91 protein-coding genes, 3 tRNA genes and 1 pseudogene (1 of these 95 cut by a window edge) are annotated in these 91,755 nt (G+C 68.2%); 48 read left to right on the top strand and 47 right to left on the bottom strand.

What is annotated here, in order from left to right; genetic code table 11:
• Window positions 1–176: 176 nt before the first annotated feature.
• The 8 genes from GZ64_RS0114320 to GZ64_RS0114285 all read right to left on the bottom strand — a co-directional run bounded on the left by GZ64_RS0114320 (window position 177) and on the right by GZ64_RS0114285 (window position 9,356).
• The gene (locus tag GZ64_RS0114320) at window positions 177–1,025 is read right to left on the bottom strand and encodes a type IV toxin-antitoxin system AbiEi family antitoxin domain-containing protein (RefSeq protein WP_051668076.1); all 849 of its coding nucleotides are present in this window, start codon (window positions 1,023–1,025) and stop codon (window positions 177–179) included.
• 231 nt (window positions 1,026–1,256) lie between these two features.
• Window positions 1,257–2,036 (bottom strand): phosphate ABC transporter ATP-binding protein PstB, encoded by a 780-nt coding sequence (gene pstB / locus GZ64_RS0114315; protein WP_017828973.1) that lies wholly within the window; start codon window positions 2,034–2,036, stop codon window positions 1,257–1,259.
• Between the two features lie 28 nt (window positions 2,037–2,064).
• On the bottom strand, window positions 2,065–3,168 hold the full coding sequence (gene pstA, locus GZ64_RS0114310; protein WP_029267231.1) for a phosphate ABC transporter permease PstA: 1,104 nt from the start codon (window positions 3,166–3,168) through the stop codon (window positions 2,065–2,067).
• A 1-nt stretch (window position 3,169) separates the two neighbouring features.
• On the bottom strand, window positions 3,170–4,120 hold the full coding sequence (gene pstC, locus GZ64_RS0114305) for a phosphate ABC transporter permease subunit PstC (RefSeq protein WP_021199103.1): 951 nt from the start codon (window positions 4,118–4,120) through the stop codon (window positions 3,170–3,172).
• Window positions 4,121–4,212: 92 nt separating this feature from the next.
• A complete protein-coding gene (gene pstS / locus GZ64_RS0114300; RefSeq protein ID WP_021199102.1) occupies window positions 4,213–5,319 on the bottom strand; it encodes a phosphate ABC transporter substrate-binding protein PstS in 1,107 nt (368 codons plus the stop codon).
• Window positions 5,320–5,469: 150 nt separating this feature from the next.
• Window positions 5,470–6,459: an NUDIX hydrolase gene (locus GZ64_RS0114295; RefSeq protein WP_051668074.1), complete on the bottom strand. Its 990-nt coding sequence runs from the start codon at window positions 6,457–6,459 to the stop codon at window positions 5,470–5,472.
• Window positions 6,456–8,621 carry an RNA degradosome polyphosphate kinase gene (locus GZ64_RS0114290; RefSeq protein ID WP_029258690.1) on the bottom strand — a complete coding sequence of 722 codons (2,166 nt, stop codon included), beginning with the start codon at window positions 8,619–8,621 and terminating at the stop codon, window positions 6,456–6,458. Before GZ64_RS0114290 ends, GZ64_RS0114295 begins: the two co-directional genes overlap by 4 nt.
• A gap of 51 nt (window positions 8,622–8,672) precedes the next feature.
• Window positions 8,673–9,356 carry a winged helix-turn-helix transcriptional regulator gene (locus GZ64_RS0114285; RefSeq protein WP_021199099.1) on the bottom strand — a complete coding sequence of 228 codons (684 nt, stop codon included), beginning with the start codon at window positions 9,354–9,356 and terminating at the stop codon, window positions 8,673–8,675.
• 71 nt (window positions 9,357–9,427) lie between these two features.
• Here GZ64_RS0114285 and GZ64_RS0114280 point away from each other — a divergent pair, with 71 nt between their 5' ends.
• From GZ64_RS0114280 to ygfZ, 3 genes are all read left to right on the top strand, one after another.
• A complete protein-coding gene (locus GZ64_RS0114280) occupies window positions 9,428–9,718 on the top strand; it encodes a hypothetical protein (RefSeq protein WP_021199098.1) in 291 nt (96 codons plus the stop codon).
• Window positions 9,719–9,868: 150 nt separating this feature from the next.
• Window positions 9,869–10,471, top strand: a complete 603-nt coding sequence (locus GZ64_RS0114270) for an FABP family protein (RefSeq protein WP_029267230.1) — start codon at window positions 9,869–9,871, stop codon at window positions 10,469–10,471.
• Between the two features lies 1 nt (window position 10,472).
• Window positions 10,473–11,609 carry a CAF17-like 4Fe-4S cluster assembly/insertion protein YgfZ gene (gene ygfZ, locus GZ64_RS0114265; RefSeq protein WP_029267228.1) on the top strand — a complete coding sequence of 379 codons (1,137 nt, stop codon included), beginning with the start codon at window positions 10,473–10,475 and terminating at the stop codon, window positions 11,607–11,609.
• A gap of 2 nt (window positions 11,610–11,611) precedes the next feature.
• Here ygfZ and GZ64_RS0114260 read toward each other — a convergent pair whose 3' ends face one another.
• Window positions 11,612–12,439, bottom strand: coding sequence for a class I SAM-dependent methyltransferase (locus GZ64_RS0114260; RefSeq protein ID WP_029267226.1), 828 nt, complete (start codon window positions 12,437–12,439; stop codon window positions 11,612–11,614).
• A gap of 59 nt (window positions 12,440–12,498) precedes the next feature.
• On the opposite strand from GZ64_RS0114260, the gene GZ64_RS0114255 reads away from it, so the two are divergent.
• Window positions 12,499–13,248 (top strand): phosphoglyceromutase, encoded by a 750-nt coding sequence (locus GZ64_RS0114255; protein WP_021199094.1) that lies wholly within the window; start codon window positions 12,499–12,501, stop codon window positions 13,246–13,248.
• Window positions 13,249–13,320: 72 nt separating this feature from the next.
• Here GZ64_RS0114255 and phoU read toward each other — a convergent pair whose 3' ends face one another.
• Window positions 13,321–14,031, bottom strand: a complete 711-nt coding sequence (phoU, locus tag GZ64_RS0114250; protein ID WP_021199093.1) for a phosphate signaling complex protein PhoU — start codon at window positions 14,029–14,031, stop codon at window positions 13,321–13,323.
• A gap of 216 nt (window positions 14,032–14,247) precedes the next feature.
• Between phoU and GZ64_RS0114245 the strand changes: the two genes are divergently transcribed.
• Window positions 14,248–15,471 carry a sensor histidine kinase gene (locus GZ64_RS0114245; RefSeq protein ID WP_029267224.1) on the top strand — a complete coding sequence of 408 codons (1,224 nt, stop codon included), beginning with the start codon at window positions 14,248–14,250 and terminating at the stop codon, window positions 15,469–15,471.
• A complete protein-coding gene (locus GZ64_RS0114240; protein WP_021199091.1) occupies window positions 15,468–16,151 on the top strand; it encodes a response regulator transcription factor in 684 nt (227 codons plus the stop codon). Before GZ64_RS0114245 ends, GZ64_RS0114240 begins: the two co-directional genes overlap by 4 nt.
• A gap of 70 nt (window positions 16,152–16,221) precedes the next feature.
• Here GZ64_RS0114240 and GZ64_RS0114235 read toward each other — a convergent pair whose 3' ends face one another.
• Window positions 16,222–16,755, bottom strand: a complete 534-nt coding sequence (locus tag GZ64_RS0114235; RefSeq protein ID WP_029267222.1) for a restriction endonuclease subunit M — start codon at window positions 16,753–16,755, stop codon at window positions 16,222–16,224.
• Window positions 16,756–16,892: 137 nt separating this feature from the next.
• Here GZ64_RS0114235 and GZ64_RS0114230 point away from each other — a divergent pair, with 137 nt between their 5' ends.
• From GZ64_RS0114230 to GZ64_RS0114210, 5 genes are all read left to right on the top strand, one after another.
• Window positions 16,893–17,375, top strand: coding sequence for a CarD family transcriptional regulator (locus GZ64_RS0114230; RefSeq protein ID WP_017201416.1), 483 nt, complete (start codon window positions 16,893–16,895; stop codon window positions 17,373–17,375).
• A 69-nt stretch (window positions 17,376–17,444) separates the two neighbouring features.
• Entirely contained in the window at window positions 17,445–18,641 is a 1,197-nt protein-coding gene (gene ispD, locus GZ64_RS0114225; RefSeq protein ID WP_029267220.1) for a 2-C-methyl-D-erythritol 4-phosphate cytidylyltransferase, read from the top strand.
• 103 nt (window positions 18,642–18,744) lie between these two features.
• A complete protein-coding gene (gene cysS, locus GZ64_RS0114220) occupies window positions 18,745–20,145 on the top strand; it encodes a cysteine--tRNA ligase (RefSeq protein ID WP_029258685.1) in 1,401 nt (466 codons plus the stop codon).
• Window positions 20,138–21,151, top strand: coding sequence for a 23S rRNA (guanosine(2251)-2'-O)-methyltransferase RlmB (gene rlmB, locus GZ64_RS0114215; protein ID WP_029267218.1), 1,014 nt, complete (start codon window positions 20,138–20,140; stop codon window positions 21,149–21,151). Before cysS ends, rlmB begins: the two co-directional genes overlap by 8 nt.
• A gap of 21 nt (window positions 21,152–21,172) precedes the next feature.
• Entirely contained in the window at window positions 21,173–21,814 is a 642-nt protein-coding gene (locus GZ64_RS0114210; protein WP_021199086.1) for an NAD(P)-dependent oxidoreductase, read from the top strand.
• A 179-nt stretch (window positions 21,815–21,993) separates the two neighbouring features.
• Here GZ64_RS0114210 and GZ64_RS0114205 read toward each other — a convergent pair whose 3' ends face one another.
• Both GZ64_RS0114205 and GZ64_RS0114200 read right to left on the bottom strand, forming a co-directional pair.
• Window positions 21,994–23,298 carry a DUF4032 domain-containing protein gene (locus GZ64_RS0114205; protein ID WP_029258683.1) on the bottom strand — a complete coding sequence of 435 codons (1,305 nt, stop codon included), beginning with the start codon at window positions 23,296–23,298 and terminating at the stop codon, window positions 21,994–21,996.
• Between the two features lie 83 nt (window positions 23,299–23,381).
• Window positions 23,382–24,485: an ABC transporter ATP-binding protein gene (locus GZ64_RS0114200; RefSeq protein ID WP_021199080.1), complete on the bottom strand. Its 1,104-nt coding sequence runs from the start codon at window positions 24,483–24,485 to the stop codon at window positions 23,382–23,384.
• Between the two features lie 229 nt (window positions 24,486–24,714).
• Here GZ64_RS0114200 and GZ64_RS0114195 point away from each other — a divergent pair, with 229 nt between their 5' ends.
• Entirely contained in the window at window positions 24,715–25,659 is a 945-nt protein-coding gene (locus GZ64_RS0114195; RefSeq protein ID WP_029267216.1) for a DsbA family protein, read from the top strand.
• Window positions 25,660–25,704: 45 nt separating this feature from the next.
• Window positions 25,705–25,777: transfer RNA gene (locus tag GZ64_RS0114190), tRNA-Thr, on the top strand.
• Window positions 25,778–25,969: 192 nt separating this feature from the next.
• On the opposite strand, the gene GZ64_RS19505 is transcribed toward GZ64_RS0114190, so the two are convergent.
• Window positions 25,970–26,830 carry a M15 family metallopeptidase gene (locus GZ64_RS19505; RefSeq protein ID WP_081859764.1) on the bottom strand — a complete coding sequence of 287 codons (861 nt, stop codon included), beginning with the start codon at window positions 26,828–26,830 and terminating at the stop codon, window positions 25,970–25,972.
• Window positions 26,831–27,283: 453 nt separating this feature from the next.
• Between GZ64_RS19505 and GZ64_RS0114175 the strand changes: the two genes are divergently transcribed.
• A complete protein-coding gene (locus GZ64_RS0114175) occupies window positions 27,284–27,562 on the top strand; it encodes a hypothetical protein (protein WP_021199068.1) in 279 nt (92 codons plus the stop codon).
• Between the two features lie 31 nt (window positions 27,563–27,593).
• On the opposite strand, the gene GZ64_RS0114170 is transcribed toward GZ64_RS0114175, so the two are convergent.
• Complete coding sequence (locus GZ64_RS0114170; RefSeq protein WP_029267214.1) at window positions 27,594–27,932, bottom strand: DUF7882 family protein; 339 nt, start codon at window positions 27,930–27,932, stop codon at window positions 27,594–27,596.
• Between the two features lie 238 nt (window positions 27,933–28,170).
• Between GZ64_RS0114170 and ppk2 the strand changes: the two genes are divergently transcribed.
• Both ppk2 and GZ64_RS0114160 read left to right on the top strand, forming a co-directional pair.
• Window positions 28,171–28,959, top strand: coding sequence for a polyphosphate kinase 2 (ppk2, locus tag GZ64_RS0114165; protein WP_036331583.1), 789 nt, complete (start codon window positions 28,171–28,173; stop codon window positions 28,957–28,959).
• Window positions 28,960–29,025: 66 nt separating this feature from the next.
• Window positions 29,026–29,979: an aldo/keto reductase gene (locus GZ64_RS0114160; protein ID WP_029267210.1), complete on the top strand. Its 954-nt coding sequence runs from the start codon at window positions 29,026–29,028 to the stop codon at window positions 29,977–29,979.
• 10 nt (window positions 29,980–29,989) lie between these two features.
• On the opposite strand, the gene GZ64_RS0114155 is transcribed toward GZ64_RS0114160, so the two are convergent.
• From GZ64_RS0114155 to GZ64_RS0114135, 5 genes are all read right to left on the bottom strand, one after another.
• A complete protein-coding gene (locus GZ64_RS0114155) occupies window positions 29,990–30,664 on the bottom strand; it encodes a response regulator transcription factor (protein WP_021199064.1) in 675 nt (224 codons plus the stop codon).
• The gene (locus GZ64_RS0114150) at window positions 30,661–31,935 is read right to left on the bottom strand and encodes a sensor histidine kinase (protein ID WP_021199063.1); all 1,275 of its coding nucleotides are present in this window, start codon (window positions 31,933–31,935) and stop codon (window positions 30,661–30,663) included. The genes GZ64_RS0114155 and GZ64_RS0114150 overlap by 4 nt, the downstream gene beginning before the upstream one ends.
• A gap of 9 nt (window positions 31,936–31,944) precedes the next feature.
• Window positions 31,945–32,760, bottom strand: a complete 816-nt coding sequence (locus GZ64_RS0114145; protein WP_029267208.1) for a transporter — start codon at window positions 32,758–32,760, stop codon at window positions 31,945–31,947.
• A complete protein-coding gene (locus GZ64_RS0114140) occupies window positions 32,757–33,668 on the bottom strand; it encodes an ABC transporter ATP-binding protein (protein ID WP_021199061.1) in 912 nt (303 codons plus the stop codon). Before GZ64_RS0114140 ends, GZ64_RS0114145 begins: the two co-directional genes overlap by 4 nt.
• A 94-nt stretch (window positions 33,669–33,762) precedes the next feature.
• Entirely contained in the window at window positions 33,763–34,389 is a 627-nt protein-coding gene (locus GZ64_RS0114135) for an SOS response-associated peptidase family protein (RefSeq protein ID WP_029267207.1), read from the bottom strand.
• Between the two features lie 101 nt (window positions 34,390–34,490).
• On the opposite strand from GZ64_RS0114135, the gene GZ64_RS0114130 reads away from it, so the two are divergent.
• Window positions 34,491–35,402, top strand: coding sequence for a DMT family transporter (locus GZ64_RS0114130; RefSeq protein WP_029258672.1), 912 nt, complete (start codon window positions 34,491–34,493; stop codon window positions 35,400–35,402).
• A 4-nt stretch (window positions 35,403–35,406) separates the two neighbouring features.
• Here the strand turns inward: GZ64_RS0114130 and GZ64_RS0114125 are convergent, their stop codons facing one another.
• Window positions 35,407–36,063, bottom strand: a complete 657-nt coding sequence (locus tag GZ64_RS0114125; RefSeq protein WP_051668071.1) for a nitroreductase family protein — start codon at window positions 36,061–36,063, stop codon at window positions 35,407–35,409.
• Complete coding sequence (gene msrB / locus GZ64_RS0114120) at window positions 36,060–36,464, bottom strand: peptide-methionine (R)-S-oxide reductase MsrB (RefSeq protein WP_021199057.1); 405 nt, start codon at window positions 36,462–36,464, stop codon at window positions 36,060–36,062. The genes GZ64_RS0114125 and msrB overlap by 4 nt, the downstream gene beginning before the upstream one ends.
• Before the next feature lie 71 nt (window positions 36,465–36,535).
• Between msrB and GZ64_RS0114115 the strand changes: the two genes are divergently transcribed.
• The 4 genes from GZ64_RS0114115 to groL all read left to right on the top strand — a co-directional run bounded on the left by GZ64_RS0114115 (window position 36,536) and on the right by groL (window position 40,199).
• On the top strand, window positions 36,536–37,528 hold the full coding sequence (locus GZ64_RS0114115) for a DUF2332 domain-containing protein (protein WP_029267206.1): 993 nt from the start codon (window positions 36,536–36,538) through the stop codon (window positions 37,526–37,528).
• Between the two features lie 9 nt (window positions 37,529–37,537).
• Window positions 37,538–37,795 (top strand): DUF3263 domain-containing protein, encoded by a 258-nt coding sequence (locus tag GZ64_RS0114110; protein WP_021199055.1) that lies wholly within the window; start codon window positions 37,538–37,540, stop codon window positions 37,793–37,795.
• Window positions 37,796–37,876: 81 nt separating this feature from the next.
• The gene (locus GZ64_RS0114105) at window positions 37,877–38,455 is read left to right on the top strand and encodes a LytR C-terminal domain-containing protein (protein WP_021199054.1); all 579 of its coding nucleotides are present in this window, start codon (window positions 37,877–37,879) and stop codon (window positions 38,453–38,455) included.
• Between the two features lie 124 nt (window positions 38,456–38,579).
• On the top strand, window positions 38,580–40,199 hold the full coding sequence (gene groL, locus GZ64_RS0114100; RefSeq protein ID WP_021199053.1) for a chaperonin GroEL: 1,620 nt from the start codon (window positions 38,580–38,582) through the stop codon (window positions 40,197–40,199).
• A 66-nt stretch (window positions 40,200–40,265) separates the two neighbouring features.
• Here the strand turns inward: groL and GZ64_RS0114095 are convergent, their stop codons facing one another.
• From GZ64_RS0114095 to GZ64_RS0114085, 3 genes are all read right to left on the bottom strand, one after another.
• A complete protein-coding gene (locus tag GZ64_RS0114095) occupies window positions 40,266–40,553 on the bottom strand; it encodes a WXG100 family type VII secretion target (protein ID WP_021199052.1) in 288 nt (95 codons plus the stop codon).
• 141 nt (window positions 40,554–40,694) lie between these two features.
• Window positions 40,695–42,389 (bottom strand): sensor histidine kinase, encoded by a 1,695-nt coding sequence (locus tag GZ64_RS0114090; protein ID WP_029258667.1) that lies wholly within the window; start codon window positions 42,387–42,389, stop codon window positions 40,695–40,697.
• A gap of 61 nt (window positions 42,390–42,450) precedes the next feature.
• Window positions 42,451–43,143 carry a response regulator transcription factor gene (locus GZ64_RS0114085; protein WP_021199050.1) on the bottom strand — a complete coding sequence of 231 codons (693 nt, stop codon included), beginning with the start codon at window positions 43,141–43,143 and terminating at the stop codon, window positions 42,451–42,453.
• A 175-nt stretch (window positions 43,144–43,318) separates the two neighbouring features.
• On the opposite strand from GZ64_RS0114085, the gene GZ64_RS0114080 reads away from it, so the two are divergent.
• Complete coding sequence (locus tag GZ64_RS0114080) at window positions 43,319–44,368, top strand: CPBP family intramembrane glutamic endopeptidase (protein WP_051668070.1); 1,050 nt, start codon at window positions 43,319–43,321, stop codon at window positions 44,366–44,368.
• 10 nt (window positions 44,369–44,378) lie between these two features.
• Here GZ64_RS0114080 and GZ64_RS0114075 read toward each other — a convergent pair whose 3' ends face one another.
• Genes GZ64_RS0114075 through GZ64_RS0114065 form a run of 3 tightly spaced genes read right to left on the bottom strand, consistent with a single transcriptional unit; the run spans window position 44,379 to window position 48,051 of the window.
• On the bottom strand, window positions 44,379–46,019 hold the full coding sequence (locus tag GZ64_RS0114075) for a DNA repair helicase XPB (RefSeq protein WP_029267204.1): 1,641 nt from the start codon (window positions 46,017–46,019) through the stop codon (window positions 44,379–44,381).
• A 36-nt stretch (window positions 46,020–46,055) separates the two neighbouring features.
• Window positions 46,056–47,765, bottom strand: a complete 1,710-nt coding sequence (locus tag GZ64_RS0114070) for a helicase-associated domain-containing protein (RefSeq protein WP_029267203.1) — start codon at window positions 47,763–47,765, stop codon at window positions 46,056–46,058.
• 10 nt (window positions 47,766–47,775) lie between these two features.
• Window positions 47,776–48,051, bottom strand: coding sequence for a hypothetical protein (locus GZ64_RS0114065; RefSeq protein ID WP_021200011.1), 276 nt, complete (start codon window positions 48,049–48,051; stop codon window positions 47,776–47,778).
• 117 nt (window positions 48,052–48,168) lie between these two features.
• Here GZ64_RS0114065 and GZ64_RS0114060 point away from each other — a divergent pair, with 117 nt between their 5' ends.
• Both GZ64_RS0114060 and GZ64_RS0114055 read left to right on the top strand, forming a co-directional pair.
• Window positions 48,169–48,549, top strand: coding sequence for a cold-shock protein (locus GZ64_RS0114060; protein WP_021200010.1), 381 nt, complete (start codon window positions 48,169–48,171; stop codon window positions 48,547–48,549).
• Window positions 48,533–49,147, top strand: coding sequence for a DUF3027 domain-containing protein (locus GZ64_RS0114055; protein WP_029267201.1), 615 nt, complete (start codon window positions 48,533–48,535; stop codon window positions 49,145–49,147). Before GZ64_RS0114060 ends, GZ64_RS0114055 begins: the two co-directional genes overlap by 17 nt.
• A gap of 10 nt (window positions 49,148–49,157) precedes the next feature.
• Here GZ64_RS0114055 and serC read toward each other — a convergent pair whose 3' ends face one another.
• Window positions 49,158–50,270: a phosphoserine transaminase gene (gene serC, locus GZ64_RS0114050; RefSeq protein WP_029258663.1), complete on the bottom strand. Its 1,113-nt coding sequence runs from the start codon at window positions 50,268–50,270 to the stop codon at window positions 49,158–49,160.
• A 100-nt stretch (window positions 50,271–50,370) separates the two neighbouring features.
• Between serC and GZ64_RS0114045 the strand changes: the two genes are divergently transcribed.
• The 3 genes from GZ64_RS0114045 (at window position 50,371) to GZ64_RS0114035 (ending at window position 52,987) form a co-directional block, all read left to right on the top strand.
• On the top strand, window positions 50,371–51,072 hold the full coding sequence (locus GZ64_RS0114045; protein ID WP_021200007.1) for a metal-dependent transcriptional regulator: 702 nt from the start codon (window positions 50,371–50,373) through the stop codon (window positions 51,070–51,072).
• Between the two features lie 286 nt (window positions 51,073–51,358).
• The gene (locus GZ64_RS0114040; RefSeq protein ID WP_021200006.1) at window positions 51,359–52,180 is read left to right on the top strand and encodes a M23 family metallopeptidase; all 822 of its coding nucleotides are present in this window, start codon (window positions 51,359–51,361) and stop codon (window positions 52,178–52,180) included.
• Between the two features lie 309 nt (window positions 52,181–52,489).
• Complete coding sequence (locus GZ64_RS0114035) at window positions 52,490–52,987, top strand: HNH endonuclease (protein ID WP_029258662.1); 498 nt, start codon at window positions 52,490–52,492, stop codon at window positions 52,985–52,987.
• A gap of 46 nt (window positions 52,988–53,033) precedes the next feature.
• Here GZ64_RS0114035 and GZ64_RS0114030 read toward each other — a convergent pair.
• The 9 genes and pseudogenes from GZ64_RS0114030 to idi form a co-directional block, all read right to left on the bottom strand.
• Window positions 53,034–53,106 (bottom strand) — tRNA-Arg (locus GZ64_RS0114030).
• 40 nt (window positions 53,107–53,146) lie between these two features.
• On the bottom strand, window positions 53,147–55,333 hold the full coding sequence (locus GZ64_RS0114025) for an MMPL family transporter (protein ID WP_029267199.1): 2,187 nt from the start codon (window positions 55,331–55,333) through the stop codon (window positions 53,147–53,149).
• Window positions 55,334–55,360: 27 nt separating this feature from the next.
• Window positions 55,361–56,254: a prenyltransferase gene (locus GZ64_RS0114020; RefSeq protein WP_021200003.1), complete on the bottom strand. Its 894-nt coding sequence runs from the start codon at window positions 56,252–56,254 to the stop codon at window positions 55,361–55,363.
• The gene (locus GZ64_RS0114015; protein WP_021200002.1) at window positions 56,251–56,595 is read right to left on the bottom strand and encodes a lycopene cyclase domain-containing protein; all 345 of its coding nucleotides are present in this window, start codon (window positions 56,593–56,595) and stop codon (window positions 56,251–56,253) included. Before GZ64_RS0114015 ends, GZ64_RS0114020 begins: the two co-directional genes overlap by 4 nt.
• On the bottom strand, window positions 56,592–56,939 hold the full coding sequence (locus GZ64_RS0114010; protein ID WP_021200001.1) for a lycopene cyclase domain-containing protein: 348 nt from the start codon (window positions 56,937–56,939) through the stop codon (window positions 56,592–56,594). Before GZ64_RS0114010 ends, GZ64_RS0114015 begins: the two co-directional genes overlap by 4 nt.
• Window positions 56,939–58,615: pseudogene (crtI, locus tag GZ64_RS0114005) on the bottom strand (phytoene desaturase family protein); the annotation flags it as partial. The pseudogene crtI and the gene GZ64_RS0114010, both read right to left, overlap by 1 nt.
• On the bottom strand, window positions 58,537–59,445 hold the full coding sequence (locus tag GZ64_RS0114000; RefSeq protein WP_029267195.1) for a phytoene/squalene synthase family protein: 909 nt from the start codon (window positions 59,443–59,445) through the stop codon (window positions 58,537–58,539). The pseudogene crtI and the gene GZ64_RS0114000, both read right to left, overlap by 79 nt.
• On the bottom strand, window positions 59,442–60,521 hold the full coding sequence (locus GZ64_RS0113995) for a polyprenyl synthetase family protein (RefSeq protein WP_029267193.1): 1,080 nt from the start codon (window positions 60,519–60,521) through the stop codon (window positions 59,442–59,444). Before GZ64_RS0113995 ends, GZ64_RS0114000 begins: the two co-directional genes overlap by 4 nt.
• 3 nt (window positions 60,522–60,524) lie before the next feature.
• Window positions 60,525–61,046 carry an isopentenyl-diphosphate Delta-isomerase gene (idi, locus tag GZ64_RS0113990; protein WP_029258655.1) on the bottom strand — a complete coding sequence of 174 codons (522 nt, stop codon included), beginning with the start codon at window positions 61,044–61,046 and terminating at the stop codon, window positions 60,525–60,527.
• Window positions 61,047–61,134: 88 nt separating this feature from the next.
• On the opposite strand from idi, the gene GZ64_RS0113985 reads away from it, so the two are divergent.
• The gene (locus GZ64_RS0113985; RefSeq protein ID WP_081859763.1) at window positions 61,135–61,782 is read left to right on the top strand and encodes a MarR family winged helix-turn-helix transcriptional regulator; all 648 of its coding nucleotides are present in this window, start codon (window positions 61,135–61,137) and stop codon (window positions 61,780–61,782) included.
• 45 nt (window positions 61,783–61,827) lie between these two features.
• Here the strand turns inward: GZ64_RS0113985 and GZ64_RS0113980 are convergent, their stop codons facing one another.
• From GZ64_RS0113980 to GZ64_RS0113970, 3 genes are all read right to left on the bottom strand, one after another.
• Entirely contained in the window at window positions 61,828–62,172 is a 345-nt protein-coding gene (locus GZ64_RS0113980; protein ID WP_029267189.1) for a histone-like nucleoid-structuring protein Lsr2, read from the bottom strand.
• A gap of 97 nt (window positions 62,173–62,269) precedes the next feature.
• Complete coding sequence (locus GZ64_RS0113975; protein WP_029267187.1) at window positions 62,270–63,127, bottom strand: LuxR C-terminal-related transcriptional regulator; 858 nt, start codon at window positions 63,125–63,127, stop codon at window positions 62,270–62,272.
• A gap of 168 nt (window positions 63,128–63,295) precedes the next feature.
• Window positions 63,296–63,808 carry a methylated-DNA--[protein]-cysteine S-methyltransferase gene (locus tag GZ64_RS0113970; RefSeq protein WP_021199993.1) on the bottom strand — a complete coding sequence of 171 codons (513 nt, stop codon included), beginning with the start codon at window positions 63,806–63,808 and terminating at the stop codon, window positions 63,296–63,298.
• 239 nt (window positions 63,809–64,047) lie between these two features.
• On the opposite strand from GZ64_RS0113970, the gene GZ64_RS0113965 reads away from it, so the two are divergent.
• Both GZ64_RS0113965 and GZ64_RS0113960 read left to right on the top strand, forming a co-directional pair.
• Window positions 64,048–67,716 carry an ATP-binding protein gene (locus tag GZ64_RS0113965; RefSeq protein ID WP_029267183.1) on the top strand — a complete coding sequence of 1,223 codons (3,669 nt, stop codon included), beginning with the start codon at window positions 64,048–64,050 and terminating at the stop codon, window positions 67,714–67,716.
• A complete protein-coding gene (locus tag GZ64_RS0113960) occupies window positions 67,709–67,912 on the top strand; it encodes a hypothetical protein (RefSeq protein WP_029267182.1) in 204 nt (67 codons plus the stop codon). The genes GZ64_RS0113965 and GZ64_RS0113960 overlap by 8 nt, the downstream gene beginning before the upstream one ends.
• 135 nt (window positions 67,913–68,047) lie before the next feature.
• On the opposite strand, the gene mscL is transcribed toward GZ64_RS0113960, so the two are convergent.
• Genes mscL through GZ64_RS0113945 form a run of 3 tightly spaced genes read right to left on the bottom strand, consistent with a single transcriptional unit; the run spans window position 68,048 to window position 69,378 of the window.
• Complete coding sequence (gene mscL, locus GZ64_RS0113955; RefSeq protein ID WP_021199990.1) at window positions 68,048–68,470, bottom strand: large conductance mechanosensitive channel protein MscL; 423 nt, start codon at window positions 68,468–68,470, stop codon at window positions 68,048–68,050.
• Between the two features lie 24 nt (window positions 68,471–68,494).
• Window positions 68,495–68,767 (bottom strand): FmdB family zinc ribbon protein, encoded by a 273-nt coding sequence (locus tag GZ64_RS0113950; protein WP_029267181.1) that lies wholly within the window; start codon window positions 68,765–68,767, stop codon window positions 68,495–68,497.
• A gap of 14 nt (window positions 68,768–68,781) precedes the next feature.
• Window positions 68,782–69,378 carry a 5-formyltetrahydrofolate cyclo-ligase gene (locus tag GZ64_RS0113945; protein ID WP_021199988.1) on the bottom strand — a complete coding sequence of 199 codons (597 nt, stop codon included), beginning with the start codon at window positions 69,376–69,378 and terminating at the stop codon, window positions 68,782–68,784.
• A gap of 41 nt (window positions 69,379–69,419) precedes the next feature.
• On the opposite strand from GZ64_RS0113945, the gene galU reads away from it, so the two are divergent.
• From galU to GZ64_RS0113895, 9 genes are all read left to right on the top strand, one after another.
• Window positions 69,420–70,307, top strand: coding sequence for a UTP--glucose-1-phosphate uridylyltransferase GalU (gene galU, locus GZ64_RS0113940; protein WP_029267178.1), 888 nt, complete (start codon window positions 69,420–69,422; stop codon window positions 70,305–70,307).
• Between the two features lie 43 nt (window positions 70,308–70,350).
• Window positions 70,351–70,962, top strand: a complete 612-nt coding sequence (locus GZ64_RS0113935) for a GNAT family N-acetyltransferase (RefSeq protein WP_021199986.1) — start codon at window positions 70,351–70,353, stop codon at window positions 70,960–70,962.
• 92 nt (window positions 70,963–71,054) lie between these two features.
• Window positions 71,055–71,900: a hypothetical protein gene (locus GZ64_RS0113930; protein WP_029267172.1), complete on the top strand. Its 846-nt coding sequence runs from the start codon at window positions 71,055–71,057 to the stop codon at window positions 71,898–71,900.
• 52 nt (window positions 71,901–71,952) lie between these two features.
• Window positions 71,953–72,025 (top strand) — tRNA-Ala (locus GZ64_RS0113925).
• An 862-nt stretch (window positions 72,026–72,887) separates the two neighbouring features.
• The gene (locus tag GZ64_RS0113915; protein ID WP_136024169.1) at window positions 72,888–73,433 is read left to right on the top strand and encodes a hypothetical protein; all 546 of its coding nucleotides are present in this window, start codon (window positions 72,888–72,890) and stop codon (window positions 73,431–73,433) included.
• 64 nt (window positions 73,434–73,497) lie between these two features.
• Complete coding sequence (locus GZ64_RS0113910; RefSeq protein WP_029267162.1) at window positions 73,498–73,788, top strand: hypothetical protein; 291 nt, start codon at window positions 73,498–73,500, stop codon at window positions 73,786–73,788.
• Between the two features lie 543 nt (window positions 73,789–74,331).
• Window positions 74,332–75,045 (top strand): GntR family transcriptional regulator, encoded by a 714-nt coding sequence (locus GZ64_RS0113905; protein ID WP_168441082.1) that lies wholly within the window; start codon window positions 74,332–74,334, stop codon window positions 75,043–75,045.
• Between the two features lie 291 nt (window positions 75,046–75,336).
• On the top strand, window positions 75,337–78,324 hold the full coding sequence (locus GZ64_RS19740; RefSeq protein WP_168441081.1) for a LamG-like jellyroll fold domain-containing protein: 2,988 nt from the start codon (window positions 75,337–75,339) through the stop codon (window positions 78,322–78,324).
• On the top strand, window positions 78,321–79,703 hold the full coding sequence (locus GZ64_RS0113895; RefSeq protein WP_051668067.1) for a HupE/UreJ family protein: 1,383 nt from the start codon (window positions 78,321–78,323) through the stop codon (window positions 79,701–79,703). Before GZ64_RS19740 ends, GZ64_RS0113895 begins: the two co-directional genes overlap by 4 nt.
• Window positions 79,704–79,748: 45 nt before the next feature.
• Here the strand turns inward: GZ64_RS0113895 and GZ64_RS0113890 are convergent, their stop codons facing one another.
• Window positions 79,749–80,681 (bottom strand): arginase family protein, encoded by a 933-nt coding sequence (locus GZ64_RS0113890; RefSeq protein ID WP_029267155.1) that lies wholly within the window; start codon window positions 80,679–80,681, stop codon window positions 79,749–79,751.
• Between the two features lie 2 nt (window positions 80,682–80,683).
• A complete protein-coding gene (locus tag GZ64_RS0113885; RefSeq protein WP_029267154.1) occupies window positions 80,684–81,961 on the bottom strand; it encodes a DUF445 domain-containing protein in 1,278 nt (425 codons plus the stop codon).
• A 105-nt stretch (window positions 81,962–82,066) separates the two neighbouring features.
• Here GZ64_RS0113885 and GZ64_RS0113880 point away from each other — a divergent pair, with 105 nt between their 5' ends.
• Window positions 82,067–82,339 (top strand): metal-sensitive transcriptional regulator, encoded by a 273-nt coding sequence (locus GZ64_RS0113880; protein ID WP_021199979.1) that lies wholly within the window; start codon window positions 82,067–82,069, stop codon window positions 82,337–82,339.
• A 63-nt stretch (window positions 82,340–82,402) separates the two neighbouring features.
• Here GZ64_RS0113880 and GZ64_RS0113875 read toward each other — a convergent pair whose 3' ends face one another.
• Window positions 82,403–83,953, bottom strand: coding sequence for an amino acid permease (locus GZ64_RS0113875; protein WP_029267153.1), 1,551 nt, complete (start codon window positions 83,951–83,953; stop codon window positions 82,403–82,405).
• Window positions 83,954–84,109: 156 nt separating this feature from the next.
• On the opposite strand from GZ64_RS0113875, the gene GZ64_RS0113870 reads away from it, so the two are divergent.
• The 8 genes from GZ64_RS0113870 to GZ64_RS0113835 form a co-directional block, all read left to right on the top strand.
• Window positions 84,110–85,465: a glutamine synthetase family protein gene (locus tag GZ64_RS0113870; protein ID WP_029267151.1), complete on the top strand. Its 1,356-nt coding sequence runs from the start codon at window positions 84,110–84,112 to the stop codon at window positions 85,463–85,465.
• Window positions 85,446–86,198, top strand: coding sequence for a gamma-glutamyl-gamma-aminobutyrate hydrolase family protein (locus GZ64_RS0113865; protein WP_036331577.1), 753 nt, complete (start codon window positions 85,446–85,448; stop codon window positions 86,196–86,198). The genes GZ64_RS0113870 and GZ64_RS0113865 overlap by 20 nt, the downstream gene beginning before the upstream one ends.
• Window positions 86,195–87,556: an aldehyde dehydrogenase family protein gene (locus tag GZ64_RS0113860; RefSeq protein WP_029267147.1), complete on the top strand. Its 1,362-nt coding sequence runs from the start codon at window positions 86,195–86,197 to the stop codon at window positions 87,554–87,556. Before GZ64_RS0113865 ends, GZ64_RS0113860 begins: the two co-directional genes overlap by 4 nt.
• Before the next feature lie 39 nt (window positions 87,557–87,595).
• Window positions 87,596–88,375, top strand: a complete 780-nt coding sequence (locus GZ64_RS0113855) for a 3-oxoacyl-ACP reductase (RefSeq protein ID WP_021199974.1) — start codon at window positions 87,596–87,598, stop codon at window positions 88,373–88,375.
• A gap of 33 nt (window positions 88,376–88,408) precedes the next feature.
• Window positions 88,409–89,137, top strand: coding sequence for a FadR/GntR family transcriptional regulator (locus GZ64_RS0113850; protein WP_021199973.1), 729 nt, complete (start codon window positions 88,409–88,411; stop codon window positions 89,135–89,137).
• Between the two features lie 137 nt (window positions 89,138–89,274).
• On the top strand, window positions 89,275–90,435 hold the full coding sequence (locus tag GZ64_RS0113845) for an ABC transporter ATP-binding protein (RefSeq protein WP_021199972.1): 1,161 nt from the start codon (window positions 89,275–89,277) through the stop codon (window positions 90,433–90,435).
• Window positions 90,432–91,610 (top strand): polyamine ABC transporter substrate-binding protein, encoded by a 1,179-nt coding sequence (locus GZ64_RS0113840; protein WP_021199971.1) that lies wholly within the window; start codon window positions 90,432–90,434, stop codon window positions 91,608–91,610. The genes GZ64_RS0113845 and GZ64_RS0113840 overlap by 4 nt, the downstream gene beginning before the upstream one ends.
• Window positions 91,603–91,755 carry the start of an ABC transporter permease gene (locus tag GZ64_RS0113835; protein ID WP_029259561.1) on the top strand. The gene runs 732 nt beyond the window's last position, so only the first 153 of its 885 coding nucleotides appear in the window; its start codon is at window positions 91,603–91,605; its stop codon lies beyond the right edge, outside the window. Before GZ64_RS0113840 ends, GZ64_RS0113835 begins: the two co-directional genes overlap by 8 nt.

Genomic DNA, 91,755 nt, shown 5'->3' with positions numbered 1-91,755 from the left:
CCGCCCGCCAACCTGCCAACCTGCCCGCCCGCCTGCCAAAACGGAGGGCACCCGTCGGCGGCACGGCGCGTCTGGCCGCGACACGCCCCGGCTCTCGCTCCTGATCTCCGTTTTGGCGAGTGCCGACCAGGGCTGAGGCTGGCGAGTGCAGACGAGGGCGAGGGTTCGCGGAGTCATCACACCGGCGCGAGGTGAGCCCCGCGTGCGACAGCGCCGCGGATCGCGGCCTCGACGAGAGGCCAGTCGTCGACGATCAGCTCATACGTGAATCGCAGAGTCGTGTATCCGGCGGCCGCAGCAGCTGCGTCACGCCGCAGATCTTTGCTCCGCTCCTTCTCCCTGGCATGGTTCTCACGGCCATCGGCCTCGACGATCAGGAAGTCGCCGATGACGATGTCGACCTCCCCGACACCGGAGACGGGCACCTGGGTCCTGACCGCGATCCCGATCCGGTGCAGCCGAAGCCGGATGAGTGACTCGAGTCCGCTGTCGGCATCTGCACGAGCGAACGCGACGAGCCACCGCATCGACGTCGGAAGATGGCGGCGAAGCCAGTTCAGCCCCGCGGGGGAGAGCAGTGATCGACGCAAGGCCGATTCGAGCGCGGCGAAGAACGTGTCCTCGCCACAGCACCCCGCGATCTGAAGGAGCGCATTCGGGACAGGGGCAGCCTCGCCGACGCGCGCACGACCCTCATCCCAGTGCAGCACGCAGGCGTCGCATGTCGATCGTGGAGTTCCCGCGGCTCCCATCCAGATGTGATTCGACGAAGGAAGACGGAGCACCCAGAGACCCTGCTCCGCTGCAGCTTGCGCACAGCCGATCGTGCCGCCGTGAGACGCCGCATGCACCCAGGCCTCCGTGGCGTCGGGGAGCGCATAGACGCCCTGGCGTGGTCGCAGCACTTCGCCGGAACGCACCGCACGCGAGAGCTCGTCGCGGCTCACTCCCCGTCGTCGAAGCTCCGACGTCCGTGCCATCCGCCCGAGCGCACTCAGCACAGGAGCGGCGCGCACGAAGGACATCGCCTGATACTGCCCTGAGCGCGCCGTCGGTCGAGGCCGAAACCGTACGAGCTATGGACAACACGCGGCGCCCCGCGACCGTGCAGGAGAAGTGCGCCTCGTTCGGGGAGGCCAAGACCCAGACCACCGAACGACCCGACGGCGTGTCAACGGGTGACACGCCGTCGGCGACTCAAGTGATCTGGGTTTTGGCGATGAAGCAGCAGGGGTGCAGCAGCAGGGACCCAGCGCTCAACCGAAGCGGCCGGAGACGTAGTCCTCGGTGGCCTGCACCGACGGTGTGGTGAAGATCGAGGTCGTGTCGTCGTATTCGATCAGCTTTCCGGGCTTGCCGGTGCCCGCGATGTTGAAGAACGCGGTCTTGTCCGACACGCGGCTCGCCTGCTGCATGTTGTGCGTCACGATCACGATCGTGAACTCGTTCTTCAGCTCGCCGATCAGTTCCTCGATCGCGTATGTCGAGATGGGGTCGAGAGCCGAGCAGGGCTCGTCCATCAGCAGCACCTGCGGCGAGACGGCGATCGCACGGGCGATGCACAGGCGCTGCTGCTGACCGCCGGAGAGGCCGGAACCGGGCTTGTCGAGGCGGTCCTTGACCTCGTTCCACAAATTCGCACCGGTGAGCGACTTCTCGACCAGGGCATCCTGATCGCTCTTCGACATGCGGCTGTTGTTGAGCTTCACGCCGGCGAGGACGTTCTCCTTGATCGACATCGTGGGGAACGGATTCGGACGCTGGAAGACCATGCCCACCTGGCGCCGGACGAGCACCGGGTCGATGCCGGGGCCGTAGAGGTCCTTGCCGTCGAGCAGCACCTCGCCCTCGACGCGGGCACCGGGGATGACCTCGTGCATGCGGTTGAGGGTGCGCAGGAAGGTGGACTTGCCGCAGCCGGAGGGGCCGATGAACGCGGTGACGCTGCGCGGCTGGATGTCGAGGGAGACGCCCTCCACGGCGAGGAAGTCGCCGTAGTAGACGTTCAGGTCGTTGACTTCAATGCTCTTGGACACTGCAGTTCCTTGCTTGTCGGGTCGAGGCTCAGCGGCCGGTCTTGGGTGCGAAGATCTTCGCGACGAGGCGCGCGATCAGGTTGAGCAGCATGACGATGATGATGAGCGTCAGAGCTGCGGCCCAGGCCCGCTCCACGTATGCCTCAGCGGGGATGCCCTGGTACGCGTACTGCGAGTATGTGAACACCGGGAGCGTCTGCATGCGTCCGCTGAACAGGTTGTAGTTCATCGCGTCGGTGAAGCCGGCCGTCAGCAGCAGGGGCGCGGTCTCTCCGATCACGCGCGAGATGGCGAGCATGACACCCGTGGTGATGCCGGCGATCGAGGTCGGGAGGACCACCTTGACGATCGTGAGCCACTTCGGCACCCCGAGCGCGTACGACGCTTCGCGCAGCTCGTTCGGCACCAGTCGCAGCATCTCCTCGGTGGAGCGCACGACGACGGGGATCATCAGCACGGCCAACGCGACCGAGCCCGCGATGCCCATGCGCACGCCGGGTCCGAAGATCAGCGCGAAGACGGCGTAGGCGAACAGACCGGCGACGATCGAGGGGATTCCCGTCATGACATCGACGAGGAAGGTGATGGTGCGGGCCATCCGGCCGCCCTTGCCGTATTCGACGAGGTAGACGGCCGTCATCAGACCGATCGGGATCGAGATGATCGCGGCGGCGAGGGTGACCAGGAGCGTGCCGATGATGGCGTGCAGGGCGCCGCCGCCTTCACCGAGCACTCCACGCATCGATGACGAGAAGAACAGTCCGTCGAAACGGGCGACGCCGTTGGCGACCACGGTGATCGCGACGGACACCAGCGGCACCATCGCGATGGCGAACGCCGAGGTCACGATTCCGGTGATCAGGCGGTCCAGCGCCTTCCTGGAGCCTTCGATGATGCGCGACATCACGTAGATGAGCACCAGGTAGATGACCGCGCCGAGAACGACGGAGCCGGCGATGTTGAGGTCGGATCCGCTGGCGAGGGCCTCGAGAGCGAAGGGCGTGAAGCCGATGAGGAGGGAGAGGGCGAGGAGCGCCCACGGCGACCAGCGGGGGAGGTGTCCCGAGCTGAGCGACAGCTGGGTGGGGGCCGCGCTCGCCGTGCGAGACGATTCAGGGGCGGTAACGGTCATGTCAGTTCGCTCCCGAGAATTCCTTGCGGCGGTTCACGAACCAGCGTGCGAGAGCGTTCACCGCGAACGTCACGACGAACAGGATCAGACCGGTCGCGATGAGGATGTTGATGTTGACCTGGTACGCCTCGGGGAACGTCAGCGCGATGTTCGCTGCGATCGTGGAGGGGTTCGTGGAGGTGAGCAGTTCGAAGGTGACGGCCTTGCTCACCGAGAGCACCATCGCGACGGCCATGGTCTCGCCGAGCGCACGGCCGAGGCCGAGCATGGAGGCGGAGACGATGCCGGAACGGCCGAAGGGAAGAACGGCCATCCGCACCATCTCCCAGCGGGTGGCGCCGAGGGCGAGGGCGGCCTCCTCGTGAAGGCGAGGGGTCTGCAGGAAGATCTCGCGGCAGATGGCCGTGATGATCGGGACGACCATGACGGCGAGCACCATCGCGGCGGTCAGGATCGTCCGTCCGGTAGGGGAGACGACGCCGTCGAAGAACGGGATCCAGGAGGCGTTCGTGTTCAGCCAGACGTAGATGGGCTGCACAGCGGGAGCCAGGACGAGGATTCCCCAGAGGCCGAACACGACCGAGGGGACGGCGGCCAGCAGGTCGACCACGTAGCCCAGGCCCTGAGCGAGCCGCCGCGGTGCGTAGTGCGTGATGAACAGGGCGACGCCGAGCGAGAGCGGCACGGCGAGCAGGAGGGCCAGGAAGGCGGCCCAGACCGTGCCGAACAGGAGTGGGCCGACGTAGTCCCAGAAGTTCGTCTTGAGGAGCGAGGCATCCTCGGCTGTCGCGGTGAAGGCCGGAATGGACTGCACGATGAGGAAGATCGCGACCGCGGCCAGCGTGATCATGATCATGGATCCGGCGGCGACCGCCGTTCCGGAGAACCAGAGGTCACCGGCGCGCTTCTTCGCGACGATGCGCGTCGACGCCGGCGAGGTCGTGGCTGTCATGGGAGCTGCTTCCTGCTCAGTGGAGATCGGGTGTCTGACGCGAGCAGACGGTCTCCGGGATGCCGCGCGGCATCCCGGAGACCGTCACTGGCTCACTTGATGAGGTCGATCGCAGCCTGAGCCTGCGTGCGCAGGTCGTCCGAGATCGGGGCGCTGCCGGCGTTGGTCGCGGCGGCGTCCTGGCCCTCGGCGCTGATCGCGGTGGTGAAGAACGCCTTGGTCAGCGCGGCGACGTTCTCGTCCTCGTACTCGGCGCAGCCGATGAGGTAGCTGACGAGGAGCACGGGGTACGCGCCGTCGGCGGTGGTGGTGCGGTCGATCGCGAAGGCGAGGTCGCCGTCGGTGCGGCCTTCCTCGATCTTCGAGGCGTCGAGCGTGGCGGCGGCGCCTTCGGCCGAGTGCGGCACGAACTTGTCGCCGACCTTGACGTTGACCGACGCGAAATCGGCGGCCTGCGAGGAGTCGATGTAGCCGATGAGGCCCTGTCCACCCTTGACGGCGTTGGCGACGCCCGAGGTCTTCTCTGCGGACTCTCCGGCGAGGTCGGCCGGCCACTCCTCGACGCTGCCCGCGGTCCACACGTCACCGGCGGTCTGCGCCAGGTAGTCGGTGAAGTTGCCCGTGGTGCCCGACTTGTCGGAGCGGTGGACGGGCGTGATGGCGAGATCGGGGAGCTTGGCGTCGGGGTTGTCCTTGGCGATCGCCGGGTCGTTCCAGTTGGTGATCTTGCCGGCGAAGATCGACGCGATGGTCTCGGGGTCGAGGTTCAGCTCGTCCACGCCGTCGAGCGAGAAGACGATGGCGATCGGCGAGATGTATGCGGGGATCTCGATGAGGTCGGAGCCGTCGACGCACGCGCCGAAGCCGCCGGCCGAGATCTCGTCGGTCTTGAACGCGCGGTCCGAGCCGGCGAAGTTGACCGCGCCCTGCTGGAAGGACTCGCGGCCACCGCCCGAGCCCTGCGGGTCGTACTCGACCTGGGCGTCGGGGTTGGTCTTCTGGAACTCGGCGGTCCATGCCTGGATGGCGACCTGCTGCGAGGAGGCGCCCGCGCCGACCAGGGAACCGCTGACGGCGGCGGTGCTGGAGGTGGGCTCGTCGGTGGAACCGGTGCCTGCTTCGTTCGCGGCACAGCCGGCGAGTGCGAGGGCGGCGACGGCGCCGATGGCGCCGATTCGTGCGATTCGGGAGATCTTCACTGTGGATCCTTCGATCTGGAATGGGTGGGGCCCGGTGCAGGGCACACAGTGACGCTATGGGCGACGGTTAACGAGACTCTCCCGAGCAGGTGAACGGCAGGTGAACGACGGGCGACTCTCTGGGGTGCTCCCGCGAGAAATCAGGGGACGTCAGACCTTGGGAATGTGCGTCTCGATCGCGATGATCCCGGATCCGGGGTTCGTGGCCGACAGGTGCACGACCGAGAACGCGGCCGGCTCGAGGTCTGCGGCACTGCTGAGATACGACCCCTGGATGGTGCCTGTGGCCAGGGCGATCTCGGAGAGCAGACCCGGAAGCACCGGCCCGTGGCTGCACAGCACCGCAGGCTTGCCGGCGCGGATGCGGCGACCGACGACCGCGCGCAGATCGGACTCGCCGTCCTCCCAAGCGTCCTGGCTGATCTTCTCCGTCTTCACGGGCTTGCGATCGAGTGCGCGAGCGAGAGGAGTGATCGTCTCCACGCACCGCACCGCGTCGCTCGTCACGATCCTGCGCACGCCGAAAGCGCGCAGCGGTCCGACGATCGACTTCGCCTGCTTCCGCCCGCGGTCGGTGAGTGGCCGTGAGGCATCCGACCCGTCCCACTCCGAGCGGGGCGTCGCCTTCGCGTGCCGCAGGGCGATCACCGGGAAGGTGCGCAGCACACCGTCGTCGACGAGGTTGGAGAAGAAGTCGAGGATCTCGAGGTCGACGGGGTAGCTCAGGCGCGCTCTCGCCTTCTTCACGCTCACCCACTCGAGCGCAGCGATCTCCCGGTTGGGAACGAACGTCGACTCCCGGATCGCGGCGTCGGTCGCCTCTGCGGCCCAGTAGTGCACGACCTTCTGCTTCTGCGACGCCAGGTGATATCGGCTCACACCGACCGAGACTCCGAGCGAGACCCGGATGCCGGTCTCCTCCTGCACCTCGCGCACGGCTGTCTCGGCGAGCATCTCCCCAGGATCGACCTTGCCCTTGGGAAGCGTGATGTCGCGGTACTTGGTGCGGTGGATCAGCAGGATGCGCAGCTTGCCCTCGACGAGGCGCCACACCACGGCTCCCGCCGCGTACACGGCCTTGTCCGTCCACTTCGAGTTCGTCGTGGTGCCGACCGGGAGCTGCAGCTGCCGCGTGTTCATCGGACCGCCCGCGCGCGACGACGCCGCTGGATCAACCCCATGGTCTTGTCCTGCAGGTCGATCAGGGGCTTGCCCTCCGCGTCGACGGCGTGGCGCTCCCAGACCCCTCCTGCACCGAGATGCCACGAGGTCGTGCCGGCATCCATCGCCAGGTCGAAGAACGTTCCGAGCTCTTTGAGGTGGGCGGGGTCGGTGACGCGCACCAGGGCCTCCACCCGGCGGTCGAGGTTGCGGTGCATCATGTCGGCACTGCCGATGTACACCTGAGGATCGCCGCCGTTCTCGAAGGCGAAGATGCGCGAGTGCTCCAGGTATCGACCGAGGATGCTGCGCACCGTGATGTTGTCGCTGATCCCGTCGAGGTCGGTGCGGAGACTGCAGATACCGCGCACCCAGACGTCGACCTTCACACCCGCCGCGCTCGCACGGTAGAGCGCGTCGATGATCTCCTCGTCCACCATCGAGTTCACCTTGATGCGGATGTGCGCGGGAATCCCCGCCTCGGCGTTCTTCCGCTCGGCATCGATCTGGCGGACCAGGCCCTTGCGCAGGTGCAGGGGGGCGACCAGGAGGCGCTTGAACTTCTTCTCGATCGCGTAGCCGCTGAGCTCGTTGAAGAGTCGTGTCAGGTCCTTGCCGACCTGCGCGTCGGCGGTGAACAACCCGAAGTCCTCGTAGATACGGCTGGTCTTCGGGTTGTAGTTTCCGGTGCCGACATGGGAGTAGTGCTGCAGCTTGCCGTCTTCCTCGCGGATGACGAGCGCGAGTTTGCAGTGGGTCTTGAGCCCGACGAGGCCGTAGACCACGTGCACGCCGGCCTTCTCGAGCTTGCGCGCCCAGACGATGTTGTTCGCCTCGTCGAAGCGGGCCTTCACCTCGACGAGGGCCAGCACCTGCTTGCCCGCCTCCGCCGCGTCGATGAGCGCCTGCACGATGGGGCTGTCGCCGGAGGTGCGGTAGAGGGTCTGCTTGATGGCGAGCACGTGCGGGTCACGGGCCGCCTGCTCGAGGAACGCCTGCACGCTCGTGGTGAACGACTCGTACGGGTGGTGCACCAGCACGTCCGACTTGCGGATCGCCTTGAAGATGTCCGCCCGGTTGCTCGATCCCGCGGGCTGGAAGGCCACGGCGGTGGTCGGCAGGTGCGGCGGATACCGCAGGTCGGGGCGATCGATGCGGGACAGGTCGAACAGACCGCGCAGGTCGAGCGGCCCGGGAAGCCGGTAGACCTCGAGGTCGGTGATGTCGAGTTCGCGGACCAGCAGGTCCATCGTGACATCATCCATGTCGTCGGTGATCTCGAGACGGATCGGCGGACCGAAACGTCGACGCAGCAGCTCGGCCTCGAGTGCCTGGATGAGGTTCTCGCTCTCGTCCTCCTCGATCTCCACGTCCTCGTTGCGCGTCAGACGGAACGCGTGGTGGTCGAGCACCTCCATGCCGGGGAACAGATCGCCCAGATGATTGGCGATGAGCTCCTCCAAGCGCAGGAAGCGCTTGATCTCGCCGCCTCCCGGAACCTCGACGAAGCGCGGGAGCATGGGGGGCACCTTGAGCCGAGCGAACTCCTGCCGTCCGGTGCGGGCGTTGCGGATGCGGATCGCGAGGTTCAGCGACAGCCCCGAGATGTAGGGGAACGGATGCGCCGGATCCACGGCGAGCGGCATCAGCACAGGGAAGACCTGGGCTCCGAAGTACTCCGACAGCGCGGAGCGCTCGCCGTCTGTGAGCTCGGACCACTCGGTGATCTCCACGCCGGATTCGGCCAGAGCCGGACGCACGAGCGAGGTCCAGGCATCCGCGTGCCGCAGCTGCAGGGCGTGCGCCTCGCGCGAGATGTCGGCGAGCGCGTCGACGGGGGAGCGGCCGATGTTCGTGGGCACCGCGAGACCGGTCATGATGCGGCGCTTGAGGCCCGCGACGCGCACCATGAAGAACTCGTCGAGGTTGCTCGCGAAGATCGCCAGGAAGTTGGCACGTTCGAGTTCGGGAAGCGAGGGATCCTCGGCGAGCTCGAGCACGCGCTGGTTGAAGGCGAGCCAGCTGAGCTCGCGATCCAGGTAGCGGTGGTCCGGGAGCTGGGAGTCGTAGGACTCGATGGCGTCGAAGTCGTCGTCTTCGGCGTCACCCAGCCCGGCGTCGGCGAGTGCGGGATCGATCATGGGGTACATCTAAGCACCGAGAGGTGACGCCCGTGTGAACGGAGTCGATCGTCAGCCCGCGCTGGCGAGGCCCTCATCCTCGTTGACGTTGAAGCGGTAGCCGACGTTGCGCACGGTGCCGATGATCTGCTCCTGGTCGCCGAGCTTCGCCCTGAGCCGTCGCACATGCACGTCGACCGTGCGGGTGCCCCCGAAATAGTCGTACCCCCAGACCTCGCTGAGCAACTGCTCGCGGGTGAACACGCGAGCGGGGTGCGTCGCCAGGAAGTGCAGAAGCTGGAACTCCTTGTAGGTGAGATCCAGAGGCCTGCCGCGCAGTTTGGCGGAGTAGGACTGCTCATCGATCGTGACGCCGGATGCCTGCACGCGCGCGGGCTCGGCGACCTCGTCGCGTCGGGCGAGGGCGAGACGGAGTCGGGCGTCGATCTCCGCGGGCCCCGCCGTGGAGAGCAGGACATCGTCGATGCCCCAGTCTCCCGACAGCGCGCTCATCCCGCCTTCCGTGACGACGAGGAGCAGCGGCGCATCCTGCCCGGCGGTTCGCAGCAGGCGGCACAGCGACTTCGCGGCGACCAGGTCGTGACGGCCATCGACGATCACGACGTCGTACTCGGGGGCGTTGACCAGCTGCGAGGGCTCTGCGGGTATCTGGCGCGCGCGGTGGCTCAGCAGCTCGAGCGCGGGGAGCACCTGCTCGGAGAGCGGAGCGTTGGTCAGAACCAGCACCTGGGCCACGCGCACTCCTCACAGACGCGGATCGACGTCGTGCCGCCATGATACCGGGAGCGATGCGCAACAATGGAGACATGACGGATCCCGCACTCGCACCGCGCAACGCATTCGTCGGTGTGCTCGTCGTCTGGGCCACCGCGTTCCTCGCCACCGTCGCCATCGGCATCTTCGTGCCGGAGGAATGGCGCGTGTCCTGGCTGCTGGTCGGGTTCGGCGGCGTCGTGCTCCTGTCCTTCGCCGTGCAGCTCTGGTACGGGCGCACGCAGGGTTTCATCTTCCGGGTGGCGGGGAGCGTGATCGGCGGTCTGCTGCTGATGGGCATCATCTCGGTCGGATTCGGTCTCGCGGCGCTGATCCCGTCCTGACACCGGCACGGCGCGGTAAGGTGGAGCACATGGACCTCATGGCGCTCGAAATCTTCTTCATCGGCCTGCTGGGCCTCGCGAGCCTCGCTATCGTCTTCGTCTCGGCAGTGGTGCTGCGCAACCTCTTCCGCGGCCAGCGCTGACGCGACGATGCTCGAACTGCCCGTCGACCTTCCGGCCGATCTCGTCCCGTTCGCGTGGCTGATCGGCGTCTGGGAGGGAACAGGTGTCATCGACTACCCGGTCGGTGACGAACGCCTGCAGGGCGAGTTCACGCACCGGATCAGCTTCAGCCATGACGGGGGTCCGTTCCTGAACTACTCCGGCACGGCCACGTTCCTCACGGAAGAGGGCGCCCCCGCCGCGGCGTTGCTGGCCGAGACAGGCTTCTGGCGTCTGGCGCGCACGGCCACGGCCGCGGATCCCGGTCCCGCACTGCTGCCTCCGACCGCGCCCGCCGTCGCACGCACGGTCGACGACGTGGAGGAGCTGCGCGCGCCGAGCGGCGGATTCCCCATCGAGGTCTCGCTCGCGCACGCCGACGGCGCCCTCGAGCTGTACATCGGCGAGATCAACGGTCCGCGCATCGACATCGGCTCGGACGCCGTCGTGCGCAGTGCCGGTGCGAAGGTGCACACGGCGTCTTCGCGCATGTACGGCCTCGTCGACGGTCACCTGCTGTGGGCCTGGGACATCGCCGCCCTCGGCACCCCGCTGCGCTCCCATGCCTCGGCTCGACTGGCCAAGGTCTGAGATGTCCGTCTTCGGCGGGATCGACGGTGCCGTCACCGACGGCGATCTGATCGCGCACTTCGGCGATGCGTTCCGTGAGCAGCGGCGTCTCGCCGACGGCGCTGCCCTCGCGCCCCTCGGCGACCGCACCGTGATCGAGGTCGCGGGTCCCGAACGGCTGAGCTGGCTCGATTCGATCACCTCGCAGGCCGTCGGACGGCTCGCCCCCGGAGAAAGCACCGAGCTTCTGGTTCTCGACCCGCAGGGCCGGGTGGAACACGCGGCCGGCGTCATCGACGACGGTGCATCCACATGGCTCATCGCGGATGCGGGAGACGCCGAGGCGCTCGCCGGCTGGCTGACGCGCATGAAGTTCCGCACCCAGGCCACCGTCGACATCCGCGCCGACCTCGTGCCGGTCGGGTTCATCGACGGCGGTGTCGTCGCTGCGGCGGCCACCGCCGCCGCAGCCTCGCCGCACGGCATCGCTCTCGTCTGGGCCGACCCGTGGCAGCGGATCAGCGTCGGCGGACACCAGTACTCCGAGGTCATCGAGCATCCGGCGGCCGACTATGCGTGGCGGGTGGCGATCCTGTCCGCGGACGGGGCTGAGGCCCTCGCCGCGTCCCTCGATCGGGAGGCGCTCGCCGGTCTCCTCGCTGCCGAGGCACTGCGCGTGGCTGCCTGGCGCCCGCGCTGGACGACAGAGGTCGACGAGCGTTCGCTGCCGCACGAGTCCGACTGGATCCGCAGCGCGGTGCACTTGAACAAGGGCTGCTACCGCGGACAGGAGACGGTCGCGAAGGTGCACAATCTCGGTCACCCGCCCCGCCGTCTGGCCGCCCTCCACCTCGATGGCAGCGATGCGGTGCTTCCCGAGCCGGGCGCGCCGGTGTACGCCGGCGACGACGAGGTCGGGCACCTGACCTCGGTCGCGCGTCACCACGAAGGCGGTCCCATCGCTCTCGCGATCCTGTCGCGGCGCGCGCCGGTCGGGGATCTGGTGGTGCGCGCGGACGGCATCGACATCGCCGCCTCGCAGCAGGTGATCGTGCCGGCTGACGCGGGGGCCACCGCAGATATCCCGCGCCTCACCCGTCTGTCTCGCCGACCCACGGCACCGGACCCGCGCGATTCCATCTCCGGCGCCGGAAGCTGAACTCAGGCGGGGAGCGGGGCGACCGCGGACCAGGGCAGCGTCAGCTCGCCCAGGCGCCACCGAGTGCGTCCGCCGAGCACAGGCCATCCCTGGTCCCGGAGTGCGCCCACGGCGGCGAGGAAGCGCTGCGTGGCGCCGAACGTCGAAAGCGGAGCCGCGCGGTCCCACTCCCGATCGAGATCGACGAGCAGGGAATGGATGCGCTCGCCCGGGACGTTGCGGTGGATCAGCGCCTTCGGCAGACGCTCGGCGACGATGCTCGGTCGCTCCAGATCGGCGAGACGCAGGGAGATCGTGAAGCGCAGCGGCGCAGCGTGCGCATCCACGTCGATCCAGCTCGACACCCGGCCGATCTCGTCACAGGTCCCCTCGAACAGCAGGCCGTCAGGGGCCAGGCGGGAAGCCATCAGGGACCAGGCATTCGCGACGTCCTGCTCGTCATACTGCCGCAGCACGTTCATGGCGCGGATCACCGCGGCCGTGCGTCCCTCGGGGAGCGGAACCTCGAAGCCGCCGCGCGCGAAGGAGACGGGCAGATCGGGAGCGAACGGCGTCCGCCCTGCACGCACCTCGGCGAGCTGCGCGTCGGCCGTCGCGACGCGGGCGGGGTCGATCTCCAGGCCGCGCACCTCGACGTCGTCGCGCACCCGGACCAGGCGGGTCGCGAGCTCGAAGGCGGTGACGCCGCTGGCGCCGTAGCCGAGGTCGACGACCAGCGGATCGGATGCCCGCCGCAACGCGGCGCTCGCCGCGATCCAGCGATCGTTGCGTCGCAGTCGGTTGGTCCCCGTGGTGCCGCGGGTCGGCCGACCGAGGGGAGATGACGCCATGTCTCCATCCTCCCAGCATCCGAATCGGGTGCCGTGCCCTGGGCGGATAAACTGACGGCATGACTGCGACGCGCACCCTCATCCTGCTCCGCCACGGCCGGAGCGAGTGGAACGAACTGAACCTGTTCACCGGTTGGGTGGACGTCCGCCTCAACGCGCAGGGCGAGAAGGAGGCCCGCCGCGGTGGTGAGCTGCTGGCCGAGTCCGGCATCCTCCCCGACGTGCTGCACACCTCGCTGCTGAGCCGCGCCATCCAGACCGCGAACATCGCGCTCGATGCCGCCGACCGGCTGTGGATCCCGGTGACCCGCTCCTGGCGCCTCAACGAGCGCCACTACGGCGCGCTCCAGGGCAAGGACAAGGCGCAGACGCTCGAGGAGTTCGGTCCCGAGCAGTTCCAGCTGTGGCGCCGCTCGTTCGACGTGCCGCCGCCCGTGCTCGACGACGAGAGCGAGTTCAGCCAGGTGAACGACGTCCGCTACGCGGGGATCGATGGCGAAGTGCCGCGCACCGAGTCGCTCAAGCTCGTCATCGACCGTCTGCTGCCGTACTGGGAGAGCGCGATCGTCCCCGACCTCGAAGCCGGCAAGACCGTGCTCGTCACAGCGCACGGCAACTCGCTGCGTGGTCTCGTGAAGCACCTCGAGGGCATCAGCGACGACGACATCGCCGAGCTGAACATCCCGACCGGCATCCCGCTGGTGTACGAGCTGGACGAGAACAACGTCCCCACCGGACCCGGCCGCTACCTCGATCCCGAGGCCGCCGCCGCCGGTGCCGCCGCCGTCGCGGCGCAGGGCAAGAAGTAAGAGCTTCCGCTCGAAACGCCGAAGCCCCCGATGCATATGCATCGGGGGCTTCGGCGTTTCTCGATGTGCGGGTCAGGCGTGGCCGAACTCCTGCTGGCCCAGCTCCTGCTGCTCGACGGCGAGGGGGATGTCCTCCTCCTCGACGGCCCAATCGCCCGTGGCGAGGTAGACGACCTTCTTCGCGACGGCCACCGCGTGGTCCGCGAAGCGCTCGTGGTAGCGGCTGGCGAGCGTGGCATCGACGGTCGCCGTGGCCTCGCCCTTCCAGTTGTCGCTGAGCACCTTCTCGAAGACGGTGGCGTGCAGCTCGTCGACGTCGTCGTCCGCGTTGCGGATGGCGTCGGCGAAGCGCAGGTCCTGGGTGCGCAGCAGCTCGGAGAGCGTGCGGGCGACCTCGACGTCGAGCTCGCCCATCTTCACGAAGGTGCCCTTGAGGCCCTTCGGGATGGCGCGCTCGGGGAAGCGGAGACGGGCGAGCTGGGCGATGTGCTCCGACATGTCGCCCATGCGCTCGAGCGAGGCGCTCACGCGCAGAGCCGTGACCACGATGCGCAGGTCGCGGGCGACCGGCTGCTGGCGGGCGAGGATCTCGATGGCCTGCTCGTCGAGGGCGACGGCCAGCTCGTCGATCTTCGCGTCGTCGGCGATGACCTCCTCGGCCAGGGCCACGTCGCTCGTCGCGAACGCCCTGGTGGCCTTGTCGATCGAGACCGTGACGAGGTCGGCGATCTCGACGAGACGATTCTGAAGGTCCTCGAGGGACTGGTGGAAGACTTCGCGCATGTTGGGGCGCAACCTTTCATTCGGATCTCGGCTGTGTCAGCGCGAGACGGCGGGTCGTCCGCACGAGAGCAGGTCTGTGCTCCCGCACAAGCCCGAAGCGATTGTCTGCTTCGAAGGTTAACGAACGGTGCCCAGCACGTGAATAGTACTTCTCCTGTTCCCGCCAGGGCGCGGAAACCCGCCGGACGGACGGTGAACGCACTCTACGCTTGTGTCATGACCTTGCCGCAGCTCGCGCTGTCTTCGCTCGCCATCGGGCTGGTGATCGGCGTCGGCCTCTCCCTCCTCGTGGTGTGGGCATACCGTGCACGGGCGCGGGTGCAGGAGGAGACGTCGCTGGCGATCCCGGCCGGCATCACCGACGTCCTGCACAGCATGGACGATGCCGCGGCGATCGTCGACACCTCCGGCCTCGTGCTGGCTTCCTCGCAGGCCGCGACGCGTTTCGGCATCGAGGTCGGCTCGACGCTCGACCACCAGGAGCTCCGCCAACTGGTGCGCGGCGTCCGGGAAGCGGGCGGCTCCGTCACCGAGTCGATGCGCATCACACGTGGGGGACTGAGTCTCGACCCCCGTCTGGTCTCGGCCCGTGCCAGCGTCATCGGCACACGTCTGGTGCTGCTGATCATCCGCGACGTCACCGAGCAGGAGCGACTCGACCAGATGCGTCGCGACTTCGTGGCGAACACCAGTCACGAGCTGAAGACCCCCGTGGGCGCCGTGAGCCTTCTCGCCGAGGCCATCGAGTCGGCGGCCGACGATCCCGCGCAGGTGCGCATCTTCGCCGCACGCATCTCCGCCGAGGCCGGAAGACTCGGGCAGCTCACCGGGCGCATCATGAGCCTGTCCCGGCTGCAGGCCGAGGACGGCCTGACGAAGGTCGGTCCCGTCGCGATCGACGAGGTGATCGCCTCCTCGATCGAGGCCCATGTCGTGCAGGCGGATTCCGCCGGCGTCGAGCTCGCCAGGGGAGGCGACCGCGGGGTGTTCGTGCGCGGCGACGCGCAGATCCTGATCGAGGCGGTCGGCAACCTGATCGCCAACGCGATCGTGTACTCGCCCCGCGGCTCCCGCGTCGGAGTCGGCGTGCGGGCGGAGGCGGGCGTGGTCGAGATCGCCGTGTCCGACCAGGGCATCGGTATCGCCGAAGCCGATCGCGAGCGCATCTTCGAACGGTTCTACCGTGCGGATGAAGCCCGCTCCCGGCGCACCGGGGGTACCGGTCTCGGGCTCTCCATCGTCAAGCACGCGACGCAGCGGCACGGCGGAGAGGTGCGGCTGTGGTCCCGTCCGGGCCGGGGCTCCACGTTCACGATCCGTCTTCCCCGGATCGACGCCCCCGACAACCTCGACGCGGGCAAGAAGAGCAAGAAGAAGCGTGCGCGCAAGGCGGCCAAGGCCGCGTCGTCCGCGCGCGTTCGAAACGGAGAGAGAGCATGACCCGAATCCTTCTCGTCGAAGACGAGCCCGACCTCGCCGACCCGCTCGCGTACCTGCTCCGGCGTGAGGGTTACGAGGTGGAGATCGCCGAGGACGGCCCCGGCGCTCTCGCGGCTTTCCGGGAGCGCGGTGCCGACATCGTGCTGCTCGACCTCATGCTTCCGGGGATGCCGGGCACCGAGGTGTGCCGACAGATCCGGTCCACCTCGGCCGTGCCCATCATCATGCTCACGGCGAAGGACTCCGAGGTGGACATCGTCGTGGGCCTCGAGCTCGGCGCCGACGACTACATCACGAAGCCCTACTCGTCCCGCGAGCTGCTCGCACGCATGCGTGCCGTGCTGCGTCGGGTCGTGCAGGCCGAGGGTGAGCTCGACGAGCGCGTGCTCGACGGCGGGCGGGTCTCGCTCGACATCGACCGGCACACCGTCTCCGTCGCCGGCGCGCAGATCAACATGCCGCTGAAGGAGTTCGAGCTGCTCGAGGTCCTGATGCGCAACTCCGGACGCGTCCTGACCCGCGGACAGCTCATCGACCGGGTCTGGGGGAGCGACTACTTCGGCGACACCAAGACCCTCGACGTGCACATCAAGCGCATCCGCTCGCGCATCGAGGAGAACCCGAGCGAGCCGGTCATGCTCGTCACCGTGCGAGGTCTGGGGTATCGCTTCGAAGGCTGATCCTCAGACGGAACGGAGAAGAGGCCGGCACCCTGCGGGGGTGCCGGCCTCTTCTCGATGCGGTGACGCGTCAGTTCGCGGGCGCCGGAGCTGCCGTGTCGGTCGGCAGGGGCGTCGGGCGAGGGGTCGACTCCTTCTCGGAGGGGACCAGGTCTGCGTAGTACGGGAGAGTGCCGTCGAGTACGGGCACCTCGGTCTTGACGCCGGTGGAGTCTCCGGACTGGAAGTGCATCTCCACCGTGGCGCCGGGCTTGGTGTCGAGGCCGACGATGCGCAGCGGCTCCTCATCCGCGCCCAGGCTCACCGTGCCCCCTGCGGGGACGGTGACGACGAGCGGATCCAGGCCCTCGACGGTGATCGTCAGGGTCGCCTTCTCCTCGGTGGGGTTCACGATGGCGGCGACGAAGTTTCCGGTCGACCCGTCTTCGGTGGCAACCACGAGGGCGTTGCGCACGTCGATCGGGCCGTCGGCGTCGGACACGTTCACTCCGTCGGACGCGGCGTACTCGGTCTTGGTGGACTGCGGGGTGATGAACGTGCACCCGGTCGCACCGAGCAGAACGAGGGCGCTGAGGGCTGCAGACGCAACAAGGCGCGATTTCACGGGTCCTCCTGAGGTCCGGCGGGGATATCCGCATCCATTCTATGCGTAAGTCGTGAGGGCTCCTGCGGCACCGGAGGCGCGAACCTTAGCGCATGACCCCTGTGGTATCCTTGAGGTTGCCGAAAGGACACGTTTTTATGCTTTTTGAGGTTGGCGAGACCGTCGTCTATCCCCACCATGGCGCTGCGACCATCATCGAGGTCAAAGAGCGCATCATCAAGGGTGAGGCGAAGAAATACCTGAAGCTCAACGTCACCCAGGGCGATCTCATCATTGAGGTCCCCGCGGAGAATGTCGACCTGGTCGGCGTTCGTGACGTCATCGGCAAGGAAGGCCTCGATCATGTTTTCGAGGTGCTGCGAGCACCCTTCACAGAAGAGCCCACGAACTGGTCGCGTCGGTACAAGGCGAACCTCGAGAAGCTCGCCTCCGGCGATGTGATCAAGGTGAGCGAAGTCGTTCGCGACCTGTGGCGTCGTGACCAGGACCGCGGACTCTCCGCGGGTGAGAAGCGGATGCTGGCGAAGGCTCGTCAGATCCTCATCTCCGAGCTGGCGCTCGCCGAGAAGACCGACGAGGACAAGGCGGGCGCACTGCTCGACGAGGTCCTCGCGTCCTGAGCTGTTCCACGACGAAAGGCGGGTGCTTCGGCATCCGCCTTTCGTCGTCTTCGCCGGTAACGTGATGCTGTGACCATCCTCCCCGTCCCGCGTACCGCGATCATCGTCGTCGCCGCCGGCTCAGGCACGCGTCTGGGCGCACGCGCCCCGAAGGCCTTCGTCGGTATCGATGCCCGTCCCATCCTTCGCCATGCGCTCGACGGCGTCTTCGCCGCGGCCCCGGCTCAGGTCATCGTGGTCGCCCCGGAAGGGTGGGAGGGCGACGCCGAGACAGAGCTTCGAGAGGCCGCCGGCGAACGGGCCGACCTCGGGCGTGTGGTCGTGGGCGGTGCGACCAGACAGCAGTCGGTCGCGGCGGGTCTCGCCGCGCTCTGGGGTGACGTCGAGACGGTGCTGGTGCACGATGCGGCGCGCGCGCTCACCCCTCCGATGCAGATCGATGCGGTCGCCGCGTCGGTGACGGCAGATGTCGGCGTGATCCCGGCGCTGCCCGTCGTCGACACCCTCAAGAAGGTCGTGGACGGTGTCGTCGTCGCCGCCGTCGACCGTTCCGAACTCGCCGCGGCGCAGACGCCGCAGGGGTTCCCGAGGACGCTGCTCGAGTCCGCGTACGCCGCGGCACGCGACGGTGGCACCGAGTACACCGACGATGCGGCGCTGTTCGCTGCGGCGGGTCATCCCGTGCGGTACATCGGAGGCTCCGAGCGGGCTTTCAAGATCACCACCCCGGCCGACCTGGAGCGCGCCCGGCATCTGCTCGGTACGAGAGCCGCAGCATCCGGCATCCCCCGCGTGGGCATCGGGACGGATGTCCACGCTTTCGGCGGCGAAGGGAACCTGTGGCTCGCCGGGCTCGAATGGGAGGGGGAGCAGCCGCTGTCCGGTCATTCGGACGGAGACGCCGTCGCCCACGCGATGGTCGACGCGCTCCTCGGGGCCGCGGGTCTCGGCGACATCGGGGAGCACTTCGGCACCTCGCACCCTGAGTACGCCGGTGCGCACGCCGACGTCTTCCTCGCCCGCACCCGCGAGCTCCTCGCTGGAGCCGGATTCGACATCGGCAACGTCTCGGTGCAGTTCCAGGGCAATCGGCCGCGTTTCAGCCCTCGACGGGCAGAGGCCGAGGGCGTTCTGTCCGCTGTCCTCGGCGCCCCGGTGACGGTGACCGCGACGACGACGGACGGGCTCGGATTCCCCGGGCGGGGCGAGGGTATCGCAGTGACGGCCATCGCGTCGGTGATCCCCACCGGTCCCAGAGAAGGCTGACGATCAGGGGAGGAGGCCTCCCGGTCGGTCGCCGAACGTCACATCGGACAGCGAATAACGCTGCAGGGGCTGGCGCTCAGCGGTCGCCGAGTAGGCTTGAGCGGTGACAGTCCGCCTCTACGACACCCGCGCGCAGCAGCTGCGCGACTTCGTGCCTCTCGATCCCGAGAACATCACGATGTACGTGTGTGGACCCACGGTGCAGTCGGGGCCCCACATCGGGCACGTCCGGGCCGCTCTGAGCTTCGATCTGCTGCGCCGCTGGCTGGAGTACCGCCACGGTCGGGTCACGTTCGTGCGCAACGTCACCGACATCGACGACAAGGTGCTCGCCAACGCGACGGACTCCGAGCCGTGGTGGGCATTGGCGTACCGGATGGAGCAGGAGTTCACCGCGGCGTATGCGGGTGTCGGTATCCTGCCGCCGACCTACGAGCCTCGGGCCACGGCGTCCGTGCCGCAGATGCAGGAACTCATCGCGGTGCTGATCGAACGCGGCCACGCCTACCCGGCGCCCGACAGCTCCGGCGACGTGTACTTCGACGTGCGCTCCTGGGCGGAGTACGGGTCGCTCACCCATCAGTCCCTCGACGCCATGGAGGCCGCAGAGGATGCGGACCCTCGGGGCAAGCGCAACCCCCAGGACTTCGCGCTCTGGAAGGGCAGCAAGCCCGAAGAGCCGGCCGATGCGACCTGGGCGTCGCCGTGGGGATCCGGGCGGCCCGGATGGCACATCGAATGCTCCGCGATGTCGAAGCGCTATCTCGGCGCCGAGTTCGACATCCATGGGGGAGGGCTCGACTTGCGCTTCCCGCACCACGAGAACGAGCTCGCGCAGTCGACGGCAGCAGGTGACGGCTTCGCGCGCTACTGGGTGCACAACGGGCTCGTGACCGTCGACGGCCAGAAGATGTCGAAGTCGTTGGGGAACTTCACGTTGGCGGCCGATGTGCTGGCCGCGCACGATCCACTGGTGGTGCGGTACGCGCTGGCCGCCGCCCACTACCGGTCGAGCCTCGACCTCGGCGACTCGTCGTGGGCCGAGGCCGAGGCGGCTCTCAACCGGATCGGCACGTTCCAGCAACGTGCCGCACGTGTTGCCGGAGGGGGCATCGGGTTCCTCCTGTCGCAGAGCCTCCCCGCCGCGTTCGCAGCGGCGATGGATGATGACCTCGGTGTGCCCCAGGCACTCGCGGTGCTGCACGAGACGGTGCGAGCGGGAAACGCGGCGCTGGACGCGGGGGAGGACGCCGCCGCGCTCGATGCGCTGCGCGCCGTGCTGGCGATGACTTCCGTCCTCGGCCTCACGCCCACTTCCGATGCGAAGACCGGCGCTTCGGAATCCGCTCTGGACGCCCTCGTCCAGACGATGATCACCCAGCGCGCCCAAGCACGCGCTGACAAGGACTGGGCGGCGGCGGATCGCATCCGAGATGCGATCGCCGCCGCAGGAATCACGCTGGAGGACACTCCGGCCGGAACTCATTGGAGTATCGATGGCTAAGCCAGGGCGCCCCGGCGCGAGCAAGGGAAACAAGAAGGGCCCGACCAAGGGCACCGGCGGACTCGGGCGCAAGGCGCTCGAGGGGCGGGGACCGACGCCGAAGGCAGAGGACCGCGCCTGGCACCCGGCGGGCAAGCGCAAGGCCGCAGCCGAGCGCTACGCGGCCGCCACGGGCGGCAAGGGACGTCCCGGCGGCAGTCGGCCGGGCTCCGGTGGCGGGGGGAACCGTGCGCCGAAGGCCAAGGCGGGCGACGACACCGAGAATGTCACGGGTCGCAACTCGGTCCTCGAGGCACTGCGGGCGAAGATTCCGGCGACGGCGTTCTACATCGCGCAGCGCGTCGAGATGGACGACCGCGTGAAGGAGATGCTCTCGATCGCCACGCATCGGGGCATCCCCGTGATGGAGGTCACGCGTCCGGAGCTCGACCGTATGGCCGGGTTCGACGGCGTGCACCAGGGCGTCGCTATCAAGGTGCCGCCGTACGAGTACGCGCACCCGCAGGATCTGCTCGAGCAGGTCATCGACCGCGGAGAGGTCCCCCTGTTCGTCGCCCTCGACGGCATCACCGACCCCCGCAACCTGGGCGCCATCATCCGTTCCACCGCGGCGTTCGGCGGGCAGGGCGTCATCCTTCCCCAGCGTCGCTCGGCCGGCGTCAACTCGGCGGCTTGGAAGACCAGCGCCGGAGCCGTCGCCCGCACCCCCGTGGCGCTGGCGACCAACCTCACCACGCAGCTCAAGGAGTTCAAGAAGCAGGGCGTGTTCGTGCTCGGTCTCGACGGTGACGGCGACGTGTCGCTCCCCGAGCTGCAGCTCGCCGATCGTCCCGTCGTGATCGTGGTCGGCTCGGAGGGCAAGGGACTGTCGCGCCTGGTGTCCGAGACCTGCGACCAGATCGTCTCGATTCCGATCTCCGCGGCCACCGAGTCGCTGAACGCCGGTATCGCGACATCCGTCGCCCTGTACCAGGTCGCGTCGCTCCGCGCCGCGAAGAAGATCTAGACGTCCGAGGGAAGGCTGACCATGGCTCGCATCATCGTGATCGGAGGGACCGGGTACGCCGGTCGCCACATCGTCACGGAGGCGGTGAGTCGTGGCCACGCCGTCATCGCGATCTCGCGTTCGGAACCGACCGATCCGGTGGCCGGAGCCGCCTACCTGCAGGGCTCCGCGCTCGACCTGGCGCCCCTCGCGGACGCGTTCGTCGGTGCGGATGCCGTGGTGTCGGCGCTCTCTCCACGCGGCGACATGGAAGACCGTGCGCTCGAGGCGCTGTCGAACGTCGTCGAGCAGATCGCCGGTACGGCGACCCGTCTCGGCGTGGTCGGCGGTGCCGGAGGAAGCCTGGTGGCGCCCGGAGGCCCGCGTCTGTTCGATCAGGACTTCCCCGAGGAGTACAAGCACGAGGCGCAGGTCGGGATCGACTCGCTCGCGCTCCTCGAGGCGACCGACGCGGGACTGGACTGGTTCTTCATCCATCCGGCTGAGGTGTTCGGTCCTTGGGCGGAGGGCGAGCGTACCGGCCGCTATCGCGACGGGGGCGATGTGATCGTCCGCGATGCCGAAGGCAAGTCGTACATCTCCGGGGCCGATTTCGCCGTCGCCGTGGTCGACGAGATCGAGCAGGGCAACCACCACCGCGAGCGTTTCACCGTCGGCTACTGACCCCCACGCTCCGCCCACTCTCTCCCCCCCCCACACGCCCGCCGGGCCGCGTCGAGATCACGTGATCTCGCCGAGCGCACGGCTTGCAGGCGTCAACAGGCGGTGCACTCGAAGACAACCCGTGCACTCGACTACCCCCGCACTCGACGACAACCCGTGCGCGGGGAGCGGAGGGGCGGTCAGACCAGGTCGCGCCAGTCGACGTCCTCATCCTCGTCGGCCACCGGGGTCACGCCGGTGATCACCGGAAGGCTCATCGTCTCGGTGGGCGGCCCCATGATGGTGGCTTCGTCGCGTCGGTGGCGCAGCACCTCGTTGATGTAGCTGGTGAGCACCTCGGCGAGTGGGATCGAGCGTCCTTCCGCCTGAGACAGGTACCAGCGGTGTTCCAGCACCTGGTGGAACACCTCAGCCGGCTCGAGCTTGGCGCGCAGCTCGTAGGGGATCGCGCGAACGACGGGCTCGAACACGCGGGTGAGCCACTCGTGCGCGTACATCTCTTCGTCCGCCCATTGCTTGGTCGAGCGCGCGCGGAACTCGTCGAGGTCGTTGAGCAGCCGTCGTGCCTGGTTCTCCTCCACGTCGAGCCCCGTGAGACGGATGAGGCGCCGCTGATGATGCCCGGCGTCCACGACCTTCGGCTGGATCTCGACGACGGTGCCGTCCGCGGTGGTCGACATCGACATCTCATCGATGTCGAATCCGAGGGCGTTGAGCCGTTCCACGCGCTCGGTGATGCGCCACGTCTCGGCGGCGGAGAAGGACTCCTGTGCGGTGAGCTCGGCCCAGAGCGAGCGGTAGGACGACACGATGCCGTCGGCGATCGCGACCGCATCCACCCCGTGCTCGAGGCGTCCGCCGGCGGCGAGGTCCATGATCTCGCCGGCGATGTTCGTACGCGCGAGGTCGAGGTCGTAGGCGCGCTGCCCGTCGGTCAGACCCTCCTCATGGAGCTCTCCGGTCTCCGCGTCGACGAGATAGGCGGCGAAGGCCCCGGCATCACGACGGAAGAGGGTGTTCGACAGGGAGACGTCGCCCCAGTAGAAGCCCACGTTGTGGAGGCGCACGAGCAGCAGCGCGAGCGCGTCTACCAGACGGTTGGCGGTGTCCGGGCGCAGGACGCGCGTGAACAGCGCACGGTACGGCATCGAGAAGCGCAGGTGCGAGGTGACCAGTGCCGCGGGGAGGGGATCGCCATGGGCATCGGTGCGCCCCGCGATCACAGCGACCCGGTCGACGCACGGTACGTCGAGCCGGGCGAGGTTGCCCAGCATGTCGTACTCGCGCTGTGCCATCTCGGCAGTGGTCTCCTTGACGGCGACGACGCGACCCGAGAGGTCGGCGAACCGGACGAGGTGGCGGGAGAGCCCCTTGGGGAGCGAGACGATGTGCTCGGACGGCCACTTGGCGAGCGTGGTGGACCAGGGGAGGGCGAGCAGTCCCGGATCGACCTTGCTGGCGGTGATCCGCAGCGAATCCTGCATGATGCTCCTGGTGGCGTACGAAGAGGAAAAAGAGACGCGGCGCAGGCGACCGAGGTCAGCCTGCGCCGCGTCTGTGGATCCGATCAGGCGGAGACGACCGGCTTGTCGTTCAGACGGTCACCCGACTCGATGTCGAACGCGTGCACGTGGCCGGCCGAGGCGGCGAGCGTGACGGTCTCGCCGGCGTTCGGGTGGTTGCGACCGTCGACGCGAGCGACGAGGTCGGCGCGCTTGCCGTTGATCTCGGTGTGACCGTAGAGGTAGCCGTCGGCGCCGAGCTCTTCGACGAGGTCGACCGTGACCGAGAGGCCCTTGCCGTCGGCGGGGCCGACGACGATGTCCTCCGGACGCACGCCGACCGTCACCTGCGAACCGTTGGCGCGACCGACGGTGTCGCGGTCGAGCGGGACGACCTCGGTGCCGAAGCGGATGCCGCCCTCGGCGAGGTCGGCCGAGAACAGGTTCATCGCGGGCGAGCCGATGAAGCCGGCGACGAAGACGTTGTTCGGCTTCTCGTACAGGTCGCGGGGCGAGCCGACCTGCTGGAGCAGACCGTCCTTAAGGACCGCGATGCGGTCGCCCATGGTCAGCGCCTCGGTCTGGTCATGGGTGACGTAGACCGTGGTGACGCCGAGACGACGCTGCAGCGATGCGATCTGGGTGCGGGTCTGGACGCGGAGCTTGGCGTCGAGGTTCGACAGCGGCTCGTCCATGAGGAACACCTGCGGCTGACGCACGATCGCACGGCCCATGGCGACACGCTGACGCTGACCACCGGAGAGGGCCTTCGGCTTGCGGGTCAGGTAGGGCTCGAGGTCGAGGAGTTTCGCAGCCTCGAGCACGCGTGCGGCGCGCTCTTCCTTGCCGACGCCGGCGATCTTGAGCGCGAAGCCCATGTTCTCGGCGACGGTCATGTGCGGGTACAGGGCGTAGTTCTGGAAGACCATCGCGATGTCGCGGTCCTTCGGCGGGACGTCGGTCACGTCGCGGTCGCCGATGAGGATGCGGCCGGCGTTGACCTCTTCGAGGCCGGCGAGCATGCGCAGAGATGTGGACTTACCGCAACCGGAAGGACCGACGAGGACGAGGAACTCTCCGTCACCGACCTCGAGGTTCAGCTTGTCGACGGCCGGACGGGTTCCACCGGGGTACAGGCGGGTGGCTTCGTCGAAAGTCACAGATGCCATTGTGTTTCTCCTTCACCGGCAGGTACGTGCCGGACGATCCGTAGTGATGAAGCGGTGGGGTGAGCCACCGTGACCCGTCTTTGGGTCGAGATCAGTATGACATGAACGGCTGTACCTGGGTATTTCTCAGCCTCACTGGTTAGCATCGATCTCGGCCGCGCCCAGCGGCGATCGTCGCTCAGCGGCGGTCGGGGCCAACCCGGACCCCCGCAGACTCACAAGAGGAACGATGTCGAGCGACGAAACGCCGAACGTCCCCACACCTCGCAATTCTCGCGAGGCCGTGCGGGAGAAGGCTCAGAAAGTGCACGCCCAGCAGTCGAGGGCGCGCCTCATGCGACGGATCATCATCGGCGCCGTCGCCGTCGTCGCGGTGGGGGCGATCGGCACCGCCGTGACCCTTGCGGTGTCCGCTCAGGTGTCGAAGCCGAAGCTCACCCCGACGGGGATGGAGTCGGATGGCGTCGTCGTCACCGACATCACCGCCGTTGCCGGATCCGATGAGGTCCCCGCGACGCCCTCGGCAGAGCCGAGCGATGCGGGCGCCTCGACTGAGCCGACCCCCAGCGCGACCTCCTCCGACAAGGTCGACATCCATGTCTACGTCGACTACCTCTCGCCGGACGCCGGAAAGTTCGAGCGGGCCAATGCGCGTCAGCTCGCCGGTTGGATCGGGGAGGGGGCGGTCACCGTCAGCTACCACCCGGTCGCCTTGCTCACCGCGAGCTCGAACGGCACCAAGTACTCGTTGCGTTCCGCTGCGGCCGCCGCGTGCGTCGCCACGCACTCGCCTGCGCAGTTCTACGCCTTCAATCACGACCTGCTCGACGACCAGCCCGAGGTCGGCAGTGACGGGATGTCAGACGAGGACCTGGCGAATCTGGCAGCCGCCGTCGGCACCGACAACACCAAGGCCGTCCGGTCGTGCATCGAGAACGGTGACTTCGTCGGTTGGGCGAAAGAAGCGACCACGCGCGCACTCGACGGACCGCTCGCCGGCTCGAAAGACCTGATGCTCAACACCGCACCCATGATCGTCGCGAACGGCGAGGCGTACGTCGGTGCGTTCGACGACCCGGCCGAGTTCTCGCAGTTCGTGCTGAGCGTCGCGAGCGATGCCTCCCGTGCGACGCCGTCTCCGACGCCCACGTCGACCACCACGCCCGCCCCGTAGTTCGAACCGGGGTCGATGCCATCGCTAAGCTGGTGGATGGCATCCGCCGACTTGGCGCAATTGGTAGCGCACCGTACTTGTAATACGGGGGTTACGGGTTCGAGTCCCGTAGTCGGCTCAAGAAGTAGCGGTTCGGAAAGCAGAAGACCGCCTCGGTTTCTACTCGAGGTCGGGCATCAGGGCAGCCCAGGTCCGGGAATGGGTAGCATCGAGGATCGAGCGTCCCGGAGGGCGAAGACCCCCACCAAGCCTTGCGGCTGGGCGGGGGCCTTGTGCCGTTCAGGCTGTCGCGCTGAAGAACGCTGCGTTCTTACTCGGGCGCACCGATGTAGCGCGAGAGGTATATGAACGTGTCCCACGTCACGCCGGGAACCGTGGACAGCTCAGGCAGCGCCATAACGTCGGTTGCACCAGCGTTACGAAGGAACGCGATCTGATCGCGGAACGTGTTGTATTCCTGCGGCGTCCCGAAGTTCGTCTTTCCGCCGGGGCGAAGGTGAACCACGATTCCATTCGGTGCTCTTACGATTGCTTCCACTGAATCCTCCATCGTTGTCGTTGTTGGCGTGCCGTTGTAGACACCGTTGAATTCCCAATGCCAGGGTTCGGGACGTGACGTCCCGGGCTCGGCCCAGGCCGGGTGTATGTAGCCGAACTGTCGGGCATTCGACTTGAGCCACAGGTAGATCGGATGGCTGAAGCTCAGCTGCACTCGATTGGTGTCGGCCAGGTCGACGGCGATTGCCCATCCGTGGTTCGAGGTCCCCGGCTCCGCAGCCTTGTCTCCGTACTTCTCCTTCGCACGGACCTGCTCGGCGAGATCTCGGTAGCCGTCATTCACGGTGATGTTGTGCCCAAATTGAGGGCGGAACGCGTTGTTCAGCTGAACGAGCGCGTCCCGTGCGTCTGTCCGCAAGATGCGGACGGTGTCCCAGGGCACGGGAGCCAGGATGTTGACCGGGATGCGCCCGTTCTGGTAGTTGCCCCAATCCGCGAACGCCGGAGCTGCGTGCCCGACGAGTGGTCCGGCGGCCGCGACAATCGCAGCGATCGCAGAGGCGGACAAGAAGGTTCGTCGTGAGACAGGTTTACGGCCGGCGGGTGGTGACGCTGTGACCGTGCGTTCGGCCGCAACGATCCCCGGCGGCGGTGCCTCGAGGGTTGTGTTCATGGAGCCAGGCTATGGCTCAGGCGTCGGCCCGCGCTGTCCCCTTTTCGGCCTACAGACACTCGACCGCGAGCCTCGATAGGTTGAGAGATCCCCACCTGGCTGTCCGAGTTCTCGTGGTCGTTGCAGCACCTGATCCAGGGAACTCCGCCCGGTCGGCAGGGCGGGGCCCCGCGGCGTTTCCGGGGCGAGGACGTGGGGCCGCCGATGTAGCCGGTGCCAGTTGTAGGCGGGCCGGGGATGCTCCTCACGAATGTGATGGGCGGGGGGATCGAGGTGTCGCCGACGTTCCTGATCGGGGCTGCCGAGGGGTACTCGGTCGTAGGTGTTGTCGGACGAAGGGTTCTGCTCCTCGACCCTGGTTTCCACTCATCGCCGCCCTTCGGGGGGAAGGCCTCGCTCACGTGCGTGCGCGGGAGCATCGCGGCGGCCTGTCCCTCGCCCTAGGCTGGTCTGATGCTCCACGGACTGATCCGCCCGCTCGAAGCCCACAGCGTCACCCTCAAAGGCGAAGATCTCGCCGAGGTCCGTGCACAGCTCACCGCTCAGGCGCCTGCGGGATGGGACCTGGTGTCGGCCATGGCGACGATGGAGAAGGCCGGATCGATGCGATCCGTCGAGGGCAAGTTCCTGCGTCGCGACGGCATCCGCGAGATCGAGGGTGACGACATGGCCGCGCTCGAGTCCCAGGTGCCGGAAGGATGGCAGCTGCTCTCCGTGTGGCGAGCGAGCTGACGCGCGTCCGCACGTCGCTCATTCGGAGAGTTCAGTCCAGGTGAGGTGAGTCCGCGTCGCCGGTCGGCGGCGCTTCGACCACTTCCTCGATGAGGCTGATCCCGCCCGTGGAGCTCGCCGACTGCATGAGGTCCTGAATCCATTTCGGGTTGAGCTGAGGGGCCTCTGGCTCGTCGAAGGTGAAGCGCAGCGGGATCGATGGGTGCAGCCAGATGGTCGAACGGCCGGGGGCGTCGCCGTCGGGGTGCCGCCACGACAGGGTGAAGCTCTCATTGCGTCGCAATTTCGTGGCGATGACCACTTTGAGATGTGCGAGTGCGCGGTCCTCGATGTGGATCTCGTCACCGCTGCCGTACTGGATCGTTCCCATGAGTGAACGATAGCCGTGACTTCGACCTCGTCGCGTCTCCGGTGACGGCTGGGTGCGAGAAGTACATTCCGGAGTATCGCGCTACGAGGTGATATGTTACTGAGCGTTGAGTTTCCTGGTGGATTCAACGAGATCACGCCGGGTCGATGACGGCGCAGGTGGCCGACTCCCCGCCGCGGCCACCTGCGCTTTGCCTCATGCGTCGCGCGATCGACAAGCGCCAGGGGAGGGGGAGGCGATGGGCAGCACGTCCGAACTCCCGACGGTCACACGGGCGGCATACGCGCGCGAGAAACGACTGCTGCAGATCGAACTCCTCAAACTCCAGGCGCACATCACGCGCTCGTCGGGACGGGTCCTCATCTTGTTCGAGGGGCGGGATGCGGCGGGCGCGGGCGGTGCGATCGCACGCTTCATGGAGCACCTGAACCCCCGCGGCGCTCGTGTCGTCGCGCTCGACAAACCCAGTGATGTCGAGCGGACGCAGTGGTATTTCCAGCGCTACGTCGCGCATCTGCCGTCGGGCGGTGAGATCGTGCTGATGGATCGCTCCTGGTACAACCGAGCGGGCGTCGAACGCGTGATGGGGTACTGCTCGTCGGCGGAGTACGAGGAGTTCATCCAGACCGCGCCGGAGTTCGAGCGCATGCTCGTCGGTTCGGGCATCCGCCTCATCAAGCTGTGGTTCTCGATTGGCGAGGCGGAACAACGGCGCCGCTTCACCCGTCGCGGCGAGGATCCGCTCAAGCAGTGGAAGCTCAGCCCTACCGACCTCACGAGCGTCGACAGATGGGAGGACTACACCGAGGCAGCGGCGGCCATGTTCTTCCACACGGACACCCCGGCCCTCCCGTGGGTCGTCATCTCGTCGAACGACAAGAGGCGCGCGCGGCTGGAAGCGATGAGATGTGTTCTCGCACGGTTCGACTATCCGGGCAAGGACCCGATGGTCGCCCACGCTCCGGATCCGCGGATCGTGGGCCGCCCCTCGCAGATCCACGACGAGGGGGAGGCATCGCCACCGTGACGTTCATGGAGCGCAACACGGCGTCGTCCGGGAATGCGGGAGGCGGGCTCACCGGTTGCTCTCATCATGACCCGCATCGGTACCAGTGATCTCGACGTCCTTCCGCTCTCGCTCGGCGGCAACGTGTTCGGCTGGACAGCCGACCGTGACACGTCCTTCGCCGTCCTCGACACCTTCGTGGACGGAGGCGGAGACTTCATCGATACCGCCGACTCGTACAGCGCGTGGGTGCCGGGAAACGAAGGAGGAGAGAGTGAGACGATCGTCGGCGAGTGGTTGGCCTCGCGCAAACCTGCGGGTGTGGTCGTCGCGACCAAGGTCAGTCAGCACCCGCAGTTCCGCGGCCTCTCCGCCGCGAATGTCCGCAAGGCCGCCGAGGCCTCGCTGAAGCGCCTGGGCATCGATGAGATCGACCTGTACTACGCGCACTTCGATGACGAGACCGTTCCGCTGGAGGAGACCGTCAGCGCGTTCGGGGGACTCGTCGAAGACGGGCTGGTCCGGCACGTCGCCGTGTCGAACTACTCCGCCGAGCGCATCCGCGAGTGGGTCGAGATCGCCCGTCGACTCGGTGTCGCGCTGCCGGTCGCGGTGCAGCCGCACTACAACCTCGTGCACCGCAACGAGGTCGAGGACACGATCATCCCGGTCGCCGAGGAGTTCGACCTCGGACTCATCCCGTACTACTCCCTGGCCAGCGGCTTCCTCACCGGCAAGTACCGCTCGACGGACGCCGCGGGTCAGGCGTCGCCCCGGGCGCAGGGCGCCGCGAAGTACGCGACCGAAGCGGGCCTGCGGATCATCGACGCGCTCGAGGAGATCGGCGATGCGCACGGCGCTTCGATCGCCGCGACCTCGCTCGCGTGGCTTCGCGCACAACCGACCGTGGTCGCACCGATCGCGAGCGCGCGAACCGTGGAACAGGTTCCCGACCTGCTCGCCGGGGCGCGTCTGGAGCTCTCGGACGATGAGGTGCAGCGGCTCGACCGCGTCTCGGAATGGGCGCCGTCGCGCGCCTGATGAGATCGGGCTAGTCGCCGACGAGCCCGAGCCGATGCGCCAGGATGACCGCGTGGATCCTGTCCCGCGCGCTGAGCTTCGCCAGCACACGACCGACGTGGGTCTTGACCGTGGACTCGCCGACGTACAGACTCTGAGCGATCTCTGCGTTGGTGAGTCCGCGGCCGATCGCGAGGAAGACGTCCCGCTCACGTTCCGTGAGCGATTCGAGAGCAGCGCTCTCCTCTGCGGCCGGAGTCGCGGGCGCTCCGCCGAGCCGAGGCGTCACGTGCTCCAGCAGCGCTCTCGTCACACGCGGGGACAGCACCGCATCCCCGCGGTGGACGGCGCGCACCGCGGAGATCATCTCGTGGCGCTGGGCATCCTTCAACAGGAATCCGCTCGCGCCCGCGCGGATGGCTCCGAACGCGTATTCGTCGAGATCGAAGGTGGTCAGAACGAGCACCTTGGTCTGCGGACGTTCTCGGACGATGGCCTCGGTGGCGGCGATGCCGTCCAGCTCCGGCATCCGGATGTCCATCAGCACCAGGTCGGGAGCGAGCAGCGCGCTCTGCGTGATCGCCGCTTTCCCGTCGCCGGCTTCGCCGATGACGACGATGTCCTCCTCAGACTCCAGCACCATGCGGAAGCCGAGACGGATCAGCTCCTGGTCATCCACCAGCAGCACTCTGATCGCCTGCGTCATGCGTCGTCCTCCATCGTCTGTCGCGGTGCGGCGGGCCTGCTTCCCGATGTGGGAAGCACCGCCCGCAGAATCCATCGTCCTCCATCCGCAGGTGCGGATCGCACCGTCCCATGCACATGGGCGGCACGCTCGGAGAGCCCGCGCACACCGAATCCGTCTGAGCCGATCTCACCCGAGACGCCGTCGTTGACGATCTCGATCACGACCGTGTCGGCCGTGTACTCCAGCCGCACGGTGATGCTCTTCGCGGTCGGGGCGTGGCGCATGGCGTTGGTCACGCCCTCCTGCACGATCCTGCCGATCGCATGCGCGACGGCGGGGGAGACATCGGCCTGCCCGATGACGGTGAGCGTCGCCGGGTAGCCCGCGCGCTGAGCCGTCTCCACGGTGTCACGCGCGGGAACGGGTTGCATCGGCGCCAGCGGCAGCGGCGATTCGTCGTCGCGCAGCACACCGAGCATCGAACGCATCTCGGTGAGAGCGCCTCTGGCGGTGTCCGCGACGGATACCGCAGCCCTCCGGGCCTGTTCCCGATCGGGGGTGGCGGCCGCCCCTTCGGACAGTGCGACGATCACGGTGAGGGAGTGGGAGACGATATCGTGCATCTCCCGTGCGATGCGGGCGCGTTCCGATGCGGCGGCGAGTTGCGCCTGCTGATCGCGCTCGATCAGGAGTTGACGGGATCGGTCGATGATGGCGAGGAGATAGCGCTTGCGGCCGCCCACATTGACCCCGACGAGCGTGCCGATGAGCCCGAGCGCGACGTAGCCGAGGGCGGTATCGATGCCGACCTGGAGCAGGGTCGTGCCGGTCAGCATGAGGATCGTGGTGAGTCCGAGGAACCAAGCGGCACCGATCCCGTAACAGATCCAGGCCAGACGCGCCGATCTGTAGACCGCCACGCCGTAGCAGGCGACGAGCAGGAGGACGATGCCTCCGGACATGCCTGTGAACAGTCCGACGGTCCCCAGGATCACCGCAGCGACGAAGGGACCCAGGGGTGCCCGTCGACGCCAGAGGAGAGTGCTGCATCCGATCGCGACCATCACCAACGTCGCGATGTTGATGGCGATGTATGTGCCCTCCGGGAGCGAGGTGTTGGGGTACGGCGCGGCGGGGGCGAGGGACAGGAACAGGCAGATCAGCGCGAGCAGGATGTCGGCGAACAGCGGATGGCGGGCCCAGAACCGTCGGAACAGGCCCGGGGCGCGCGGAAGCCGCAGCTCCTCGTCCTCGCGGACCGAGTCGCTGCGGCTTCGCGTTCTGCTCACAGGCCGACTTTACGCGTCGCGGGTGCGCAGCACGCCCCACGCGACGGCAGCACCGCCCACGACCCAGCAGGCCAGCGTCAGGAACGCAACCGGAGCGTCGAGTGCGGCACCGGCTCCGGGCATGATCGCACTCCGTGCGGCGGCGTCCGGAAGGTAGGCGGCGGCCTGCAGGACCCATGCCCACGTCTCTCCGGCGAAGGAGAAGAAGTTCGCCACGATCGGCAGGACGAACAGCACACCGACGGTTGCGGCGATGGCGCCCGCACCGGAGCGCAAAACGAATCCGAACGCGACGCCGATGAGCGCGAAGACGGCCATCGACAAGGAAGCCACCACGATCGGAAGCACCGATGCTGTCGGGTCCGACCAGTCGATGCCCTGGTCACGCGGGGCGACGATGAGGGAGACGGCCACCGCGGAGACGACGAAGATCACCAGCGACGAGACGAACAGGAACAGTGCCAGCACCGTCGACTTCGCGGCCAGCACCGAACCGCGAATCGGGTTCGCAGTGAGCGTCGAACGGATCATCCCCGTCGAGTACTCACCGGTGACCGAGATCGCGCCGATGATGCCGGCGAGCAGCATCGTGAACTGGATCGGCATGACCACGGCCTGGATCGGGCTGAAGTCCGGCACATCGACAGCGAGGGCGATGAGCACGGCGATGCCGACCGTGAGGGCGGCGGTGATGCCGATCGACCACCACGTCGAGCGCAGGGTGGCGAGCTTGATCCACTCGCCGCGCAGTGCGCGCATGAACGTCAGCCGACGACCGGTGTCGACGCGTGTCCGCGTGGGAGCGGGAGCCTGTGTCGTGGTCATGAGATCTCCTTGGTGCGGTACTCGACGGAGTCGCCGGTGAGGGCGAGATAGGCGTCTTCGAGTGATCCGGTGGTCGGGGTGAGTTCGTGGAGCGGGATGCCGCGGTCGGCGGCCAGATCGCCGATCCGCGCGGCGGGCAGCCCCACGATGTCGAGCAGATCGGGAGCCGAGCTCACGATCTCCACCTCCGGCCCTCCGACGGCGGCAGCCAGGTCGGCTGGTCTCGGTGTGCGGACCCGCACCGTGTTCCGAGTCCAGGAGCGCACGAGCTCCGCGAGCGGGGCATCCGCGAGCACCCGACCGCGGCCCATCACGATGACGTGGTCGGCGGTCTGCGCCATCTCACTCATCAGGTGGCTCGAGAGCAGCACGGTGCGCCCCTCTGATGCCACGTGACGGACGAACTGGCGCACCCAGCGCACCCCCTCGGGGTCGAGGCCGTTCACCGGCTCGTCGAGGATCAGCGTGTGCGGGTCGCCGAGCAGTGCCGAAGCGATGCCGAGGCGCTGCCCCATTCCGAGCGAGAATCCGCCCGCGCGTTTACGTGCCACCGACCCGATGCCCGCAAGGTCGATGACCTCATCGACTCGGGAGGAGGGGATGCCGTGTGTCGCGGCCATGGCGCGGAGGTGGTTGCGAGCGGTGCGACCGGTGTGCACCGCCTTGGCGTCGAGGAGGACACCGACTTCGGTGAGAGGTGCGCGGAGCTTGCGGTACTCGCGTCCGGCGATGGTGGCACGCCCCGACGTCGGGCGGTCGAGGCCGACGATCATCCGCATGGTGGTCGACTTCCCGGCGCCGTTCGGGCCGAGGAAGCCGGTGACGCTGCCCGGCTTGACCGTGAACGACACGTCGTCGACGGCGGTCTTGTCTCCGAACCTCTTCGTGAGGCCTTCTGCTGTGATCATGGGCACAACGTTACGGAGCGCCCCGGGTGTCGCGCGTCCCCCTCAGGTACACATCTGACGGCGAAGTGTCCGACCCGCGTGGGACATCAGAGGGTCAGGCGCGAGGGCGAGCCTGCACCCGCGCGGCCATCTCGTCTGAAGCGATGACGGCCTCGTCGATGATCTCCCGCGACGCCGGTGCGGTCAGCCAGTCATGGCTCAGGGTGGACGGGACGAGGAGGGGCATCCGGTCGTGCAGGTCGACGAGGTGAGGGGGAGCGGGACGCATCACGATGGAATAGCACGTGAACCACTCGCCGTCGGCCGTGCGGCCGCGCTGCGTGACCGCAGCCATGCCGAACAGAGTGCCGTCGTCGACGATGAACTCGTTCCACTGCCGAGACGGCTTCTGCATCTCGTACCAGCTCGTCGCGGGGACGATCGCTCTCGACTTCGCCCCGCCCGGACGCTCCTGCAGCCGCTCCGAGCGGGTGTTGATCGAGGGGAACTTCGCCGGCTCGCCGTCGACGAGGAACCCCCACCACGCGGGTTCGAGGGTCGGGGCGGTATCTGGCTGCACGATCAGCGGGTTGAGGTTGCGCAGGTTCTTGCCCGTCGGTCGGACGGTCTCGCCGGCGTTCTCCTGCGCCCACACGCGGAGGCCCTCGAGCACCGCATCGTCGGCGGCGGCGAGGAGTTCGGCATCGGTGAATCGGGGATCGAGTCCGTAGCTCGCGCACATGCCGCCAGCGTAGTCCCGGCCTCGGACATTCACGGGCGAGGAGCGGCCGGCGGCTCGGGTAGGGTCGACAGGTGCCAGAGACCCGTCGACTTCCCGCTCCACTGGCCCTCGGAGGAGCGGTCGCGATCGGTGTCATGACGGCGATCCAGGCGCGGATCAACGGGGTGCTCGGTGTGCGCGTCGACGACGGGATCGTCGCCGGCTTCGTCTCGTTCTCCGTAGGACTCGTGGCGCTCGCCGTCGTGATCTCCGCCCTCCCGTCGGCTCGGCGAGGCGTCGCACGCCTGTGGAGCGGCATCCGACACCAGACGATCCCCGTCTGGATGCTGCTCGGGGGAGCGTGTGGCGCACTCACCGTCTCGACCCAAGGTCTCACCGCCGGTGTGCTCGGCGTCTCCCTGTTCACCGTCGGTGTGGTGGCGGGGCAGACCGTTCACGGCCTCGTGCTCGATCGGATCGGATTCGGGCCCGCAGGAGTCGTGGCGGTCACGCCAGGGCGGGTGCTCGGGGGGCTGCTCGCGCTCGCCGCGGTCGGCATCTCGCTCTCCGGCGACGTGCTGGCCACCGCGCCGCTGTGGATGCTGCTGCTCCCGTTCGCCGCGGGTGTCGGGATCGCCTGGCAGGCAGCGACCAACGGGCGCCTGGCCCAGCGGGCGCGTTCGCCCCTCGCCGCCACCCTGATGAGCTTCATCGCCGGCACCGTGGTGCTCGCCCTGGCATCCGGGGTGAGCATCGCGTTCCGCGGCGCACCGGCGGGGCTTCCCACCGAGCCCTGGCTGTACCTCGGAGGGTTCCTGGGCGCCTCCTACATCCTTCTCGGCACGTTCATTGTGGCGCAGACCGGGGTGCTGCTCATGGGCCTGGGGTCGGTGCTCGGGCAATTGGTCACGTCGGTCGTGATCGACCTCATGTGGCCGCCCGCGGCCGGACCAGCGCTCTGGCAGGTGCTCGCGATGGTCGTCGTGGCCGTCGCGTCGGTGGTGGTCGCGGTTCCGTGGCCGCGTCGCCGCTGAGGGGTTACCTCTTCTCGGCCTTCTTCGCCTTCTCCGCTTTCTTGGCCTTCTTCACCTTCTTCACCTTCTTCACCTTCTTCACCTTCTCGGTGGTCGTCGCCGTCTTCGGGGCATTCTCGGTATTCGCGTGCGGCATGCGCGTGACGAGTGTGCGTGCATCGACGGACTTGCGCCGACCGGGCTTCTTGTCTTCGGGCTTGCCTCCCACATACAGCCAGCCGAGGAGCTCCTCGTTCTCGGCGAGGCCGTGAGCTCTGGCGACCGCCTTCGCGCGCGTGTAGTGGCCGGTGCGCCAGATGACGCCCCACCCCGCTTCGTCGAGGAGCAGGCTCAGCATGTGGGCGACACCGGAGGCGACGGCCTCCTGTTCCCAACGGGGTACCTTCTCGCTCTTCCGGTAACTGGCGACGACGGCGATGAGCAGAGGGGCACGAAGCGGCTTCGACGAGGGCGAGGAGTCGCCCTGGGCCTCGGCGATCGCCGCGCCCAGCACCTCGCGATCCGCGCCGCGGAGTTCGATCAGCCGCCAGGGGCGCAGAGAAGAATGATCGGCCACACGGCCGGCCGCCGAGACCAACGTGAGCAGTTCGTCGCGAGTCGGCGCGGTGTCTTCGACCTTCGACCAGGACTGCCGCGCCAGGACGGCATCGAGGGCGCTCACGAGGCTTCGGGAGTGAAGTTCAGTGCGATCGAGTTCATGCAGTAGCGGTCGCCGGTCGGCGTGCCGAATCCATCGGGGAAGACATGGCCGAGGTGCGATCCGCAGTTGGCGCAGCGCACCTCGGTGCGCACCATCCCGAGGCTGTCGTCCTCGATGAGCTCGACCGCATCGGGGCGGATCGACTCGTAGAAGCTCGGCCATCCGCATCCGGAGTCGAACTTCGTGCCGCTCTTGAAGAGTTCGGCATCGCATGCGCCACAGGTGTACAGGCCCGCACGCTCCTCGTCGAGCAGCTCGCCGGTCCAGGCCCGCTCGGTCGCGGCCTGGCGCAGCACCGCGTACTGCTCTTCGCCGAGCTCCTCGCGCCATTCTTCTTCGGTCTTGTCCACGCTGTACGACATGTGTCCTCCTGAGTCCCGTCCATTCTCCCCCGTGCGACGGGATATAGGGTGCTCCGGGTCAGAATGGACGCATGACGGATGCCGTGCAGGAACGATACGCACGATTCGCCCGTGACGAGGCCCCCGGCCGCAGCGCGCTGTACGCGGAATGGGCGGCCGGCGTGGCGGCCGATGTCGAGGTGAGGCGCATCCTGCTGCGGATTCCCGAGACACGGAGGCAGCCGCCGCTCGTGTTCGCCGTCACCCGCCTGCTCGGAGCCGAGCTCGCCGGTTATCCGCAGTGGCGGGACTTCGTGCTGCGCAACGCCGACGAGGTGGTGGCGGAATGCGCCCGTCGCAGCCTGCAGACGAACGAACCGCTGCGCCTCGCCGCGCTGCTCCCTGTGCTGTCCGAGATCGAGGGTCCGATCGCGTTGCTCGAGATCGGAGCCTCCGCCGGGCTGTGTCTCTATCCCGACAGGTACTCGTATCGCTTCGTCGATGAAGCGGGTGCGCTCCGCGTCGGGCTCGATCCCGTGGATGGACCGTCGACCGTCGTGCTGGAGAGCCGGGTGACCGGCGCGATGCCCCCGCTGCGGATGCCGCAGGTGGCGTGGCGGGCGGGCATCGATCTGGCGCCGCTCGACGCGGCCGACCCACGTGACCGGGGATGGCTGCGGGGACTCGTGTGGCCGGGTGAGGAGGGACGGGAGCAGCGGATCGATGCTGCGCTCGAGATCGCGGCCTCCGATCCCGCACTGCTCCTCGTCGGAGACGCTCTGGAACGCATCGATGCCCTGGCGGCTGACGCGCCTGGGAATGCCACGCTCGTCATCACCACGCCCGGAGTGCTGGTGCACATCCCGCGAGCGCAGCGGAACGCGCTGGTCGCCCGCATAGCCGCGCTGGACGCCCGCTGGATCACGATCGATCCGCCGGGCGCGCTCGACGTCTGGGTGCCGTCGGTGGATGCGCACGGCTGGCCGGGCTTCGTCGTCGCCATCGACGGGAGGGTGCGCGCCGCCGCCGATCCCCTCGGAGGCTGGTGGGAGTGGCGAACGTCTCCCTCGACCGTCGCGTCCTAACCTGGACTCATGCTCGGAGACCTGACGGAGCGCGATCGCGCGATCCTCGCCATCGAGGTCGCCTGGCCGCGGCACGGCTCAGCCAAGGAAGAAGTCATCCGCGCCCAGCTGGGCATGAGTTCGGCCCGCTATTACCAGCTCCTCGGGCGGCTCATCGAGTCGGAAGCCGCTCTGGAGTACGATCCGATGCTGGTGCGGCGGCTGCGCCGCATCCGGGATTCACGCGCCAGGCAGCGCTCGGCTCGCACACCGGGTTTCGTCGGCTGAGAAGAGCCGTCGGCGGCTTCACGAATCGGGTGTTCCGCGCCGCGGATCGGAATGCCAGGAAGGTGACGCTAGCATCGAGGGGTGTCCAAGCCCTCCCGCGATCGCTTCGATGACGTTCCCCGTTCCTCCGGACGTGTGGGAGCGCATCGCGCCGAAGCTCCGGGGATGAACGGCTGGGTCGTGCTGCTCTGGTCCTTCGTCGCCGCCCTCGTCCTCATCATCGCCGGGATCTTCGGTTCCCTCGTGGTGATGGGGCGCATCTCGCTCTTTCCCGAGGCGGCGTCCACGCCGGTCCCCACTCCGGTCGAGACGGGTGTGGTGGACACCTCGGTCTCCGTGATGATCCTCAACGGCACGCCGGACGAGGGGCTCGACACGCAGATGCGGGACGTCCTCGTCAACAATGGATGGGCGCCGGATATCGTCTTCGCCGGAGACAGCTCGAGTCAGGACTTCGCCACCACCACCGTCTTCTACGTCAACGATGAGGATGAGCTCGCCGCGATCGGATTGGCGAACCTCCTCGGTGGCGCTGCCGTGCAGCAGAGCGACTATTACTCCGGTCAGACGGAGGACGGTCTGAAGCAGTTCACGGTGGTGATCGGCCTCGATCGATCGAGTTCCGCGCCCGAGACGCCCGGGGAGACCCCGGCCCCCTGACCTCCGCGTGCGCCACTCCTCCGGCGGCTTGCACTCGAAGGTGTCGAGTGCCAGAATGGCGTTAGCACTCTCTTACTCTGAGTGCTAAACCCAACGTCTACGTCCAGGAGGGACGAAAAAACTCATGGCAAAGATCATTGCTTTCGATGAGGAGGCCCGCCGCGGCCTCGAGCGCGGCCTGAACATCCTCGCCGACGCGGTCAAGGTCACCCTCGGCCCGCGTGGCCGCAACGTCGTTCTCGAGAAGAAGTGGGGAGCCCCCACGATCACGAACGACGGTGTCTCCATCGCCAAGGAGATCGAGCTGGACGACCCGTACGAGAAGATCGGCGCGGAGCTCGTCAAGGAGGTCGCCAAGAAGACCGACGACGTCGCAGGTGATGGCACCACGACCGCCACGGTCCTCGCTCAGGCTCTGGTCCGCGAGGGTCTGCGCAACGTCGCAGCCGGCGCCGACCCCATCTCGCTCAAGCGCGGCATCGAGAAGGCCGTCGCCGCGATCACCGAGGAGCTGCTCGCCAGCGCCAAGGAGATCGACTCGAAGGAGCAGATCGCTGCCACGGCTTCCATCTCCGCGGCTGACCCCGCGATCGGCGAGCTCATCGCCGAGGCGATCGACAAGGTCGGCAAGGAAGGCGTCGTCACCGTCGAGGAGTCGCAGACGTTCGGTACCGAGCTCGAGCTCACCGAGGGCATGCGCTTCGACAAGGGCTACCTGAACCCGTACTTCGTCACGGACCCGGAGCGCCAGGAGGCTGTCTTCGAGGACCCGTACATCCTCATCGCGAACCAGAAGGTCTCCAACATCAAGGACCTCCTGCCCATCGTCGACAAGGTGATCCAGGACGGCAAGGAGCTCGTCATCATCGCCGAGGACGTCGAGGGCGAGGCTCTCGCGACGCTCGTCCTGAACAAGCTCAAGGGCATCTTCAAGTCGGTCGCCGTCAAGGCTCCCGGCTTCGGCGACCGCCGCAAGGCGCAGCTGCAGGACATCGCGATCCTCACCGGTGGACAGGTCATCACCGAAGAGGTCGGTCTCAAGCTCGAGAACGCCACGCTCGACCTGCTGGGTCGTGCGCGCAAGGTCATCGTCACCAAGGACGAGACCACGATCGTCGAGGGTGCCGGTGAGGCAGACCAGATCGAGGGTCGCGTCACGCAGATCCGTCGCGAGATCGAGAACACCGACAGCGACTACGACCGCGAGAAGCTGCAGGAGCGCCTGGCGAAGCTCGCCGGTGGTGTGGCCGTCATCAAGGCCGGAGCCGCGACCGAGGTCGAGCTCAAGGAGCGCAAGCACCGCATCGAGGACGCTGTCCGCAACGCGAAGGCGGCCGTCGAGGAGGGCATCGTCCCCGGTGGTGGCGTCGCGCTCATCCAGTCCGGAACGAAGGCGCTCGACGCGCTCTCGCTCACGGGTGACGAGGCGACCGGCGCGAACATCGTCCGCGTCGCGATCCAGGCTCCGCTGAAGCAGATCGCGCTGAACGCCGGTCTCGAGGCCGGTGTCGTCGCGAACAAGGTCGCCGAGCTCCCCGCGGGCCAGGGTCTGAACGCGGCTACGGGAGAGTACGTCGACATGTTCGGCGCCGGCATCATCGACCCCGCGAAGGTGACCCGCTCGGCGCTGCAGAACGCAGCCTCGATCGCGGCGCTGTTCCTCACCACCGAGGTCGTCGTCGCTGACAAGCCGGAGAAGGCCGCTGCTCCCATGGGTGACCCGTCGGGTGGCATGGACTTCTGATCCTGCTCTCATGACAGAACGCCCCCGGCTTCGGCCGGGGGCGTTCTGCGTAGATACGCGTGTGCGTCAGCGGAACAGGCTGGCCGAGTACTGATCGGCGTCTGCGTACTGGGTCGCGACCGCGCCGAGCGACGTTCCGATCGATTCGAGCACCTGCTCCACATGGAGCTGCGCGCCCTGCCACTGCTCGGCGCACGTCTGGAAAGCATGGGATGCCGTGCCGGACCACGTCGACTGCAGCTGTCGGAGCTGCGCCATCAGAGTCGCGGACTCGCCCTGCAAGCGCTCGATCGTTGCGCGGGTGGCGCCGTGGGCCGCGTAGACGGCCTCGGTGTCGACGGTGAAGACAGACATGGGAACTCCTTCTCGTAGGGGTTCCGAGGCTAAGCGAGCGTCGGCGTCCGTATCCTCTCCGGGTCGCTGTCATCCCGTGCGCTGTGAGCAACGGGGCAGCCGGGCAGGCGGTGCAGAGAGCGCCCGGCGTCGGAACGGCCGCTACGGCAGGTCGAGTCGATCCAGAGGCTGCGTGTCTTCGAGGAGATGCGCAGGCGTGGCGCGCGCCGGTGCGAGCGGGAGAGTCACAGTGAACGTCGCACCCCCACCCGGAGTCTCCGATACATCGACGCCGCCGTGGAGCGCTTTCAGGATCGACGCGACGATCGCGAGTCCGAGGCCGGAGCCTCCGGTCTCCCGCGCGCGGGAGGTGTCGGCACGCCAGAAGCGTTCGAAGATCTGCTCCCGGATCTGCGGCGGGATGCCCTCGCCGTGATCGACGATCGCGATGCTCGCGGTGCCGGCCGCCCGGTCGGAGTCGACCACGATCTCGATCGGCCCGTCCTCGGGGGAGAAGCGGCGCGCATTGCCCAGGAGATTCGTGACGACCTGGCGGACCTTGTTCTCTTCGCCGAGCACGATCGGCGGGGTGCGCACGGGCAGATCGGGAACTTCGGTGAAGTCGATCGCGGGAGTCTGGTCCGGCTGCCGAGGGCGTCGGCGAAGACGCGAGAGCGTGGCTCGGGAGAGGCCTCGCGGCGTCGGCGGCTGCGGCGGTTGGAGCGGTGGGATCTCGTGCAAAGGTACCGCGGTCTTGCTGTCCGCGGTGCGGTCGATCACCGTCACGGTCCGGCCGGGGGCCGCGGCACGCAGATCGAGCGCTGCATCCCGCGCGATCGGCCGTAGGTCGAGGGGGACGATCTCCGGTTCGCGCTCCTCGTCGAGCCGGGCGAGAGCGAGGAGGTCCTCCACCAGGACCCCCATCCTGATCGCTTCCTTCTCGATGCGCTCCATGGCCCGCGCCGTGTCCTCCTCGCCCTTGATCGCGCCCATGCGGTAGAGCTCCGCGTAGCCGCGCACGCTCACCAGGGGGGTGCGCAGCTCGTGGCTCGCATCGCCGATGAAGCGCCGCATGTGCTGCACGGTGCGGTCCCGCTGTGCGAGCGAGCGATCGACCCGGTCGAGCATCGTGTTGATGGCGGTGTTCAGCCGGCCGACCTCGGTGGTCGGCTCGAGGTCGGTCAGCCGCTGCCGGAAGTCGCCGGCCGCGATCGACATGGCGGTGGCCTCGACCTGACCGAGCCTGCGGAACGTGAGGGTCACGAGCCCGCGCGTCAGCAGCGCGGCGATCAGGATCGTGATCAGGGCGATCGAGATGTAGATGCCGAAGTACTGGCTGATGATGCGATCGGCGGGTGCGAGAGGAAGAGCGACCAACTGGATGCGCAGGACACCGCCTTCCGAGGGGACGACGGCGACCGCCGCGTGGAACAGCTCGCCTTCGGCTCCCGTCATCTCGAGCGGGATCTGATCCGTGTTGGCGGTCGCCTTCGCGAGCGAGTACTGCGAGGGGAAGAGAGGCGCCTGGCCTGAAGTGCCTCGTGCTGTGGCGCGGAGTTCACCCGTCGCATCGTAGATCGCGAAGGAGAAGTCTCGAGGCTGCTCATCGCGCGGGCTGTAGGTGGTGACGCCGTCGACCGTCACCGTGTCGAAGTAGCGGTCGACGAGATCGCTCGAGACCAGGGCGGGCAACTGGGCATCGATGTTCGCGACCAGGGCGTTGCGCAGGATCGGCACCGTGCCGATACCCGCGACGAGCAGCCCGAGCGCCAGCACCGCCACCGTGACGCCGGTGACCTTGGCCCGAAGGCTGATGCGCCGCCACCAGCTGGTGACCGCATCGGGCTTGTGCGCCATGCGGTCCTCCCCGGTGCGGCGGCTGCGCCGCGAGGCGGCGTCGTTGGTGGTGCGGTGGTCGTCAGACCGTCTTGCCGACCTTCAGCATGTAGCCGAAGCCGCGCTTGGTCTGGATGAGCGACTCCTCGGTGTGCGGGTCGATCTTGCGACGCAGGTAGGAGATGTAACTCTCGACGATGCCGGCGTCACCGTTGAAGTCGTACTCCCACACGTGGTCGAGGATCTGCGCCTTCGACAGCACGCGGTTGGGGTTGAGCATCAGGTAGCGCAGCAGCTTGAACTCGGTCGGGCTCAGCTCGATCGGTTCCTTGCCGACATGAACGTCGTGCGTGTCCTGGTCCATGGACAGCTCGCCGGCGCGGATGATCGACTCCTCGTCGGCCTGCATCGTACGGCGGAGGATGGCCTGAGCCCTGGCGACGATCTCGTCGAGGCTGAAGGGCTTGGTGACGTAGTCGTCGCCACCCGCGTTGAGTCCCTCGATCTTGTCCTCGGTGCCGTCCTTCGCCGTGAGGAACAGGATGGGCGCCGTGAATCCCGCACCGCGGAGGCGCTTGGTCACGCTGAACCCGTTCATGTCGGGCAGCATGACGTCCAGGATGATGAGGTCGGGTTCCTCTTCGAGGACGGCCGAGATCGTGGCGGCGCCGTTGGCGACCGTCTTCACCTGGAATCCGGCGAAGCTGAGACCCGTGGAGAGCAGGTCGCGGATGTTGGGTTCGTCGTCGACGACCAGGATGCGCGGAGCAGTCATGTCCCCATTATGGTGACTTCGGCCATGGGGATGCTGACTATTGTGCGGAACGGCGTGGAGTCGCCCCTTCGGGAAGCGTGCGCACGCATCCTCCGATGCTGTGTGCGCAGTCCGTAGGAGCGAGATCGTCCCGGGGGTGGATGCGCCGCACAGGTGCACGGGGGAGGATCGATGCATGAGCTGGAACGAGGACGTCACCGTCGCCCCCGGAAGCCCTGAAGCCCCCGGAAGCCCCGTCGCCCTGCCGGACGCGCCTGATGTCGATCAGGTCGCCTATCATCGGCTGGCGCATCTGCGTCCGCGGTATCGCTGGTGGCGCATGCTGCTGACCGGACTCGTCGGCATCGCCCTCTACGTCGCGATCCTCGTGATCGTGATCGTGCCGTTGGCCATCGTGTCGATGTTCGTCCCCGGGTGGGGTGTCGAATCGCAGACGCTCCTCGCCACCTCGCAGTTCTTCGACCTCGACCGGCCGTGGCTGCTCGTCGCACTGGTGCTGCCGCTGATCCTGATGATCCCCGCACTGCTGCTGGCCTCGCGCATGGTGGAGGGTCGCGGTGTGGGGCTGCTGTCGTCGGTCACCGGACGGCTGCGGATGGGGTGGCTCGGAAAGAGCCTGTTGCTGGCGCTCGCCGTGTTCGCCGTCTACTTCGTTGCGGTGCTGGGTTGGTCGGCCCTGAGCGGCGATGCGGTCGTCGCGGACTTCTCCCACCCCGGGCTCTGGACGATGGTGCTGCTCGTGCTGCTGCTCATCCCTTTTCAAGCCGCCGCGGAGGAGTATGTGTTCCGCGGATACCTGATGCAGTTGGTCGGGAGCTGGCTCCGTCATCCCGCCTTCGCGATCCTGCTGCCCGTGCCGCTGTTCGTGCTCGGTCACGGCTACGACATCTGGGGCGCGGCGAGCGTGGGCATGTTCGCGATCGTCGCCGCCTGGCTGACCTGGCGTACGGGGGGACTCGAAGCCGCGATCTCCCTGCACATCGTCAACAACGTACTCATCTTCCTGCTCGGATCCGTCACGCTGGTCGATGCCAACGCGACTTCGGGGACCGCCGTCGACCTGCTCGCCTCGGCACTGGCCATGGTCATCTACGCCCTGCTCGCCGACCGCTGGGCTGCAAGGCTCGGGATCGCACGCACGGCCCGGGCCGCATCAGCGCCGGCCGGAGTGCTCGGAACCCATCGACTGGGCGGCGTACTGCACGGCCGCACCACCGGAGCATGATCTCCCGAGGTCAGGCGGCGATCGCGTCCGAGTCCATGATCGTGTAGCTGTAGCCCTGCTCGGCCAGGAAGCGCTGACGGTTCTGTGCGTAGTCCTGGTCGATGGTGTCGCGGGCCACGAGGGTGTAGAAGCTCGCGGTGTGGCCCGACTGCTTCGGGCGCAGCAGGCGGCCCAGACGCTGGGCTTCCTCCTGACGCGATCCGAACGACCCGGACACCTGGATCGCGACGGAAGCCTCGGGGAGGTCGATCGAGAAGTTCGCCACCTTCGACACCACGAGCAGCGAGATGTCGCCTTCACGGAACGCACGGTAGAGCTCTTCGCGCTCGTCGACCGGGGTCGCGCCGGTGATCTGCGGGGCGTTCAGGGCCTCGGAGAGCGACTCGAGCTGATCGAGGTACTGCCCGATCACGAGGATGCGTTCGCCCTCGTGCTTCGCGATGAGCTCGCGCACGGCCTGGACCTTCGCCGGGGCGGACGCCGCGAGACGATACCGCTCATCGTCGGTCGCCGCGGCGTACTCGAGCCGGTCGTCCGGCGGCAGATCGACGCGCACCTCGTAGCAGGCGGCGGGGGAGATGAAGCCCTGCGCTTCGATCTGCTTCCAGGGGGCGTCGAAGCGCTTCGGGCCGATCAGGCTGAAGACGTCGCCCTCGCGACCGTCCTCGCGCACGAGGGTGGCGGTGAGGCCGATGCGGCGGCGCGCCTGCAGGTCGGCGGTCAGCTTGAAAACCGGCGCGGGGAGCAGGTGGACCTCGTCGTACACGATGAGCCCCCAGTCGAGCGCGTCGAGCAACGCCAGGTGGGCGTACTCGCCTTTGCGCTTCGCGGTGAGGATCTGGTAGGTCGCGATGGTGACGGGCTTGACCTCTTTCGCCTGGCCCGAGTACTCGCCGATCTCCTCGGGGGTCAGACTGGTGCGCTTGAGCAGTTCGTCGCGCCACTGCCGCGCCGACACCGTGTTCGTGACGAGGATCAGCGTCGTCGTCTTGGTCGCGGCCATCGCGCCGGCGCCCACGATCGTCTTGCCGGCACCGCAGGGCAGCACGACCACGCCCGATCCGTCCTTCGCGAAGGCGTCGACGGCATCCTGCTGGTAGGGACGGATGTGCCAGCCGTCCTCGGCGAGGTCGATCTCGTGCGGGGTGCCCGGGGTGTATCCGGCGAGGTCTTCGGCGGGCCAGCCGATCTTCAACAGTTCCTGTTTGATCTGCCCGCGCGCCCAGGCATCGACGACGAACGTCTCCGATGTCGGGTGCCCGATGAGCAGCGGCTGGATGCGCTTGTTGTTCGCGACCTGCGCCAGCACCGCGGGGTCGGAGGAGCGCAGGATGAGCGTTCCCTCCTCATCGCGTTCGATGACCAGACGCCCGTAACGGTTGACGGTCTCGCGCAGATCGACGGAAACCGAGGGGGGCACCGGGAAGCGCGACCAGCGGTCCAGAGTCTCGAGCATGTCCTCGGCGGTGTGCCCTGCGGCGCGGGCGTTCCACAGACCCAGACGCGTGATCCGGTACGTGTGGATGTGCTCGGGAGCCCGTTCCAGTTCGGCGAAGATCGCCAGTTCATGCCGGGCGCTCTCGGCATCGGCATGGGCGACTTCGAGCAGCACGGTGCGATCGCTCTGGACGATCAGGGGGCCATCAGACATAGCTCACCAGTTTAGCGGTCGTGCGGGGTGCGAGGCCTATGACGCGACGATCGTCGCTGTGAGGATGCTCGACACGGGAAGTGTCCGTTCGACATCGGCTGCACGGTCGCGCCCGCGGAGTCGGCCACCGCCCATCCCGGTCGCTTCCAGGAGGAGCTGTCGGGTGGACCCGTCCGGCATCCCCACCGTGACTTCGAGGACCGACTTCGCCCGCACGGCCGCTTCGAGCTCGCGGTCGAGCCACGCGGCGTCGGCATCGGGCCCCTGGTGGGACCGGAGCCGCGTGATCAGCGGCATGAGGTCGGTGGAGTCTCTGCTCGGAGCGGGGGCAGGGGGAGCGGGGTGGCGCTCCCGCACCAGGAGGGATCCGTCGGGGCCGACGAGCGTCGCGGGGTACCGCGCGTCTGTCAGAGCCCAGTACACCGTGTCGCGTCCGACGCGTGTGGTCAGGGAATCGAGATGCGCCGACAGGGCCAGCGGACGCAGCGACTGGTCCACCGCCATCGCCTGGATGAGGTGAGCGTCGGAGCTCTCGATCCGCGTGCGGCCGGTCTCGTCGTCCGTCGAGACGCGGACCAGTCCGTGACGCTGCGCTGTCTGCGCGATCAGGTAGCCGAGGGGCTGCGGGATTCCCGTGAGGGAGACGGAGGTGAGGAAATCGAGGATCGACGCCTCGGTCTCGCCGGCGACGAACGCGTGCGCCACGGACTCGGAGGTGAAACGGTACGACGACGCCTGAGCCGCGGACTCACGGGCGGCGATCGTGCGCAGCCGCACATCCAGCGCCGGCTGCAGCGGACCCGGTGCGATCGCGGTCAGGTCGTTCTGCAGGAAGATGCGATCGACCTCGGCCGGCAGCAGTCGCACGAGAGCCTCGGCCTCCGCGTCGCCTCCGCGTCGCAGGCTCACCGCCCATGCGGGTTCGGTGCCGTCTTCGGCGATCAGGCCGAGGAGCGCGGCCGCATCCTGCAGGACGTGCGCACGCTCGGCCCAGGTGGGATCCCAGGGGTGGGCGAATGGCCAGGCCTCCGGAGGAACCCATCCGCCGCCTGCGGAACGGACACCACGGGGAAGGGCGTCCCGGAACGCGGTGACCAAGACAGCCCATCGGTCCGCTGCCGACGAACGCAGCCATTCCTCTGCGGACTGGCTCGATCGCAGCCGCCGGTCCGCGGACACGGCGAGCCCGGCCTGGAGGGCGATCGCGGCGAGGGTGTCGACGATCTCGGTGGGGACGCCGGCCTCCGCCAGCTGGCGCTTCTCACCCGCGCTGACGCCGCCGCCGGTGAGGAGGGCGAAGGGGCTCTCCCTCGCGATCAGGAGCAGGTCGGCGAGGACGGCCACTGTCGTGAAGGCGCGCTCGGCCGCGTGCGCCGCGGCGGTCTCCGAGGACGGAGACGCCGGTGCCGCGGCGGGCGGGAGGGGGATCGAGCGCCCGGCGATCGCGGTCACGACCGGTGGATAGGGGGTGCCGTCCGGGCGGAGCAGTGCGAGCGCCGTCAGCTGTTCCCGGTCCTGCCCGGCGTCGCCGCCGGACGCGGCGTCGAGCAACGCGCGCGCTTCGGATGCCGTGAGCGCGGGCAGGACACGCGACAGCGACGCCGGATCGAGCAGTGCCTCGGCGGCGTCAAAGAAGTCGTGCCACGGGGCGTCGGCGCGCACGGCCCGTGCCGCGAAGAGGCGGAGGAGGTCTTCGTCGCGCGCCGCCGCCAGCCAATCGGCCAGCGGTCGCGCGTGAGTGCTCATGGGCGTGGCCTCAGGAACGCGACGACGCGCGGCCCTTCCGGATGAAGCTCATCGTCAGGAGCGTGATGATCATGAGGAACGCCACCGGCAGTCCCCAATAGGGGATCGCGGCGATCACGGGCCAGATACCCTCGCCGAATGCGGCCTGCCCCATCCCGAGCGCCGTGCCGATGATGATCGCGAAGAAGCACACCACCGACGCGGCGGCGATTCCGAGCGCGGTGAACGCCAGGATGCGATCCAGCCGGCGGATGGGAACCTCCGGTTCCGAGTTCTGCGTGCTCATCCGCATCAGCCTACTCGCACTGAGGCTTCTGCTCTGCGCGCGCCGCGACCGGTAGGCTGGGGACACGCGCACGAGCGCGTCCACTGTTCTGCATATCGATCTCAGCGAGGTTCTCCCATGCCCACCGGCAAGGTCAGGTTCTACGACGAAGACAAGGGTTTCGGCTTCATCGCCAGCGATGACGGCCAGGACGTCTTCCTGCACGCCTCCGCGATGCCTGCCGGCACCGCGGTGAAGGCCGGTGCGCGCGTGGAGTTCGGCGTGGCCGACGGCAAGCGCGGGCTGCAGGCGCTGTCGGTACGTGTGCTCGAAGCGCCGCCCAGCCTCTCGAAGGCCAAGCGCAAGCCGGCTGACGACATGGCCATCATCGTCGAGGACCTCGTGAAGCTCCTCGACGGCATCGGCGGGGATCTGCGCCGTGGACGCTACCCCTCCTCCGCTCAGGGTCGCAAGATCGCGGCCGTCCTGCGCAAGGTCGCTGATGACCTCGAAGCCTGACGCCGACGCGCGTCTCCTCGACGCCCATGATCTCGCGCTGGCCGCGCTGGCCGAGATCACTCCGGCGTCCACCGTCGGCCCCGCCGCCGGATATCTCGCCGAGGACGACGGGCCGGTGTCGCTGCGCTTCGAGAACCGGCTCGCCGGCTACCCGGGGTGGTACTGGACGGTGACCGTCGCTCGCGTCGAAGGCGAGGAGCCGACGGTACTCGAGGTCGAGCTCCTTCCGGGTGACGGCGCTCTCCTGGCCCCGGAGTGGGTGCCGTGGGCCGAGCGTCTCGCCGAGTACCGCGCGCATCAGGTCGAACTCGCCGAGGCGGCCGCGGCCGCCGGGGACGATGCGGTCGGCGAGGTAGCGCTCGACGCCGACGAGGACGGTGTCCTCGAGGACGACGACCTCGACGATGACGATGACGATGACGACGGTGAGGCCGACATCCTGCACGCCGGCGACCTGGACGGCGTCGATATCGACGAACTCGATGAGGGCGCCGCCGACGACGAAGAGTCGGAAGACGAAGAGTCGGAAGAAGAAGAGTCCGACGACGACGCCGACGCCCTCGATGAGGACGCCGGCGAGGTCGACGAGGAGGAGTGACGCCGGGCGCTCAGGCGCCCAGGTTCTCCAGGACATACTCGATCGATCGGGTCAGTTGGCGCACGTCATCCGGCTCGATCGAGACGAACGTCGCCACCCGCAGCTGGTTGCGCCCGAGCTTCCGATACGGCTCCGTGTCGACGATGCCGTTGGCGCGGAGGGCCTTGGCGATCGCCGCGGCGTCGATGCTGTCGTCGAAGTCGATCGTCGCGACCACGGGGGAGCGGTGCGACGCGTCCGTGACGAAGGGCGTGGCGACCGAAGACGCCTCGGCCCAGTCGTACAGAACCGAAGACGACTCGGAGGTGCGTGCGGCCGCCCAGCCGAGCCCGCCGTTGTCGAGGATCCAGCGGAGCTGGTTGTCGAGGAGGTGCAGGGTCGTGAGCGCGGGGGTGTTCAGCGTCTGGTTGAGGCGCGAGTTGTCGACCGCGTTCTTCAGGCTCAGGAACTCCGGGATGTAGCGACCCGATGCCGCGATGCGCTCGATGCGCTCGACGGCAGCCGGCGAGACCGCGGCGAACCACAGGCCGCCGTCGGAGCCGAGGTTCTTCTGCGGCGCGAAGTAGTACACGTCGGCCTGAGCGGCGTCGAAGTCGATGCCTCCCGCGGCACTCGTCGCATCGATGACGGTCAGGGCGCCGTCGGCGGCGATGCGCTGGATCGGAGCGGCGACGCCGGTCGAGGTCTCGTTGTGCGGCCAGGCGTACACATCCACGCCCTCCACGACCTCGGCGACGGTGAGCGAACCGGGCTCGGCCTTGCGCACATCGGGCGCCTCGAGCCAGGGGGCGCCTGCGGAAGCGGCGAACTTCCCGCCGAACTCGCCGAAGACGAGGTTCTGGCTGCGCTGCTCGATGAGGCCGAAGGCCGCAGCGTCCCAGAAGGCCGTCGATCCGCCGTTGCCCAGGATGATCTCGTATCCCTCGGGAATGCGGAACAGAGCGGCGAGCTGCTCGCGGATGCTGCCGACGAGGTTCTTCACGGGCGCCTGTCGATGGGATGTCCCCAGGATCGAGGCTCCCGACGTGACCAGCGCCTCGAGCTGCGCAGGGCGCACCTTCGAGGGACCGCAGCCGAAGCGGCCGTCGATGGGCAGGAGGTCACGGGGAATCTCGATCGCCATGCGTCGATTCTAGGGGGCGCCCGGCATGTCTCCGGACCGCAGCGAGTCCGATGTCGGTCCGGGAATGTAGGCTTGCCTAAGAACCTCGGAGGGCCTGCACATGACCGACCTGATCGACACCACGGAGATGTACCTCCGCACCATCCTCGAACTCGAGGAGGAGAACATCGTGCCGCTGCGCGCGCGCATCTCCGAGCGCCTCGGCCACTCGGGGCCGACCGTGTCGCAGACCGTCGGTCGGATGGAGCGCGACGGGCTCGTCATCGTCTCGGAAGACCGCACGCTCGAGCTCACCGACGCCGGCCGTCGCAAGGCGGTCGACGTGATGCGCAAGCACCGTCTCGCCGAGCGTCTGCTCTCCGATGTGATCGGACTCGACTGGGCGTTCGTGCATGAAGAGGCCTGCCGGTGGGAGCACGTGATGAGCGAGCAGGTGGAACGTCGCCTGGTCGAGCTGCTCGGACACCCGACGGAATCGCCGTACGGCAACCCGATCCCCGGTCTCGACCAGCTCGGCGACGTGCCGGCGCGCACCTTCGACGAGGGGGTCATCGGTCTCGTCCAGCGTCTCAATGCGGCGGGGGAACCGGTCGAGGGCACGGTCCGTCGTCTCGCCGAGCCCGCGCAGGTCGACCCCGAGCTTCTCGAGCAGCTGCGCGATGCGGGAGTCGTTCCCGGAGCGCACGGCGACTTCCGCTTCAGCGAGGGTTACGTGCTCATCCAGATGGACGGCAAGGAAGACGGCCTCGAGCTCCCGGTGGAGCTGGCATCGCACATCTTCCTGGTGGGCGAACCGGCCTGATCCCGCGCGGAAACCGGGTGCGACACCGCCACGGAGACGGGGCGTCGCGGGCTTCTGCGAGGATTGCCAGTTTCCCAGGGTGACATGATCGTTATCTTCCGGTAACCTCGGTCAAGTCGCCAGCGAAGAAGCCCGCTGGAGATGAACCCGCGAAGATCGCCTTCCAGGCTCGTCGTCTTCACGGCAGGAACGCACAAAGTACCCGAGCTACATTCGCGCCACGAGAGCAGAGTGCCGACGAGCCAGCGCTGACCCGAACAGCGTGAGGGCCCAGGAGGACCAAGTTTTGGCCGCAGACATCGAACCGCCCGCGAAGAAGACATCTGAAGACCGCGTACCCGCCCGCCGCACCGGCGCGAGGGTGAGTGCTCGCAAGGCCGTCAAGCCACTCCGATCCATCGCCATCTTCGGGGCCGTCGGCGCACTCGTCGCCGGCATCGCCCTGCCCGCTTTCGCCTCGTCGAAGCCGAGCGAGGCTGCGCCGACGACCGTGCAGCAGCTTGCTGCCGTCGACGCACAGTCGCTCGTCGTCGCCTCCCAGGCCACCGCGGCGCCGCTCGCTCGCGGCACGTTCAGTGCGACGACTCCCGAGGAGATCGCGAAGAAGAAGGCAGAAGAGGCTGCTGCCGCCCGTGCCGCTGCCGCTGCCGCTTCCACCGCATCGACTTCCTCCCGCTTCAACACCGCGGGCTACGCGCTCACGTCGCCGGGATCGGGTGAGGTGCGCTATCCGCTTCCGATGGGATCGTGGAACGTCAGCCGTACCGTGGGCGGTGGGCACAACGGTGCCGACATGCTCGCCCCGGCCGGCACCCCGATCTATGCGGCTGCCGCCGGTGTGGTCCGCGCCTCCGCCGAGAGCATCGGCGGCTACGGCGTGGCCGTGATGCTCGACAGCGTCGTGGGTGGTCAGCGTCTGCAGACCACGTACGGCCACATGCTCTACGGTTCGCGTCAGGTACAGGTCGGCCAGACGGTCTCCGCCGGACAGCTGATCGGCTACGTCGGCAGCACCGGTCGCTCGACCGCGAACCACCTCCACTTCGAGGTCTGGATCAACGGCGGACTCGTCGAGCCGATGTCCTGGCTCTCCGTCAACGCCGGCTGATTTCCGGACACGCCTCCTTCCATTCATCCGCCGTTTCGCCCTGCACCCAGGGGGATGGGTTAGCCTGATCCCGTTGTCGTACAGGTGGGAGAGGCTGATGGAGCGAATACCGACCATCCGAACCATGGATGCCCTCGGTCGTCACGTCCTTCTGCATAGCCCGCAGGGATGCCACGGCGTTGCCGTGCGCGAAAGGCGCTGTCTTTAGACGGCGCCTTTTTTCGTCCCCGCGTTCGATCTGCCTCCTGCACGACCTCGTGTGAGTCGAGAGTGCCGGGAAGCCGTCCCGGCGGATCGAGAGGATGACGAATGCGCACACTGGTCCTGAATGCCGGATACGAACCGCTCGCGATCGTGTCGTTCAAACGAGCCCTGGTGCTGGTGATGAACGACAAGGCGACCGTGATCGAACGCGTGGAGGAAGACCCCGTCTGGGGCACCCACGGCGTCTACGATCGCCCGGCGGTCATCATCCTGGCGCGTTATGTGCGGGTTCCGACGAGCAGGCGCGTGCCGGTCACGCGTCGCGGTGTGCTGCGCCGCGACAACCACCGCTGCGGTTACTGCGGCAAGGCGGCGTCGACGATCGATCACGTGCTGCCGCGTTCGCGCGGGGGAGCGGACTCCTGGGAGAACCTCGTCGCCTGCTGCCTCCGCTGCAACAACGTCAAGAGCGATCGCACACCGCAGGAGATGCGCTGGCAGTTGCGCTTCACTCCGCGTCCTCCGCACGGCACCGCCTGGACGGTGCGGGGGACCGAACGCAGCGATCCACGGTGGGAGCCCTACCTGGCGCTCGCCGCCTGAGACGTCGAAGAGGGGCCACCCTTCGGATGGCCCCTCTTCGACGTCGTGCCCGCGACAGGATTCGAACCTGCGACCTGCCCTTTAGGAGAGGGCTGCTCTATCCCCTGAGCTACGAGGGCGTGCACCCAGTCTAAGCGACCGGATGCACGCCGCCACGTCTCAGTCCTCTCCGCGCCGCCACAGCTTCGACGGCCACCAGATGGCTTTGCCGATGTCGTAGGTCAGGGCGGGAACCAGCAGCGAGCGGACGACGAAGGTGTCGAGGAGCACGCCGAAGGCCACGATGAAGGCCAGCTGCACGAGGAAGAGGATCGGGATCACCGACAGTGCGGCGAAGGTCGCGGCGAGGACGAGACCCGCCGAGGTGATCACCCCGCCCGTGATCGAGAGCCCACGCAGGATGCCCTCCCGAGTCCCGTGCGCCTTCGATTCCTCACGGACGCGCGTCATGAGGAAGATGTTGTAGTCGATGCCGAGCGCGACGAGGAACACGAACCCGAAGAGCGGAACCGCGGGGTCGGCGCCAGGGAACGCGAAGATCCCGTTGAAGACGAGGGCGGAGACCCCCATCGCCGTGCCGAAGGACAGCACCGTCGTGAGGATCAGCAGCACCGGTGCGAGGATCGACCGCAGCAGCAGCATCAGGATGAACATGATCACCACGAGGATCACCGGGATGATGAGGTTCCGGTCGTGGATCGATGCATCGTTCGTGTCGATCGACGTGGCCGTGACACCGCCCACGAGCGCGCCCATGCCGTCGAGTTCGCCACGCAGCTCGCGCACGGTCGACGCGGCGGCGGCGGAGTCGGCGGCATCGGTCAGGGTGCCCTGCAGGAGCACCTCTCCGTCGACCGTCGTCGGCTCGGGTGCGGGCGTGCCGGGTGCTCCGATCGCCGAGATGCCGTCCTCGGTGACGGGGGCGCTGCCGCTGGGCGAGTCGGCGGCCGTCACGGAGACCCCGTCGACACCGTCGTTCGCGAGCAGGACGTCAGCCGCATCCTGCAGCCGATCCTCCTTCACCACCACGTAGACGGGGCTTCCGGATCCACCGGGGAAGTGCTCGCCGAGCGCGACCTGTCCGTCACGGGCCTCCGACGCGCCGAGCACCAGGTCGGACTGCGGCACGCCATCGGCGTCGAGCTGGGTGATGCCCGCCGCCCCGGCCAGGAGCACGAGCGTCGTCACGATCCAGATCACCCGTGGGCGGCGCTTGATGAGGCCGGCGAGACGTGCCCACAGGCCCGTCGTGCGCATGCCGTGCTCGGCGGCGACGACCTCCGGTTCGAAGCGGGGGCGCCGCGGCCAGAACACCGCGCGGCCGAAGAGCAGCAGCAGCGACGGCAACAGGGTGAGAGCCGAGAGCATCGCGAACACGATGCCGATCGCCGCGACCGGCCCCAGGGTGCTGTTCGACTTCAGATCGCTGAGCAGCAGACAGAGGAGTCCGGCGATCACGGTGCCTCCCGAGGCGACGATCGGTTCGACCGAGCCCTTCCATGCCGCCATGACCGCCGTTCCCTTGTCCTGCGCGATGCGCAGCTCCTCTCGGAAACGCGCGACGAACAGCAGCGCGTAATCGGTGGCGGCGCCGATCACGAGGATGAAGAGGATTCCCTGTGTCTGACCGCTGAGCAGCAGCACCTCGAACTTCGCCAGCCACCACACCACGAGCAGAGCGACGCAGAGGGCGAACAGGCTCGTCGACAGCACGACGAGTGGCAGGAGGAACGATCGGTAGACCAGCACCAGGATGACGAGGACCGCGAGGAGGGCGACGCCGAGGAGCAGCCCGTCGATGCCGGCGAAACCGGCTACCAGGTCGGCGCTGAAGCCGGCGGGTCCTGTGATGTACACGGTGACCCCGCTGGGGACCGCGTCGCGCAGTTCCTCGCCGAGGGACGCCGTCACATCCGCGAGCTCGGCATCGGCGTCGATCGGGATGAACGCCTGCACCGCCTGCCCGTCATCGGAGGGGAGCGCCGGAGAGACCTCGTCGCCGACGCCTTCCACCTTCGGCGCATTCGCGACGGCGTCGGAGATCGCGTCGATCTCCGACGCCGTGAGCGCGTCGTCGGACGTGAACACGGCGATCGCCGGGATGGAGTCGCTGTCGTTGAACTCCCCGAGAAGCTTCTGCACCTGGGTGGCATCCGCCGATTCGGGGAGGTAGGTCGTCTGCTCGTTGGAGGACACCTCGTCGACCTTGCCGAACAGGGGCCCTCCGAGTGAGGCGCCCGCCAGCCACACGAGGATCAGCGCCACGGGGAGGAAGATCCGCGCCCAGGAGTGTCGTCGTGAACGCTCCCTCGCGGGCGGGGTCGGCGTGGCATCGGGGCGGGACATCGGATTCCTTTCGGGCGGAGCTGGGGGTCAGGAGATCCAGGCGAGGATGAGGATCATCGTCGCGAGGAAGCCGGCGAAGTAGTTCAGGGCGATGAAACGTCGCCAGGCGCGGTTCGTGGAGGCGGAGGTCTCGTCGGTCACGTTCCACCACGGCGCCGCGTTGACGATGTAGGGCAGCGCGAGGGCGGCGGCGAGCGTGCCCGGCCAGGGGGTCAGCAGCATCGCCGCCCCCGCGATCACCCACAGCGACACCGACAGTCGCACCGTCGCGCGTGCGCCGATGACCGTCGCGATCGACGAGATCCCGGCTTCCCGGTCAGGGCCGATGTCCTGCACGGCTCCGAAGGCGTGGGCGGCCATGCCCCACAGGAAGAAGGCACCGAGCGTGATCGCCGCGCCGACGGTCACGGGCGCCTCGGCCAGGGCGAGTCCGACGATGGCGGGGCTCACGAAGTGCGTACTGGAGGTGACGGAATCCAGAAACGGGCGCTCCTTGAATCGGAGGACAGGCGCGGAGTAGGCGATGACCGCGAACACGCTGACCGTCAGCCAGAGCCACGACGCCGGGTTTCCCACCACGACGAGGTAGACCAGGAAAGGGATGTTGGTCGCCGCGGCCGTCCACAGCGTCGCTCGATGGATGCGAGGGGCGAGGAGAGCCCCTTCGATGCCGCCCTTGCGCGGGTTCGCCAGATCGGAGGCGTAGTCGAAGACATCGTTGATCCCGTACATCGCGAGGTTGTAGGGGATCAGGAAGTACAGCGTGCCGATCACGAATGTCAGATCGATCTCGCGGGTGCTGAGGAGGTAGGCGGCGGCGAAGGGGAAGGCGGTGTTGATCCAGCTGATCGGACGCGACGACAGGATGATCTGGGCGATGTCTCGTCCGATGCTGCTCGGCGGAGCTGCGGCGGTGCTCATCGTGAAGTCTCCTCATCGATCGGTCGACGATCGTGCGCCCGCCGCCGGGCACGCATCGCGGTCCACAGGGCCGGGAGGAGCAGCGCCCCCGCGAGCGGATAGGCGAAGTCCTCGATCGGAGCCAGGCCGACGTGCACGCCGAGCAGCGGGTCCTGCGCATAGTGGAACAGGCCGCTCGCGATCATCGCGGTATCGAACGCCGCGGTGAGCACGAACAGCACGACCACGGTCAGCAGCACGGCGAGCGGGCGCGGGCCGCGCGTGCGGGAGGCGAGCGCGAGCCCGATTCCGCCCAACGTGGCGACAGCCACGAAGCAGGCGGAGAGCTGGAGGTAGGTCATGATGCCTCCGCCTCGTCGCGCCGCCGCGCTCGGCGTCGGGAGATGACCCGGGCGGATCCGGTGTAGATCACCATGGTGCACACCACGAGGAACACCAGGAACACGGGTTCCTCGATGGGAAGCTCGGGGGCCAGGAGCAGACCCGACGCGATCGCGCCCTCGCCCCGGAAGAAGATCCCGTTGGCGATGCCCGCCACGTCCCAGAGCAGGAAGAAGACGAGGCCGACGGCCGTGACGACCGCGGCCGACACCGCGTCGCGCCAGAAGAAGAGGCGGAACCGCCAATCCAGCAGCAGCATGCAGCTCAGCGACAGGAGGAGGGCCGCCAGATACACGACGCCCATCAGGGCGCCTCCGTCATGGCAGCGGAAGAGCCGGGAACGGGGAGCGGGCCGGGGGAGTGGTCGCCGCGGACGCGCTTGAGGACGATCTCCGCACTGATCAGGCACATCGGGACACCGACGCCGGGCGCGGTGGTGGCCCCGGCGTAGAAGAGGCCCTGCACGCGCCGAGAAGTGTTCTGCGCGCGGAACATCGCGCTCTGCGAGAGGATGTGCGCCGGCCCCAGCATTCCTCCGCGCCAGGAGTGATAGTCGTCGCGGAAGTCTGCGGGACCGGTCGTCTCGCGCACGACGATGCGTGGGCGGAGGTCGGGGATCCCCGCCCACGCCGCGATCTGATCGATCGCCGCATCCGCGGCGCGCTCGATTTCGGGCGATCCCGCTCCGTCGGGTCCGCCGTGTCCGAGATCGACGTCCGCCGGGACCGGGATCAGCACGAACAGGTTCTCGCTGCCGGCAGGGGCCACGTCGGGATCCGTTGCGCTCGGCCGGCACACGTAGATCGATGCCGGCTCGGGAACGGTCGGCGTGGCACCGAAGATCGCATCGAAGTTCGCGTCCCAGTCGTCGGTGAAGAACAGGGAGTGGTGCGGCAGCTCGGGGAGTGTGCCGCGAACCCCGAGCATCACGAGGATTCCGCCCGGTCCGCTGGTGCGCCGTGCCCACCACGACTCGGGGTAGGTCTGCAGCGAGGGGGGAAGCAGCGCCGTCTCGGTGTGGTGCAGATCGGCCGCCGAGACCACCACATCGGCGCTCTCCGTGTGCGTGGAGCCGGAGGCGTCGACCCAGCCCACGCCGGTCACGTGGGTACCGTCGCCGCCGTCCTGGGTGCGGATTCCGGTGACTTCCGCCCCGGTCTCGATGCGGACCCCCGCGTCGCGCGCCAGCGCCTCGATCCGCTCGATCACCCGCCAGAAGCCGCCCTGCGGATAGCTGACTCCCTGGTCGAGATCGAGGGCGCTCATCAGGTGGTACATCGCCGGCGCGCTTCGCGGGTCGGTGCCGAGGAACACCGCGGGATAGCCCAGGATCTGTCGGACCACGGGGTGCGTGAAGCGCCGGGCCGCGAAGGACTGCAGGCGTGTTCCGAGCAGGGCGGAGAGGCGCGGCAGTGCTCGGAGGACCTCGGGGGCGAGGAGCGAACGCATGCGTGTGAAGGGGTTGTAGAGGAAGTACTTCTGCGCCATCGCTCCGGCATGCTGCGCGGAGTCGAGGTAGGCGTCCAGCGTCGCCGTGGAGCCGGGCTCCAGCGCTTCGAAGAGTCCAGTGACCTGATCGCGTCCTGCGGGGACGGTCACGGGACCGGATCCGCCACCGACCGCATCCGGGTCGCGGAACACCCGGTATCCCGGATCGAGGGGGATGAGATCGAGCTGCGCATCGGTCGTGGTGCCCATCATCTCGAAGAAGTGGTCGAAGACCTCGGGCATCAGATACCAGGACGGCCCGGAGTCGAAACGGAAGCCGTCACGTTCGATCGTCCCGGCGCGGCCGCCGACGCGATCGTTCTTCTCGAGGATCACGACCTCGTGCCCGTCCCGGGCGAGCAGTCCCGCGGTCGCGAGACCGGCGACTCCGGCACCGATCACCACAACCCGGCTCATCGGTCCCGCTCCATCGCTGTGACGAACACGGACCGCGCGGCGAGAGCGGCTTTGATCGGATCCGGAACGCGTACCCGGCGCCGGTAGAGGACGTCGGCGGGGGTCTGCGCCACACGGCGGGTCAGAGCGGCGAACAGAGCCAGGGCGCTGCGCACCGCCGCGCGGGCGTCCTTCGGCAGCAGGGGGATAGCGTCACGCGCGTCGGCCAGTTGCCGGAACACGGTCTGCACCCATGCGTCCCGGTCGGCATCGGTCAGACGCGCAGCGCCGCCGAGGTAGCCGCGGTGCAGGCGGTCGGTGTCATCGGCGAGGTCGCGCAGGAAGTTCACGTTCTGGAAGGCCGCACCGAGCTGACGGGCGCCGTGCCGCAGCGTCGCGAGGTCTTCGGGCGCACGTTCGGTATCCCGGAGGAACACCTGCAGGCACATGAGACCGACGACTTCGGCGGAGCCGTAGACGTACGCCGCGTGGGCTTCGACGTCATAGGCGGCGAAGCCGGCGTCTTCGTCGATGTCTGCGCGCATCGAGTCGAAGAACGGCTGCGTCAGGTCCTCGCCGATCCCGCACTCGCGCGCGGTCCGCGCGAACGCATGCAGGATGAGATCGCTGCTGTAGCCGCTGCGCATCGAACGATGCGTCTCCGCGATGTAGGAGTCGAGCGCGGCGGATTGCGCGGTCACGTCCAGACCAGCTTCGGCGGCGACGCCGTCGACGATCTCATCGGCGATGCGCACCATCGCATAGATGTTGCGGACGTGCTGGCGATGACGGCGTCCGAGAAGACGGGTCGCGAGTCCGAACGACGTCGAATAGCTGCGGATGACATCGGTCGTCGCGATCTCCGCCGTGCGGTTGAAGCGCCGGAGGGCGGTGCTGTCCCGACGATCGGCCGCGTCCGCGTTCATCGACTGCGACTTCCGACTCGGGAGGCGAGGGTACGCAGTACCTGTCCGGCCGCCGGGGGCAGACCATCGGCTTCCGCTTCGAGGAGTGCGGCGTCCGTGGCCTCGAGGTGCTCCTGCACCAAGCCTCGGACGAAGGTCTCCGAGCCGCATTCGCGCAGTCGATCACGGGCAGCGGCACCGTCGGTCGGGCTGAGATCCGGTCTTCCGAAGTGCAGTTCGATGTCGTCCCACTGGCTCGTCATGCGGGCGTAGGCGATGATCGCGGTCTCCTTGCCTTCGCGTAGATCCGAGAACGGGTCCTTGCCGTGCTCTTCCGGGTCTCCGAACACGGAGAGCAGGTCATCCTGCAGCTGATAGGCGAGGCCGAGGTGCAACCCGATCATGGCGAGATACTCCTCGGTCGCAGCCGACGAGGCGGCGAGGACCGCCGCAGCGCGCAGCGGGAGCACGAAGGAGTATGTCGACGTCTTGTACGCGCTCGTGGAGAGGATCGTGCGCAGATCGGGGGCGATGATGCCGTCGCTGAGGGCGACGTCGGCGTGCTCGCCGGCCACCGTCTCGAAGATGGTCTGTTCGAGCAGGCCGAGCAGACGATCGCGGGCTTCGGGCATGACGTCCGCTCGGGCGAAGCCCAGCACCGCCGAAGACAGGAGCAGGTCTCCGAGCAGGATCGCGCTCGATCGGGCCCAGTGCAGGGCGGCTTCGGTCGGTCGCGCCGCGTGCTCGGCGACGAGCGCACCGATCAGATTGGGACGCCGTCGTCGCATCAGATCGCCGTCGATGACATCGTCGTGCAGCAGGAAGGCGAAGTGGAGAAGCTCGACATGGGCTGCGACATCGATGGCCGTGCGCGTCTCATCGGCGGTCAGGGGAGCGCGGGCCAACGCGTGCGTCAGATCCAGGAGGAGCCGGGGGCGGATGAGCTTTCCGCCGAGGGCGTGCTCCTCCGCGGCCCGCCACAGCCCCACGAACTCGTTCCCGTACCGCTCTGCGGCGGCGCTCCTCTCGGAGAATCGATGACGCAGCGCCTCCTCGATCCGCGTCGCGAGCGATTCCTCGGTCGTCGTCACGCTCATGCGTCACACCTCGCCGAGTTGTCGCAGCTGCGGCAGCTGCTCCACGAGCCAGGGGCTGAACGCGAAGGGTGCATGCGTGACAGCCTCGATCAGCGAATCGACTTCGACCCAGATCCATTCCGACACCTCATCGGGATTGGCGGCAGGGTCGCCGTCGAGGATCGTGACGTGCACGGGGCAGATCTCGTTCTCGACGATGCCACTCGCATCCACCGCGCGATAGCGGTAGTCGGGGAGTGCCATGCGGATCTCGGTGAGGTGGATGCCGAGCTCGCCGACGCCATGTCGGCGCACGGCCTCGTCCATCGTCTCGTCCGGTCGTGGATGACCGCAGAAGCTGTTCGTCCAGACGCCCGGCCACGTCTTCTTCGCGAGCGCTCGACGAGTGAGGAGCAGCCGCCCCTCCCTGTCGAGGACATAGCAGGAGAAGGCGAGATGCAGGGGAGTGTCTCTCGTGTGGACTTCGCTCTTCGGGAGCGTGCCGAGAGCTGTCCCGTCTTCGGCGAGGAGGGTCACGTCGTCCATGGCATCTCCCAGATCTCGAGCGTTCATATTTAGCTAACTTGGTGAGTAGTCAACTTAGCATGAAACTGTTGGTGTGTAACATGATCGCATGACCACGGAGCCCGGCACCAGCCCGCACGCGGGCGCGCAGGATTCGCTCCCCGTCGGCGACGGCGGATCGCGAACGTCCGCGGATACGCCGGACGGGCTCGTCCATTCGGCGATCTACGACGTCGAGGCAAGTGATCCCCGCAGCGTCCTGATCGATCGCAGCGGTGTTCCGCCGGAGGAGTTGAAGCAGATCGCCCGGGTGATGGAGTCGCTCGCCGGACTGCGCGAAGCCGAGCAGGCGCTGTCCCAGGCGTCACGTCGATACATGCGTCTGAATGAGACGGACATGCGTGCGTTGCACTATCTGATCGTGTGCGCGAACCGGAACCTGGTGGCGACGCCGGGGGGAATCGCGCACCACCTCGGTGTCTCGACTGCGGCGACCACGAAGCTCCTCGATCGTCTGGAGCAGGGAGGCCACATCACGCGTGCCCCTCACCCCACCGACCGCAGGGCACTGGAGATCACCATCACCGCGGAGACGCGACATGCAGCCATGGAGACGGTCGGTCGTCAGCAGGCGAAGCGCTTCTATTCTGCCGCCCGCCTGAGTCCCGCTGAAAGGGAAACCGTGATCCGATTCCTCACGGACATGACGGAGGAGATCACGCTCCGCGACGAAGCCTGGGTGCAGGAAGGGGCGTAAAGTTCCCCTGTTTCAGCAGGGGAACTCGACGATCTCGGTCTGCGATCAGTGCGCCGCGTTGTACGCGTCGACGATCTGCGCGGGAATGCGGCCACGCTCGGAGAGCTTGTGTCCGTTCTCGTTCGCCCACGCGCGGATGGCCGCGACCTCAGGGTTTCGTGCAGGTCGCTTGCGAGTCGATGTCGCGCGCGGAGAATTCGACGAGCCGGCCTTTCGGCCTGCTGTCACATAAGGCGCCAACGCCGAACGCAATTCTTCCGCATGCGCGGCATTCAGATCGATCTCGTATGCCGTGCCGTTGAGCGAGAAATGCACCGTCTCGCCTTCGCCCACTTCCAGGACGCTGCCATCGATGTCGTCGACCAGCTGATGCACAATTCTTCTCGCCATGATCGCGACCTTACTCGCTCCGAGGAAATGCGACAAGTTGCGAATAGCGAGCCGCGGTAATGTGACGCGCTATACGCAATAAATCAATTCTGTGTGGTCAGGGGAGAAGTCCGGCGCGGCGAGCCCTCGCCACGGCGGCATGGCGAGTCGAGGCGTCGAGTTTCGACATCGCCGTGCCGAGGTAGGCCTTGACGGTCCCCTCGCGCAGACCGAGATGCGCGGCGATCTCGGCATTCGTCGAACCGAGAGCCGCGCATGCGAGCACATCGGTCTCTCGCGGAGACAGGTGGACGGTGGGGATGGGGCTCGTCGCGGGTGATGCGACGTCACCGGCGAGGGTCATGAGTCGTCGTTCGACCTGCGCGATCCGGTCGCGGACATCCGCGTCTTCCACGGAGGCGGCGATGCTCCGCAGCTCTGCGAAGCTCTGCCTCAGCTCCTCGCGCTGTGCCGGCGCCACGACCTCGTCGCCGCGCGTGGTCTCCTGCAGACGGCGCTGCACCTCGTCGCGGATGCGCAGCTCATCGGCGACGGCCTGCGCGACCTGCATGGCGGGTGCCGTGGTCACACCGCCTACCCGCTCCTCATCCCATCCGCCGGCGTACAGCACTCCGCGGGAACGGCCGTGGACCACGATCGGCAGCGCGAGGAGGGTGCGCAGGCCCTCGCCGAGGACGAACACGTCGTAGTCGTGCGTGATCTGCTGTGACGACCCGTAGTCGCTCGTCATCCGGGGGCGGAGCTCCATCATGGCCCGCCCGCCGAGCCCGCGCTCGGGTCGCACCCGGAGCCCGTCCAGCGACCGCGTGCGCGCACCGACGATGCTCGTGACGCTCACGACGCCTTCTTCGATGAGACCGCCGAACGCGACGGGGAAGCGCGTCCGCCTGGCGAGCTCGCGCACGGCGTTCGCGACGAGATCCGCCTCGGATTCGCGGGTGACGGGTGAGGACACGACTACCTACTTCCGGGGTGACGCTGTTCCCCGTTTCGTAGCGTCGACGATATCACCCGTGTCATCGTCACCGTCGTCGTCGCGGACGGCGTCGGATCCATCGGCTCCCAGGGGAAGCGTGTGGACCCGGCGGCCTACTCGCCGGGTCCACGACGTGGCCTGCCGACCTCAGTGCGCCTCGAGGTCGAGCAGGAACCGCTTGCGCTCGGGGTGCGCTCCGTACTGCCCTGCGCTGCCGTCGGAGCGCACCACCCGATGCACCGGCACGATGATCGAGAAGGGGGTGATGCGGCACGCGGTGCCGACGGCGCGCGCAGCCCCGGGGTGACCCGCGAGGATCGCCACCTCCCCGTAGCTCATGGTCTGGCCCCACTCGATGCTGCAGATGGTCTGCAGCGCGGCGAGGGCGAACCCGTCGACGAGCCGCCAGTCGAGGCGGATGTGCCTGTCGAAACGCACCGGCTCGCCGTCGAAGTAGTCGGACAGGAGATGAGCGAGTTCGTCGGCGGCTCCGGGGTCGGGCTCTGGCACTGCTCTCAACTGATGGGACACGCCTTCGAGCAGCCAGGGCACGCGCGGGTCTTCGGACTCGGAGAGGTCGAATCGCACGATGCCCTCGTCGGAGAACACCGCGAGAGCATCCCCGAACGGCGTCGGGGCGAAGTCGTAGCGGAACGTCATGCCCCCATCCTGTCCGCTCGGCTCGACGCGGAACCGCATGCTTGACGTTCCGAGTGGAGAACGCGACCCGGGTTCACATCGGGCAGGAGAAGTGCGCCACCCCCTACGTAGCGCAGAATCGCCGGAAATTCGGCGGAAACCCGCCTGGGATACCCCGTCTCCGCAGGTCGCACGCCTAGGGTGTCAGTGTGTGGCGACGTGAAGACAAGTCTGCGGACGACACAGCGGTGGATGCTGCTGTGTCGATCAGCGATCTGCACGGAACCACGACAGGCCTCGACATCGCACACGCCGCAGAGGCCGAGCGGACGCGTCTGAGGGCCGAGGCAGCCGATCTCGGTGGCCCTTCGCCGCTCGTGAGCTTCCGTGACAGCCCGGAGTCGGGCATCGACATCTCCAAGGCGCACCCGGGGAGCTTGCCGCAGTTCATCACCGGCAAGTCGACTCTCCTCTCGAATCTCTTCCGCGACGAGGTCGGGCTGCGGACCGCTCGACTCGCCGCGGAGCGCATCACCGCGAAGAACACCGAGCTCCGTACCGTCCGCGGGATCGAAGCCGTGCACCTCGCCGTCGGAGTCGCCCGGTGGCGCATCGGGGGAGCGGGTTTCGCGGCCCCCGTACTGCTGCGTCCGTTGGCGATCCGCCGCCACCACTCCGATTTCGAGTTGAAGCTGCAGGGCACCTTCGAGGTGAATCCCGAACTCGTGCGGATCGCTCGCGACCACTTCGGCCTCACGATCGATGCCACCGCGCTCGCCGCGTTGGCCTACGACGGCGGCATCTTCAAGCCGCAACCCGTGATCGACAGTCTGCGCGCGATGACGCGTTCGATCGACACGTTCTCGGTCGAACCGCGTCTGGTGGTCTCGACGTTCGCCGATGTGTCAGGACTGATGTCCCGCGACGGGGGCAGCCTCGATCATCCGGTGCTGAACGCCCTGGCCGGTCACGTGGGAGACCGCGAGCGCGTCACCGCTCCGCGAGCTATCCCGCATCACATCGGCCCGGATGATCGCGCACCGGCCTCGGACAACCTCCTCCTGGATGCGGACGCGGAGCAGGAAGCAGTGCTGGCCCGTATCGCGGCAGGGCATTCCCTCACCGTCGCGACCCTTCCCGGAACCGGGGGGACCCAGACCGTGATCAACGCGCTGGGTGAACTGGTGCGCGGCGGCAAGCGCGTGCTCGTCGTCTCCGCGCGGCGCTCCACCTTGGACGGGGTGCGTCACCGACTCGCCGGGATCGGCCTCGACAGCCTGGCGATCTCGCCGGCGAGCGTGCGGCGCGATCTGGTCAGGGCCATCGGACGCAATGAGAAGGCCACGGCGCCCAAGGTCAGCGAGGTCGACGATGCACTCGTGCGTCTGCGGACCGTCCTGCGCGACTACCGTCAGGCGCTCAGCGCACCCGTCGCCGGACTGGACGCCTCGGTGCTCGACGCCACCCGTCAGCTGACACGGCTGGCGTCGCTGCCCGTGCCGCCGTCGACCACTGCCCGACTCGGCCCCGATGCCCTGCGTCGACTCGCCGCCGATCGCACCGAGGCCGCCGAGGCGCTCGCCCAGGCGGCCCGTCTCGGCGAGTTCCGCTTCGGACCGAACGACTCGCCGTGGTACGGCGTCACCTTCTCCAGCACCGAGGCCGCTCGTGCCGCCCACGAGCTCGCCGGTCGACTGCACGCGAACAGCGTTCCCGCCCTTCTCGAGCGCGGCTACGAGCTGATCGCCCAGACCCACATGCGGCCGTTCTCGACCATCGACGAACTGGGTGAGTACCTGCGTCTGCTGCAGGGGATCCGCGACTCGCTGGACCGATTCAGCCCGACGGTGTTCGAGCGGCCGCTGGGCGAGCTCATCCAGGCCCACGGTTCGCGCCGCGACGCGCCGGGGCTGTCCGGGGCGAACAGACGTCGGCTGCGGCGTCTCGCGAAGGAGTACGTCCGTCCGGGCGTGCACGTCACGGAGATGCACGAGGCGCTGCTGCGCATCCAGGCGCAGCGCACGCAGTGGCAGCGGTGCGTCGAGGCGGGCGTCGCGCCCGAGATCCCCCTCGGTCTCGCCGACGTGTACGTGGCCTGGCAGCGGGTGGAGGCCGAGCTCGCCGAGCTCGACGCCGCACTCGGACGACGCGAGCCGTTGGCGTCGCTCCCGGTGGCGCGACTCGTGCGCACGCTCGCGGGACTGGCCGCCAAGTCCGATGTCTTCGAGAACCTCGTCGAACGCGCCCAGCTGCGCGACCGACTCGCTCTGCTCGGGCTGGAGCCGCTGCTCGCCGAGCTCTCCGTGCGCCATGTCTCCGAATCCCAGGTGGGGGAAGAACTCGAGTTCGCGTGGTGGCAGTCCCTCCTCGAGCGCGCGTTGCAGGACAACCGCGCCCTCCTCGGCGCGAACACCGCAGTCGTCGATCGGCTCGAACGCGACTTCCGGCTGGTCGATGAGGCGCACGCCGCCATGGCCGGACCGCTGCTCGCCTGGCAGCTGGCCAACCAGTGGCGGATCGCGATCGTCGACGAGCCGCAGCAGTCGCAGCACCTGCGCCGTGCGCTGACGCAGTCGGCGACCACGACCGCGCAGGTCGTCAGTGCCGCGCCCACCCTCGTCGACGTGCTCGCCCCGGTCTGGATCTCGTCGCCGTACCTCGTGCCGGAGATTCCGGACTCGGTGGAGTTCGACACGGTGATCCTGGTCGATGCCGCAGCGATCAACCTCGCAGAGGCCGCCCCGGCGATCCGGCGCGCGCGCCAGATCGTCGCGTTCGGCGACCCGGTGACGCAGCGTCCCACGCCGTTCCGCATCGCGGTGGACCCGGAGGAGTCGTGGGAGGCCGAGGTGCCGTTCGACGACGTCTCGGCCTTCGAGCGGCTCTCCGAGCTCCTGCCGGTGATGACGCTCACCCGCAGCTACCGTGCGGGCGGCGAAGACCTCGCGGAGCTCATCAACGATGCCTTCTACGGCGGCGAGATCGTGTCGCTTCCCTGGGCGGGCTCGTATCTCGGTCGCGGAAGCCTCACGGTCGACTACGTGGAGGGCGGCACGGGAACACCGGATCCGATCTCCGGCGCCGTCGAGAGTCCGGACGCCGAAGTAGCGAGGGTCGTGACGCTGGTGGTCGAGCACGCCGTGCATCGTCCTGCCGAATCGCTCATGGTCGTGACCGCGAGCGCGCGCCATGCCGAGCGCGTACGCGCCGCCGTCACCTCGGCGTTCGCCGGGCGCTCCGACGTCGCGGACTTCGTCGGACGCGACACGGTCGAGCCGTTCGCGGTGCTGACGCTCGAGGAGTCGGTCGCCGAGAGCCGTGACCGCGTCATCTTCTCGCTCGGCTTCGGACTCACCAAGCACGGTCGGGTGCTGAGCGACTTCGGCGATCTCTCCACTCCCGACGGAGAGCGACTCCTCACTGTCGGGATGACGCGCGCGCGCCGCTCGATGGTGCTCGTCTCCTCGATCCGTCCCTCCTCCTTCGACGACGGACGCCTGGAGCATGGAGCGGCGACGCTGATGTCGATCCTCGGCGGACTGGCCGCCCGCAGCCGAGACGCGCGCCTGGAAGACCTCGCCGATCCTCTCACCCTCGCCCTCGCGCGGGAGCTGCGGCGTCTGGGCGCCTCGGTGGACGTCGACTATCGCGGATTGCTGCCGCTGGTGGCCCAGCACGGTGGCAAGGCGGTCGTGATCGAGTCCGATCCGGAGACGCGGGGCGAGTCTCTGCGGGAGACACTGCGGCTGCGACCGCACGTGCTGCGTCGTCTGGGCTGGCACTATGTGCGTGTGCACGCCTTCGATCTCTACAGCGACCCCGTGACCGCCGCGACGCGGATCGCCGCGGTTCTCGGCATCTCGGAGTCGACGCCGCGTGCGGACAATGACACGCAGCCGATCGACATCGCCGACACCCGCGATGACTGACGAGTCCGACACCCCGACGCCGCGCCAGCGCGTGGTGCGGGTCACCGGTTCACGGCGTGCCCGCCTGACCCCGGTGCCGGGGAGCGACCCCGAGCCGGAGTCCGGCCCGGCCGCGATGCCTCCGCGGTCACGGCCGAAGGGCGGCAAGGGGCCGAACGACGACCAACTGATCCAGGACGTGCCGCCGCACTACTGAAGCGTCGGAAGAACGGAGTCGCCGGATGACGGGGCGCTGCTGTCGTTGAACACCGTGTCGGTTCTCGGGGCCGCGTAACCAGAGACGCACGGCCCTCCGAAGAGGACCGTGCGTCTCGGGTGCGAGCGGAGGCGGTCAGGCTCCGCGCTGTGCCTTGAGCAGGTCGCGGATCTCGACGAGCAGCTCGGACTCGGTCGAGGCGGCCGGCTCCTCCTCGGGCTCCTCGGCCGGAGTGCCCTTGCGGGCCTCGACGCGGGCCTTGAACGTGTTCATCGGCAGCACGAAGACGAAGTAGACGACGGCGGCGACGGCGAGGAAGCTGATGATCGCCGAGATCAGCTCGCCGATGGGGAACGTGACGGTCTCGCCGTAGATGTTCGTCACGGGGATGCCGAACTGACCGGCGGCATCCGCCTTCAGGAAGAGCGCGATGAGCGGGTTGATGATGCTGTTCACGACGGCCGTGACGATCGCGGTGAAAGCCGTACCGATGACGACAGCGACGGCCAGGTCGATGACGTTGCCGCGGAGCAGGAAGTCCTTGAAACCTTTGAGCATGGGATCCCCCAACAGATCGGGGCCTCAGGAAGAGGCCGGAGTCGACGCAGCCGCCGGTTTGGTGCTCGTCGTCGATTCCGTCTTCGATGATGCCGAACCATCCTTCGATCCACCGGATTTGGCGCGCGAGTCCGTGCGATAGAAGCCGGAGCCGTTGAAGGTCACGCCGATCGAGCCGTACTGCTTGCGCAACGCGCCACCGCATTCGGGGCACACGGTGAGAGCGTCGTCGGCGAAGCTCTGCACGGCGTCGAACTTGTGTCCGCACGAGGTGCAGGCATAGGCGTAGGTGGGCATGGGGGTCCTTGCGATCAGCGTCGCCGCGGCGACAGGGTGAGGGTCTGCGACGGGGTCACGACGCCATCCACGGGCTGGTCGTGCACCTCGCGCGGAAGTTCGTCGAGTACCTCGGAATCATAGATCACGGCATAGACGGGCGGGCACTTCTCCATCGAGCCGATGGTCTTGTCGAAGTAGCCGCGTCCCCAGCCCATGCGCATCCCGGTGCGATCGACAGCGGCAGCGGGGACGATCATGAGGTCGACGTCGTTGACGGCGATCGGGCCCAGCACCTCGCCCGTGGGCTCGGGCAGACCGAACAGCCCCTCGCTGACCTCGTCGTCGTCGGTCGCCACGGCCCAGTCCAGCAGCCCATCGGCGCGAGTGACGGGGAGGAGCACGCGGATGCCGCGCCGCACGGCCCTGGTCACGAATTCACGGGTGCCCGGCTCGGTGGTGGTGGACAGGAAGCACGAGATGGAGCGGGCGCCGAGCTCGTCGATCAGGGCGTCGAGGCGTTCGCCGATGGCCGTGGCCGCGGCGTCGCGCTGCGTGTCGGAGAGGAGCTGGCGTCGTTCGCGGAGTTCGGCGCGGAGTGCACGCTTCGCATGTTCGACGTCGTTCGACATGGCTCCGAGTCTACGTCGGCGCTCACCACTAGGCTGGCAAGATGGCTGACCACAAGATCAAAGCCGTCATTCCCGCCGCAGGCCTGGGGACGCGATTCCTCCCTGCGACGAAGGCGATGCCCAAAGAGATGCTGCCCGTCGTCGACAAGCCGGCGATCCAATACGTCGTCGAAGAGGCGGCGAACGCCGGTATCGACGACATCCTCGTCATCATCGGCCGTAACAAGAACGCCATCTCCAACCACTTCGACTCCGTGCCGGAGCTCGAGGTGAAGCTCATGGAGAAGGGCGATACCGGTCGTCTCGAGCGCGTGATGAAGTCGAGCGATCTCGCTGACATCCACTTCGTCCGCCAGGGCGAGCCGAAGGGGCTCGGTCACGCGGTCCTGCGTGCGCGCACCCACGTCGGCGACAGCTCTTTCGCCGTGCTCCTCGGAGACGACCTCATCGACGAGCGCGACCCGCTCCTCACCGACATGATCGCCGAGCACGAGCGTTCGGGCGCGGCCGTGATCGCGCTCATGGAGGTCGACCCCGCGAACATCCACATGTACGGTGCGGCCGCCGTCGAGCCGCTCGAGGGGTCCGACGCCGTCCGGGTGACCGGTCTCGTCGAGAAGCCCGCGCAGGAAGACGCTCCGTCCAACCTGGCCATCATCGGCCGCTACGTGCTCCCGGCGTCGGTTTTCGACATCCTCGAGCACACCGAGCCGGGCAAGGGCGGAGAGATCCAGCTCACCGACGCGCTGCAGGTGCTCGCGACCGATCCCGACGGCCCCGGCGTGGTCGGCGTCATCTTCGGCGGACGCCGTTACGACACCGGCGACCGCGTCGACTACATCAAGGCGATCGTGCAGCTCGCCGCGGACCGCGATGACCTCGGGCCCGAGCTGCGTCCCTGGCTCAAGGAGTTCGCGGAACGCCTCTAGGCGACTCTGCGGGCGTCGGTGCGGCATGGATCTGGCGACGGGAATGCGACACGGACCCATAGAACTGCGGCTCGTCCGTGCGAAGGATGCGCGACCGCTGCAGCATGAACTGCTCGCCAACAGGTCGTGGCTCCAGCCGTGGGAGGCGACCGTCCCCTACGGCTCGGTGTCGTTCGACATGAGGCTCAGCATCCGACGCCTGCTCCAGCAGTATCGTGACGGCTCGGGCTATCCGTTCGTCATGGAGTACGACGGCGAGGTCGCGGGACAGCTCAACGTGTGGGGAGTGTCCCGCGGCTCGCTGTGCTCGGCCACGATCGGGTACTGGGTGAGCGAGCGGTTCGCCGGCCGGGGGATCACTCCGACTGCGGTGGCGATGGCCACGGACGCGTGCTTCACGGAGTACGGACTGCACCGCATGGAGATCTGCATCCGGCCGGAGAACGCGGCGAGTCTGCGCATCGTGCAGAAGCTGGGGTTCCGGTACGAGGGGCTGCGTCGTCGTTACATCCATATCGACGGCGACTGGCGCGACCACTATGCGTTCGCCCTGACGAAGGAAGATGTGCCGCAAGGGGTGCTCGCACGCTGGCTCAGCGGTCAGGTGCCGCCTGACGCCGCAACGGTGCCCCCCTCCGACCGCATCTCGCAGTGAAAAGGGTCATCTGGTCCTGATCCGGACGGACACGCCGCGACACGCGCCTTACTGTACGGCCCAGCCAGCTTCCAGCCCTTAGCGTTGTCGGTATGGACGGGCCGGTGCTGAGCGGGGGAGTGATCGTGCTCGTCGCCGTGCTGCTCTGGATGCTCTATCTGCTGCCATCCTGGCGGGGGCGATTCCAATACAACGCCGCTGAACGCAACGCGGTGCGGCTGAACCAGGCCCTGCGTGTGCTTGCCGAGACGAGCGAGACTCCCGGTGAAGTGCGCTTCGAGTTGAACGCGCGCACCGCGCTGGCCCAGCAGAAGCTGGCCAAGCGGGTGCAGTCCGAACGTGAGGCTGCCGAACTCGAGTCCCTTCGTGAGCAACTCGCGGCGACCAGGGCCGATCCCGTGATCCGACGGGCACGGGCACGTCGACGTGTCCGTGTCGCCGCGACCAGCACCCTCCTCGTCGGACTCGTCATCGCCGGCCTCGGTGTGTGGCAGCTCCTGGCTGCCGGGAGCTCGGCGCTGCTGTGGATCGGTGGCGCCGCCGTCGTCGTCGCCGGCATCGCCCTGCAGCGCATGGCCGCTGTCGCCGGTCGAGTCGCACGCGCCACGCACGTGGTGGCCACGCCGGCCGCCCCGCGCGTCGCCCCCGAGCTGCACGACCAGGGGCGGGCGACGTGGACACCGCGTCCGCTGCCGGAGCCGCTCGTGTCGGTGCCCGGGTCTCGTGCGCAGGCTGCGCAGGCCCAGATGGAGGCACAGGAACAGCGTCGCAAGGCCGCGCGCGTCGCCGCCCTGCGCGAGCGTGCGGAGCAGATGGCCCCCGAGGCGCCGGTGGCGCTGCCCGCGGCCTCGTCGCCGTACGCACGGATGGGCTTCGTCGACGACGCCGAGATCGAGGCGCACGTGCGCGAGCTGCTCTCGCGCCGCGCCGCCGGATGACCGCTCGCGGCGCGAACAGCTTCTCCGTCGTGATAGCGTAGATGTCGTTCAAGGGCCTATGGCGCAGTTGGTAGCGCGCCTCGTTCGCATCGAGGAGGTCAGGGGTTCGAATCCCCTTAGGTCCACCGAGGGGTATTCGCGTATCTCGAGGATTTTGTTCTCGTATCTCAGAATGCCAGGTCAGAAGGAAAGCCACCGGATATCCGGTGGCTTTCCTCGTCTTCAGCGAGAATCGGCTCCGGCTCAGGTTGCTTTCGCAAGCCTGAGGCTCCGCTCGCTCGGGACTAGCCGTGGGGCGTCGACTCCGCCCCTGCATCGCCTCCCCGGAGCTCTCAAGGTGGTCAAGAGGGGAGAGCGGGCGCGAGAGTGTCCTCCAGGGCGCTGCGCAGATGGTCTACCGGCCGCGGCTAGTACAGACGTCGTGTGAGCATCGGGTCCGGGCGCTCTTTGACGCAGGCAAGATCGCCGTCGCTTTGCTCCACATCATGGAAGACTCCGCGGAGTAGGCGTGGCGGTGCTGCGGGCGACGCTGGCCCGGTTCACGACTACACATCAGGGGGAGTTGGTCGGCGTCTAGCCCAGTTCGACGCTGGAGACCTACGCCAAACCCGCACGCTGCCACGCGGCGTAAAACAGCAAGGCAGGTCCGTATGGCCCGACGTCAGCAAGTCGTACCGTGCAGCGTAGCCCCGCAGTGCGATGAGTGTCAGAGTCATTACGACCTCCAGATCAGCGTGGTTCCCGCCCTCTGAGCGAGAGCGGACCCACGCCATCGTTCGGATGGCAAGCGCGCTCGTCTCCGCGATGCGGCACGTGGGGGCCTCGGCCCAGCGCTTTTATCACTGCGACCGGCTGCGCCACTGCATAAGTGGAGAGTGTCGGAGTCGGAAGTGCGTGTGAGCGTAACCAGAGGAAGGCGTGGGAACAGAGGGGAGTGGAAGGCCCGCGGAGAGAGTGGAGGTGCGAAGCTTCTTCACGGAGTACGGCGTGGACGTCGACACCCAGGACGCTCTCATCGCGTCAATGGAGTCGGGCGACCTCATCGACGCACTGAAGTCGGGGGAGGAACCCGTGTCTTCGACGACACAAATCCAAGATGGTTTCGAAGAGACAATTCTCACGTACGCCGATGGGTCGGTCGGCGTGACCGCGCTCGAGATCCCCCGACCGGCACCGACGACGGGTGCATCGACACGCGCAATCTCTGGATGCACCGTCCATTCAGGTGCGGGATGGGCGTCCTCGACGAACTGCAAGGTCAGCCACACCGCCGCCTATGCGTCGCTTAGCTTCTACGCGAACTATCAGCAGACCGCGAGTGGCGGCTCAATCTCGAACCCCCGCGACGGCGTGATTAACACCACCATTGGATCCGTTTCCAATAAGACGCTCAAGCTGATTCGGGCGAACTCGACCTCGTCGCAGCCGGCGGTCGCAACCCTCCACGGCTACTGGAGCACGGGCAGCGTTACCGAGGACCTCTACTTGTCGTTGCGTGTCAACTCGAGCGGCGGCTGGACGACGACCTACTAAGCCGACGTGTGTGCCCAGTAGGCTGACGAATGCTCACTGGGCACACACCTGAAGAAGGGGCGCTGTGGAAGTTCAACGAAAAGGCCGATACGACCGCAACGCTTTCGCAAGCTGCATCCTCGCGCTGGCGGCTGTGCTGACGAGCGGATGGTGGCTGGCGGGTACCGTGCTGGCGTGCGCGGCAATTGGCTTCGCTCTTGCGTCGCGGAAGGCGCTCAAGGCGGACGACACCTTGCGCGGAGCGGGAATCTCGCTTGCCGGATTCCTCGTCTCGGTCGCAGTTCTTCTGTTTGCGACTGTCGGTCCGTCTCTGCTTACGCTGTTCCTCTTCGCCATCGCACCGCCTCCGCAGTAGCCGCTGCATACGCAACTGACGTTAAGCGACGATAGGTCCAACTCGACCGGCGCGTAACTTGCCGACCGAGAGCTCATCGAAGGTCTCGGGGCAGCGCGACGCCCGGATCCATTGCGGGCTTGCTCGGTGGTGATGGGCGCCGACTGCGTGGATCAGGGCCGATGTGAACGTCAGAGAGTGAAATGTGGCGTGGCGTTCGCCCTGCGGCTCGGTGACACGTCTGAATCGGACGCGAAGGCGGCCGTAGCCAACCCTGACTTCAGGCTGTCCCTTCCTCAAGGGAGAGTAGGGCGTTCAGGGGTATGCATGGGAATAGCAGAAGGAACGCGTGGGAAACGCGTGGGAATAGCGATCTTCGTTCCGTGACGGGAGTAGGGATCGGAGAGATACGCGAATTCCCCACAGAACACTGAAGCCCCCAGGCACATGCCCGGGGGCTTCAGTCATCTCCTGGCACCTGCACGCGGGCGTTAGAGTGAGCTGTGCCGTCGCCACCCGGGAGCGCTCCGCTCGACAACACCGTGATGCGATCGCATGCGGCCGATGAGTGAGGTGCTCGCGCTCCTTCGCGCGCAGATCCTCGACGGCACCTACGCCGGGGGTGCAGGGCTTCCCAGCGAGATGGAGCTGGCCGCCCTCCACGGGGTCTCTCGACGGACGATCCGCACCGTGCTCGCCACCCTGGCGCGCCAGGGCCTGGTCGAGTCGCACCGGGGCTCCGGGTGGTTCGTGCAACCCAGCCAGCCGCAGGGGTTCGACCGGATGCGCTCGTTCACCCAGTGGGTGCGTGGCCGCGGGCGCAGCCCCGGTGGACGCATCGTGGCCCGCACGACGCGGAAGGCCACGGCGCGAGAAGCGCGACTGCTCGGGATCCGCACGGACGCAGACGTCCTGACCTTCACCCGTGTGCGGACACTCGACCAGCGCCCCGTGATGGTGGAGCGCTCGACATGGGCGCCCTGGGTGGTTCCGCACGTCGCAGGTCTTCCGGATGACGTGGTCTCCACGACGCGGGTGCTCGCAGACGCCGGGATCGTGGTCTCGTCGGGAAACCATCGGATCGAAGCGGTGGCTGCGGCGACTGAGGATGCGCGTCTGCTCGGAGTGCGCAGATCCAGTCCGCTCCTGCAGGTGCGACGCGAGACTTTCGCCTCGAACGGCCGACCCGTCGAATGCGCCGAGGATCGCTACGTTCCGCACACGATCTCCTTCGAAGCGCAGGCCTTCGGAGCGGCCGCGCTCCCCGGCGAGGACTGAACGGGTCGCGCGACCGCGCCCACTGTGCGCACCGGGTCGCCCGGATCGCCGCGCGGGCGGCCGATGACACGTCTGCGTCGGCCGGTGTTCACCCCGGCGTCATCTTGCGGCGGTCGATTGGGGGAGTCCGATTTCTTCTCGTCTCACAGAGGATGCTCCGTGTCTCGTCGTAAACCGCCCGCCCCCGATCCGTCCCTTTCTCGCCGCGGATTCGCGCGGCTCCTCCGCCCCGCATCGCTCGTCGCCGTCGCCGCCTGTATCGCGGGGCCTGTGCTCCCGGCTGCTGCGTCCGTGGCCGCACCGGTCGTCACCACGTCGAACGCGACCCTCGCCGTGACCGATCCCGAAGACGTGTCGCCCGCCACCGAGACGGGCGGCACCATCATCCGCCTCGAGGGTGAGGCACCGACCAGCGGTCGGGTGGGGAGCGCTGTGCTGCTTCCTTCGGCCTCGGCTGCCGATGTCGACGGCTCCGCGAGCGAGCTCGTCGTCACGGTGGAAGACCCGTCCGGTGTGGTCACGATGGTCATGCCGGAGGAGTCCGGCGGGTATCGATTCACCCCGACCGTCCCCGGTGATTACGTCGTCGGCTACTCGATCAGCGATGCCGCAGGCGGCGTGAGCACGGAGACCCGCACGATCACGGTGACCGGGGCTCCGGATGCGGACACGGTGGCGAAGCCGAGCGTGAGCGCTGCGCCGGCCGCCGAGGCCGGAGGACCGGACGTGCGCTTCGCGGCGATCGGCGACATCCACGTCAACTGGGACGAGCTCGCCGAGGCGTACGACTTCTGGGCGCAGGAGAACGTGCAGACCGCCCTGTTCGTCGGCGACCTCACCAACAGTGCGACGCCGGGTGAGTTCGCCGGCCTCAAGCAGACGATGGATTCGAAGGCCGGCCTCGGCATCCCGGCGATCGCGTCGCTCGGAAACCACGATGTCTCGGGCATCTCGTCGTACGACCTGTTCACTCAGGCCACAGGCGGACAGAAGCCGAACGCCGACTACACCGTGAACGGCTACCACGTCATCACGGTGTCGCCGGGCAGCGGCACCATCGACCCCGACACGGGCAAGCCCTCGGGAGCGAGCGGTGGCAACTACGCCTACGCCCAGTCCTGGCTGCAGCAGAGGCTGGCCGCCGCCACCGCCGAAGACCCGAACAAGCCCGTCATGGTGCTGGTGCATCACCCGCTCCAGTGCACGCACTACGTCTCGAACGAGTGGTACGGCACGGGCCTGTCCAGCGGCTGCGGCGACGGCTTTCAGTCTGTGTTCGACGACTTCCCCCAGGCTGTCGTCTGGGGCGGTCACATCCACACGCCGCAGAACATCCCGACCTCGATCTGGCAGGGCCAGGAGAACCGGAGCGGCGAGCGGTCGACTCAGGGATTCACCACCGTGAACGCGCCGCCGCTGGCGTACTACGAGTTCGAGTCGGGTGTCGTGAACTCGAGCCCGACCAGCCGCGGCAACGACACCACGCCGGATGACGCGGGCAACAACCGCCAGACGGCCATCGTCGAGATCACCGGCACCACCGTCACCATCAAGAACTACGACCTGCTCGCCGATCAGTGGATCGACCAGACCTGGACCTGGGACGTGGCCGACTCGGTCGATGAGACCAAGTCCTATGACGAGCGTTTCCCGTTCAACAACTCTCACCGCGCCGCGCAGTCCGCCGGCCCGATCTGGCCGGAGGGTGCGGCCGTGACCGTCGGCGACATCGCGAGCACGAAGGCGATGGCCTCGTTCCCGCAGGCCGTGCCCGCGCCGAACTCCGTCGGCGACATCGTGCACAAGTACCGTTACTCCACGGTCGACGTCGCCACAGGCGAGGAGGTGAACTCGTTCCTGCAGTGGTCGGGCTTCTACAACCTGCCGATGCCTGCCGACCGCAGCCACGAGGTGTGGAACCTGCTCCCCGGGAAGGAGTACGAGGTGCGGGTCACCCCGATCAACGCCTGGGGCAAGGAGGGTGCCGCGCTGACGACGCGGTTCACCAGCACCGAAGGCAGCGGCGGTGAGGGGCCCTTCGACCCCAGCAGTCTGACCTTCGACGACCTCCGCGCCGCCCTGCCCACGGCTGATCTCCTGGATGTCGGCTTCGCGGGCGGCACGGCGAGCGACTCCTCTCCGGCCGCGCGTCCGCTCACCGCAGGCGCCGATGCCCGGATCGAGAACGATCCCGGCGTGGGATCCGATGTCGTGATCGGCGCGGAGGGGGCTGCCACCGGCATCCGCACTCCGAAGTGGACGGACGCGGAGTATGCAGCGCTGCAGGATGGTTTCACCCTCGATGCGACCTTCCGTCTCGACGCGATCGCCGGCGGATACGTCGACGTCTTCGGCGGCATGCAGAGCGGGGGCATCGGTCTCGAGGCCGTCGGCACCAGCGCGACGACGTACGAGCTGCAGTTCTGGTACGCCTCGCCTCGTCCGGCGGTCAGCCTGAAGTACGGCCAGTGGTACCACGTGACCGCCTGGTATGACGGCCAGGATGCACGGCTGTACGTCGACGGTGTCCGAAAGGCCGAGTCCGAAGGAGTGTCGTTCTCCGTCAAGCCCAGCGCGGCCGACGCGCGCTACATGGTGATCGGCGGCGACGCGAACACGTCGGGCGCGCTCGACGACGCCACCATGGACGGACGGATCGCCGGAGTCGAGGTCTACAGCGCTCCGCTCTCCGACAAGGACGTGTACCGGGTGGCGACGCGGGAGCTCACCGCACTCGACACCATGCCGCCGCTCGTGCGCGTCGCCCCGGAACCTGCGGGTGAGGCCACGGTCGGAACCGCCTACACCGCCCCGCGTGCCGAGGCCGTCGACAACTCGGGACGCGTGAGCACGATGCTCGAGGTGACCGACCCGTCGGGTGCCCCCGTGGCGGTCGACGACCCGGCGTCCGGCCTGCGGGCGCTCGCCGCGGCTGCCGGAGACGGATACACGTTCACCCCGACCGCGACCGGCACCTACACCCTGAAGTACATCGCGACCGACGCGGCCGCCCGGCAGAACCAGGTCACGTTCACCGTGACCTCGACAGCCGGCTCCGACGGCGGCAACCCCGGCGGCAACCCCGGCGGCACCCCCGGTGGCACCCCCGGTGGCGGCGCGAACCAGGGCGGCGGTTCCGCCGGCGGACAGTCCGATCCACTGGCGGCGACCGGTGGCCCGGCCCCGACGATGCTCGCCTTCGCCGGACTGCTGCTGCTCGCCGGAGGCGGCGTTCTGCTCCGCCGACGGATGCTGCGCCACCCGGAGGGACAGGAATGAGGAACCGGCGTCGGCATCCGGGTGCGCGTCAGCGCCCCCGACTGGCGATCCGCACCCTGGTCGCCGGAGTCGTCGCCCTCACCGGGGTCGCCGTCAGCGTGATGCTGACGGCGGCCCCGGCCGCGGCGCACAGCTATGCGGCGACGGTCTTCGCCGATGTGTCCGAACCCGAGCGCGGCGTCGTGCGCACCGTGCTCGACATCGAGTACGTGCTTCTCGCCACCGACGGGGCGCGAGAGATGGGCGACACGGCCTTCGAGCAGGAGGCCTACGCGGATGTGCAGGCGAGCGGTCGAGACCCGGAGAAGCTCACGCCCGCGGTGCTCGCCGAGCATGCCGATACGGTCGAGGGATACGTGCTGCCGCGTTTCTCGGTGAGCGTCGCGCAGGAGGGTGAGCCGACGGATGCCTGCCCCAGTGCCGTGGTGGCGCCCTACGAGATCGTCATCCGGGACGGCGTACCGCATGCGCGCCTGGTGATCGAAGCCGACTGCACGGCGCAGGTAGAGGCGATGCCCGTGCCGTATCGGATCACGACCGAGTTGTTTCCCGGAACGGCTCCCGGGGGCATGACGACGACCATCGTCGACTACGACGTGCGTTCGGGGGCGGGTGTGGCCAGCCTCGACACCGACACGAACCCCTCGATGGTCACCACGACCGACTGGGGCTCTCGGATGGGTGAGTTCCTCGTGCTGGGGGCGGAGCATCTGCTGCTCGGCCCCGACCACCTGCTGTTCCTGCTGGCGCTGATCATCGGATCTCGCCGGCTCAGGGACATCGTGCTGGCGGCGACGGCGTTCACGGTCGCGCACTCGGCGACTTTCATCCTCGCCGCCCTCGGGGTGGTGAGCATTCCCGCGTGGATCGTGGAGCCGGCCATCGCCCTGTCGATCGCCGTCGTCGCGCTCTGGGAGATGCGGCGGTTCCGGCGTGCACGGGGTGTGGACGACGCAGGCTCGGGCAGCGGTCTCGCGGAGGTGCCGGTTCTCCGAGGCCGGCCGCTCACCGGGACCGGAGGATCCGCTGTCGCTCTGCGTGAGCGGATCCTCGCGACGCCGTCCCCTGGGCCGACGGTCGACGGCTTCACCCGAGGGGATCTGCTGCGCATCGGCGTGGTCTTCGCCTTCGGGCTGATGCACGGCGTGGGCTTCGCCGGAGCGTTGGGAATCGACGAACCGTTCTCGTGGGATCTGCTCGGGGCGCTCCTCGTCTTCAACGTGGGTATCGAGCTGGCGCAGCTCCTGGTGATCGCGGTGGTGTTCCCGCTGTTCGTGCTGCTGCGCCGTCGGCTGCCGTCGGCGGGCTTCTGGATCGCGGCTGTGGTCGCCGCGATCGGGCTGTTCTGGTTCGCCGAGAGGCTGATCGCCGGAGTCTGATCCGCGTGCGCCCGCCTCCGACACGGGGGTGGGCGCACGGTGGTCTCAGCCGCGGGAGGCGAGCCCGGCGAGCAGTTCGAGGACGCACAGCGCCGCGAGCCGCACGGTGCGGGCATCGTCGGCGTCGGCGGTCGCATCGACCTCCGCGAGGTCGGCACTCACGACGCGGGCGTCCGCAGCCACGGCACGTGTGAGGGTCCGAAGCTCCCATGCCTGCAGGCCGCCGGGAACGCTCGCGGGGCACCCGGGCGCGACGGAGCGGTCGCACACGTCCACATCGATGTCGAGGTGGACGCGCGGATCGGCTCCGGTGCCGGCGACCTCCACCGCCTCCGAGACCACGTCGTCGATGCCGCGGCGGCGCAGCTCGTCGAGTGCGATGACGCGGATGCCCCAGTCGGCGGCGCGCCGGGCGTAGGCGGCCGAGTTCGCGAAGTCGGCGATCCCGATCTGCACGATCCTCGTCGGGTCGATCCGAGAGGTGTGCAGCGAGGATGAGCCGGGGACGTCCTCCACCAGACGCCGCACGGGCGTGCCGTTGGAGACGCCGTCGCGCAGGTCGAAGTGCGCGTCGAAGGTGATCAGTCCCGTCGCCTCGGCGCCGAGTGCCACGGGATATGTGAGCGAGTTGTCGCCGCCGAGTGCGATCACGAGTCTCGTGGCCGCGGCGAGATCGCGCACGCGGGAGATGACCCTCGCTTCGCCGGCGGAACCGTCCGGGTCGGCGACGTCACCGGCGTCGGCGATGCGCAGCACGTCATCGAGCTCGACCATGGGAGGCCCCATCACAGTCGTCCCGTAGCGGGGGAGCGCATTGCGGATGGCCGCGGGCGTCGCGTGCGCGCCCGTCGGCGAGAGCGAGGTGCGCCAGGTGGGCACGCCGAGCAGCACGGCGTCGGCGGCGGTGTCGAAGGCGGCCCAGGATCCGGCGCGCGGCCAGAGCGGGTCGTGACTCAGCTGTCGGGAGGAGGGGGACATGGTCAGACTCCGGGGATCAGGGCGTGGGCGATGGAGAAGATGGCGAGACCGGCCAGGGCGCCGACGAACGTGCCGTTCAGGCGGATGTACTGCAGGTCGCGGCCGACCATGAGCTCGATCTTCTCGGTGGTCTCGGCCGGATCCCAGCGCTCGACGGTGTCGGTGATGATCGAGGCGATGTCGTGCCGGTAACGGTCGACGAGGAAGACCGCGGCGTCGGATACCCACGTGTCGACCCGATTCTGCAGCGCGGTATCGGTCGTGAGGCGCTCGCCGACCTCCTGCAGTGCCTGCACGGCGCGGCGGCGCAGACCGCTCTGCGGATCGGCGAGGGCCGTGAGCAGGCCGTTCTTCGCGGTGTTCCAGGCCTCGGCGGCCAGGGCGCCGACACGGGGGCTGTCGAACAGCGAGGCCTTGGCGTTCTCGAGCTTCGCGCGCGTGGCCGGATCGTTCTGCAGGCTGTCCGCCAGACGCGCCAGGTAGCCGTCGACGGCGAGACGAGCCGGATGGCGCGGGTCGGCCTGCACGGCGTGCACGAACTTCACGGCCTCGTGATAGACGGTGTCGTCGACGAACCGGTGCGCGAGCTTCGGCACCCACCCGGGAAGCCGTCGCGAGACGAGGCCGGTGAACGAATCGGCATTCGCATCGAGCCAGCGGGCGATGCTGTCGGCGGCGAGGTCGACAGCGCCATGATGGGCATCCGCCTCGACGATCTTCTCCAGCCACGCTCCGGCGGGCGGACCCCATTCGGGATCGACCAGGTGTTCGCGGGCGAGGTCGGTGATCAGGTCGCGTACGTCGTCGTCGCTCAGCGCATTGAGCACGGCCGTGGCGATCGTCGCCCCCTCGGTGCCCACCCGCTCGGCGTGCGGGGCCTCGCGCAGCCATTCACCGGCGCGGAGCGCGATCCGCGTGCTCGACAACTTGGTGCGCACCACGTCGGCTGCGAGGAAGTTCGTCTCCACGAACTCCCCGAGGGAGCGGCCGATCTCGTCCTTGCGGTTCGGGATGATCGCGGTGTGCGGGATGGGCAGCCCGAGCGGACGGCGGAAGAGCGCCGTCACCGCGAACCAGTCTGCGAGGGCACCCACCATGCCGCCCTCGGCCGCAGCGCGCACATAGGCGAGCCCGTCGAACCGCTGTTGGAACGCGAAGGCGAACACGAACACGACGGCCATGAACACCAGAGCCCCGAGGGCGACGGCCTTCATGCGTCGGAGCGCGCGGAGGCGTTCCTGGTCGGCGGGCGAGAGCTGCGTCATCGGTGTTCGCGGCATGACGTCATCCTTTCACGGTGCTGCCCCGACGGTCCCGACCGGCGACGGTGCGGTGTCTCGGTGCGCAGACAGCCGCGCACCCGGAGAGACGAGTACCCTCAAGGGGTGATCGAAGACATCAAGAAGCGTGCGCTGCACCGCACCAGCATCCTCGAGGGGCAGATGCGCGGCGTCGCGCGGATGATCGAGAACGAGGACTACTGCATGGACATCATCACGCAGTCCCGTGCGATCCAGCGCTCGTTGGAGTCGCTGAACCGGCTGCTGCTGGAGAACCACCTGCGTACGCACGTCACGCACATGTTCGACGAGGGCGGCGAGGAGCGCGACAAGGCCGTCGTCGAGCTGCTCAAGGCCTTCGACTTCGACCGCAAGTAGAGCGCTCCGGGGTCGGGCACGACACAGCGCCCCGACCGACTCGTCGAGGCGCTGTGCGCGGACTCACCTGCCGCTGTCGTCGAACACCTCACCCTCCATGGCGTCATAGCCCTCGGTCTGCGGATCGCCGTGCGAGCCGCCCGAGATCGCGTACTCCTCCTCCGGGGAGAGCACCAGACGGTGGCGGAAGAAGAGCCCGAACCCGAGCAGGATCACGACGTAGACGATCGCGATCGCGATGATCGCCGGTCCGAACGTCGGGTTCAGCAGGAATCCGACGAAGATGAGCGCGGCGATCACCAGCGCGACGGCCGCACCGGGGATGCCCCACGGGCTGCGGTACGGGCGGTCGACGTTCGGATACTTCTTCCGCAGGATCATGAACGACACCAGCTGCAGGCCGTAGGCGAGCACGGCACCCCAGACCGCGATGTTCAGCACGATCGCACCGGCGACCGAACCCGCGCCCTCGGCGTCGACGGCCGCGAGCACATCGAGCACGATGAGGGCGACGAAGCCGATCGCCGCACCCACGACGAGAGCCACCCAGGGGGTCTGTCGTTTGCCGGTGAGGGACAGGAACCGCGGGTAGTAGCCCGCACGGGACAGTGAGTACATGTTGCGGCCGTAGGCGAACATGATGCCCTGCAGGGACGCGAGCAGTCCGATCAGGGCGAAGAGGGCGAGCACCGCGGCGAGCTGGTCGCCGACGATCGCGCGGAAGCCGTCGAGCAGGGGCTCGCCGGCGGTGCCCGTGGCCTCGGCCCCGATCACGCCCGTGTTCAGGAACAGCACGAGCAGTCCCGTGACGATGAGGGTGCCGCGAGCCCAGAATCCGGCCTTGGGGATGTCGCGGGTGGGGTTGTGCGATTCCTCCGCGGCGAGGGGCAGTTCTTCGATGCCGAGGAAGAACCACATCGCGAACGGGAGAGCGAACAGGATCGGCAGCACTCCGTGTGGCAGGAACTCGGTCTGGCCCGGGTCGGGCGCGATGTTCCAGAGAGCGTCCCAGCTGAAGGCGCCGGAGAAGATGGCCATCAGGGAGAAGACCAGGATGATGCCGATCGAGATGATCGACACGACGATCGCGAAGCGGAAGGAGATCGCCGCGCCCGCGGAGTTCAGCGTGATGAAGACGACGTAGAGGATCAGGTACCAGAGCCACCCCGGCAGTTCCAGCCCCAGCAGCTCGCTCGTGATGCCGTTCGCATACGACGCCGAGAAGTAGACGATCACCGCCGTGGTCGCCACGTACTCGATGGTCTCGGCGGCGCCGGTCACCAGGCCGCCCCACGGGCCCATCGCGGAACGGGCGAACGAGTAGGCGCCGCCGGTGTGCGGCATCATCGCGGCCATCTCGCCGATCGCGAAGATCATGCCGTAGTACATGAGGACGAGGATCACGAAGGCGATCAGCATCCCGCCGAAGCCCGCGAAGTCGATACCGAAGTTCCATCCGGAGAAGTCGCCGGAGATGACGGCTGCGACCGCGAGCCCCCACAGTCCCCAGACGCCGGCGGATCTCTTCAGCGTCCGTTTCTCGAAGTACTCGCTTCCGGCACGTGTATAGGTCGCCCCAGCGACCTTGCGGGACTCACTGCTCTGCTCAGACATCCGCTCTCCGTTCGCATGCACACAGGCGCCGGGTGCACCTTGCGGATGATTGTGGCAGTCAATGGTGGTTTCGTCTACCTTTAGACGCCGAGGTGATCTACTCTGAGGGCGAAGCCGGTCGGCCGATCGCTTCACCACGACGACGGGAGCGAGAAGATGTCGGGAAACCTGAGCATCGAGCAGCTGGATGCCGGCATCGCCGCCGGCGAGATCGACACGGTGATCGTCGCCTTCGCCGATGCGCAGGGACGGCTGGTCGGCAAACGGGTCTCCGCGAGGCTGTTCCAGGAGGACATCCTGCATCACGGCGCCGAAGCGTGCGACTACCTGCTGTCGGTCGATGTCGACATGAACACGGTCGACGGCTACGCGATGTCGGGATGGGATCGCGGGTACGGCGACATGGTGCTGCGGCCCGACGTCGCGACCCTCCGCCGCATCCCGTGGCTCGATGGAACCGCGCTCGTGATCGCCGACCTGGTGTGGGGGAACGGTGAACCGGTGGGGCCCTCGCCGAGAGCCATCCTCGATCGGCAGCGCGACCGTCTCGCCGAGCGGGGCTGGACAGCGTTCTCGGGCACCGAGCTCGAGTTCATCGTCTTCGACGACACCTATCGCGAAGCATGGGCCCGCAAGTACGAGGGGCTCACACCGTCGACCGATTACAACGTCGACTACAACCTGCTCGCCTCCACGCGCCTCGAACCCCTGCTGCGCGACATCCGCAACAGCATGGACGGCGCGGGACTGTACTGCGAGGGCGTGAAGGGGGAGTGCAACCTGGGGCAGCAGGAGATCGCGTTCCGCTACGCCGAGGTGCGCGAGACCGCCGACCAGCATGCGCTCTACAAGAACGGCGCGAAGGAGATCGCGGAGCAGCACGGACAGGCACTCACCTTCATGGCCAAGTTCAACGAGCGCGAGGGCAACAGCTGCCACATCCATCTCTCCCTACGTACCGCCGACGGCACCCCGGTCATGGCGGGGGACGGTGAGCATGGGTTCAGCCCGATCATGGAGCACTGGATCGCCGGCATCCTCGCGACCCTGCGCGAATTCACCCTGCTCTACGCGCCCAACATCAACTCGTACAAGCGGTTCGCGAAGGGCAGCTTCGCCCCGACCGGCGTCGCCTGGGGCATCGACAATCGCACCTGCGCGCTGCGCGTGATCGGCTCCGGCTCCGGCCTCCGGGTCGAGAACCGGGTGCCGGGCGGCGACGTGAACCCCTACCTCGGCATCTCGGCGATCATCGCCGGGGGCCTGCACGGCATCGAGAACGAGCTGCCGTTGCCCGAGTGCTTCACAGGCAACGCCTACGAATCCGGCGTCGAGCACCTGCCCACCACCCTCCGGGAGGCGGCGCAGCTGTTCAGCGAATCATCCATCGCCCACGCGGCGTTCGGCGACGACGTCGTGGACCACTACCTGAACCAGGCGCGCATCGAGGTCGAGGCCTACGACGCCGCCGTCACCGACTGGGAGCGCATCCGTGGTTTCGAGCGGCTCTGACCTGGCCCCGCTGATCGGTGTCACGACCTATCTCGAGCGGGCGCAGCAGGGGGTGTGGGATGTGCGGGCGGCGTTCCTGCCCGAGCAGTATCTGGCCGGGGTGACGGATGCCGGCGGCATCGCGCTGCTGCTGCCGCCACAGGACCCGGCGTCGGCGGAGGCCGCCATCGCCGGCATGGACGGCCTGATCCTCTCCGGAGGTGCGGATGTCGCCCCCGAGCTCTACGGCGAGGAGCGGCATCCGCTCACCGATCCCGCACGCGTGGACCGCGACGCGTGGGAGCTGGCGCTGTTCCGTGCGGCCGAGCGACGACGCATCCCGGTGCTCGCGATCTGCCGAGGGCTGCAGCTCGTCAACGTGGCACGGGGAGGCACACTCCAGCAGCATCTACCCGAATCGCTCGGCACCGAGCGGTACCGCCTCGGCGGCGGCATCTTCGCCGAGAACGACATCGAGGTCTCGGGCGACACCACGCTCGCCGAGGTGCTCGGTGCGGGCGGCGTGCGCGTGCACAGCTACCACCACCAGGGCATCGATCGCCTCGGGGAAGGGCTGATCGCGGCTGCGCACTCCGACGACGGACTCGTGCAGGCGTTCGTCGACACCTCGGCCGGCCACATCGTCGGCATCCAATGGCATCCGGAGGAGAACGCCGACGACCGGCGCCTCTTCGCCGATCTCGTCTCACAGGCTCGTGCGCTCGCCGCGCGGCGGAAGGAGGGCGCCCGATGAGCGCGTTCACAGTCATCAACCCGTCGACCGGGAAAGCGATCCGCGACGTCGCCCGTGCCGATGCCGCCGAGACCGATGCCGCGATCGCCCGAGCCGTCGCTGCTCAGCGCCGATGGGCGGCGCTCGTCCCGGTCGCGCGGGCCGATGCCCTCCGGTCGTTCGCCCGTGCTGTCGAGGGCGCGGTCGAGGAACTGGCGCAGCTCGAGGTGCTCAACTCCGGGCATCCGATCGGCTCCGCCCGGTGGGAAGCCGGCCACGTGGCCCAGGTGCTCAACTACTACTCCGCCGACCCGGAGCGGCTGTCCGGGCGTCAGATCCCGGTGGCCGGTGGCCTCGACGTCACCTTCCACGACCCCTACGGCGTGATCGGCGTCATCGTGCCGTGGAACTTCCCCATGACGATCGCGTCCTGGGCGTTCGCGCCGGCGCTCGCCGCGGGCAATGCCGTGGTGCTGAAGCCGGCCGAGCTCACACCGCTCACCGCGCTCCGCCTGGGCGAGCTCGCGCTCGAGGCGGGGCTCCCCGAGGGGCTGTTCCAGGTCGTCACGGGCTCGGGCTCCGTCGTCGGCCAGCGTCTGGTCGAGCATCCGGATGTGCGCAAGGTGGTCTTCACGGGCTCGACCGAGGTCGGGATCGAGGTCGCCGCCGGATGCGCCAGGGCGCTCAAGCCCGTGACGCTCGAGCTCGGCGGCAAGAGCGCGAACATCGTCTTCGCCGATGCCGACCTCGAGCGGGCGGCGGCGGGAGTCCCGGGCTCGGTGTTCGACAACGCCGGCCAGGACTGCTGCGCACGCAGTCGGCTCCTGGTGCAGCGCTCGGTGTACGACCGCTTCCTCGAGCTGCTCGAACCGGCCGTGACCGCGTGGCGCGTGGGCGACCCCGCGCGTGAGGACACCGACATGGGGCCGCTCATCTCGGCGGGGCACCGCGACACCGTCGCCTCGTTCCTCGACGGCGCCGACATCGCGTTCCGCGGGAGCGCGCCCGAGGGAGACGGCTTCTGGTTCGCGCCGGCCGTCGTGCTCGCGGCTCCTGCCGACCGCATCGCCCAGCAGGAGGTGTTCGGTCCCGTCCTCGCGGTGATGCCCTTCGAAGACGAGGCCGACGCGATCCGCCTGGCGAACGACACGGCCTATGGTCTCGCCGGCTCGGTGTGGACCGAGAGCCTCGGGCGCGGGGTGCGTGTCGCGCGTGGTGTGCGCAGCGGCGTGCTGTCGGTGAACTCTCACTCCTCGGTGCGGTACTCCACGCCCTTCGGCGGCATGAAGGCGTCGGGGCTGGGGCGCGAGCTCGGGCCGGACGCCGCGGAGCACTTCACCGAGACCAAGAACGTCTTCTTCGCGACCGATGAATCCTGATCGTCGCGCAACCCACCCCATCCGGAACGGAGAACCCACATGAGCATCGATCTGACCCAGCGACTGAAGGACCGCGTCGCCATCATCACCGGTGGCGCGAGCGGAATCGGGTTCGCCACCGCGCAGCGCTTCGCAGCGGAGGGTGCGTTCGTCGTGATCGCCGACGTCGATCCGGCCACGGGCGAGACGGCGGCTGCCGAGGTGGGTGGGGTGTTCCGCCGGGTCGACGTCGCCGACGAAGACCTGGTCAATGCGCTGTTCGACGGCGTCGCCGAGGAGTTCGGACGTATCGACATCGCCTTCAACAATGCGGGCATCTCGCCGGCGGACGACGATTCGATCGAGACGACCGAGCTCCCGGCGTGGGATCGGGTGCAGGACGTGAACCTCAAGAGCGTGTACCTGTGCAGCCGCGCCGCGCTGCGTCACATGGTGCCGGCGGGACGCGGGTCGATCATCAACACCGCCTCCTTCGTCGCGCTGCTCGGTTCGGCGACCTCGCAGATCAGCTACACCGCGTCGAAGGGCGGCGTGCTGGCGATGTCCCGCGAGCTGGGGGTGCAGTTCGCGCGCCAGGGAGTGCGGGTGAACGCGCTGTGCCCCGGACCGGTGAACACCCCGCTGCTGCAGGAGCTGTTCGCGAAGGATCCGGAGCGGGCGCAGCGGCGCCTCGTGCATGTGCCGATGGGACGCTTCGCCGAGCCGACGGAGCTCGCAGCGGCGGTCGCCTTCCTCGCCTCGGACGACTCGTCGTTCATCACGGCGAGCGCCTTCGTCGTCGACGGCGGGATCACGAACGCCTACGTCACCCCGCTGTGAGCGCCCCTCACCTCGCTGTGACAGGGTGAAGGCATGAGCGAGCACCCCCACGACGGCGACCTCGTCGAGGTGCGCAGAGCGGTCTACCGGCCGTTGCGGCGCGGCAACGCCCTGGAGGACACGGTCGCCCGGCTCGTGCAGACGATCCGTCTCGGCGTCGTCGCTCCGGGGGAATCCCTGCCGCCCGAGCGCGAGCTCGCGGCATCGTTCGGGGTCAGTCGCGACACCGTGCGCGAGGCGATCCGCGAACTCGCGGACACCGGCTACCTGCTCCCGCGGCGCGGCCGGTACGGAGGGACGTTCGTCGCCGATCCGCTGCCGCACCCGACCGTGTCGGGCACCGTGACCGCGGAGGAGATCGACGATGTGCTCGGGCTGCGCCTGGTGCTCGAGACCGGTGCCGTGCGTGCCGCGGCGAGCCGATCGCTCGACGCCGCGACGCGCGCCGACCTCTGGGCGCGGCACGAGGCGGCTCTGCCGGCCGGGCCGGATGAATACCGGCGCCTGGACACTTTGCTGCACCTGGCGATCGCCGAGGCCGCGGGCATCCCCTCGCTCGTCGCGCTGGTCGCCGAGAACAGGGCGGATGTGAACGCCTGGCTCGACACGTTCCCGCTGATGCCGCGCAATATCCAGCACTCGGGCGCGCAGCACGAGGGCATCGTCTCGGCGATCCTCGCCGGACGCCCGGATGCGGCCGAGGCCGCGATGCGCGATCACCTCGCCGGATCCGAGGCGTTGTTGCGCGGCTTCCTCATCTGATCAGCGCTAATCGGTCGCGACTTCGACGATTCGCAACGGATATCGTTGCGAATTGATCAAGAGACTTCCGATTTCGCTATACCTGGCGACTTTCCTGTGCCAGACTCGCGGCAAGCGAATCTCAATGGGGAGGCTCCATGCCCGACACCACCCGAACGTCGACGGCGACACTCGACGCACCCACCGTCACCGGTGCGGTCCGCATCGATGGCGTGACCAAGCGGTACGGCACCGCCATCGCGGTCGACGACCTGAGTCTCGACGTGCAACCGGGCGAGTTCCTCTCGCTCCTCGGTCCGTCGGGCTGTGGGAAGACGACCACGCTGCGTATGATCGCGGGCTTCGAGTATCCGGATGCCGGGGACATCCTCATCTCCGGCCGCAGTGTCCTGAACCTGCCGCCCTATCGGCGCGAGGTCAACACCGTCTTCCAGGCCTACGCCCTGTTCCCGCACCTCACGGTCGCCGAGAACGTCGCCTACGGTCTGCAGCAACGGCGCGTTCCCAAAGCCGAGCAGCGGGAGCGGGTGAGTGAAGCGCTCGACATGGTGCAGCTGCGGGCGTTCGCCGATCGCAAGCCGACGCAGCTCTCCGGCGGCCAGCAGCAGCGGATCGCGCTGTCGCGGGCGCTCATCAACCGGCCGAGCGTGCTCCTGCTGGATGAGCCGCTCGCGGCGCTGGACCGTCAGCTGCGCGAGGAGATGCAGCTCGAGCTCAAGCTTCTGCAGGCCCGCCTCGGTACGACTTTCGTGTTCGTCACGCACGATCAGGCCGAGGCGCTGTCGATGAGCGATCGGATCGCGGTGATGCGCGCGGGACGGATCGAGCAGCTCGATGCGCCCGCGGCCATCTATGCGGAGCCCGCGTCGGCCTACGTCGCCTCGTTCATCGGGCAGCAGAACTTCGTGCATGGCACGGTGCGTGCCGACGGTGAGGCCGTCGACACGGCGATCGGCGTGATCGCCGGTCGCTGGGGTGGCGAGCGGGTCGCCGCCGGTCAGCCGGCGGTCGCTGCGATCCGGCCCGAGTACGTCCGCCTGGAACAGGGCGAGGGTGCAGGGGTCCGCGGTCGTGTGCTCGGGGTCTCGCATCTCGGCGAGACACTGCAGGTCGCTGTGCGCATCGGCGAGGATGCCACGTTCCTCTCGCGCATGCCGGCGCCCACCGCGCCGGAGGTCGGAGTCGACGACGAGGTCCGTTGCGTCTGGAATCCCGCGGATGCACGGCTGTTCGCCGCGGACGGCATCCCCACGACGGCGACGCACGTGATCACCCTGCCCAAGGACGGCGGCCGGTGACCGGTACGCCTCCGGTGCGGGTGCTCGCGCACCGGAGCGCCGCGCGGGTGATCCGCACCGAGCTGACCAGGCGCGGCTTTCTCGCCACCGCCATCATGGCGGGCGGCGCGGTCGTGCTCAGCGCGTGCGCACCGGGCCAGAACGCCGCGGCCGTGCACGCCAAGGGGGGACCGCTCGAGGACAAGCTCTCGATCTACAGCTGGGGCGACTACGACGCGCCGGAGGTGCTCGAGCAGTTCACAGCCGAGAGCGGCCCGCGCATCGTGCTCGACGCCTTCAACTCGAACGAAGAGCTGATCGCCAAGCTCGTCGCGGCGCGGGGCACCTCGGGCTACGACATCGTGGTGCCGACCGGCGTCTTCGTCGGACCGATGGCCGAGAACGGCCTCCTGCAGAAGTTCAACCTCGACCTGTTGCCGAACATGAAGCACGTGGCGCCGGAGTTCCGCGGGCGCTCGTGGGATCCGGGCAACGAGTACTCCGTGTGCAAGGCATGGGGGACGACCGGTTTCGTGTACGACAAGAGGGTGATCTCCCGAGAGCTCACGACCTGGAACGACTTCATCGACGCCGCACAGAACGAGGCCTCCGGTTCGACCTCGGTGCTCGACGATCCGGCGCCGCTGCTCGGCATCTACTTCTGGGCGAACGGTATCGACTGGACCACCACGGACCCGGACGACCTCGACGCCGTCGAGAAGTTCCTGGTGAAGGACCTCGCGCCGCACATCTCGGCGTTCGACTCGTACCCGGGAGGTTCGTCGATCCCGCAGGCCTCGCACGCGCTGCTGCAGTCCTACAACGGCGACGCGCGGCTCGGCATCTTCGAGTCCGACGACCCCGATCGGTGGCAGTGGGTGCTGGGGAGCCCCGCGACCGAGCTGTGGATGGACAACTGGGCGATCGCCGCCGGTGCCCCGCACCCCGAGGCGGCACACGCATTCATCGACTTCGTGCTGCAGCCCGACGTGCAGCTCGCACAGGTCGACTACATCGGCTACGACACCGGCATCTCGGGGATCCGGGAGGAGGCGGAGGCCGCGGGGCTGGAACGGCTCGACATGGTGTTCTTCGACGAGGAGCAGGTGGCCACGATGCACGAGGGCAAGCTGACGGACGCACAGGACCGCGTCGTCTCGATCTGGAACTCGATGAAGGCGGCTGCCGGTGCCTAAGCTCAAGTTCGGTCTCGCCATCCCGGCCTGGGTGTGGTTGCTCGTCTTCTTCGTCGCCCCGATCTTCATGGTGATCGTGTTCAGCTTCGGATACAAGCCGAGCATCTTCGCCACGCATGCGCTCGACCACCTCTCGTTCGACCGC

It is taken from the genome of Microbacterium sp. Cr-K32 (assembly GCF_000708345.1).
GTDB lineage: Bacteria > Actinomycetota > Actinomycetes > Actinomycetales > Microbacteriaceae > Microbacterium > Microbacterium maritypicum_A.
This window is presented reverse-complemented; position numbering and strand designations above follow the sequence as displayed.

Excerpts from the sequence above, each read along its gene's own strand:
- GZ64_RS0114320 (WP_051668076.1), bottom strand. The coding sequence starts at position 1,025 with ATGTCCTTCGTGCGCGCCGCTCCTGTGCTGAGTGCGCTCGGGCGGATG.
- pstA (WP_029267231.1), bottom strand. The coding sequence starts at position 3,168 with ATGACCGTTACCGCCCCTGAATCGTCTCGCACGGCGAGCGCGGCCCCC.
- pstC (WP_021199103.1), bottom strand. The coding sequence starts at position 4,120 with ATGACAGCCACGACCTCGCCGGCGTCGACGCGCATCGTCGCGAAGAAG.
- GZ64_RS0114295 (WP_051668074.1), bottom strand. The coding sequence starts at position 6,459 with ATGAACACGCGGCAGCTGCAGCTCCCGGTCGGCACCACGACGAACTCG.
- GZ64_RS0114290 (WP_029258690.1), bottom strand. The coding sequence starts at position 8,621 with ATGATCGATCCCGCACTCGCCGACGCCGGGCTGGGTGACGCCGAAGAC.
- GZ64_RS0114280 (WP_021199098.1), top strand. The coding sequence starts at position 9,428 with ATGACGGATCCCGCACTCGCACCGCGCAACGCATTCGTCGGTGTGCTC.
- GZ64_RS0114270 (WP_029267230.1), top strand. The coding sequence starts at position 9,869 with ATGCTCGAACTGCCCGTCGACCTTCCGGCCGATCTCGTCCCGTTCGCG.
- ygfZ (WP_029267228.1), top strand. The coding sequence starts at position 10,473 with ATGTCCGTCTTCGGCGGGATCGACGGTGCCGTCACCGACGGCGATCTG.
- GZ64_RS0114260 (WP_029267226.1), bottom strand. The coding sequence starts at position 12,439 with ATGGCGTCATCTCCCCTCGGTCGGCCGACCCGCGGCACCACGGGGACC.
- GZ64_RS0114255 (WP_021199094.1), top strand. The coding sequence starts at position 12,499 with ATGACTGCGACGCGCACCCTCATCCTGCTCCGCCACGGCCGGAGCGAG.
- phoU (WP_021199093.1), bottom strand. The coding sequence starts at position 14,031 with ATGCGCGAAGTCTTCCACCAGTCCCTCGAGGACCTTCAGAATCGTCTC.
- GZ64_RS0114245 (WP_029267224.1), top strand. The coding sequence starts at position 14,248 with ATGACCTTGCCGCAGCTCGCGCTGTCTTCGCTCGCCATCGGGCTGGTG.
- GZ64_RS0114240 (WP_021199091.1), top strand. The coding sequence starts at position 15,468 with ATGACCCGAATCCTTCTCGTCGAAGACGAGCCCGACCTCGCCGACCCG.
- GZ64_RS0114230 (WP_017201416.1), top strand. The coding sequence starts at position 16,893 with ATGCTTTTTGAGGTTGGCGAGACCGTCGTCTATCCCCACCATGGCGCT.
- rlmB (WP_029267218.1), top strand. The coding sequence starts at position 20,138 with ATGGCTAAGCCAGGGCGCCCCGGCGCGAGCAAGGGAAACAAGAAGGGC.
- GZ64_RS0114210 (WP_021199086.1), top strand. The coding sequence starts at position 21,173 with ATGGCTCGCATCATCGTGATCGGAGGGACCGGGTACGCCGGTCGCCAC.
- GZ64_RS0114205 (WP_029258683.1), bottom strand. The coding sequence starts at position 23,298 with ATGCAGGATTCGCTGCGGATCACCGCCAGCAAGGTCGATCCGGGACTG.
- GZ64_RS0114200 (WP_021199080.1), bottom strand. The coding sequence starts at position 24,485 with ATGGCATCTGTGACTTTCGACGAAGCCACCCGCCTGTACCCCGGTGGA.
- GZ64_RS0114195 (WP_029267216.1), top strand. The coding sequence starts at position 24,715 with ATGTCGAGCGACGAAACGCCGAACGTCCCCACACCTCGCAATTCTCGC.
- GZ64_RS19505 (WP_081859764.1), bottom strand. The coding sequence starts at position 26,830 with ATGAACACAACCCTCGAGGCACCGCCGCCGGGGATCGTTGCGGCCGAA.
- GZ64_RS0114175 (WP_021199068.1), top strand. The coding sequence starts at position 27,284 with ATGCTCCACGGACTGATCCGCCCGCTCGAAGCCCACAGCGTCACCCTC.
- GZ64_RS0114170 (WP_029267214.1), bottom strand. The coding sequence starts at position 27,932 with ATGGGAACGATCCAGTACGGCAGCGGTGACGAGATCCACATCGAGGAC.
- ppk2 (WP_036331583.1), top strand. The coding sequence starts at position 28,171 with ATGGGCAGCACGTCCGAACTCCCGACGGTCACACGGGCGGCATACGCG.
- GZ64_RS0114160 (WP_029267210.1), top strand. The coding sequence starts at position 29,026 with ATGACCCGCATCGGTACCAGTGATCTCGACGTCCTTCCGCTCTCGCTC.
- GZ64_RS0114155 (WP_021199064.1), bottom strand. The coding sequence starts at position 30,664 with ATGACGCAGGCGATCAGAGTGCTGCTGGTGGATGACCAGGAGCTGATC.
- GZ64_RS0114145 (WP_029267208.1), bottom strand. The coding sequence starts at position 32,760 with ATGACCACGACACAGGCTCCCGCTCCCACGCGGACACGCGTCGACACC.
- GZ64_RS0114140 (WP_021199061.1), bottom strand. The coding sequence starts at position 33,668 with ATGATCACAGCAGAAGGCCTCACGAAGAGGTTCGGAGACAAGACCGCC.
- GZ64_RS0114135 (WP_029267207.1), bottom strand. The coding sequence starts at position 34,389 with ATGTGCGCGAGCTACGGACTCGATCCCCGATTCACCGATGCCGAACTC.
- msrB (WP_021199057.1), bottom strand. The coding sequence starts at position 36,464 with ATGTCGTACAGCGTGGACAAGACCGAAGAAGAATGGCGCGAGGAGCTC.
- GZ64_RS0114115 (WP_029267206.1), top strand. The coding sequence starts at position 36,536 with ATGACGGATGCCGTGCAGGAACGATACGCACGATTCGCCCGTGACGAG.
- GZ64_RS0114110 (WP_021199055.1), top strand. The coding sequence starts at position 37,538 with ATGCTCGGAGACCTGACGGAGCGCGATCGCGCGATCCTCGCCATCGAG.
- groL (WP_021199053.1), top strand. The coding sequence starts at position 38,580 with ATGGCAAAGATCATTGCTTTCGATGAGGAGGCCCGCCGCGGCCTCGAG.
- GZ64_RS0114095 (WP_021199052.1), bottom strand. The coding sequence starts at position 40,553 with ATGTCTGTCTTCACCGTCGACACCGAGGCCGTCTACGCGGCCCACGGC.
- GZ64_RS0114090 (WP_029258667.1), bottom strand. The coding sequence starts at position 42,389 with ATGGCGCACAAGCCCGATGCGGTCACCAGCTGGTGGCGGCGCATCAGC.
- GZ64_RS0114085 (WP_021199050.1), bottom strand. The coding sequence starts at position 43,143 with ATGACTGCTCCGCGCATCCTGGTCGTCGACGACGAACCCAACATCCGC.
- GZ64_RS0114080 (WP_051668070.1), top strand. The coding sequence starts at position 43,319 with ATGAGCTGGAACGAGGACGTCACCGTCGCCCCCGGAAGCCCTGAAGCC.
- GZ64_RS0114075 (WP_029267204.1), bottom strand. The coding sequence starts at position 46,019 with ATGTCTGATGGCCCCCTGATCGTCCAGAGCGATCGCACCGTGCTGCTC.
- GZ64_RS0114070 (WP_029267203.1), bottom strand. The coding sequence starts at position 47,765 with ATGAGCACTCACGCGCGACCGCTGGCCGATTGGCTGGCGGCGGCGCGC.
- GZ64_RS0114065 (WP_021200011.1), bottom strand. The coding sequence starts at position 48,051 with ATGAGCACGCAGAACTCGGAACCGGAGGTTCCCATCCGCCGGCTGGAT.
- GZ64_RS0114060 (WP_021200010.1), top strand. The coding sequence starts at position 48,169 with ATGCCCACCGGCAAGGTCAGGTTCTACGACGAAGACAAGGGTTTCGGC.
- GZ64_RS0114055 (WP_029267201.1), top strand. The coding sequence starts at position 48,533 with ATGACCTCGAAGCCTGACGCCGACGCGCGTCTCCTCGACGCCCATGAT.
- serC (WP_029258663.1), bottom strand. The coding sequence starts at position 50,270 with ATGGCGATCGAGATTCCCCGTGACCTCCTGCCCATCGACGGCCGCTTC.
- GZ64_RS0114045 (WP_021200007.1), top strand. The coding sequence starts at position 50,371 with ATGACCGACCTGATCGACACCACGGAGATGTACCTCCGCACCATCCTC.
- GZ64_RS0114035 (WP_029258662.1), top strand. The coding sequence starts at position 52,490 with ATGCGCACACTGGTCCTGAATGCCGGATACGAACCGCTCGCGATCGTG.
- GZ64_RS0114025 (WP_029267199.1), bottom strand. The coding sequence starts at position 55,333 with ATGTCCCGCCCCGATGCCACGCCGACCCCGCCCGCGAGGGAGCGTTCA.
- GZ64_RS0114020 (WP_021200003.1), bottom strand. The coding sequence starts at position 56,254 with ATGAGCACCGCCGCAGCTCCGCCGAGCAGCATCGGACGAGACATCGCC.
- GZ64_RS0114015 (WP_021200002.1), bottom strand. The coding sequence starts at position 56,595 with ATGACCTACCTCCAGCTCTCCGCCTGCTTCGTGGCTGTCGCCACGTTG.
- GZ64_RS0114010 (WP_021200001.1), bottom strand. The coding sequence starts at position 56,939 with ATGGGCGTCGTGTATCTGGCGGCCCTCCTCCTGTCGCTGAGCTGCATG.
- GZ64_RS0114000 (WP_029267195.1), bottom strand. The coding sequence starts at position 59,445 with ATGAACGCGGACGCGGCCGATCGTCGGGACAGCACCGCCCTCCGGCGC.
- GZ64_RS0113995 (WP_029267193.1), bottom strand. The coding sequence starts at position 60,521 with ATGAGCGTGACGACGACCGAGGAATCGCTCGCGACGCGGATCGAGGAG.
- idi (WP_029258655.1), bottom strand. The coding sequence starts at position 61,046 with ATGGACGACGTGACCCTCCTCGCCGAAGACGGGACAGCTCTCGGCACG.
- GZ64_RS0113985 (WP_081859763.1), top strand. The coding sequence starts at position 61,135 with ATGACCACGGAGCCCGGCACCAGCCCGCACGCGGGCGCGCAGGATTCG.
- GZ64_RS0113980 (WP_029267189.1), bottom strand. The coding sequence starts at position 62,172 with ATGGCGAGAAGAATTGTGCATCAGCTGGTCGACGACATCGATGGCAGC.
- GZ64_RS0113970 (WP_021199993.1), bottom strand. The coding sequence starts at position 63,808 with ATGACGTTCCGCTACGACTTCGCCCCGACGCCGTTCGGGGATGCTCTC.
- GZ64_RS0113960 (WP_029267182.1), top strand. The coding sequence starts at position 67,709 with ATGACTGACGAGTCCGACACCCCGACGCCGCGCCAGCGCGTGGTGCGG.
- mscL (WP_021199990.1), bottom strand. The coding sequence starts at position 68,470 with ATGCTCAAAGGTTTCAAGGACTTCCTGCTCCGCGGCAACGTCATCGAC.
- GZ64_RS0113950 (WP_029267181.1), bottom strand. The coding sequence starts at position 68,767 with ATGCCCACCTACGCCTATGCCTGCACCTCGTGCGGACACAAGTTCGAC.
- GZ64_RS0113945 (WP_021199988.1), bottom strand. The coding sequence starts at position 69,378 with ATGTCGAACGACGTCGAACATGCGAAGCGTGCACTCCGCGCCGAACTC.
- galU (WP_029267178.1), top strand. The coding sequence starts at position 69,420 with ATGGCTGACCACAAGATCAAAGCCGTCATTCCCGCCGCAGGCCTGGGG.
- GZ64_RS0113935 (WP_021199986.1), top strand. The coding sequence starts at position 70,351 with ATGCGACACGGACCCATAGAACTGCGGCTCGTCCGTGCGAAGGATGCG.
- GZ64_RS0113930 (WP_029267172.1), top strand. The coding sequence starts at position 71,055 with ATGGACGGGCCGGTGCTGAGCGGGGGAGTGATCGTGCTCGTCGCCGTG.
- GZ64_RS0113905 (WP_168441082.1), top strand. The coding sequence starts at position 74,332 with ATGAGTGAGGTGCTCGCGCTCCTTCGCGCGCAGATCCTCGACGGCACC.
- GZ64_RS0113895 (WP_051668067.1), top strand. The coding sequence starts at position 78,321 with ATGAGGAACCGGCGTCGGCATCCGGGTGCGCGTCAGCGCCCCCGACTG.
- GZ64_RS0113890 (WP_029267155.1), bottom strand. The coding sequence starts at position 80,681 with ATGTCCCCCTCCTCCCGACAGCTGAGTCACGACCCGCTCTGGCCGCGC.
- GZ64_RS0113885 (WP_029267154.1), bottom strand. The coding sequence starts at position 81,961 with ATGCCGCGAACACCGATGACGCAGCTCTCGCCCGCCGACCAGGAACGC.
- GZ64_RS0113875 (WP_029267153.1), bottom strand. The coding sequence starts at position 83,953 with ATGTCTGAGCAGAGCAGTGAGTCCCGCAAGGTCGCTGGGGCGACCTAT.
- GZ64_RS0113870 (WP_029267151.1), top strand. The coding sequence starts at position 84,110 with ATGTCGGGAAACCTGAGCATCGAGCAGCTGGATGCCGGCATCGCCGCC.
- GZ64_RS0113860 (WP_029267147.1), top strand. The coding sequence starts at position 86,195 with ATGAGCGCGTTCACAGTCATCAACCCGTCGACCGGGAAAGCGATCCGC.
- GZ64_RS0113855 (WP_021199974.1), top strand. The coding sequence starts at position 87,596 with ATGAGCATCGATCTGACCCAGCGACTGAAGGACCGCGTCGCCATCATC.
- GZ64_RS0113850 (WP_021199973.1), top strand. The coding sequence starts at position 88,409 with ATGAGCGAGCACCCCCACGACGGCGACCTCGTCGAGGTGCGCAGAGCG.
- GZ64_RS0113845 (WP_021199972.1), top strand. The coding sequence starts at position 89,275 with ATGCCCGACACCACCCGAACGTCGACGGCGACACTCGACGCACCCACC.